This is a genomic window from Trichlorobacter thiogenes (genome assembly GCF_900167465.1).
GTDB lineage: Bacteria > Desulfobacterota > Desulfuromonadia > Geobacterales > Pseudopelobacteraceae > Trichlorobacter > Trichlorobacter thiogenes.
In genome coordinates this window covers 7,501-119,667 of sequence record NZ_FUWR01000013.1, presented here as the reverse complement: position 1 = coordinate 119,667, position 112,167 = coordinate 7,501, and the positions used below count along the sequence as shown (strand labels likewise).

Annotated in this window: 88 protein-coding genes (1 of these 88 only partly in view); 78 read left to right on the top strand and 10 right to left on the bottom strand. The window is 52.2% G+C overall.

Annotation, left to right across the window (positions count from 1 at the left end; genetic code table 11):
- The 21 genes from B5D39_RS11810 to B5D39_RS11710 form a co-directional block, all read left to right on the top strand.
- Window positions 1–1,230: methyltransferase domain-containing protein (locus B5D39_RS11810; protein ID WP_139366760.1), on the top strand; the 1,230-nt coding region annotated here is incomplete at its 5' end.
- Window positions 1,227–2,237: an NAD-dependent epimerase gene (locus B5D39_RS11805; protein WP_078790670.1), complete on the top strand. Its 1,011-nt coding sequence runs from the start codon at window positions 1,227–1,229 to the stop codon at window positions 2,235–2,237. The genes B5D39_RS11810 and B5D39_RS11805, both read left to right, overlap by 4 nt.
- 19 nt (window positions 2,238–2,256) lie before the next feature.
- Window positions 2,257–4,542: a glycosyltransferase family 2 protein gene (locus tag B5D39_RS11800; RefSeq protein ID WP_208610585.1), complete on the top strand. Its 2,286-nt coding sequence runs from the start codon at window positions 2,257–2,259 to the stop codon at window positions 4,540–4,542.
- Between the two features lies 1 nt (window position 4,543).
- Complete coding sequence (locus tag B5D39_RS11795) at window positions 4,544–6,112, top strand: glycosyltransferase family 4 protein (protein ID WP_078790669.1); 1,569 nt, start codon at window positions 4,544–4,546, stop codon at window positions 6,110–6,112.
- Entirely contained in the window at window positions 6,112–7,230 is a 1,119-nt protein-coding gene (gmd, locus tag B5D39_RS11790) for a GDP-mannose 4,6-dehydratase (RefSeq protein WP_078790668.1), read from the top strand. The genes B5D39_RS11795 and gmd overlap by 1 nt, the downstream gene beginning before the upstream one ends.
- A 60-nt stretch (window positions 7,231–7,290) precedes the next feature.
- A complete protein-coding gene (locus B5D39_RS11785; RefSeq protein WP_078790667.1) occupies window positions 7,291–9,066 on the top strand; it encodes an SLC13 family permease in 1,776 nt (591 codons plus the stop codon).
- Between the two features lie 28 nt (window positions 9,067–9,094).
- Window positions 9,095–10,000 carry a sulfate adenylyltransferase subunit CysD gene (gene cysD, locus B5D39_RS11780; protein WP_078790666.1) on the top strand — a complete coding sequence of 302 codons (906 nt, stop codon included), beginning with the start codon at window positions 9,095–9,097 and terminating at the stop codon, window positions 9,998–10,000.
- Window positions 10,001–10,193: 193 nt separating this feature from the next.
- Window positions 10,194–10,544: a four helix bundle protein gene (locus tag B5D39_RS11775; RefSeq protein WP_078790665.1), complete on the top strand. Its 351-nt coding sequence runs from the start codon at window positions 10,194–10,196 to the stop codon at window positions 10,542–10,544.
- On the top strand, window positions 10,541–12,559 hold the full coding sequence (gene cysC / locus B5D39_RS17410; protein WP_078790664.1) for an adenylyl-sulfate kinase: 2,019 nt from the start codon (window positions 10,541–10,543) through the stop codon (window positions 12,557–12,559). The genes B5D39_RS11775 and cysC overlap by 4 nt, the downstream gene beginning before the upstream one ends.
- A gap of 128 nt (window positions 12,560–12,687) precedes the next feature.
- Window positions 12,688–13,821 (top strand): polysaccharide biosynthesis/export family protein, encoded by a 1,134-nt coding sequence (locus B5D39_RS11765; RefSeq protein ID WP_244161398.1) that lies wholly within the window; start codon window positions 12,688–12,690, stop codon window positions 13,819–13,821.
- A gap of 1 nt (window position 13,822) precedes the next feature.
- Window positions 13,823–14,989 carry a glycosyltransferase family 4 protein gene (locus B5D39_RS11760; protein ID WP_078790662.1) on the top strand — a complete coding sequence of 389 codons (1,167 nt, stop codon included), beginning with the start codon at window positions 13,823–13,825 and terminating at the stop codon, window positions 14,987–14,989.
- 119 nt (window positions 14,990–15,108) lie between these two features.
- Window positions 15,109–15,729 (top strand): phage tail protein, encoded by a 621-nt coding sequence (locus tag B5D39_RS11755; protein WP_208610583.1) that lies wholly within the window; start codon window positions 15,109–15,111, stop codon window positions 15,727–15,729.
- A gap of 11 nt (window positions 15,730–15,740) precedes the next feature.
- On the top strand, window positions 15,741–16,325 hold the full coding sequence (locus tag B5D39_RS11750; RefSeq protein ID WP_244161397.1) for a phage tail protein: 585 nt from the start codon (window positions 15,741–15,743) through the stop codon (window positions 16,323–16,325).
- 20 nt (window positions 16,326–16,345) lie between these two features.
- Complete coding sequence (locus tag B5D39_RS11745) at window positions 16,346–16,939, top strand: phage tail protein (protein ID WP_208610582.1); 594 nt, start codon at window positions 16,346–16,348, stop codon at window positions 16,937–16,939.
- A gap of 16 nt (window positions 16,940–16,955) precedes the next feature.
- Window positions 16,956–18,218, top strand: a complete 1,263-nt coding sequence (locus B5D39_RS11740) for an Ig-like domain-containing protein (RefSeq protein WP_078790661.1) — start codon at window positions 16,956–16,958, stop codon at window positions 18,216–18,218.
- Between the two features lie 72 nt (window positions 18,219–18,290).
- Window positions 18,291–19,331, top strand: a complete 1,041-nt coding sequence (locus tag B5D39_RS11735; RefSeq protein WP_078790660.1) for a capsular polysaccharide export protein, LipB/KpsS family — start codon at window positions 18,291–18,293, stop codon at window positions 19,329–19,331.
- Entirely contained in the window at window positions 19,332–20,567 is a 1,236-nt protein-coding gene (locus B5D39_RS11730; protein ID WP_078790659.1) for a capsule biosynthesis protein, read from the top strand. It begins immediately after the preceding gene.
- Between the two features lie 188 nt (window positions 20,568–20,755).
- Complete coding sequence (locus B5D39_RS11725) at window positions 20,756–22,570, top strand: InlB B-repeat-containing protein (RefSeq protein ID WP_139366759.1); 1,815 nt, start codon at window positions 20,756–20,758, stop codon at window positions 22,568–22,570.
- Window positions 22,571–22,618: 48 nt separating this feature from the next.
- A complete protein-coding gene (locus tag B5D39_RS11720; RefSeq protein WP_208610581.1) occupies window positions 22,619–23,383 on the top strand; it encodes an SDR family NAD(P)-dependent oxidoreductase in 765 nt (254 codons plus the stop codon).
- Window positions 23,376–25,046, top strand: coding sequence for an LTA synthase family protein (locus B5D39_RS11715; protein ID WP_078790657.1), 1,671 nt, complete (start codon window positions 23,376–23,378; stop codon window positions 25,044–25,046). The genes B5D39_RS11720 and B5D39_RS11715 overlap by 8 nt, the downstream gene beginning before the upstream one ends.
- Window positions 25,043–25,864: a methionyl-tRNA formyltransferase gene (locus tag B5D39_RS11710; protein WP_078790656.1), complete on the top strand. Its 822-nt coding sequence runs from the start codon at window positions 25,043–25,045 to the stop codon at window positions 25,862–25,864. The genes B5D39_RS11715 and B5D39_RS11710 overlap by 4 nt, the downstream gene beginning before the upstream one ends.
- An 8-nt stretch (window positions 25,865–25,872) precedes the next feature.
- On the opposite strand, the gene B5D39_RS11705 is transcribed toward B5D39_RS11710, so the two are convergent.
- From B5D39_RS11705 to B5D39_RS11680, 6 genes are all read right to left on the bottom strand, one after another.
- A complete protein-coding gene (locus B5D39_RS11705) occupies window positions 25,873–27,207 on the bottom strand; it encodes an aminotransferase class I/II-fold pyridoxal phosphate-dependent enzyme (protein ID WP_078790655.1) in 1,335 nt (444 codons plus the stop codon).
- Window position 27,208: 1 nt separating this feature from the next.
- A complete protein-coding gene (locus B5D39_RS11700) occupies window positions 27,209–34,852 on the bottom strand; it encodes a type I polyketide synthase (protein WP_078790654.1) in 7,644 nt (2,547 codons plus the stop codon).
- Between the two features lie 136 nt (window positions 34,853–34,988).
- Window positions 34,989–36,230, bottom strand: a complete 1,242-nt coding sequence (gene glgC, locus B5D39_RS11695; protein ID WP_078790653.1) for a glucose-1-phosphate adenylyltransferase — start codon at window positions 36,228–36,230, stop codon at window positions 34,989–34,991.
- A gap of 154 nt (window positions 36,231–36,384) precedes the next feature.
- Entirely contained in the window at window positions 36,385–36,816 is a 432-nt protein-coding gene (locus tag B5D39_RS11690) for a periplasmic heavy metal sensor (RefSeq protein ID WP_078790652.1), read from the bottom strand.
- Window positions 36,817–36,924: 108 nt separating this feature from the next.
- Window positions 36,925–38,118, bottom strand: coding sequence for a tetratricopeptide repeat protein (locus tag B5D39_RS11685; RefSeq protein WP_078790651.1), 1,194 nt, complete (start codon window positions 38,116–38,118; stop codon window positions 36,925–36,927).
- An 82-nt stretch (window positions 38,119–38,200) separates the two neighbouring features.
- Window positions 38,201–39,091 carry an EF-hand domain-containing protein gene (locus B5D39_RS11680; RefSeq protein ID WP_078790650.1) on the bottom strand — a complete coding sequence of 297 codons (891 nt, stop codon included), beginning with the start codon at window positions 39,089–39,091 and terminating at the stop codon, window positions 38,201–38,203.
- A gap of 197 nt (window positions 39,092–39,288) precedes the next feature.
- Here B5D39_RS11680 and B5D39_RS11675 point away from each other — a divergent pair, with 197 nt between their 5' ends.
- From B5D39_RS11675 to B5D39_RS11585, 19 genes are all read left to right on the top strand, one after another.
- Window positions 39,289–40,005, top strand: a complete 717-nt coding sequence (locus B5D39_RS11675) for a response regulator transcription factor (protein WP_078790649.1) — start codon at window positions 39,289–39,291, stop codon at window positions 40,003–40,005.
- Window positions 40,005–41,150 carry an ATP-binding protein gene (locus B5D39_RS11670; protein WP_078790648.1) on the top strand — a complete coding sequence of 382 codons (1,146 nt, stop codon included), beginning with the start codon at window positions 40,005–40,007 and terminating at the stop codon, window positions 41,148–41,150. The genes B5D39_RS11675 and B5D39_RS11670 overlap by 1 nt, the downstream gene beginning before the upstream one ends.
- Before the next feature lie 230 nt (window positions 41,151–41,380).
- Window positions 41,381–42,487, top strand: a complete 1,107-nt coding sequence (locus B5D39_RS11665) for an HD domain-containing phosphohydrolase (RefSeq protein ID WP_078790647.1) — start codon at window positions 41,381–41,383, stop codon at window positions 42,485–42,487.
- Window positions 42,488–42,502: 15 nt separating this feature from the next.
- Window positions 42,503–43,294, top strand: a complete 792-nt coding sequence (modA, locus tag B5D39_RS11660) for a molybdate ABC transporter substrate-binding protein (RefSeq protein WP_078790646.1) — start codon at window positions 42,503–42,505, stop codon at window positions 43,292–43,294.
- Window positions 43,295–43,300: 6 nt separating this feature from the next.
- Window positions 43,301–46,102 carry a response regulator gene (locus B5D39_RS11655; RefSeq protein WP_078790645.1) on the top strand — a complete coding sequence of 934 codons (2,802 nt, stop codon included), beginning with the start codon at window positions 43,301–43,303 and terminating at the stop codon, window positions 46,100–46,102.
- Window positions 46,099–49,704 (top strand): ATP-binding protein, encoded by a 3,606-nt coding sequence (locus B5D39_RS11650; protein WP_078790644.1) that lies wholly within the window; start codon window positions 46,099–46,101, stop codon window positions 49,702–49,704. Before B5D39_RS11655 ends, B5D39_RS11650 begins: the two co-directional genes overlap by 4 nt.
- Window positions 49,705–49,721: 17 nt before the next feature.
- A complete protein-coding gene (locus B5D39_RS11645) occupies window positions 49,722–52,676 on the top strand; it encodes a PAS domain S-box protein (protein WP_161947491.1) in 2,955 nt (984 codons plus the stop codon).
- A 194-nt stretch (window positions 52,677–52,870) separates the two neighbouring features.
- Window positions 52,871–53,395, top strand: coding sequence for a hypothetical protein (locus B5D39_RS11640; protein WP_078790642.1), 525 nt, complete (start codon window positions 52,871–52,873; stop codon window positions 53,393–53,395).
- Window positions 53,392–54,342, top strand: a complete 951-nt coding sequence (locus tag B5D39_RS11635) for an NADH-quinone oxidoreductase subunit B family protein (RefSeq protein WP_078790641.1) — start codon at window positions 53,392–53,394, stop codon at window positions 54,340–54,342. Before B5D39_RS11640 ends, B5D39_RS11635 begins: the two co-directional genes overlap by 4 nt.
- 12 nt (window positions 54,343–54,354) lie before the next feature.
- On the top strand, window positions 54,355–55,794 hold the full coding sequence (locus B5D39_RS11630; RefSeq protein ID WP_078790640.1) for a Ni/Fe hydrogenase subunit alpha: 1,440 nt from the start codon (window positions 54,355–54,357) through the stop codon (window positions 55,792–55,794).
- A 2-nt stretch (window positions 55,795–55,796) separates the two neighbouring features.
- On the top strand, window positions 55,797–56,063 hold the full coding sequence (locus B5D39_RS11625; protein WP_078790639.1) for a 4Fe-4S dicluster domain-containing protein: 267 nt from the start codon (window positions 55,797–55,799) through the stop codon (window positions 56,061–56,063).
- The gene (locus B5D39_RS11620; protein ID WP_078790638.1) at window positions 56,060–56,521 is read left to right on the top strand and encodes a hypothetical protein; all 462 of its coding nucleotides are present in this window, start codon (window positions 56,060–56,062) and stop codon (window positions 56,519–56,521) included. The genes B5D39_RS11625 and B5D39_RS11620 overlap by 4 nt, the downstream gene beginning before the upstream one ends.
- Window positions 56,494–57,024 carry a hydrogenase maturation protease gene (locus B5D39_RS11615; protein WP_139366758.1) on the top strand — a complete coding sequence of 177 codons (531 nt, stop codon included), beginning with the start codon at window positions 56,494–56,496 and terminating at the stop codon, window positions 57,022–57,024. Before B5D39_RS11620 ends, B5D39_RS11615 begins: the two co-directional genes overlap by 28 nt.
- A complete protein-coding gene (locus B5D39_RS11610; RefSeq protein ID WP_078790637.1) occupies window positions 57,017–58,597 on the top strand; it encodes a methyl-accepting chemotaxis protein in 1,581 nt (526 codons plus the stop codon). The genes B5D39_RS11615 and B5D39_RS11610 overlap by 8 nt, the downstream gene beginning before the upstream one ends.
- A gap of 234 nt (window positions 58,598–58,831) precedes the next feature.
- Window positions 58,832–61,432: an ATP-binding protein gene (locus tag B5D39_RS11605; protein WP_078790636.1), complete on the top strand. Its 2,601-nt coding sequence runs from the start codon at window positions 58,832–58,834 to the stop codon at window positions 61,430–61,432.
- A gap of 84 nt (window positions 61,433–61,516) precedes the next feature.
- Entirely contained in the window at window positions 61,517–63,226 is a 1,710-nt protein-coding gene (locus tag B5D39_RS11600) for a histidine kinase (protein ID WP_078790635.1), read from the top strand.
- Window positions 63,217–63,825 carry a response regulator transcription factor gene (locus B5D39_RS11595; protein WP_078790634.1) on the top strand — a complete coding sequence of 203 codons (609 nt, stop codon included), beginning with the start codon at window positions 63,217–63,219 and terminating at the stop codon, window positions 63,823–63,825. Before B5D39_RS11600 ends, B5D39_RS11595 begins: the two co-directional genes overlap by 10 nt.
- A gap of 39 nt (window positions 63,826–63,864) precedes the next feature.
- The gene (locus B5D39_RS11590) at window positions 63,865–64,308 is read left to right on the top strand and encodes a PPC domain-containing DNA-binding protein (protein WP_078790633.1); all 444 of its coding nucleotides are present in this window, start codon (window positions 63,865–63,867) and stop codon (window positions 64,306–64,308) included.
- Between the two features lie 326 nt (window positions 64,309–64,634).
- Complete coding sequence (locus tag B5D39_RS11585) at window positions 64,635–65,051, top strand: DUF1499 domain-containing protein (protein ID WP_244161396.1); 417 nt, start codon at window positions 64,635–64,637, stop codon at window positions 65,049–65,051.
- Between the two features lie 6 nt (window positions 65,052–65,057).
- Here the strand turns inward: B5D39_RS11585 and B5D39_RS11580 are convergent, their stop codons facing one another.
- Window positions 65,058–66,899: a thioredoxin domain-containing protein gene (locus tag B5D39_RS11580; RefSeq protein WP_078790631.1), complete on the bottom strand. Its 1,842-nt coding sequence runs from the start codon at window positions 66,897–66,899 to the stop codon at window positions 65,058–65,060.
- Window positions 66,900–66,969: 70 nt separating this feature from the next.
- Here B5D39_RS11580 and B5D39_RS11575 point away from each other — a divergent pair, with 70 nt between their 5' ends.
- From B5D39_RS11575 to B5D39_RS11480, 19 genes are all read left to right on the top strand, one after another.
- Window positions 66,970–68,112 carry a deoxyguanosinetriphosphate triphosphohydrolase gene (locus B5D39_RS11575; protein ID WP_078790630.1) on the top strand — a complete coding sequence of 381 codons (1,143 nt, stop codon included), beginning with the start codon at window positions 66,970–66,972 and terminating at the stop codon, window positions 68,110–68,112.
- A gap of 13 nt (window positions 68,113–68,125) precedes the next feature.
- Complete coding sequence (locus tag B5D39_RS11570; protein WP_139366757.1) at window positions 68,126–68,527, top strand: hypothetical protein; 402 nt, start codon at window positions 68,126–68,128, stop codon at window positions 68,525–68,527.
- Window positions 68,524–69,777 (top strand): Nramp family divalent metal transporter, encoded by a 1,254-nt coding sequence (locus tag B5D39_RS11565; protein WP_078790628.1) that lies wholly within the window; start codon window positions 68,524–68,526, stop codon window positions 69,775–69,777. Before B5D39_RS11570 ends, B5D39_RS11565 begins: the two co-directional genes overlap by 4 nt.
- A 352-nt stretch (window positions 69,778–70,129) precedes the next feature.
- Entirely contained in the window at window positions 70,130–72,631 is a 2,502-nt protein-coding gene (locus B5D39_RS11560) for an SPFH domain-containing protein (RefSeq protein WP_078790627.1), read from the top strand.
- A gap of 81 nt (window positions 72,632–72,712) precedes the next feature.
- Complete coding sequence (locus tag B5D39_RS11555) at window positions 72,713–73,144, top strand: GNAT family N-acetyltransferase (RefSeq protein WP_078790626.1); 432 nt, start codon at window positions 72,713–72,715, stop codon at window positions 73,142–73,144.
- Between the two features lie 230 nt (window positions 73,145–73,374).
- Complete coding sequence (locus tag B5D39_RS11550; protein WP_078790625.1) at window positions 73,375–74,019, top strand: hypothetical protein; 645 nt, start codon at window positions 73,375–73,377, stop codon at window positions 74,017–74,019.
- A 131-nt stretch (window positions 74,020–74,150) separates the two neighbouring features.
- Window positions 74,151–75,206, top strand: a complete 1,056-nt coding sequence (locus B5D39_RS11545; RefSeq protein ID WP_208610580.1) for a putative phage abortive infection protein — start codon at window positions 74,151–74,153, stop codon at window positions 75,204–75,206.
- Window positions 75,207–75,380: 174 nt separating this feature from the next.
- Entirely contained in the window at window positions 75,381–77,714 is a 2,334-nt protein-coding gene (locus B5D39_RS11540) for a YecA family protein (protein ID WP_078790673.1), read from the top strand.
- A 412-nt stretch (window positions 77,715–78,126) separates the two neighbouring features.
- A complete protein-coding gene (locus B5D39_RS11530; protein ID WP_078790622.1) occupies window positions 78,127–78,474 on the top strand; it encodes a helix-turn-helix domain-containing protein in 348 nt (115 codons plus the stop codon).
- Between the two features lie 8 nt (window positions 78,475–78,482).
- Complete coding sequence (locus B5D39_RS11525) at window positions 78,483–79,766, top strand: type II toxin-antitoxin system HipA family toxin (protein ID WP_078790621.1); 1,284 nt, start codon at window positions 78,483–78,485, stop codon at window positions 79,764–79,766.
- Between the two features lie 181 nt (window positions 79,767–79,947).
- On the top strand, window positions 79,948–80,556 hold the full coding sequence (gene yfbR, locus B5D39_RS11520; protein WP_078790620.1) for a 5'-deoxynucleotidase: 609 nt from the start codon (window positions 79,948–79,950) through the stop codon (window positions 80,554–80,556).
- Between the two features lie 15 nt (window positions 80,557–80,571).
- Window positions 80,572–81,024, top strand: coding sequence for a tetratricopeptide repeat protein (locus B5D39_RS11515; protein WP_078790619.1), 453 nt, complete (start codon window positions 80,572–80,574; stop codon window positions 81,022–81,024).
- Between the two features lie 4 nt (window positions 81,025–81,028).
- A complete protein-coding gene (locus B5D39_RS11510) occupies window positions 81,029–82,165 on the top strand; it encodes a DUF2157 domain-containing protein (protein WP_244161395.1) in 1,137 nt (378 codons plus the stop codon).
- Window positions 82,162–83,046, top strand: coding sequence for a DUF4824 family protein (locus B5D39_RS11505; protein ID WP_078790617.1), 885 nt, complete (start codon window positions 82,162–82,164; stop codon window positions 83,044–83,046). Before B5D39_RS11510 ends, B5D39_RS11505 begins: the two co-directional genes overlap by 4 nt.
- 70 nt (window positions 83,047–83,116) lie before the next feature.
- A complete protein-coding gene (locus B5D39_RS11500) occupies window positions 83,117–83,794 on the top strand; it encodes a YkgJ family cysteine cluster protein (RefSeq protein WP_078790616.1) in 678 nt (225 codons plus the stop codon).
- A gap of 43 nt (window positions 83,795–83,837) precedes the next feature.
- On the top strand, window positions 83,838–86,315 hold the full coding sequence (locus B5D39_RS11495; RefSeq protein WP_161947489.1) for a CHASE2 domain-containing serine/threonine-protein kinase: 2,478 nt from the start codon (window positions 83,838–83,840) through the stop codon (window positions 86,313–86,315).
- 58 nt (window positions 86,316–86,373) lie between these two features.
- Complete coding sequence (locus B5D39_RS11490) at window positions 86,374–86,634, top strand: type II toxin-antitoxin system Phd/YefM family antitoxin (RefSeq protein WP_078790614.1); 261 nt, start codon at window positions 86,374–86,376, stop codon at window positions 86,632–86,634.
- Window positions 86,634–87,056, top strand: coding sequence for a type II toxin-antitoxin system VapC family toxin (locus B5D39_RS11485; RefSeq protein ID WP_078790613.1), 423 nt, complete (start codon window positions 86,634–86,636; stop codon window positions 87,054–87,056). Before B5D39_RS11490 ends, B5D39_RS11485 begins: the two co-directional genes overlap by 1 nt.
- A 72-nt stretch (window positions 87,057–87,128) precedes the next feature.
- On the top strand, window positions 87,129–87,929 hold the full coding sequence (locus tag B5D39_RS11480; protein ID WP_078790612.1) for a Stp1/IreP family PP2C-type Ser/Thr phosphatase: 801 nt from the start codon (window positions 87,129–87,131) through the stop codon (window positions 87,927–87,929).
- On the opposite strand, the gene B5D39_RS11475 is transcribed toward B5D39_RS11480, so the two are convergent.
- Entirely contained in the window at window positions 87,919–88,923 is a 1,005-nt protein-coding gene (locus B5D39_RS11475) for an FHA domain-containing protein (protein ID WP_078790611.1), read from the bottom strand. The two genes, B5D39_RS11480 and B5D39_RS11475, sit on opposite strands and share 11 nt — an antisense overlap.
- Window positions 88,924–89,040: 117 nt before the next feature.
- Here B5D39_RS11475 and aroC point away from each other — a divergent pair, with 117 nt between their 5' ends.
- The 13 genes from aroC (at window position 89,041) to B5D39_RS11410 (ending at window position 101,812) form a co-directional block, all read left to right on the top strand.
- Window positions 89,041–90,219 carry a chorismate synthase gene (gene aroC / locus B5D39_RS11470; RefSeq protein WP_078790610.1) on the top strand — a complete coding sequence of 393 codons (1,179 nt, stop codon included), beginning with the start codon at window positions 89,041–89,043 and terminating at the stop codon, window positions 90,217–90,219.
- The gene (locus B5D39_RS11465; protein WP_078790609.1) at window positions 90,219–90,746 is read left to right on the top strand and encodes a shikimate kinase; all 528 of its coding nucleotides are present in this window, start codon (window positions 90,219–90,221) and stop codon (window positions 90,744–90,746) included. The genes aroC and B5D39_RS11465 overlap by 1 nt, the downstream gene beginning before the upstream one ends.
- Window positions 90,743–91,822 (top strand): 3-dehydroquinate synthase, encoded by a 1,080-nt coding sequence (gene aroB, locus B5D39_RS11460; RefSeq protein ID WP_078790608.1) that lies wholly within the window; start codon window positions 90,743–90,745, stop codon window positions 91,820–91,822. Before B5D39_RS11465 ends, aroB begins: the two co-directional genes overlap by 4 nt.
- Before the next feature lie 8 nt (window positions 91,823–91,830).
- The gene (locus B5D39_RS11455; protein WP_078790607.1) at window positions 91,831–92,811 is read left to right on the top strand and encodes a tetratricopeptide repeat protein; all 981 of its coding nucleotides are present in this window, start codon (window positions 91,831–91,833) and stop codon (window positions 92,809–92,811) included.
- The gene (locus B5D39_RS11450) at window positions 92,802–93,164 is read left to right on the top strand and encodes a roadblock/LC7 domain-containing protein (RefSeq protein ID WP_078790606.1); all 363 of its coding nucleotides are present in this window, start codon (window positions 92,802–92,804) and stop codon (window positions 93,162–93,164) included. Before B5D39_RS11455 ends, B5D39_RS11450 begins: the two co-directional genes overlap by 10 nt.
- Window positions 93,165–93,166: 2 nt before the next feature.
- Window positions 93,167–93,601 (top strand): type II 3-dehydroquinate dehydratase, encoded by a 435-nt coding sequence (aroQ, locus tag B5D39_RS11445; protein ID WP_078790605.1) that lies wholly within the window; start codon window positions 93,167–93,169, stop codon window positions 93,599–93,601.
- A gap of 62 nt (window positions 93,602–93,663) precedes the next feature.
- On the top strand, window positions 93,664–94,731 hold the full coding sequence (locus B5D39_RS11440; protein WP_078790604.1) for a M24 family metallopeptidase: 1,068 nt from the start codon (window positions 93,664–93,666) through the stop codon (window positions 94,729–94,731).
- Between the two features lie 36 nt (window positions 94,732–94,767).
- Complete coding sequence (gene accB / locus B5D39_RS11435) at window positions 94,768–95,238, top strand: acetyl-CoA carboxylase biotin carboxyl carrier protein (RefSeq protein WP_078790603.1); 471 nt, start codon at window positions 94,768–94,770, stop codon at window positions 95,236–95,238.
- A gap of 9 nt (window positions 95,239–95,247) precedes the next feature.
- Complete coding sequence (gene accC, locus B5D39_RS11430) at window positions 95,248–96,588, top strand: acetyl-CoA carboxylase biotin carboxylase subunit (protein ID WP_078790602.1); 1,341 nt, start codon at window positions 95,248–95,250, stop codon at window positions 96,586–96,588.
- A gap of 3 nt (window positions 96,589–96,591) precedes the next feature.
- Window positions 96,592–96,981 (top strand): glycine cleavage system protein GcvH, encoded by a 390-nt coding sequence (gene gcvH, locus B5D39_RS11425; protein ID WP_078790601.1) that lies wholly within the window; start codon window positions 96,592–96,594, stop codon window positions 96,979–96,981.
- Between the two features lie 102 nt (window positions 96,982–97,083).
- On the top strand, window positions 97,084–98,571 hold the full coding sequence (locus B5D39_RS11420) for a TolC family protein (protein ID WP_078790672.1): 1,488 nt from the start codon (window positions 97,084–97,086) through the stop codon (window positions 98,569–98,571).
- Entirely contained in the window at window positions 98,571–99,398 is an 828-nt protein-coding gene (locus B5D39_RS11415; RefSeq protein ID WP_078790600.1) for a menaquinone biosynthesis protein, read from the top strand. The genes B5D39_RS11420 and B5D39_RS11415 overlap by 1 nt, the downstream gene beginning before the upstream one ends.
- Window positions 99,395–101,812, top strand: coding sequence for a putative bifunctional diguanylate cyclase/phosphodiesterase (locus tag B5D39_RS11410; protein WP_078790599.1), 2,418 nt, complete (start codon window positions 99,395–99,397; stop codon window positions 101,810–101,812). The genes B5D39_RS11415 and B5D39_RS11410 overlap by 4 nt, the downstream gene beginning before the upstream one ends.
- On the opposite strand, the gene B5D39_RS11405 is transcribed toward B5D39_RS11410, so the two are convergent.
- Together B5D39_RS11405 and B5D39_RS11400 are read right to left on the bottom strand one after the other, a co-directional pair.
- The gene (locus B5D39_RS11405; protein WP_078790598.1) at window positions 101,782–102,231 is read right to left on the bottom strand and encodes an NUDIX domain-containing protein; all 450 of its coding nucleotides are present in this window, start codon (window positions 102,229–102,231) and stop codon (window positions 101,782–101,784) included. The two genes, B5D39_RS11410 and B5D39_RS11405, sit on opposite strands and share 31 nt — an antisense overlap.
- A 72-nt stretch (window positions 102,232–102,303) precedes the next feature.
- Entirely contained in the window at window positions 102,304–102,594 is a 291-nt protein-coding gene (locus tag B5D39_RS11400; protein WP_078790597.1) for a PxxKW family cysteine-rich protein, read from the bottom strand.
- 209 nt (window positions 102,595–102,803) lie between these two features.
- On the opposite strand from B5D39_RS11400, the gene B5D39_RS11395 reads away from it, so the two are divergent.
- The 6 genes from B5D39_RS11395 to lpdA all read left to right on the top strand — a co-directional run.
- Window positions 102,804–104,222: a phosphoglucomutase/phosphomannomutase family protein gene (locus tag B5D39_RS11395; protein WP_078790596.1), complete on the top strand. Its 1,419-nt coding sequence runs from the start codon at window positions 102,804–102,806 to the stop codon at window positions 104,220–104,222.
- A gap of 116 nt (window positions 104,223–104,338) precedes the next feature.
- Window positions 104,339–105,199: a Fe-S cluster assembly protein NifU gene (gene nifU / locus B5D39_RS11390; RefSeq protein ID WP_078790595.1), complete on the top strand. Its 861-nt coding sequence runs from the start codon at window positions 104,339–104,341 to the stop codon at window positions 105,197–105,199.
- A 2-nt stretch (window positions 105,200–105,201) separates the two neighbouring features.
- On the top strand, window positions 105,202–106,368 hold the full coding sequence (gene nifS, locus B5D39_RS11385) for a cysteine desulfurase NifS (protein WP_078790594.1): 1,167 nt from the start codon (window positions 105,202–105,204) through the stop codon (window positions 106,366–106,368).
- A 140-nt stretch (window positions 106,369–106,508) separates the two neighbouring features.
- Window positions 106,509–109,775, top strand: a complete 3,267-nt coding sequence (locus B5D39_RS11380; RefSeq protein ID WP_078790593.1) for a caspase family protein — start codon at window positions 106,509–106,511, stop codon at window positions 109,773–109,775.
- Window positions 109,776–109,782: 7 nt separating this feature from the next.
- Entirely contained in the window at window positions 109,783–111,198 is a 1,416-nt protein-coding gene (locus B5D39_RS11375) for a DUF4384 domain-containing protein (RefSeq protein ID WP_078790592.1), read from the top strand.
- A gap of 8 nt (window positions 111,199–111,206) precedes the next feature.
- On the top strand, window positions 111,207–112,167 hold the 5' portion of the coding sequence (gene lpdA / locus B5D39_RS11370; protein ID WP_078790591.1) for a dihydrolipoyl dehydrogenase. It continues 491 nt past the right edge of the window; only the first 961 of its 1,452 coding nucleotides appear in the window; it begins with the start codon at window positions 111,207–111,209; the stop codon falls past the right edge of the window.

Below are 112,167 nucleotides of genomic sequence, written 5' to 3'. Positions count from 1 at the left end.
TCAAAATTAGAGGCAGCCAAATCAGTTGCTAAGTCTCTCAACAGTGATGTTAATGACCTGCACTGGCATACGTTCAATATTGACACTGTGAAGTTTGTCGTTCAAATGTCAGCCAATTTTTCAGGGCGTTCAGTAGAGATTCTGTTTGAACAAGATGGATTTTTAGTTCAGGGTGAACATAGATTGGTTTGTAAACTTGATCGAAGCGACGAAGCAGTGTCCACAAATATGTCAAAACTGCTTGATATTCAGCGCAACCTTCGTTCTGTTGTCTACAATGTGGCACTTGAGAGTTTGACTGCTAGTGTGACATATTCGCTCTCTAAGCAACATAAAGGGAAATTGTTTTTAGTTGATCAGGGTAAAGTTCATTGGGTGAGATCCCCCAAAACGCTAGAAGAGAAAGGGTTGATTGGAATTGACTACACTTATCTTGAAGTCGGTGATACAGAGACGGATATTGTTGGAGTTGACATCGGTGATGCAAATCCAGACAGGAGGCAACTCATACATGCAAGATTATTGGGGCTAAATGCACAGCCCGGCATCGAGCTATCTCCTGGTTCTGTTCCTATTCTAGAAAAATGTATGTACAATGTGACTTACGTAGACAAATTTAATCACCAAAAAAAGACAGATACATATCTTCAAGGACATCCAGTTTCTATAGATGTAGTTTTGGGCAATTCATTGATTGATGAGGTGCTTGAGCACGACAAGTTTTGTTATTTAGTTTCAAGTCACGTCATTGAGCATATTCCTGACTTTATACAGTTTTTTAAGTCTGCAGCTGCAGTTTTAAAAGATGGAGCAAAGCTAGTAATGTATGTGCCAGATAAGCGATACACTTTTGATGTATTGCGTCAAATCTCTAGCATATCTGATATAGAAAATGCGCATAATTTATGTTTGCGTTATCCAACTAGAGAGATGGCTAATGAGTGCTATTTAAGTACAGATTTTAATGCTAATGCGCAGGGCTTATGGGATAATTCCTATGCGGCCGCTCCAACTTATAGTGAGTGTGAGGCATTACTAGTCGCAGGCCAAAAAAAACTAGAGAACGCTGATTTACATTGCTTTACCTTTACACCTGAAAGTTTTAAAGGTCTTCTTGACTACGTAATTAGCAAGTATGTTCCATCTCTTAAAGTAATAGAGATTACTGAGACTCTTTATGGGCACAATGAGTTTATTGTGGATTTAATTATTCGAAAAGAAAAGTCATGAAAATATTGGTAACAGGCGCTGCTGGCTTCATAGGCTACCATCTCTCAAAAAAACTAATAGAAGCCGGTCATCAAGTCATTGGACTTGATAATATTAATAATTATTACGATATAGAGCTAAAATATGCCCGATTGTCTCAATTGAATCCACTGTTAAACTTTCGCTTTATCAATTTAGGTCTAGAAGATCGTGATAAAATACTCCAGCTTTTTGCGATAGAAAAGTTTGATTTTGTTGTCAATCTTGCTGCACAAGCTGGGGTACGTTATTCTTTGATTAATCCACACGCATATATTGACAGTAACATTAGCGGTTTCATTAATATACTGGAAGGTTGTCGTCATAACAGTATCAAGCATCTAATCTATGCGTCTTCAAGTTCGGTATACGGAGCCAATACGACTATCCCCTTTTCAGTACACCACAACACAGACCATCCGGTCTCGCTGTATGCGACTACTAAAAAATCTAATGAATTAATGGCACACACATATTCAAGTCTTTTTGACATTCCAGCAACTGGTCTGCGGTTCTTCACCGTGTATGGGCCTTGGGGGCGGCCTGACATGGCATATTTCTCCTTCACCAAAGCAATTCTTGAAGGGGAACCTATCAATGTATATAATTATGGAAAAATGTATCGTGATTTTACATATATAGATGATATTGTTGAAGGCTTGATACGAGTTATTGCTAACGTTCCACAACGAAATACCACATGGAATAGCGCTATCCCTGACCCAGCCACTAGTTATGCACCCTACAGAATATATAATATTGGTAACAATAACCCAATAGAATTAATGCGCTTTATTAAGTTGCTTGAAGAGAGATTAGGTAAAAGAGCAAAGATCAACCTGTTGCCGCTTCAATCAGGCGATGTTCTAACTACCTATGCTGATGTTGATAACTTAATACAAGATATTGGATTTCATCCGAATACATCAATAGAAGACGGAATTGCTAAATTTGTTGATTGGTATAAAGCATACTACTGTAGTACATAATATGAGTGATTAAGATTATATGTTTACATTTTTAAGCAAGTTTATTCAACAGTGGGACGCTAAATTCCTTTATTTGAACGATGTTTGTTGTGCTGAGAATCAGTGCTATACATATCCTTGTGAGGATCCTCTGTTTACATTAAATGTTAACTTGCGTTCTGGTTGGTACATGATAGAGATGGGGATCAGATCGCCAGTTGTTCGAGTAGAAAGTTTAGTTTTTTTTAATAGTGACGGTCAAGGTGAAACATTCACGCCTTTAAAATTTTCGCTTTATTCTGAGCGGGTATCTAAACGGCTCATATATTTAACCACATCTGGCAGATTAAGCATTGGCTTGCGTTTGTCTGCAAGCAACTTTGAACTTAAACATTTTCGATTTGTACGAGTTACGCAAAATTTTGCTCGTTCTAGGTTGCTGAAGAAACTAAAAGCAAAACATCCACATTACAGGGCTTTGCAAAGACAGCAAGGTCACGGCCTGTTTATAACTGACAATGCATTCCACCACTCAACATCAACTCAGACTCTCTGGGCTGACTATTGTTCTCTTTTTGAAGATAAAGACGATATTGTCGCCTATCCCCGATGGATCCAAAAATTTGACTATTTGACTGATGAAACACGAAAGCTTATGCGCTTTAAATTAAATGCGTCTGAGATCAAGCCACTAATATCTATCTTAATGCCAGTTTACAATCCGAACCCGGTCTGGCTTGAGCAGGCAATAGAGTCAGTCCGCCAGCAGATTTATCCCAACTGGGAATTATGCATTGCCGATGATGCCTCTTCCGACCCTTATGTTCATAGTATGTTGCGACACTATGCTGAAATTGACGGTCGTATAAATTTATTGTTTCGTCAAAATAATGGCCATATCTCGGAAGCATCAAACAGTGCTTTGTCTCTTGTTAAAGGTGAATGGGTCGCTCTACTTGACCATGACGATCTACTTGCTGAGCATGCACTATTTTGGGTGGTTGAGGCACTTAACAAAAATCAGAGTATTCGTTTGCTCTATTCAGATGAGGATAAAATTGATGAAACAGGAAATCGTTCTGATCCCTACTTTAAATGCGATTGGAATCAGGATCTATTTTACTCCCATAATTTGATTTCGCATCTTGGTGTGTATCACACGAATCTTGTGCATGAGGTTGGAGGTTTTAGGGGCGGTTTTGAAGGGTCTCAGGACTATGATCTTGCATTACGTTGCATCGAAAAAATCAGCCCAAATCAAATATGTCATATACCACGCGTCCTCTATCATTGGCGTATACATATTGATAGTACGTCTTATAGCCTATACACCAAACCGTATGCCTTGGTAGCTGGTGAACGGGCAATTAATGAACATCTTGCTCGGCAAGGGGTTGATGCAAAAGCCACTTCAACTAATGTTGGAGGTTACCGAGTAAAATATGCATTGCCCTTGTGTTTGCCATTGGTCAGCCTTATTCTTCTCACACGCAATAAATTTTGTCTTTTGCGCCAATGCATTGAATCGATCCTTCAAAAAACAACATACCCTAATTATGAAATTATTGTTGTTGATAATGGTTCAGATGATCCTGAAACATTAAACTATCTTAAAAAAATATCTAAAAATCCAAAGATTCGGGTACTGAGGGATGATCGCCCATTCAACTATTCGGCACTGAATAACGCTGCCGTGCAGCTATCAAAAGGTGAGATCATTGGGCTGATTAATAATGATGTTGAAGTGATTACCCCTGAATGGCTGGCTGAGTTGGTGAGTCACGCACTTAGGCCTGAGGTTGGAGCGGTTGGGGCTCGTTTGTGGTATCCTGATGATACTCTGCAGCACGGTGGTATCGTTTTGGGATTGCATGGCGTTGTGGGGCACGCGCAAAGATACTTACCCAAGGGCGATTGCGGATATCATGGACGAGCGGCCTTGATACAATCTTTTTCAGCCATAACAGGAGCATGTATGCTTGTGCGTAAAGCACTTTATGAAGTTGTAGGAGGACTAAATGAGACATCATTACAGGTTACCTGTAATGATGTGGATTTCTGTTTGCGTTTGCGCGAAGCTGGCTATCGCACTATCTGGACGCCCTATGCTGAGTTGTACCATCATGAATCTGCCACGAGAGGGGTTGATGAAACACCTGAAAATATGGAACGTACAGCCAAAGAAATCAGCTATATGAAAGAGCATTGGGGTGATTTATTGCAAAACGATCCTGCATACAGTCCGAATCTGACCCTTGATTTTGAAGATTTTAGCCTGGCTTGGCCGCCACGGGTGGAACTCATCACCACTGATTCAGCTAACTGATATGAGTGTAAAACCGATAAAGCGTATTTTGTTGGAAATGCGTCCTGCTTTGGATGGTTATGCTGGTATTCCTCAAGAAACCAGATTGTTGTTCAGGGGGATCTGTACAATGAAGATGTTTGACGTAGAGGGATTACTTCAGACATCACACCGTTTTCTGGTAAGTGGCAAGAAATTTTATCAAAATTCAGATGAGCATTGCGCCGATTCAGTAGATTTAAATCGGTATTCATGTGTGATCATTTCGATGGAGACCAAACCATCATCAAAACCCTTTGACGTGATTATCCGGTATCTGAAAAAACAGCGGACAGCATATATTTTAACCTTTTTGTCTCTAGTTCTGCCAAGTCTTAGCACTGTCACAACTTTCCTATTTAATGCTCGTTTTTTCAAAGATTATATCTGGCGTGCATTATTTGAAAAAACTCTTTCCGCCGTAGATTTTGAGCTTGTAACGAATAGAAACTATCGTGTTTGTACTGTGCCATGGAACATTCTGCAAAGTGCGGGACTTAATTCTCTCGCATTCACTTCCAATCCTGCTTATCCAAAACTCGATACGAACGATTTTGATATTTTTATTGCACAGACCCCTTTTCCAGGGAGAGTTGATAAAAAAACAACGCTTATTGTGCGCTATCATGATGCGTTGCCTGTTTTAATGCCACACACGATAGCAAACAAATCCCGACACCAGGCAACGCACTATTATGCATTACTAAGTAATATCAATTCAGGTGCATATTTTGCGTGTGTGTCTGAGTCCACCCGCAAGGATCTGTTGCGCTTGTTTCCTGAAGTAAAAGATCGTGCAGTTACTATCCATAATATGGTTTCACATCACTATTATGTTGAGGGCGCGGAACCAGTAAAGGCTGTCAGGATCATTCAAACACGATTAAACTTAGAAAGACCAGATGTACATCCGGTCTTCACTGATAGTCAGGATCGTGAGAGTTTTTACCAGAGGCACTTGAACTTAAACCCTTTTCGCTATCTATTGGTGGTATCCACATTGGAACCTAGGAAAAACCATATCCGCCTGATTGAAGCGTGGGAAACAATCATTACAGAACTAGACCCAACATTGAAGTTGGTTTTTGTAGGTACTGTGGGATGGGATATTGAGGCCTTGGTTGAAAAAATGCAGCCGGGAATTGAACATGGCAGGTTATTTGTGTTGAATAATGTTCCAGCAGATGAGCTGCGAGTGCTGTACCGTAATGCAGCAGTTACAGTCTGTCCAAGTGTTGCTGAAGGGTTTGATTTTGCTGGAGTGGAATCAATTTCTAGCGGAGGTGTCGTGCTAGCTTCGGATATTTCGGTACATCGGGAAGTTTATGATGGTGCTGCTGAATACTTCGACCCTTACTCAACAGTGCATCTGGTCGACGCTCTAAAGAAGGTTTTGTATGACCCTGAAGCATCTACAATACGAGAAACCCTTCTGTCCTGTGCGGAAGATGTCTCTTTGCGTTATAGGCCGGAACACCTTTTGCCGCTTTGGGAACAGCTGTTAAGCAGAATTAATTATGAATCTAAGGATATTACTAAGGAGACTAGATAATGAAAAAAGCTTTGATTACCGGCATTACCGGTCAGGATGGGTCGTATCTGGCAGAGTTGCTGTTGGAGAAGGGGTATGAAGTCCATGGCATCAAGCGTAGATCATCTCTGTTCAATACCCAGCGTGTTGACCATATCTATCAGGATCCGCATACCAATAATCAGCATTTTGTTCTGCACTATGGTGATCTGACGGATTCCACCAACCTGACAAGGATTGTCCAGCAGGTGCAACCGGATGAGATCTATAATCTGGGGGCTCAGTCCCACGTTGCGGTCAGTTTTGAGTCGCCTGAATATACCGCTGATGTAGACGGTATGGGTACCTTGCGCCTGTTGGAGGCTATTCGTCTTTTGGGGCTTGAAAAAAAGACCCGCTTTTATCAGGCATCAACATCTGAGTTGTATGGTCTGGTGCAGGAGATACCCCAGAAAGAAACGACGCCGTTTTATCCCCGTTCGCCCTATGCGGTTGCCAAGCTGTATGCCTACTGGATTACAGTGAACTACCGTGAAGCCTATGGGATGTATGCCTGCAACGGGATACTCTTTAACCATGAGTCACCGCGTCGTGGCGAGACCTTTGTTACCCGGAAAATTACCCGCGGGCTCGCCAACATAGCCCAGGGGCTTGAAAGTTGTCTGTATATGGGCAACATGGATTCGTTGCGGGATTGGGGCCATGCAAAAGATTATGTACGGATGCAGTGGATGATGCTGCAACAGGATACGCCGGAGGATTTTGTTATTGCAACCGGCCTGCAGTTCACTGTGCGCCAGTTTGTTCTTTGGGCGGCAGCGGAGCTAGGGGTATCACTGCGTTTTGAAGGTAGCGGAGTTGATGAGTACGCTGTTATAGAAGGGATTCAGGGAGATGGGGCGCCGGCACTCAAGGTGGGTGATGTGATTGTACGGGTTGACCCCCGTTATTTCAGACCTTCTGAGGTTGAAACCCTGCTTGGTGACCCTTCCAAGGCAAAGGAGCGTTTGGGATGGACTCCCGAGATAACTGTGCAGGAAATGTGTGCCGAAATGGTGGCTGAAGATTTAAAGATAGCCCAGCGGCATGCTCTTTTGAAAAAGCATGGGTATGAACTGTCGGTTGCGGTGGAAGGGTAGAGACAGGGCTGAAAGCTGGAGGCTGAGCAGATCTGATGACTGGTTGAGGGGAGAAGCATTGTGTCTTTATCTGCGCTGTTTACCATAGCTGTTGTTCTGCTTATGTTGGCCGCTCTGATGCTGGAGCTGATTGAAGCCGACGTGATTGTTTTTGGAGCCCTCGGTGTTTTGCTAATCAGCGGAATTATTACCCCCAAAGAGGCCTTGTCCGGTTTTTCCAATCTGGGGATGCTGACTGTCGCCATTCTGTTTATCGTGGCATACGCTGCCCAGACAGCCGGGTTTATGCAGATTTTTGCTGATCGGGTGATGGGTAACGGCAAAGGCGGCGAAGGGCGCTCGTTACTGCGGATGATGATACCTGTTGCCGGTCTTTCTGCGTTTCTTAACAATACCCCGATTGTTGCCATGTTTACTCCCTATCTGCGGGAGTGGAGCCAGCGCAATGGTTTTGCACCTTCCAGGTTTTTAATTCCCTTGTCATACGCCACTATTTTTGGTGGTGTTTTTACCCTGATCGGCACTTCGACAAACCTGGTTGTTAGCGGTCTGTACAGCCAGAAGTACGGGGCGCATCTGGGGATGTTTGAGCTTGGTCTGGTTGGGTTGCCGTGTGGAATTGCCGGTATTCTGTATCTATATTTTGTCGGGCGGCATCTGTTGCCTGACAATCGTGCTGTCAGCGTTGGTACGGATGAAGGGCGGGAATATCTTCTGGAAGTCAAGGTGGCGGATGATGCCAGCCTGATTGGCAAGACCATTGAGGCAGCCGGGCTACGTAATCTGGAACAGTTGTATATGGTTGAGATTGTCCGTGATAACGAACGGATTGCGCCGGTTAAGCCACAGGAGCTGCTGCATGCAGGTGACCGTCTTATTTTTACCGGTAGGGCGGAAGGGGTAGTCCAGCTGCAGAAGATCAATGGATTGTTGCCGGTGCATGGGCACAATCTGCGTCAGGAGCTGTTGCAGAATGGCGAGGCCCGTCTGGTTGAGGTGGTGGTGTCTCCCTCCTGTCCCATGCTGGGTAAAACCATCAAGGAGGGGAACTTCCGTGCTCGCTACGATGCTGCAGTGCTGGCGGTGCACCGTCATGGAGAACGTTTGTTGGACAAATTAGGGGAGCTGGTGCTGAAACCGGGCGATACCCTGTTGCTGCTTGCTGGCGATGACTTCATCAAACGTTGGAATTTTTCCCGTGAGTTCTATCTGGTATCCAAGATTAGTGACCTGCCCCGGATTAACCGCAAGAAATCTATCATTACGTTTTGTGCTCTGGTTGGTATGGTGGCGCTTTCTGCAGCTGGCTTAATGGATATCTTTGAGGCAGCCATACTTGCGACCCTTGTACTGCTGTTTACCCGCTGTATTACCACGGTTGAGGCCCGGCGTTCCATTGAGCTGAACGTGTTGATTGTGATTGCTTCTTCCTTTGGTATCAGCAAGGCGTTGGAAAAAACCGGGGCTGCTGCCTGGCTGGCGGATCAGATTATCGGCTCTGTGCAGCAATGGGGGGCAATCGGGGTTCTGGCGGCTATTTGCCTGATAACAACCGTTTTAACTGAGGTGATTACCAATAATGCGGCTGCGGCGGTTATCTTTCCAATTGCCATGGCGTCGGCTCAGCAACTGCATGTTGACCCGAAGCCGTTTGTGATTGCCATTGCCATTTCAGCTTCGGCCAGTTTTGCCACGCCTATCGGTTACCAGACCAATATGATGGTCTATGGTCCTGGCGGGTACCGTGCAAAAGATTTTTTCAAGGTCGGCGTTCCACTTAATATCCTGTATATGGTTGTGTCGATCCTTATTATCCCTCTTTTTTGGAAGTTTTAGTTGGCGTTGGCCTGGAGTCGTAATTGTCATGCAACTTAATGTAACCCATCTGCGCCAGCTTGAGGCTGAAAGCATTCACATTATCCGTGAAGTTGCCGCCGAGTTTGAAAACCCGGTCATGCTGTATTCAATTGGCAAAGATTCTTCGGTTATGCTGCGTCTGGCTCTGAAGGCCTTTTATCCGGCAAAGCCTCCCTTTCCTTTAATGCATATTGATACCACCTGGAAGTTTAAGGAGATGATCACCTTTCGTGACCAGATGGCTGCGGAGTATGGTTTTGATCTGTTGGTACATGTCAATCAGGATGGCATTAGACAGGGGATCAGCCCGTTTAAACATGGTTCGGCGCTCTACACGGATGTCATGAAGACGGAAGGACTTAAGCAGGCTTTGGACAAGTACAGGTTTGATGCTGCCTTTGGTGGCGCACGCCGTGATGAAGAAAAATCCCGTGCCAAGGAACGGATCTTTTCCTTCCGTAGTGCCAACCACCGCTGGGATCCCAAGAATCAGCGGCCTGAGCTTTGGAATCTGTACAATACCCGTGTGAAACCAGGGGAAAGTATTCGTGTTTTTCCCATTTCAAATTGGACTGAACTTGATGTCTGGCAGTATATCCACCTGGAGCAGATTCCGATTGTACCGCTCTATTACGCCAAACAGCGCCCGGTAGTGGAGCGGAATGGTATGTTGATCCTGCTTGATGATGACCGGTTGGAACTGCAGCCCGGTGAGCAGGTGCAGATGAAGTCAGTTCGGTTCCGTACCCTGGGGTGTTATCCTCTGACCGGCGCCATTGAGTCTACCGCTGCCACCTTGCCGGAGATCATTCAGGAAATGCTCTTGACCAAGACTTCAGAGAGGCAAGGCCGGTTGATTGACCATGATCAGGCTGGATCTATGGAAAAGAAGAAGCATGAAGGTTATTTCTGATCAACGATCAGAAATAACCTTCATGGCTTGAGGCAGAAGGCGCTGAACGCTAGACGAAGAAAAACGCTGTAAGCTTGAGGTAAAAGGCGCTGGATGAAAAAACGCTGTAAGCTAGAGGCAAAAGACGCTGGACGAAAAACCTCCAGCCTCCAGCGTTCTTTTCCTCCAGCCTTTGCCTATAACGGGGTGAAACGTGGATTTTGAAAAACTTGATGTTTGGAAACTGTCTAGACAACTGTCAGTTGATGTTTATAAAGCCATGAAGGATCTTAAAGATTATAGCTTTAAGGATCAGATCACCAGAGCGTCTCTGTCTATAGCAAGCAATATTGCGGAGGGGATGACGAGAAATAGTGATCGGGAGAAAGTTCAATTTTTAAGTATTGCAAAAGGTTCTTGCTCAGAGTTGCGGACCCAAACTTATATTGGCGTAGAGATTGACTATATTTCGAGGGATACAGGGGCTGCATGGATCGAGCAGTCCAAGCGTATCGCGTCAATGCTTTCTGGTTTGATGAAGGCACTCAGGCAGGTAAAACAATGAGTGCCTCCAGTCTTCAGCGTCCAGCCTCCAGCCTCCAGCCTCAAGCCTTAAGCCTTCTTCGTTTCATCACCTGCGGCAGTGTTGATGATGGCAAAAGCACCCTGATTGGCCGCCTGCTGTGGGATTCAAAGCTGATCTTTGAAGACCAGCTTGCTGCTCTGGAAGCAGACAGTAAAAGGATCGGGACGCAAGGGGGCGAGATTGATTATGCCCTGCTGCTGGATGGTCTGCAGGCAGAGCGTGAACAGGGCATCACCATTGATGTTGCCTATCGCTTCTTCTCTACTGATAAACGCAAGTTCATAGTGGCGGATACGCCGGGGCATGAGCAGTACACCCGCAACATGGTGACTGGGGCCTCCACCGCAGATGTTGCCGTGATTCTGGTTGATGCCCGTAAGGGAGTGCTGACACAAACCAGACGTCACAGCTTTCTGGTGTCGTTAATGGGAATCCGTCATGTTGTACTGGCCATTAACAAGATGGATCTGGTGGAGTATTCGGCTGCCCGTTTTCATGCCATCCGTGAAGAGTATGAAGCTTTTGCAGCAGGATTACAGTATGACGAAATTGTAACCATACCAATTTCAGCCCTTAACGGTGATAACGTCATAGCTCGTTCAGCCTCCAGCCTTCAGCCTTCAGCCTCCAGCCTTCAGCCTTCAGCCTCCAGCCTTCAGCCTTCAGCCTCTAGCCTCCAGCCTTCAGCCTCTAGACTCCAGCCTTCAGCCTCCAGCCTTCAGCCTTCAGCCCCCAGCCTTAATAAGATGCCCTGGTACTCTGGTTTAACGCTTCTCGATTATCTTGAATCAGTGAATATCAGTGACGGGTCGTTTGAAAAACCGTTTCGGATGCCGGTACAGTGGGTTAATCGTCCTGATCTGGATTTTCGCGGTTTTTGCGGGACGCTCGCCTCAGGCCGGGTGCAGCCTGGCGATGAGATTGTTGTCGCGGCTTCAGGTAAAACCAGTCGGGTGGCACGAATTGTAACCATGGATGGTGATCTTGATGAGGCTTCAGCAGGTCAGGCGGTTACGCTTGTGCTTGAAGATGAGATTGATATCAGCCGTGGTGACCTGTTGGCGGACCCATTGGCGCGTCCGTCATTTGCAGATCAATTTGAGGCTCGAGTTGTCTGGATGTATGAAGATGCCTTGATGGCGGGACGCAAGTATCTTCTGAAAAGTGGCTGCTGTACGGTGCCTGCAGCAGTAAGTGCACTTAAATACAAGATTAACGTAAACTCGTTACAGCATGAGCCGGCAAAAAGATTGGAGTTGAATGAAGTAGGGGTCTGCAATCTGGTGCTGGACAGGCCGATCGCCTTTGATCCCTATGGTCAGAATCATATAACCGGCAGTTTTATCCTGATCGACCGTATCAGTAACGCAACTGTTGGCGCCGGTATGATCGATTTTGCCCTGCGCCGGGCAACCAACGTGCATTGGCACACAGAGCAGGTTACCCGCGACATCCGGGCCGGTTTAAAAGGACAGTCTTCCTGTGTTATCTGGCTTACCGGGCTTTCCGGTTCCGGCAAGTCCACCATTGCCAATGCCCTTGAGCAACGGCTCGTACAACTTGGAAGACACACCATGTTGTTGGATGGGGATAACATCCGTCATGGCTTAAACAAAGATCTGGGTTTTACCGAAGAAGACAGGATTGAGAATATCAGGCGCATCGGTGAGGTGGCTAAGTTGCTGGCCGAGGCTGGTCTTATTGTAATCACAGCTTTTATTTCTCCATATCGGGCAGAGCGTGAGATGGTGCGAAATCTGCTGCCTGCAGGTGAGTTTGTTGAGGTGCATGTCAGTACCTCTCTGGAAGAGTGTGAACGACGCGATGTAAAGGGGTTGTACAAGAAGGCACGCAAGGGGAGTATCCCTAATTTTACCGGTATCAGCGCCCCCTATGAGGAGCCGCTGTCGCCTGGCGTGACTGTTGATACCTCCCTGGTTTCGGTTGATAAGGCGGTTGCAATGATACTTGAATCTATTGGTTTGAACTGCTAACTGTGGTAGATAAGGCTTGAGGCTGAAGGCTGCAAACTGAGGGCTGGAGGCTGGAGGCTGGAAAAGCAAGGATGAAGGGGAGAGTAAAGAACGTTATGATGAATCTGGTATCTGCAAAATCATTAGCTATGATTACATTAAGCCTGTTGCTTTCCGGTTGTGCGGGCTGGTTGCCTTCGTCCGGTCCAAGTGTCAGTGAGGTCAGGGATGCAGCAGAAAGCCCACGTTTGTCCGGTATACAACTGGTAGATCTGAATGATTCGGTGGCCCGTCGCCTGCTGGCACAGCGCAAACAGGAGCTTTTTTCTGAAAAACTGGGGGTTGGCAAACCTGCTGCCTGGATTATCGGTACCGGTGATGTTGTTGAGGTGTCCATTTGGGAAGCCCCTCCAGGTACTCTTTTTTCTTCATCTGCACTTGAAACCAAGTCTGGTCCGGCTTCATCACGGGTAACTCCCTTTCCTGAGCAGATGGTGGATAGTGACGGCTTGATTACCATCCCCTTTGCCGGCAAGATCCGGGCAGGTGGCCGTACGCCGCAGCAGGTTGAGGCTGAGGTGGCTGAACGATTGAGGGGGTTGGCAAACCAGCCTCAGGTGCTGGTGCGTGTGCTGCGCAACACCCATGCGACCGTGACAGTGGTAGGGGAAGTGGCCACCAGTGCCCGCATGCCGCTAACGCCGGGCGGAGAGCGTCTGTTGGATGCTCTGGCAGCATCCGGCGGGGTTCGGCAGCCGGTTAACAAAATGACCATTCAGGTGACCCGGGGTGATTCGGTGCAGTCCATGCCGCTTGAAATGGTAATCCGTGACCCGCGTCAGAATATTACCCTGCAACCGGGAGATGTTGTGACCGCCCTGCATCAGCCATCAAGTTTTACCTTGCTGGGTGCAACCGGCAAAAATGAAGAAATTAATTTTGAGGCACAGGGCATATCCCTTGCTCAGGCCCTGGCTCGTGGTGGTGGGCTGCAGGATACCCGTGCCAATGCGCAGGGGGTATTTGTCTTCCGGCTTGAGTCTGCAGATGCGCTGGATTGGCCTTCCAAGCCTGCTCAAACGACACCTGACGGGAAAGTTCCGGTGATTTACCGGGCTGATCTGAAGGATCCTGCTACCTTTTTTGTGGCTCAGTCATTTCCGGTTAACAACAAAGATGTATTGTATGTGGCCAATGCGCCATCAGTTGAGCTGCAGAAATTTCTTAATATAATTATGACACTGGCATATCCGGTGATAAATGTAATTCCTTTGACTCGGTAATATGAAGGGCAACTATCCTTTCCTGATTGACGTATCCCGTCTGGTGGGCAGGCTGATGAAAGGGCGGCTGCCCACCGGCGTTGATCGGGTAGCCCTCGCCTATGTCAGCCAGTACGGCGAGCGGTCACGGGCCTTTGTCCGTGATGGTCGCTTTCATGTCGTGCTGACGGAAAAGCTTTCTCAAACGCTCTTTCATCTGCTGCTTACACCGCCTGTTGATTTTAAGGCCCATGCCTGGCGATTGATTGCCCAGGGGGCTGCCGCAGGTATTCGTCAACGCGATTTGAGCGGTTCTGTTTTTCTAAACATTGGTCATAGCGGACTTGAATATCATCGTTACCCGGATCTGTTGAGGAAAATGAAGGTTCGCCCCGTTTTTCTGGTGCATGATCTGATACCGATTACCCATCCTGAGTACTGTCGCCCCGGTGAAGGGGAACGTCACCGGATCAGAATGAAGACGGTATTGGAACTGGCCCAGGGGGTGATCACCAACTCTCAGGCCACCCTGGATGAACTGGCCCGTTTTGCCGATGCACAGGGGATCTGTCTGCCACCTGCACAACCAGCCTTTCTGGCGCCACCTGTATTTCCCCCTCCTTCCGCGGTACGCCTTGTTGATCGTCCCTACTTTGTGGTGCTTGGCACCATTGAACCACGCAAAAATCACCTGTTGCTACTGCAGGTCTGGAAACGCCTGGTGGAGCAACTGGGAAACCGGGCGCCGCTGCTGGTGCTGATTGGTCAACGTGGCTGGGAGTGCGAGAATGTGGTTGATCTGCTGGAACGCTGCGAAGCGGTTAAGGGCCATATTATTGAACATGCTTCCTGTTCGGATAGCGAGCTTGCCAACTGGCTTCAATATGCACAGGCTTTGCTGTTTCCCTCCTTTGTCGAGGGCTTTGGCCTGCCGCTGGTGGAGGCCCTGGCATGCGGTACGCCGGTGATTGCAAGTGACCTGCCGGTGTTTCATGAGATAGCCGGTGATCTGCCTGACTACTGTGATCCGCTGGACGCCCTGGGCTGGCTGGGGCTGATTACTGACTACAGCAGTTCAGACAGTCGGAAACGGACGGAACAACTGCAACGAATCAGCGGCTATCATCCCCCCACCTGGCAGGACCATTTCTGCAAAGTAGAGCTGCTGTTACAGCAGCTTACACACTAATAACCCGGAAGCTTGTCGAAAGATTTTTATTGGTCGGCCGGTTGTGTAACGGGCAAAGCCGTGTATACTTACTTATTCGGTTTTTTGCGCTTTGAATGCAGGTAAAAACAGGAGGAACCATGATGATAAAACGCTGGCAAAATGCAGTGGCACGGCCGGTTGCTATAGCGGCTTTGGTGCTCTTAACCGGCTTATTACCTGTACCAAATCTCCACGCTGAAGATCCTTTTATTGGTGAAGTAATGTGTGGTGGTTGGAGCTTTTGTCCTAACGGCTGGTTAGAGTGTAACGGGCAACAGCTACCTATTGCTGAATATGACGCCTTATTCAGCCTGATCGGCACTACCTATGGTGGTGATGGTCAATACACCTTTGCCCTGCCCAATATCCAGGGGCGAACCATGGTGCATCAGGGAACAGGTTCCGGGCTTACCACCCGTACACTTGGACAAACCGGCGGGGCGGAGACGGTTACGCTTACCACAAACCAGCTGCCATCCCATACCCACGGGCTGTCAGTCCACAGCGGTGCAGAGAAGTCTGCATCTCCCACGGGTAAAATCCCTGGCACTACCACTGCAGCAACGCCGGTTTACAACAGTACAGCAACCAGCGCTAAAACCCTGCCGAGCAATGCCTTGTCCCAGGCAGGCGGTTCGCAACCCCACAACAATCTGCAACCCTATCTGGTGATGAAGTGCTGTATTTCTTGGGCCGGCATTTATCCGTCTCAAAACTAGGAGGTTCTCGTATGCTGCCCTGTGTCAAACTTCAAATCAGTAAGCTATTGTCTCTGGCGATGTTACTGGTTGCCTGTTGTGCTGTCCCGGTACAGGCAGATCCTTGGCTTGGTGAGATCAGATGGGTGGCTTTTAATTATGCCCCCAGATACTGGGCAAAGTGTGATGGTCAGTTGTTGCCAATACTACAGAATCAGGCACTCTTTTCTCTGTTGGGTACGACCTTTGGTGGCGATGGGCGCACGAATTTTGCCCTGCCGGATATGCAGGGCCGCACGCCGATCCATGTGAGTAGTACGTACACACTTGGCAGTAAGGGCGGGGAGGAATCCCATAGTCTGACGTCACAGGAAATGCCGATCCATACCCATAGCCTGAAAGCTGACCCGCGAGAAGGCAGTGCCATTGATCCCACCAACAACTATCCGGCCAAGAGCAGCGGGGGCGGTTCCGCCTACGGAAGCTCAGCTACCGCAAGCATGGCTTCCGGTGCTGTGGCAGCAACCGGCAACAGCCAGCCCCATGAGAACATGAAACCGTATAGTACCCTGAACTGCATTATTGCATTGCAGGGGTATTTCCCAACCCGGGATTAGAAGGGTACAAGGAGATCGTGATGCGAAGAGATTTGGTGAAATATATGCTGTTTTGCCTGTTTTGTTTAGGGGGGGTAGCAACCGGGGTGTCCCATGCAGATGATGAGCCATTTATAGGAAAGATCCTCTGGGTGCCATACAATTTTGCTCCCAAGGGATGGGCTTTTTGTAATGGCCAGATTCTGCCGATAAGCCAGTATACAGCGCTCTTCTCCCTGCTGGGTACCCAGTATGGCGGGGATGGTAAATCAAACTTTGCCCTGCCGGATATGCAGGGCAGGGTGCTGCTGCATGCGGGCCAGTCTCCGGGGACATCAGTATATAGTCAGGGAGAGTCCGCTGGCGAGACGAGCCATACTTTGACCGCTACTGAGCTGCCGAACCACAATCATGCGGTAAACGTCTCAACGGCCACAGGAACAGCTACCAGTCCATCAGGCGCATACTACGCCCAGCCTGCCAGTGGTAAACAGTATGGCCCGGATGGTAGCTCCAGCTTTGCTTCATCGGCTATTGTAACAGCCGGTGGTGGACAACCCCACAACAACATGATGCCCTATATGACCCTTAACTGCATTATTGCACTTCAGGGTGTTTTTCCGCCAAGACCGTAATTACAGGAGGATATGTATGCGTCTTTTTAGAATCCTGGTTGCGGTTGCTGCTATCTGGGGGCTTTCGGTTACAGCACAGGCTGCTGTTATAGTAACCGGCGGTCTGGATGCATCATATCCCACCATGAACCGGGTTAGTGACCGTAGCGGATTTCCCGTTTCTGCCAATACCTCTTTGCCCTATGAGGTTCTTGAAATAAGGACCACCAGCGCGGGCGATACGCTAACCGCCACAATGGGGAATACTACGCAGTTTGACTCGTTTCTTGCATTGTATTCATCCTTTAACCCTGCTGCACCCCAGTCAAACATCCTTGCTGCGGATGATGACAGTGCAGGCTACCCCCATGCGCAGTTGACGAAAACCGGTCTGGCTGCAAACACAACCTATTATCTGGTTATTACCAGCTACGCTTCCGGGGCAGATGCTGTCTATCCGCAGTATGGCAGCTACAGTCTGACCCTTGGTGGTAATTTTACAGTTGTGCAAAAGGCAACCACCACAACGCTGGGCGCTTCAGTAAACCCGGTAACACAAGGGCAGGAGATCACCTTGGCCGCTGTGGTTACCAAGAGCGGAACAGCCCTGCCTACCGGTACGGTGACCTTCAAGGAAGGCAGTACCACGCTGGGAACAGGAACTGTCAGTAACGGTCTGGCCACTTTCAGTACATCTGCATTGGCTGTGGGCAGTCATGCAATTACGGCGTTTTATGGTGGCGATCTAAAAAACAGCAGCTCTACCTCAGCAGCCTTAACCGTGGTTGTTGCTGAAGCGCAGAAACAGCTTACGGTTGCTATTGTTGGTAGTGGCTCTGTTATCAGTGATCCGGTCGGAATCAGTTGCGCTGCAGGCAACAGTAGCGGTTGTGCTGCTGTTTTTGATGCTGGCAGTACGGTAGTTCTTACGGCAACAGGAAATACCGGCTTTGATTTCAGCATCTGGTCCGGCGCATGTACCGGTGGTAATGGCTGCAGTGTCCTTATGGATACGGACAGGTCGGTTACTTCAACCTTTACGGTTCAGAACAATGTCAAGGTCAACGGCACCAGCTATGGAACCCTGAACGACGCTTATCTTGCTGCTGGTGACGGCGCTACCCTTATGGCCCGTGATCTGACTTTTGTTGAGGATCTGCTGGTAAACCGCGGAATTGGTATTATTCTGCAGGGTGGGTATGCCGACGGTTTTGGCAGTCATACCGGTTATACCACGTTGCACGGTGTTCTTACGGTCAGCAGCGGTAGCGTTGTGCTGGATAATCTGAAAATCAAATAGAACAGCAGGCAAAGCTGGCATAGTGAAGCTGTATCTGGTCAGCGGCTGACGTTTTCTGTACAGGATGTTTGGATGTCTCTTGATACCCCGGTCATACCCCCAAGGGTGTATGCGCTTGATTTTTCCCATTGGAAGAAGGCAAGTCTGCGTTCCTGCTTTGCTGGCAGTCAAGTGCGGTTCGTTACACAGATTAAGCAGGTTCCGTCCGGCTCAATCCTGGCAGTTTGGGGGCGCAGAGATCTGTCCGGTCTGGCTGATCAGGTAACGGTTATTCGACTGGAAGATGGCTTTATCCGCTCAGTTGGTCTGGGGGCAGACCTGACCCGTCCGGTTTCCTGGGTGATTGATCGGCAGGGGATCTACTTTGATGCCACACAGCCCTCTGACCTTGAAACGTTGTTGCAGACCACTGTTTTTTCCGATGAGCAATGTCAGCGTGCTGCCCGGCTGCGCGGACGTCTGGTTGCTGCCGGACTCACCAAGTATAATGTCGGCGCCGGAGGATGGCAGCGACCTGACAATCAGAGGCGGATCATTCTGGTGCCGGGGCAGGTGGAGTCGGATGCCTCACTGGCCTTTGGCGCACCCGGTATCAAGACCAATATGGGACTGCTACAGGCGGTGCGGGCAGCCCATCCAGATGCCTACCTGATCTATAAACCCCATCCCGATGTGCTGGCCGGCCTGCGGGCCAAAGGACAGGCTGAAGATCTGGCCCGAAACTGGTGTGATGAGCAGATAACAGATGCTCCCATGGGAACATTGCTGCCCCAGATGGATGAAGTTCATACCATGACATCGTTAACTGGCTTTGAAGCGCTTCTGCGCGGTAAAAAGGTTACGTGTTACGGTCAACCGTTTTATAGTGGCTGGGGGTTGACAGCGGACGTTATACCGCTTGAACGGCGTATCCGCCGGTTGACGCTGGATGAACTGGTTGCCGGGAGTCTGCTGCTGTACCCTTGCTATATCAGCAGAAGCAGCGGTCGGTTGATTACTGCGGAGCAGGCGCTGGATGAACTTGTGGCCTGGCGCGAACAGTCATCTGTAACCGAGACGTTATGGATCAGGCTTAAAAGAATTGTGCTTCGTTTTGTTGTGGGAGTCAGATAAATGCAACTGCGTCGTTTCCTGTTTTTACAGGGGGTCTGCTCCCCCTTTTTTGCCTGTCTGGCAGAGCGGTTGATCCGGGCAGGACACCGCGTTCATAAAGTTAACTTTAATGGTGGTGATGCTGCCTACTGGCGTGGGGCGTCTGCCTGCTCATTTCGTGGACGTCTGGATGGCTTGCCGGCCTTTTTCAAAAGTACGTTTGAGGAGCATCAGATCAGCGACATTGTCCTGTTTGGTGATCGACGACCCATTCATAGACCAGCTGTGGAGCTGGCACAATCAAGCGGTATTCGTGTCCATGTCTTTGAGGAAGGGTATTTCCGTCCACACTGGGTGACGCTGGAGCGGGACGGGGTCAATGCTCATTCCCTACTGCCCCGTGATTCTGCCTGGTATCGTGAAGTTGGTAAACAGTTTGGCGATGGCTTTGTTGCCGAGTCTTTTCAGACAACCCTCAAAATCAGGGCTGCCCATGATGTTTTGTATCATCTTGCGAGCGTCGTTAATCCCCTGTTGTATCCAGGTTACCGCAGCCATGCACCTTACATTGCGCCGCTCATGTATGCCGGCTATGTCCGGCGTTTTGCCCTGAAACCGCTGCATGAACGTCGAGATAGCGTGCTTGTCAATTCATTGATCAGTTCACAAACCCCCTATTATCTTCTGCCGTTACAGCTGAACAGTGATGCCCAGATCCGGGATCACTCCAATTTCAGAGATATGGCTGATGTGATGGCCTTTGTGCTGGCTTCGTTTGCCCTGCATGCGCCTGCAGACAGCCGGTTGGTGATCAAGAATCATCCGCTTGATATGGGGCTGGTCAACTATCCACGTATCATTGCAGAACTTGAGGCGCGTTACGCTGTTGTCGGCAGGGTAGATTATCTGGAAACCGGCAATCTTGAGGCGCTGGTGCAGCATGCCCGGGGAACCGTAACGGTTAACAGCACGGTGGGCGGGGTTGCATTACAGTACGGATGCCCTGTCATAACGCTTAGTGATCCGATCTACAACCTGGCTGGCCTGACCTTTCAGGGGGAGCTGGACCAGTTCTGGCAGGACGCAGAGCCACCTGATCAAGAGCTGTTCCGCTGTTTTAAGGCAGTGGTCATCCGGGCCACACAGATTAACGGAGGATTTTACTGCAAGCGGGGGATTGAACTGGCGGTGCAACACGCAGTTCCCGCTCTGACTTCAGAACGTTCTCCGTTAGAAAGACTGATTCGGCCTGATTGAGCTATAAGCTGTTCTGTGTTTTGATCTTCCGTAGGTATGTTTTACGTGAGATATACTGCTGCGATCATAGTTTTGCTGTATCAAACCTGTTGTTTGAGGAGGAGCGTATGCATTCCGTACCTGTCCTGAGCAAAAAGAACACTGGATGTTGCCTTGGGTTGTTTTTTGCGTTTTTGCTGGCCTGTCTGATGCCCCTTACAGCGCATGCCGCTATTGTTGCTGACCACACAAGAGCTGTAGATCTGACACCAACAGAGGTGGCGCTGGCCAAAAGCAGCCTGCATATCGCGTATGGCCATACCTCCCATGGCAGCCAACTGGTAACCGGCATGAGCGCCCTCAGCGCTTATAACTCCCTCTACTCATTTTCATCCGGTGGTGCCAACGGCAGCCTGGATCTTCGCGACTACGCAATGGCGGGGGATGTGGGGTATTATCCAGACTGGTACGATAATACTCGTGAGTACCTTGGTCCTCCGGACCCGTCCACCGGCAGGGGTACAGCAAATCCGGCTATTAACGTAGTGATCTGGTCCTGGTGCGGTCAGGCCTCCAGCTACTCTGAACAGGATATGATCGATAAGTATCTGACCCCCATGTCTCAGCTTGAACAGGAGTATCCGGGGATTCAGTTTGTCTATATGACCGGACATCTTGATGGCGGGGGGGCGGCAGGCACACTGCACTACCGCAATAACCAGATTCGCACCTTTGTACAGCAAAACAACAAGATCCTGTTTGATTTTGCCGATATTGAGAGCTATGACCCGTCCGGCAATGAGTTCTACACCAGACTGGCGAACGATAATTGCGATTATGACAGTGATGGTAACAATAGCCTTGACCAAAACTGGGCTGTCCAGTGGCTTGCAGATCCTGCCAATCAGTACAGCAATCTGAAAACTCTGGCTGAAACATACTGCGGTGACTGTGCCCATAGCCAGAAACTGAACTGCGTACAAAAGGGACGGGCTGTCTGGTGGCTCTGGTCCAGGCTGGCTGAAAGACAAGCTCTGGTTGTGACCAAAACAGGCACCGGCAGTGTTGCCAGCAGCCCGGCAGGTATCAGTTGCGGTAGTGATTGTGGCGAGTTCTATGCCAAAGACAGTCCGGTGACCCTTACCGCAACACCGGAAAACGGCGCTGTTGTGACCGGCTGGGGTGCTGATTGCCCAAGTTGCGGCACCAATACGGTTTGCACTGTCACCATGGATCGTCCGCGGAGTTGCTCGGTTTCGTTTGTGCCCGGCCATACCCTGACGATTAGCCGTAATGGTGCCGGCTCAGGCTCCCTGACCAGTCTTCCGGCCGGGATCAACTGCGGCAGCAGCTGCAGCTCTTCTTTTGTTGCCGGTTCCAATGTGACACTGCTTGCTACCCCTGCATCGCAGGAAAATGCCTTCACCGGTTGGGGGGGCGGCGGTTGTGGAGGGTGTCCCTGGACATCCGACACCTGTGTCGTGCAGATGGACAGCGACAAGCTCTGTTCTGCAACCTTTGAACCGGCTAACCTGATAATTGTACAAAAGACAGGGAATGGCAGTGGCAAAGTGACCAGCAACTATCCTGGCATTGACTGTGGTTCAAGTTGTTTTGCTGCCTATGCAAAAACAATGACGGTCTCACTATTCGCCACCCCTGAGGCGGGCTCTGTTTTTGTCGGTTGGCAACAAGACTGTGAAGGGAGTAGTTGTTCGCTTTTTATGAATGTACGTCACTATGTGACGGCGGTCTTTGAGCAGGAGGATGTAGCCAGGCTGGGAGAGAATAGCTTTAACAGTATTGCAGGGGCCTATGCCGAGGCCGGCAGTACTGCCACCATCAGGGTCAGAGACAAGGAGTTAAATGAAGACCTGAATCTGAACCGTGCGGTCAACGTGACGCTGCTGGGGGGCTATGCCAGTGGCTTTGCTACCGTGAGTGGGGTAACAACGATTAACGGCAGTGTGACCATTGGTGGTACCAATGGAAAAGTAACACTGAGCAATTTTGTGATACGCTGATGAGCCTGTCATCGTAAGTAACGAAGTGCAGGAGTCCGGGGAGCGCCATTGACACCAGTTTCATCTACCATCCTGATTACCGGAGCAACCGGCGCCATCGGTTCTGCACTGGCCTTGCAGTACGCTGCTGTCGGCTGTTGCCTGTTGCTGACCGGTCGAAACGTGGAAAAACTGGAGCAGTTGGCCGAACGTTGTCGGGATCTGGGAGCCCAGGTTGTAACGCTTGCCTGCGATCTGAAAGATCATCGAGATTATCTGGAGCAGGTAGAGCGACTCTGTGAACAGCATTGCCCTGATCTGGTAATTGCCAATGCCGGTGTCAGCAGCACCGCAGGTAGGAATGGTGAGTCCTGGCAGGCGATTGAAGAGGTTATCGGCGTGAACCTGCTGGCCACCATGGCCACGATTCAGGCGGTGGTTCCTGCCATGCGCCGCAACGTGGGAGGGCAGATCGCCCTGATCAGCTCATTGGCCGCCTGGTATGGCCTGCCGGTTACCCCTGCCTACTCTGCCAGTAAGGCAGCCATCAAGAATTATGGCGAGGCGTTGCGTGCGCCCCTTGCTGCGGATGGTATTGAGGTGTCTGTGGTTCTGCCCGGTTTTGTCAGTTCTGCCATGTCACGCACTGTACCCGGTCCCAAGCCGTTTTTGATGACCGCAGAGCGGGCGGCGCAGCTTATCATTAAAGGGCTGGCAAAGAAGCAGGCCCGTATCAGCTTTCCGTTTCCGCTTAATCTGGGCTGCTGGTTGCTTGCTCTTTTACCCGCGTCAGTTTCTGGCTGGTTGGTCAGGAAGTTCGGCTACCATGCCTGAGTCCAATTCCAACTCAAGGCGCTCTCTGCGTTGGCTCGTCTTCAGCTCCTCAACGTACTACCTGTACGCTTTCGTCGCCTCAATCCTCGCCGTCTTGATATCACTCTTGATTTGGAACCGGAATGAAGCACTGTTAATCAATGTCGGCCTGCCGCTAGCCTGTTGTCTTACCCTGTCCTTTGCTCTGGAACAGTTGCTGACCCCCCGTCCTGTCTGGCCGTGGCAACGTCCTGGTGCCGCATTGATACTGCACAGTGGGCTCTGTTTGCTGTTGTTTTCGCCGCTGCTGCTCTTGCTGCAGCGCCCTTGGTTCTGCTGTATCAGTCTCCTGGCACTGCAGGTTTTGGTCGTAATGATCAGCAATGCCAAATATCATTCCCTGCAGGAACCGTTCATTTATCAGGATTTCAGCTATTTTGTTGATGCCGTGCGTTTTCCACGGCTCTATCTGCCGTTTCTCGGGGCAGGGCGGGCCTTGCTAGCCGGTGCTGCCATCTGCATTGCCATATATGGCGGTCTGGTGGTGGAGCAGCCTCTTTCTGCTGTGTACTCGTTCCGGCAGATCAGTGCCCTGGCTCTGGTCTTGTTGGCCATAGGCCTGCTCCTGATGCTGTCTGCTCGTTTTAATCGGTTGCAGCTTGCCCTTGATCCGGTTCGTGACCTGCAACAGTTGGGGCTATTTGCCAGCCTCTGGGGCTACTACCGGGCAGAGCAACAACCCTGGCAGGGTGCGGGTCTCTCCAGTCCGGGCACGGCAGCAGAAACGTTTGTTGGACCGCTGCCCAATCTGGTGGTGATCCAGAGTGAATCATTTTTTGACCCCCGGCGTTGGTACCGTGGCATAACGCCTGATCTGCTGCGGCATTATGACGATCTGAAACAGTCTGCTGCCAGTTTTGGCCCACTGGAGGTGCCGGCCTGGGGTGCCAATACCGTACGGACGGAATTTGCCTTTCTGTCCGGCATCGCCAATCATCAGCTTGGTGTCCACCGTTTCAAGCCGTACCGCCGGGTGGCCCGTCAAGGGCTGCCCACAGTAGTCAGCTGTCTGAAACAGCAGGGCTATCGGACGGTCTGCCTGCATCCCTACTCAGCCACTTTTTATGACCGTGCAACCGTCTTTCCTTTGTTGGGTTTTGATGAATTTATCGATATCTCCCGCTTTTCTGCAGATGACTACCAGGGGCAGTATGTGGGGGATCTGGCGGTTGCGCGGGAACTCTGTGCAGAGCTTGCAAAGCATGATGGGCCGGGTACCCAACCGCTTTTTGTTTTTGTCATTACCATGGAAAACCATGGTCCGTTGCATCTTGAGCAGGCCAGACCTGAAGATGGGCAACGTTTAGTCAGCCAGACGCTTCCTGATGGATCTGATGACCTGATTGTGTACCTGCGTCACCTTGAACAGGCAGATCAAATGCTTGGAAAGGTCCAGGATACACTGGCGGCCATGCAGCGTGAGGCCTGGCTCTGTCTGTATGGCGATCATCTGCCGATCATGCCCCAGGTTTACCGGCAGATGGGTGAACCGGACGGCAGGGTGGATTATCTGGTCTGGAGTAACCACAAACAGCTGGATGGTGCTGGTATGCAGCCGCTTGCGGTGGAGCAGTTGGCTCAAGAGCTGCTGCAGAAGGCTGAACTGATGCAGAGGCTTGTATGAGCCACCCTGAAAAGTTACGGATTATCTTTTGCACCACCCCCAGCATTTATTCTGATGTTGTTTTGCAGAATCTTGTCACGTCACCCCGCCTGCACCTGGTGGGGGTGGTGGCCTCCAACCGTGTCCTGCGTAAAAAGGGGTGGGCCTGGTGGGATGCTGTGCAATTGGTGCGTAAGACCGGGCTACGTTATGCAAGCTATCTCTGGGTAGTGACGACCGTGTATTGTCTGGTGCGCCGTCTGCTGCTCCGTGATGATCCGGTCAGGCGGTTTCTGTCTGAAAACAGGGTGCCGGTGTACAGCTCAAGGGATATCAACAGTGGTGAAGGAATCGCTTTTATCAAAGGTCTGCAGCCGGACCTGCTGTTATCGGCCCATTTTAACCAGTTGATCGGGCCGGAGCTGCTGGATTTGCCGGTTCAGGGATGCCTGAATATCCATCCCGGCAGGTTGCCGGAGTATAAAGGGGTTGATCCTGTTATCCGCGCTTTGGATAAAGGGGAGAAACAGGCGGGGGTGACGCTGCACCGGCAGGATGTCGGTTTTGATACCGGCACGGTTCTGGCGACAGCGGAGTTTGCGGTAGCCAGTGACGAGACGTTGTTCAGTCTGAATATGCGTCTGTTTTCACTGGGTACAGGGCTTTTGCGGGAACTGTTATCCAAGGGAGGAGAGATCCCGGCTGGAGTAGTACAACAGCCGGATCAACGTTATGATTCCTGGCCTGATGCTGCCCTGGTGGCTCGTTTACGGCGATCAGGCAGGCGCCTGATCGGTGTCAGATCTTTTTGGACCTCTCTGCGTGGTGCTTTGAAGTGAAACTGGAATCAGATCTCTTTTGCAAGAATAGCCACCGTCTGCCTGATCTGTTCTTCGGTGTGCAGACATGAGATGAAAAAACGCAGCCGGGCTGATTTTTCCGGCACTGCCGGATAGATGATCGGTTGTACGTTGATACCCTGTTCAAAGAGTGTTTCGGCAAGCCGGGCGGCTGTCAAGGAACTGCCGGTGATGGCCGGTACAATGGCAAGGCCGGAACTGCTGCCGGTATTGATTCCTGCCTCCTGCGCAAGTTTCAGAAAAAGTCTGCCACGGGTTTTCAATGTTGCGGTCAGCTCCGGTGCTTGCTGCATAAGCTTTAGGGCTGCCAGTGACGAGGCTGCAACCGAAGGTGGCATGCCGACGCTGTAGAGAAAACCGGGTGCAAGAAATTTAAGATGTTCAACCAGTGCGGTCTCTCCCGCAATGTAACCGCCACAGCCTGCCAGCGCTTTACTTAGTGTTCCCATCCAGATATCTACATCACTCCCCTGCAGGCCAAAGTGCTCACGAATGCCAAGCCCTGTTTCCCCCATAACGCCGAATGAGTGAGCTTCATCCACCATCAGAAAGGCGCGATAGCGGTTTTTTATCTCAACAAAGGCAGGCAGATCGGGGTAGTCGCCATCCATACTGTAGATGCCCTCCAGCACAACCAGCACCCGCTCAAAGGCGTGTCGCTGATTTTTGAGGATCTGCTCAAGTGCGGCATGGTCATTGTGGGGAAAGGAAAGCCGTTTGGCGCCAGAAAGCTGTATCCCCTGCAGGATGCTGTTGTGAATCAGTTCATCATGGAGCACCAGGTCTTTCGGGCCGAAGAGGTAGCCGATGGTGGAAACATTGGTGGCATGTCCGCTGACAAATGCCACTGCATCATCCACCTGGTAGGTCTCGGCCAGGGCTTTTTCAAGCTGTCGGTGGATCGGCCGTTCTCCCGATACCGGACGGCTGGCTGAAACAGAGGTGCCGTACTGATCAATGGCCTGTTTCGCTGCCGCAGCTACCGCTGGATGGCCTGATAGCCCAAGATAGTTGTAGCTGGCGTAGTTCAGATACTCTTTGCCATTGATAAGCGTGGTTGCACCGGCAATGCCTTCATGGAGCTTGAAAAAGGGGTTGCTGACGCCGAGGCGGGCACCGCCATCGTTCATGATGCGGAGTTGCTGGTAGCCTGGATGTAGCTGAAACCGGTAAAACTTTTCAGGAATAACCAGCGCATCTGATTGAGTGGTGTCGTGGGTGGCTCCCTTCTGCTCGACATGCTGGAGTCGTCTTTCCAGCGCCTGCAGAATCAGGGCGTCCTTAAGTTGGGCGGTAAGGCCGTGTAGTCCTTTGCGTGACATATTACTGGATCATCCGTTTGTCATCTGATGCAGCATCATGAACCTGGGTCACGAGCTCTTCCACCATGTCATCAGCCAGATCAGCACCGTGTTGATACAGCACCTGCTGAACCTGATCGAGCAGATCATGACCGTTGTTGCTGTCTGGCGCGTCCTGTGCAGAAAAAAGCTGGGCAAGCAGGTAGCTGGCAAGCTTGGTGATAGTGGGGCTGTCGGTAAGTACCATGACCGGTACCTTGACGCCGCACAGGGATTCAAGGGCAACCGCCAGCTCTACCCCCATAAGTGAGTCCAGGCCCATGTCAGAAAGGACTCGATCCTGGTCAATTTTGGCCGGATCAATTCTGAGTACGGTACCTACTTCCTGCTTTAGCAGATCAATAAAGGTTGACAGAAGTTCAGCTTCCGGGAGTTGCTGCAAAAGCTGCCGTATATCCAGCTTGTGCTCCTGATGTTCATTGCTGATTCCGACTTGTCTCGTCAGCTCCATAAATTTGGGACTGTCGGCGCTTGGCAGTGATCGGCTGAGTGTCTTCCAATCCAGATCCAGTACGCCAAGACCAGAGCGCTTGCCAAGCAAGAGCTTTTCAAGCAGATCAAGGGCGGCAGCTGAACTGAGTGCTTCACCACCCAAACGGTTTTGCAGCGCATCTTTTACCTGCTGGTTGCGGGCAAGATAGCCGGTGTCACTGATGGGGCTCCAACTGACGCAGGTAACCGGTAATCCTGCTGATTCACGACTGGCCGCAAATGCCTCCAGCCAGTAGTTGGCAGCTACGTAGTTCCCCTGGCCAGGGTTGCCAAACAGGGTGGTTGCCGATGAAAAAAGAATGAAATAGTCAAGTGATAGCGGCAGAGTCAGTTCATGCAGATAGGCCGCTCCAAGTATTTTGGGAGCAAAGACCTGTCTGATCTGATCTCGCTCCATGGTTTGAATCAGACCGTCATGAATGACCATGGCCGCATGTACTATTCCTCTGAGAGGGGGCAGGGTTTTGGCAATCTCTGCCAGAAGCACTGACAACGCTTCTCTGCTGGTAACATCGCATGCGGCAGCATGAACGGTAACACCTGCTTGTTGCAGACTGGTGATCGCGTTACATGCTTCATCTGAAACAGGGCCGCTCCGGCTGACCAGTACCAGGTTGCGTACACCTTTCTGAACCAGCCATTGGGCGGTCTTAAGTCCAAAACCGCTCAAGCCGCCGGTTATCAGGAAGGTGGCGTCAGCTGGAAGTGTAAGGCTGCCCTGGGCTGTTGTGTCATCGGTCTGCGTTGCAGTGATGCCGTTATTGTAGGTGACTACAATCTTGCCGATCTGGCGGGACTGCTGCATGTATCTGAAGGCGTTGACAATATCGTCTGCCTCAAAGGTATGGAACGGAAGCGGATGGAAAACCCCTTCTGCAAAGAGAGCCATAATCTGTTTGAAGAGGGTACGGGTAAGGTCAGGACGTTCCTGCATCAGTTGGTCAGCATCAATACCAAAGTAACTGATGTTGTTCCTGAAGGGGCGTAGGCCGATGCGGGTGTTTTCGTAATAGTCGCGCTTGCCCAGTTCCAGAAACCGTCCAAAGGGTCTCAAGACCTGCAGGTTGCGATTGATCGCCTCGCCGGAAAGAGAATTCAGTACGACATCAACACCTGTGCCGCCTGTCTGGGCAAGAATCTCGGCGGCAAAGGTCAGTGAGCGTGAATCAAAAATATGCTCAATACCAAGCATACGCAGAAAATCACGTTTTTCATCGGTACCGGCGGTTGCATAGATTTCAGCGCCACACCACCTCGCCACCTGTATCGCCGCAATGCCAACACCGCCAGCAGCACCATGGATCAGTACCTTTTCACCTGGCGAAAGTCTGGCCAGATAATGCAGTGCATAAAAGCTGGTAAAGAATGTTGCTGGAATAGTTACTGCCGCCTCAAAGGAGAGACCTGCCGGGATCAGAGAAACGGCGTTGGGACTGGTGATTACCCGGTTAGCAAAACAGGCAGGACCGAATCCCACCAAGTGATCACCGGGAGAAAACTCCTGTACCTGTTCTCCAACACGGATAACAGTGCCGGAAAACTCCATGCCGAGTGTAGGGCCAGCAAAGCCGTTTTCCACCGCTTCATCTGATAAAAGCCCCAGGGTGTACATGAAGTCACGAAAATTAAGGCCGGTTGCATGCACCTCAACCTCAATTTCACCGCCTTTGGGCGCAGGAGATGAGCAAGGCTCCCAACGCAGGTTCCGCAGTTGCCCTGGAAACTGGAATCCCAAACGGTAACAGGGAGTGGCGGAGAATGTCTGCTGGGCGTCAGCGCTGTCTGCTAATGCCGGTACCAGTTGCAGGCGGGGTGCAAAGCGTTTTCCCGCTGACGAAATGCAGATTTCCTGTTCATTGTCAGGCTGGATAATCTCTTTTGCAATCGCCTCAACCAGCGTGTCAAGGTTGCCGGCTGTCTCAAGATCAACCAGACGAACAGTGCCGCTGGCCGTCTCGTTGATGAGCGTGCGGCCAAAACCCCAAAGAGCGGCATCAGGAAGGGAGGTTACAGAACCGCCCGTCTGTTTTTGGCTGTGCCGAGGGATCAGGTGACAGGCAGCGTTACCGGTCACCAGCCAGCAGATGGTGGAAATCTCTGTTGCTTCAGTTGCCTTGATAATGGCTGCTGCAAGAGCGCAGCGGTCGGTCTGGACTTCAAGGAATGCTGACGGGCTGTTATCCGTTAAAGGCGGTTGAAGTCCGCTTATATGGATGATACCGCGCAGTCCTCCGTGCAGAGTTTTGATCTGTTGTAACTCGTTGGTGAGATCAGTTACAGACGTATAGGTGGTATGGAGTACCTGTCCTCCAACACTCGACAGTCTGCTGTCCAACCGCTGTCTCAGCTCCGTAGAATAGCCCTCTTTATCTGCTATGATAAGCCAGGGTGATTCTGCAGACAGCAGTAGTGGGGGGGCAGACGTACAAACAGTTTCAGCGCGCCGTGCCAGCAGAAGGTACGGGCCTGACGAGGTGCGGGGAGAGAGTTCATGGCATTCACTGTCACCCAGTCCACGCTGTTCCAGTTTCATCTGCCAGAATGTAGGTGATTGCTGACGCGACAGTGGCGAGCCGGAAGCGCTTGCGTGCCACCATGCTGAATGACTGCCGAAAACAAAGTCTGCCCATCGCGAAGGGTGTTGATCAATGAAAAGGATCAATCCGTCAGGCGTAAGTTGGGAAAGCGCAGCATCAATGGCATGTAAGGCCGCGTCAATAGTCAAAAAATCTGACATGATGATCGCCAGATGATATGCGGAGGCTGGTGCTGGTTGTTCAAACTCGCCGGTTGAAGCAAGCAACCGGACTTCGGCAGCCGGAAAGTGTTCAAGTTGCTGAGCTGCTTCATCGATGATGTCATGATTTCCGGTTGCAAAAAGGTAATGGCAACGGTCGAATTCAATATTTCTGCAGATTGTGGAGGCAAATAGCGGAAGACCGTCACTGACTTCCATAACGCCAAACCGGCTACCTTCCGGTAGCGTCGTCAAGGTTGTGGAGAGCAGTTTCTGCAGTGAATCTTCAATTTTTATTTTTGCTGCAGTACCGAGCAGGTTGCGGGTGAGGAGCGCCAGGGAGGCTGGTGATGGCAGCAACCTGCTCGCATCCTGCTCAGTTATAATGCTTTTCAGGTGTAGTCCTACCTGTGAGACACTATGGATAATCGGGAAATATTCCGGGTGATCATGGAACAGGCTGTTCCAGATATCCTGGGCTGAAATTGTATCGTTGTCTTTTCCCTGAATGGTAAAGCCTGATTCATTTTCTGTAAGTGAACCATCAGACACAGCAAGGCTGAGCAGGTGGGTAAGGTAGAGGGCTGTTTCTGGCTTGTTTTTCTGGATTTTCTGGATAATGGCATGGGAAAGAACCTGATTCCCGTCTGCGAGAGACCGGACGGTTTCCAGGGTAAAACGACTGCACAGTACATCCAGCAGCGGATCCACCTCTTCAGAATAGCAGCGATGGGTACCTTTAAGAACCGCCCGGCTTACCGCTCCACCCATCTCTTTTTTCAGCTTGTCAAACGGGAGTGGCGATATGCCGCAAGGTGTTAATGGGTGAGGCCAGGGGATGCTATGGTAAGCCAGAAAAGCAGCCTTTGTGGCAGCCTGATTGATGTTGAGACGGACGGCTTTGAAGCGGACTTCCTGTACAGCGGCTATCGGCGTACCTTCGGCATCGGCGATAATAAATTCTGCTGTCAGGGAATGGGGGGAGCGGCGTAGTAATGTTGCCCTGGCACGTTTGGGGGCACGCTGAGAGGTGTACAGGCTTACCCGCCCTATATAGACCGGGATGTAGGCGATACCGGCGTTCTCTGCCAGTTGACCTTTCAGGAGCTGAAAGATTAACTGGAAAGCACAGTCAAGGTGTGCAGGGTGGAGGTGAAAACCCTGCACATCTGCTTCGTCTGGCGTTGTTGTATCTGAAAACAAAGCAACAACGGAGTTGTTTTCAATCCAGCCAACTTCAATTACCTGAAATGCCGGGCCGTATCCAAGGCCGGCAGCCTCCGTAAGTTGGTGATGTTCCGTAGCGGTAAAGTCAGGCGTCCGGGCAGGAAGTGAGATCTGGTGTTGCAGTTGTACCGTTGCCGGTGGTCCCTGCAGGACTCGGGCGGTGACATGGACCTCCCAGGGATCGTCGCTGGCGAGCTCTTTGGCTTTTATGCGCAAGCCACCATGGCCAGGATCAATTGACACACGGATCAGTTTAGAACGGTCGGCTTTCAACAACAAGGGTGACTTTATTTCGATCTCTTCGATCTCGCTGAATTCTCCAGCCAGCCAGACATGGGCAGCAGCAAGCGTCAGTTCAACGAAACCGGCTCCGGGAAAGACAATGGCATCACCAACCTGGTGGTCTGCAAGCATTGGAATAAGCTGGGTATCAAGCTGGTTTTCCCAGGTAAGCTCCTGTTGAGCAAGTTTATACCCTAAAAGTGGGTGCAGTTTGCGGCGATTGAGCAGGCCGTATGATTCCGGCGTCACGGTGTGCCAGTGTGATTCCCGCTGCCAAGGATAATGGGGTAGTTCAACAAAAACTGCCTGTTCAGGGAAAAAATAGTTCCAGTCAATGGGGATACCGCTGATGATCGCCTGCCCAACAGCAGTTAAAATCTTTGCCGGGCTGTCATCTCCACGCATGCCGGTGCTGATGACACGTCCTGCTGTTGCGTTTTCTTCCATGCAGTCCTGCAGATAGCTGCGCAGAATTGCATGGGGCCCGATTTCAATAAAAACAGTATTTTCGTCATGGAGAAGCTGCCTGATGGTCTGGTCAAACAGAACCGGTTTGCGCAGGTTGTGCCACCAGTAGCCTGCGTCAAGTCCGGTACCATCAATCAACCCACCGGTAACGGTTGAGTAAAACGGAACGGACGACGGTTGCGGAATTATTGTTACCAGTGCTGATCTGATGCCCGTTTCAAGCGGATCCATTGCCGGGCTGTGAAATGCATAATCAAGGGCAAGACGTTTGTTAAAGATATTCTTGCGTGAGAGGGTTGATTCCAGCTTCTTGAGATCAGCATCTGCTCCGGCAACCGTTGCCCCTTTGTTGCTGTTGCTACCTGCAACGGTCAGGTTTTCATGAAGCCCAAGCTCAGTGAGTAATTGTGTGGTTTCAGACTGGCCCAGGCCGACCGCAGTCATCTGCCCTTTTCCCTTGGTGGTGCCCTGAAGTTGGCTGCGGTGATAAATTACCTGTACAGCATCTTCCAGAGACAGGGCTCCGCAAGCCCAGGCAGCAGCAACTTCTCCTACACTATGGCCAACCACAGCTATCGGCGACACGCCTCGCGCTTGAAGCATGCGGGTAATACCAACCTGGATCGCAAACAGGGCCGGCTGGGCAATCTCGGTGTCTGCGTATTGGTCAATGCCATAGAATCCGGACAGTTCCTTTTCAAGGGACCAGTCAGCATGCTGCCTGAAGAGCGAGTCAACCTCCTGTACCGCTTGTAGAAACAGGGTGTCAGTCAACAGCTGCCTTCCCATGCCAAACCATTGTGCACCATTGCCGGAGTAGACAAATACAGGTCCGGTTGCCATGGCCAGCGGAGTAGAGGTCTGCGTTGTCTCAGTATCAGCGAACGTGTACAGCTGTTCTGCAATTTCCGTGTGTGAATTGCCGAAGACAACGGTCTTGTATTTAAATAACTCGCGGCGGAAGAGGGCGTTGTAAGCAATATCGTACAGGGGGATATGGTGATTACTGTTCAGGTATGCTGCAGTATCACTGGCAGACTTCTTCAAGGCCTCCGCATTTTTTGCAGAAAGCACCAGGGGAAGTTGGCAGGGACGAAGCTTTGCTGGATTGTCGACAGGATGCTCATGGCTTTTGAGAACAACATGGGCATTGGCACCACCGAAGCCGAAGGAGTTGACGCCGACGATGATCTCTCCAGTCTTGGTAATCGGTCTGCTCTCTGTGGCGACTTCAATGTTGAGATCGGTAAACGGTATTGCCGGATTAAGCTTTGTAATGCCTATGGTTGCAGGTATGGTCCGGTTCTGAATGCAAAGTAGTGCCTTGGTCAGACCGGCGACTCCTGCAGCAGACTCCAAATGTCCCAGATTGCTTTTAACGGAGCCGATGATTAATGGGTTTTCAGCCCGGCGTTGTTTCCCCAAGGCTTCACCGATTGCTTGTACCTCGATCGGGTCACCAACGGCAGTGCCGGTGCCATGTGCTTCTACGTAGTCAATCTCTGAGGGGGCTATTCCTGCCTTTTGGTAGGTCTGTCTTAGCAGGGCGGCCTGAGCCGCTGCACTGGGTACAGTTAATCCGGATTTCCGGCCATCCGTATTGACGGCTGAGGCTGCCACAACAGCCAGAATATTGTCTCCATCGGTCACTGCCTGGTTGTACTCTTTCAGAAGAAATAGTCCGGCGCCTTCGGAACGGACATAGCCGTCACATGCTGCGTCAAATACATTGCAGTGTCCTTTTCGGGATAACATGGATGCCTTGGAAAAGGCTATGAAGGTATAAGGGTGGAGGTGAAGACTGACACCACCTGCCAGTGCAGTGGTACTTTCTCCCGATGCAATGGATACACAGGCTTGGTGAAAGGCTACCAGTGATGATGAACAGGCCGTGTCAATGGCCATGCTGGGGCCGCGCAGGTCAAAAAAGTAAGAGAGGCGGTTGGCAGCAATGCTTGAAGTGTTTCCGGTGCCGCCGGAAGAATCAACCGCTTCAAGGTTGTCTATCAGGCGGTAGGCGTAGTCAATGCTGGAGATACCGACAAATACCCCGCAGTTGCTCCCTTTCAGAGAGGATGGTTTAACGCCGGCGCTCTCAAAGGCCTCCCAGCCCAGCTCAAGCAACAGACGTTGCTGAGGGTCCATGACGGCAGCTTCGCGTGGAGAAATGCCGAAAAAACCGGCATCAAACAGTGAAACATCACCAACTGAACCGGCTGTAAAGGTGTAACTGGTGCCGGGATGATCTTTGCGCGGGTGGGTAAATGTTTCCTGGCTCCAACGCTCTTTGGGTACTGAGGTGACCAGATCACGGCCTTCCTGAAGATCATTCCAGAAGGTTTCCTGGGTTGTATTTGGCAGTCTGAATGAAAAACCTATGATAGCAACATTTGAAGGCATGTCGATCCTGGGAATAATGGGAAGTAGATGTTTGTTTAATCTTTACCATAGTTGCCCATTCTGTTCAATCCCGCTGGCGTGCTGTATTTAAGCTCGAAGGGCCGGATTCTTGTCCGGCCCTTTTGGTGTGGATGGTTTAACGGTCTTTCCTGGGCACCACCACAATCCCTGATTCAGTGATGGTGTAGCCATTCTTGAGGTCGTCTTCATGATTGTAGCCGATCACGGCGTTATCAGGAATAACCACCCCTTTGTCGATGATAGCCTTTTTAATCTTTACGTGCCGGCCAACCGTAACCCCTTCAAACAGGATGGAGTCTTCCACCAGGCTGTAGCTATTGATCTTGCACATCGGCCCAAGGATGGAGCGACGCACGGTGCTGCCGCTGGTGATGCAACCGCCGGTAACGTATGAGTCGATATTGACACCACGACGTCCTTCATCATCAAAAACAGTCTTGGCCGGTGGCAGGTTGCCCTGGTTGGTAAGGATCGGCCATTTGTAGTTGTAGAGGTTTAACTGAGGACTGACATTGATCAGGTCCATGTTGGCTTCATAGTAGGAATCGAGCGTTCCCACATCCTTCCAGTAGCCCCGTTCTTCTGATTTCATCCCCGGTACCAGATTGTCATTGAAGTTGTAGGCGTAGATCCGGTCGCCCTTTTCCAGCATCATCGGGATGACATGCTTGCCAAAGTCAAGGTCCTCATACAGTTTCTTGCCTTCCAGAAGGACTTCGATCAGCTTGCGGGTGGGGAAGATGTAGTTGCCCATGGAGGCGAAGCAGGTCTCACGGCCTGGAATGGTTTCAGGGTTTTCAGGCTTTTCAGTGAAGGCGGTGACCCGGTTGTCGTCATCCACAGAGAAGACCCCAAAGCGGCTGGCCTCTTCCCTGGGTACTTCAAGTGAGGCGATGGTGAGGTCGGCACGGTTCATCCGGTGGGACTGGATCATCTGGCTGATATCCATCTTGTAGATATGGTCGCCACCAAAGACCGCCACATAGTCGGCATCGGCTGTTTCCACGAAGCGCAGGTACTGCAGGATGGCGTCTGCGGTGCCTTTGAACCACTGTTCGCTGTCGCTACTGGTCTCCGGTGAGATGGCTACGCAGAATTCGCCCAGGCCGGTCCATTTGCCCCATGATTCGCGGATATGTTTGTTAAGCGAATAGGCCCGGTACTGGGTCAGGATGTAAATCCGCCTGATACCGGAGTTGAACAGGTTACTTAAGACAAAGTCGATGATCTTGTACTTGCCGCCAAAGGTGACGCTGGGCTTGGCGCGACGCAGGGTCAAGGGGCTGAGTCGCTCACCTTTTCCGCCTGCCAGCACCATCGCAATTGTATTCCTGCCAAGATTTAATCCGTCGAACATGGGAAGCTCCTTCTTGCAGTCTCTGATTGACCTTAGCTTATCCTTTAGCCGTAAGCTGTCAAGCATGCAAGTCGGATTTTTTCTGTAGGAATGAAGAAATAATCAAATACCCAGGGGGTAGACTGACCCTGCCCCTGGGTATACACACTACGGTTTATTTAGGAACAGGAGAGAAAAGGGCTTTAATGCGCGCTTTAGTGCGTAGGTGTGACAGCATCAACTCTGTCTGGAGTTCTGCGTCGGTCTTTGCCAAGGCTGTGACGGCAGCTTCATCAAAAGGCTCCCGATCTGCTGCCTGACGCAGGGCAATACGACTTTCCTCCATCTTTTTCATCAACCCATCAACATAGTCATGCTCTTTTTGCAGGAGCTGATCCAGTTGCGCCTGCTGCGCTGCGTTTAACGGCATCTTTGGTTCTATCCAATGGTGTCCTGGTGGCGGCATTGGTGGTGGGTGCTGCCGATAATCCGGTGGTGGCGGAGGCGGTGAGAAACAGTCCATCGGGGGTATAGGTAGTTCGCGGGCAGTCGCATTTACCGAAAATCCCCCTATTGCCACGAGTAATAAAATTAATCTCTTGCCCATAGTGCTACTCCTTTCATGCTTGCATGCAGAAGTGTCTTGTTGAAAACAAGAGTAGCGTCTCGGGGCGTAAATATGGGTAAAGAGATGCGAAGATAGGCTAAATTATTCTTAAAAGGCAACTCCGGCATACTGGTCATATTCGTCAGCAGTTGTATCCATGCTTCTGCCGTTTACATCAACGCCACTAAACCTGAAGACAAGCCGTGAGGGATCTATAGTTGCATTACCATTAGCATTCTGGCTGATGCTGAAGGTTACGGTTGCCCGCAGTGTCGTGGGGTCGTAGGTTACCAGTTTGGGAATAGGGGAGAAAGTTGCGTCATTCCTGTTAGACGAGTAAACGCCATTATTATAAAAACCTTCCTCGATACCTGATGCCTTTCGTATACTCCATTTCGTTGTATCCATGACTGAGCTGACATCCATTTCAGAATCAAACTGGAACTGGATGGTGAAATTTTTGGAGCTGGCAGGTTCGGCAAGTGAAATGTCCAGAAAGTAAACCGGCGTTGATGCACCAAGTGCGGTAAGCAGAGAGGTGCCGGAGTCTACGGTACCAAGTATTTTGGGCTGTTGAATGGCATCTTCAAGGGTTTCGGCATAGCTTATTGCCGTTGAGTCTTCTGTGTCATTAAGATAGTCGATAGTGCTGCTGACGCTGTCTTTGTCCCCCAGACCGATGTAGGCAAATCCCAGTTCAGAATAACCGGCATAGAAATCATCACCTTTTCTGGCAATGGCCTTGTTAAGCTGTGTTACCGCCTCGGAATAGCGTCCCTGTTTGTTATAGGCGGAGCCCAGCGCGTAATTGATGTTGCCGTCGTTTGGTTCCAGTTTACTTGCCTTGGTAAACTGAGTGATCGCTTCAGAAGCGCGATCGTTGTTTAGCAGAAAAAGTCCATAGGTGTAGGGGGCCGCCGCATCGGTCGTGTCAGCCTGCACAGCTGCCTTATATTCCTTTTCTGCTTCAGTGGTATTGTTTTCTGCGACATACACATTGGCAAGGTTAACGTGTATGTCGGCCTGGGTACTGTCAAGCTGCAGTGAAGATTTGTAAGCAGATATGGCTTCTTTGTTCTTGCCAAGCTGAAGATAGGCCGAAGCCAAGTAGTTGTAGGCGTCAGTTGATTCCGGATTATAGGATAGTGATGCGCGTAGTGCTTGAGCTGCGCGGGTGTAATTTTCATCTTCCATATAGCTGATAGCCGTGGAAAGCATGGTGCTTGCAATACTGCTACGGGTGCTTTGGCTGTCTGTGATGGCCGAAAACATTTTGTCTGTAGCTGCTATGACCGACGCCATGATTTTCCTCCTGCTGCATCTGATGATTTCAGAGGTTGTTGACTGGGCGTCAACAACCTCTGAAGGTTAACAGCTGTTTTGCTTACGAAATCACATTGATTGATTGTGTACTGCTGCTTGAACTGCTTTTTAGCAGCTTGAGCAGGGTCGACACACTGCTTTGATCACTGTTTTGCAATAGTGAGGCAAGTGCGTCTTTCAGAGCACTACTGGTGTCATCATAGCCGCTGCTGCTTGACTGGGCCTGTTGTGGCGGCGGCGGAGGTGGCCCCATGCTCTTCATCATGGTAGCCATCTCATCGCTGTTGAGCGAACCATCGCTGTCGCTGTCATACTGGGTGATCAGGGTGGAGGCGTCCTGAGATTGGCCGGTCATCTCTGCCATCTTGTCCAGCATGGTCTGCAACTCATCAGAAGAAAGGGCGCCGCTGCTGTCACTATCGAGCTCGTTGAACATCTCTTCCGGTTTAGGTGGTGGTGGCGGTGGTGGACCTTGTTTACCATTTACTGCAGAGCTGCTGCTGATTGAGCTGTCTTCTTCATCGTCTGATGATGAACTTTGCATCTGTTGCAGCATGGAGATCAGGCTGGAGACCAGGTCCTGGCCGGAGTTGGAGAGGTACGAGGCCAGGGATGTGGTGTCAAGTCCGCTGGATTGGGTGCCGGATTGGTCTTCGTTACTCAGCATTGCATCCCGCTCATGTTTGGGTTTGATGCTTTCCATCAGGCTGTCCATCTCATCGCTGTTCAGTGATCCATCGCTGTCACTGTCATACTGGGACAGGAGAGAGGATGCATCCAGCGTTTTGCCGCTGTCCTCAGAGATCTTGTCGGTCAGGGCGGTTAGTTCTGTTTGCGAGATACTGCTGTTGCCGTCACTGTCAACTTTACTGAACAGATCCTGTTTCCGCTTCTGCTGGTCGATGCCAAACAGACTGGTCATACTGCTGCTGATGCTGCTGATGCTACTCATGGCGGGCCTCCTTAGTGTGTGATGTGCAAAGGGTTGGTACTCTATCTATCGGATATACACGGCTGGATATTCGTTAAGTGTGGCGCTGTTTGAGTAAAGTTTTGTAATCAGGATGTAGCCTACAAATCTTTACAGACTAAGTTGTTCGAGAGCCTTATACTGACGCAGGTATTCACATCGTCTGGAGGGTGGAGCAGATGCAGACTAGCAGGATTCTGGTCATTGATGACGATCATGACCTCTGTGCCTTGTTGGATGACTATCTAAGCGCAGAAGGTTTTACCATTGAGGCGGTTCATGATGGTGCTCTGGGGGCAACCCGTGCCTGTACCGAGAACTATGATCTGGTGGTGCTTGATGTGATGCTGCCCGGCCTGAACGGGTTTGAGGTACTGCGTAAAATAAGGGCCGGATCAGCGGTGCCGGTGGTGATGCTGACCGCACGGGGTGAAGAGGTTGACCGGATTGTGGGGCTAGAGCTGGGGGCGGATGACTATCTGCCCAAGCCGTTTAACCCGCGTGAGCTTGTGGCCCGTATCCGTGCCATTCAGAGACGGTCAGCCACGCAACAGAAGAATGAAACTGCGCCGGAAGCTGTGCTGGCTGTGGGGGATCTGACCCTTGATCCAGGTCGTCGGGCAGTATTGCAGGGGGGGCAGGAACTGCCGCTAACCTCAGTAGAGTTTTCGGTGCTGGAGGTCTTGATGACCCAGGCCGGGCGGGTGGTCAGCCGCGAAGAGCTTTGCAGTCAGGCCCTGGGGCGGCAGCTTAATTCCTATGATCGTAGCATAGATGTCCATATCAGTAGTCTGCGCCGTAAACTTGGGCCGGCCAAAGACGGCAGTGAGCGGCTTAAAAGTGTGCGGGGAGTTGGCTATATCTATCTGCGTCCTACAGTGGCAGAGTCACTCTGATGCGGTCACTTTTTGTAAAGCTGTTCTTCTGGTTTTGGCTGACCGTGGTGTTGTCCGGCGGCATCTTCTTTCTGGTTGCCATCAAGACCAGACCGGGATTCCATCCGCGTCCCCCTGTTTCGTTTCATCAGGGACCGCAGGCCGGTGATCCAACTCAGCCCGGTATGCAGCAACCAGCGCCTCTGCCACCACCTGCCGGTCATCATCCTGAACCACCTCCACACGGCTTTCCCAGCTTTCCGCTCATAGCCCAACTGGTCATCTATTTTGTGGTGGGTGGGCTGGCCTGTTATCTGCTCGCCTGGCGGTTGACCGCACCGATTCGGCGTCTGCGCAGGGCCACGCAGCAACTTGCACAAGGTGATCTGACGGCACGGGTTGGCTTTCGGGCAGCTGCCAAAGGTGATGAGATAGCTGATCTGGGGCGGGATTTTGACCGGATGGCTGAGCAGCTTGAGGTTTTGATGTCGGCCCAAAAACAGCTGGTGCGGGATATCTCCCATGAACTGAGATCGCCCCTGGCCCGCCTCAACGTGGCGCTTGGGCTGGCTCGTCGCGAGGCTCCTGCTTCTGCTGCTGTTGCCTTTGACCGGATCGAACAGGAGTCGGATCGTTTGAATCAAATGATCAGCGAACTGCTGACACTGACGTTGCTGGAAAGTGGCAGTAAGGCTCTGGAAAAGAGACAGGTGGATCTTGCAGCGCTGACAGCAGAGGTGGTGGATGATGCTGACTTTGAGGCAGCAGGCAGTGGACGTACGGTGCAGCTGGTGGCTACGCCGGTACGGCCATTGACAGGCAATTATGAACTTCTGCGGCGAGCACTGGAAAATGTGGTGCGTAATGCCGTACGGTATACCGCTCCCGGCACCGTGGTGGAAGTTCATCTGGAGCAAGAAACGGCTGATGAGGTCTGCCTGCGGGTGCGGGATCATGGCCCAGGCGTGCCGGAAGAAGCCCTTTCGGCGATCTTTAAACCCTTTTTCCGTGTGGCTGAGGCACGGGATCGTCAAAGTGGCGGAACCGGTATCGGGCTGGCCATCACCGCCGGAACCATCAAACACCATGGTGGCACCGTGACAGCCCGCAATCTGCCGGAAGGTGGACTTGAGGTGTTGATCAGGTTGCCTTTGTCCGTTTGTTAATGGTCGCGCGGCCTGGGTTTGGAATGCCGCTAACCGTTTGTCCTCCTCGTGAGCTTCAAACCTGTTGTTTTTCCCGCAACTATCATCTCTAGGGTAATCACCTCATTTCCATCTATCGCGCAAGGTGCTAGTATAGACGCCTCTAACTACTCATCCCGTCTGTCGTTATTCTGCCGGTACTTCCGATCCGGTCGTCACTTCAGCCGCTTGATCAGGTACAGGAGGTTTTGATGCTTGCCGATGTGAAAATCCTGGCTGTTGATGATGACAATTTTAACCTGCAGATAATCCAGGCAATGCTGGAAGATATGGCAGCCACCATTTATACCGCCAATAACGGTCAGGAAGCCCTTGCACTACTGGAATCCACTCCTGGTATAGATATTGTGCTGCTTGATCTGCAGATGCCGGTTATGGATGGTTTTGAAGCCCTGCAGCGGATCAAGCTTAACTTTACCCTGATGCATATCCCGGTAATTGTGGTGACCGCCGATCAGCAGGAGGTAACCAGGGTTCTGGGATTGGGGGCTAACGATTTTCTGGCCAAACCGTTTAATCCCGATGAGCTGCGTTTGCGGGTCATGAACCATGTCCGTAGTAAAAAATACCACGATATTATCAGTAACATGAATGCCACCCTTGAGACAGAAGTGGCCAAAAAGACTGCAGACCTGCGGGATGCCCTGGCCCTGTCTCAAGAGGCTGAATATGAGATCTGTCTGCGCCTTGGCCGTGCCTCTGAATTCAGGGATATGGAAACCGGTATGCATACCCGCAGGATCAGCGAGATGTCAAAGGTCCTGGCATTGCTGGCCGGTCTGCCGGAAGAGCAGGCTGAACTGCTGCGCTTTGCCTCCCCTTTGCACGATGTGGGCAAGATCGGCATCCCGGACCGGATCTTGCTTAAACCGGGGAAACTGGATGAGACCGAGATGCAGATCATGAAGCTGCATACCACCATCGGCGGGCGGATACTGTCTGAAGGCGAGCGTTTTCACTCCCTTGAGGCTGGCTGCACGGTGGCGTTGCAGCACCATGAAAAATGGGATGGCAGCGGCTATCCTGCCGGTTTGAAGGGTGAGGAGATCCATATCTTTGCCCGGATCGTGATGATAACTGATGTCTTTGATGCACTGGCCTCGGATCGTCCCTACAAGAAGGCCTTCCCGATTGAAAAAATCCTTACCATTATGGAAGAGGGCAGGGGGATCTTCTTTGATCCTCACCTGCTGCGGCTTTTTCTGGATAACCTGCAGCAATTTGTTGCTATTCGTGACCAGTTGAAGGACCGGCAGGAGGAATCTGATCCACTTCTTGAGCTGTTGTCGATCACCTAAATCAGGAGGAAAATAATGGCCAGAAAATCTTACGCAACTTCGTTTGTACTTTTTTTGCTGCTTCTTGGTCTGGCATGTCCAGCGTTTGCAGCGCCAGCTGGTAACAACCTGCTGATTTACTGCGGTATCACCATGGTACGTCCCATAACCGATATTGCCCGTCAGTTTGAAAAACAGGAAAAGATCAGCATTGCCATTGCCCAGGGAGGCTCGGAAGATCTCTACCAAAGCGCTAAAAAGAGCCAGAAAGGTGATCTCTACCTGCCGGGTGAGCCTGTCTTCAGGATCAAGCATCAACCAGAAGGGTTGCTGGGTGAGTACAAGGTGCTTGGGATGAACCAGATGGCGTTGATGGTTAAAAAAGGTAATCCTAAAAAAGTGAAACCTGATCTGAAGGAGCTGCTGCGTAAGGATCTGGCAGTGGTGTTGGGCAGCAGCGAAAGCGGTAGTGTTGGCGTAGAGGCCCATCGCATTTTGACGCAGACAGGTCTGTACCCCAAGGTGGCTGCAAAAGTGGTGCAGATGCTACCTGACTCCCGTTCCATAATGGCTGCCATGCGTCGCGGTGATGCTGATCTGACCATGAGCTGGCGTGCCACCGGCTATTTTCCTGATAACGCACCCAGCATTGATGTGCTGGATCTGCCACCTTCGATTGCGCCGCCACAGGAATTGCAGTTGACGCTTTTGACTTTTTCAAAAAATCAGGCCATGGCCCGTAAATTTATGGAGTATGCCGCAGGTCCTCAGGGCCAGTCCATCTTCCGTCGCTATGGCTTTATTACCGTTTCAAAGGCTGGACGCTAACCAGGCATGGCACTTGATTTTAAACAACCTGCGGCCATGATCAGCTCTGCTTCACGGGCTACTCGTCTGCTGTTCCTGCTGATGGGGCTATTTCTGGTCGGCTTCACGGCATTGATCGCCGTTAACGTGGTTATCGGGCACCTGATGGAAGAGCTTGAACACCGGGGCAATAATGAACAGGTCCGTCTGTTTGTTGGCGAAGTACTGGTTGACGACATTAAAGGGATGGAGCTTGATTTTAACCGGATGGTCGCATCAGTCAGCACATCAGAGCAGGGGCGCCTGCGGGCTGGAATTAAAGAAAAAACCCTTAAGTTGGAGCATGATCTGTTGGTGTTAAAAGATGGTGGTCGGGTTGAACGGACTATTGATCTGAATATTGAAGGGGTTGATAACCTGAATGAGCAGGTCACCTATACACCCCGTGCTGATGATCCCCACAACATGCTTGAATTGATCGAGATTGGCCCTCATCTGGACAAGGTACGGGAAAAAGCTGATGAGCTGGCCCAGTTGCTGGCTAAACGAGAACAGGCCAGAGAGTCGAGTAATGCCCTCAAATTGATGAAAATCGAAGAAGATCTGAATGTTTTTTACAAGCATGTGCCTTCGCTGTTTATACGTCTGAACGAAAATGCCAACCGCCTCTATTATGAAAGCAACAACCGGATTACCCTGCTGAAAGAAGAATTGGCAGCCCGGCGGGTACTCTACAAGAACGTGCAAATGGGGTTAGGGGGCAGCATTGTCCTATTGGTCATGGTCAGCGGTATCCTGTTGGCCCGTCAGCTGGCCTCGGTTAACATTCAGCTGATGCAGTCCAGCGAAGAGATGCGGGTTGCCAAAGAACAGGCAGAGGCCAGCAGTCGTGCCAAAAGTGAATTCCTGGCCAATATGAGCCATGAAATCCGTACCCCGATGAACGGTGTGCTGGGGATGACCGAACTGCTGATGGATACAGAGCTGAATTCTCAACAGTATGATTATCTTAAATCGGTCAAGATATCTGCAGAAAATCTGATGGATATCATTAATGATATCCTTGATTTTTCAAAGATAGAGATGGGCAAGCTGGAGACAGAGACGGTGCCGTTTATGTTGCGTAGTATGCTGGGGCAGACTCTGCGTACCCTGGCAGTGCGGGCAGGGCAGAAAGGGCTTGAGCTGGTCTTTCAGGTTGACCCCGATGTGCCGGACAGCCTGCTGGGCGATCCCGGACGGTTGCGTCAGGTGCTGTTAAATCTATCCGGTAATGCCGTTAAGTTTGCCGAGCAGGGTGAGATAGAGTTGCTGGTGTCAAAACAGCAGGGGCTGCCGGATGGTGAGGTCTTGTTACGTTTTGAGGTGCGGGACAAAGGGATCGGGATTAACCCGGAGCACCTGCAGCGGATCTTTGCCCCCTTTGAACAGGCTGATCTTTCCACCACTAAAAAGTTTGGAGGAACCGGTCTGGGCTTAGCCATCTGTCGCCGTCTGGTGCAGTTGATGGGGGGGGAGATCGGCGTGGAAAGTGTGCTTGGCCAGGGTAGTACCTTCTGGTTCACCCTGCGTTGTCGGGTGCGGGATAAGCTGCAGCATGAAGCCCAGCAATCCACCGCCCTGCAGGGGATTGTTGCGCTGGTGGTGGATGATGTGGCCATTAACCGGCAGTTGTTGGAAGGTTATCTTGAGCGCTGGGGGGTGGAGGTGCTTACGGCATCAACTGCAGAAGAGGCCAGATCCAAGCTGGAGTCTGCGCTTTCTACCCGGCCGGTGCAGATAGTCCTGTCTGACCTGCAGATGCCGGATGTAGATGGTTGGATGCTGGTGGAGCAGATCAGAAAAGATGTTCGCTATGATGATCTGAAACTGGTGCTGCTGCCAAGTGCCGGCAAGCGTGGAGACGCCCAGCGTTGTCGTCAGCTGAAGGTGAACGGCTACCTGACCAAGCCGGTGATTCATAGTGAGCTGTACGATGCCTTGAAGGCGATCATGCATGGCGAAGCACAACCAGGCACCGGGCCGGTTACCCGCCATCAGGTGCGTGAGGCCAGGCGTAGTTGTACGATCCTCTTGGTTGATGATGTCGAGATTAATCGTGAACTGGCAAAGATTATTCTGGAGAAACAAGGACATCAGGTTGTTCTTGCCGTTGATGGTCAGGATGCGCTGGAAAAGGCACGTAATGGCGGGTTCGACCTGATCCTGATGGATATCCAGATGCCGGTGTTGGATGGTTTTGAGGCCACAAATGAAATCCGTGCCTTTGAACTTGCCCATAAGCGGCAACCGGTACCGATTGTGGCCATGACCGCCTATGCATTGCAGGGTGACAAAGAACGTTGTCTTGCGGCAGGTATGGATGCCTATCTATCCAAGCCGATCAAAGAGGATGATCTGTTGGCCGTGATTGAACGGATGGTTTCAGGACAGCCACCACAGCAGCCGGCTGCTCTTGTCATGCAGGCTGAAGTTCAGGTCCAGGAGCAAGCGCATCAGCCGGTTTTTGATCGTCAGGCGCTGCTGGTGCGTCTGGGGGGAAATGAATCGCTCATTCAGAAATTTGTAACCATGTTTTTTGATAGTGCCGATGAACATATGAACCTGCTACGACAGGCCTTTGAAGCAGGTGATGCTGAACAGATGCGGGCCAAGGCCCACGCCATTAAGGGGTCAGCCGGTAACGTGGGGGCCTGTGCTTTGTCTGTAGCTGCGGCTGAGCTTGAAATGGCGGTCCGTGAAGGGCGGATAGAAGAGTACCAGGCGTTGTGGGTGATACTTGTGGAACAGTATGAACTGTTTAAGCTGGCGTCGGGGGGGACGGTATGACCGTTCAATCTGAACGTTCCGGTCGCAGCCTGCTGTTGGGACTTCTGTTTGGCCTGGTCGGGTTTTGCCTGAACTGGTTCAATCTGGAACTTTTTTTTGGCGTTGATTTTTTGTTCGGTTCGATTGTCACCATGGTGGCCCTGCAACGATTTGGCCTCGTCAGCGGTCTGACCGCTGCCTTGATCGCCTCACTTGCCACCCTGTTTCACTGGCACCACCCTTGGGCGGTCGTTCTTTTTAGCGCTGAAGCAGCGCTGGTCTACCTGTTGGTAAACCGCAGGCGATTCAGCCTGCTGAATGCAGATATTCTTTACTGGTTCACCGGCGGTTTGTTGCTTGTCTGGCTGTTCTACCACCACCTGATGGGTTTTGCTCCTCTGGCTACGCTGGTGATTGCCCTTAAACAGGGGGTTAACGGTATTTTTAATACCCTGCTGGCAAAAGGGATCTGCCTGCTGCCCTGGGTGACTAACCGGGATGTGCAGCAACAAAAACCGGCCCTGCGGGAACTGCTGTTTGTGGGGTTGGCCGCTCTGGTTCTGGTGCCTGCCCTTGGCTTTGGCTGGTTTACGATCCATGATGGCTTCAAGCGTGATCTGGATATCGCCAAAGAAAACCATTTTCGCTTCAGCCGGATTATCTCCAAAACAACGGTAGACTTGTGGTTTGTCCAGCGCAAGTTACAGGTTGAAGGGGTGGCTGCAGTTATGCCGTCTCCTGAGACTCTACCGCCCAAACAGCTACAACATAGTCTTGAAAAACTGAATGCAAACTACAGCTGCCTCTGCCGCCAAATTGTCCTGGATAGGCAATCTGTTACCCGTGCCTTTGTGCCCAAGGTTGATGAACAGGGTAACTCCACCATTGGGCTGGATATGAGTGGTCGCCCGTATCTGAAGCGGGTTACGACTCCTCCCTATCTTGCCACCGTAGAATTTTTTATGGGCAGAATCGGCACTCCCGGCCCCCGTCTGGCAGTGGTTGCACCGATCCATGATGCCGGTCGCTATCAGGGGGCGGTACTTTCAGTCTTCAAGCTTGAAGAGCTACAGAGACTGTTTGATAGTTTGATAGGGAGACGCCCCATAACGGTAACTCTTTTAGATGCCGAAGGGCGGGTTGTTGTCAGCAGCAGCAAGGATCTGAAGCCAATGACACCGTTCAGCCTGCCAGCAGGTGGCGTCCTGCGGCCTCTGGATGATACCACCCTGCAATGGATACCTGATTCCAGGCCTGGCGTTGGCGCAATGAAACGTTGGCTTGATTCATTTCTCTATCAGGAAGAGGCACTGCCCAGTCTGCCGGGTTGGAAACTGGTAACGCAGTGGTCGCTTAAGCCACTATTGCTACAGACCAGCCAAAAAGTATCTCAGGTGCTGGGTGTGATTGCCCTGGTCCTGTTGCTGGCCATTGCACTGGCCCATTACTTTGCCAACTATCTTGCCCGGGTCTTTGTTCGTCTTGAGGAGATGACCCGTAGTCTGTCCCAGCGGGTTGTCGATGGCGAAGCCATTGTCTGGCCTGCTGCATCGGTGCGTGAAGTGGAAGGACTAACGGCCAACTTTCAGCAGATGGCGGTCAGTCTGCAGCACCAGTCACTGGAGCTGCAGGCACTGAATGAAGAACTTGAAAAGCGGGTGCAGGAGCGGACAGCATTGCTGGAAGGGGTACTGATTTCCACGGCGGATCTAATCTTCTTCAAAAATAGCAACGGAGTCTATCTGGGCTGCAATCCTGAATTTGCCCGTTTAGTAGGCCGTCCCCGTGACCAGATTATCAATGCTTGTGACCATGACCTGTTTGACATGCCAACGGCTGATTTTTTCCGCCAACAGGATCTTCTGATGATGGAGTCCGGGCAGCCACGTCATAATGAGGAATGGGTAACCTACCCTGACGGGACCAGGCGCATGATGGATACCCTCAAATCTCCCCTGCGGGATATCTCTGGCAGGGTGCTGGGGGTGGTGGGAATAAGCCGTGACATCACAGAAAAGAAACAGGCAGAACAGGCGGTGCAGGAGGCGGTTGAGGCCAAGATGCGTTTTATCGCCAATATGTCCCATGAGATTCGTACCCCGATGAATGGGGTGATCGGTATGGCCGGTCTGCTGCAGGAAAGCGGGCTTGACGATGAACAGCGCCATTTTCTGCAGGTGATCCGTGCCAGCGGAGAGCTGCTGCTGGCTATTGTGAATGATATCCTGGACTTTTCCAAGATAGAGGCTGGGCATCTGCAGCTTGAGGAGTTTCCCTTTGATCCTGAAACGCTCTGTAGCGAACTGGCAGATCTGTTTGCTGCACAGTGCCATGCCAAAGGATTGCTGTTGGTACGTCGCTTTGATCTGCAGGAGTGTCACTGCCTGAAAGGTGATGGAACCCGTCTGCGTCAGATACTGATGAACCTGCTGGGTAATGCACTTAAGTTTACCGAGACCGGTACGATTACCCTGCAGGTCTCAACAGAACTGCAACAAAATGGAAAAATCCAGCTGCGCTGCCAGATACGGGATACCGGGATCGGTATTCCCAAAGAGCGATTCAGTTCTCTGTTTACTCCATTTAACCAGGCTGACAGCTCAACTACGCGCAAGTTCGGCGGGACTGGACTGGGGTTGGCTATCAGCCGCCAACTGGCACGTCTGATGGGAGGGGATATCAACCTGATCAGCCTGCCGGGACAGGGTAGCTCTTTTACGGTCACGGTGCTGTGTGATCCTTGCAATGAGCTTGAGCAGATGCAGGTGCAACAGCAGAAGCAACCTGCTGATAAACAGAAAACGGTACTGTCAGCCAGAATCCTGCTGGTGGAAGACAATATGGTAAACCAGCTGGTGGCCCGTACGATTCTGGAAAAGCAGGGACATAAGGTCTCACAGGCGGCCAATGGTCAGGAGGCGTTGGCTATGCTGCGGCTGCTACCGATTGATCTGATTTTGATGGATTGCCAGATGCCGGTTATGGATGGTTTTGAGGCCACCAGCCGGATCAGGCAGGGTGAGGCAGGAGAACAAAACCGAAACGTGCCGATCATCGCCATGACTGCCCATGCCTTTGTGCAGGACAGAGAACGCTGCTTTAGCGTTGGCATGGATGATTACCTGACCAAGCCGGTGCAACCTGCCCGCCTGGCTGATGCTATTGCAGCGTGGCTGGAACGTGGCCATCAAGCTGTATCGAATACTGGCACGGCCTCAGATCCGGTTGCTGCAACTGATCAGCCGGTGGAGACAGAGGAACTGGTTTTTGCTGCTGACGACCTGCTTCAGAGACTGGAGGGGGATCGAGATCTGGCTCAAACCGCTATCAGCATCTTCCTGGATGAGGTGGACAACGCAGTGGCAGAACTGCATGCCGCAGTGATGCGTGCCGATAGTACCGCTGTCTCAATGCAGGCCCATGGTCTGAAAGGGGCAGCGTTGAACTGTGGGGCAGGCAGGACGGCAGCAGTTGCCCGGCGTCTTGAGGCTCTGGCAAAGGCCGGTTCACTTGAAGGTGCAGAGCAGCTGATTGGTGAACTGAGGCAGGAAGTTGTGAGCTACCAGCAGGAACTACAGAAACAGAATTGGAAAGGGGGCGTGGGTACCGCCACCACTAGATAGAGATGCGATTTCCAACTATGCAAAGCCGTCTGATTATCAGTATTTCACTGTTTTTGCTGCTGGTTTTAGGAAGTACTGCCCTTTGTACCTATCAGTATTTTAAGAAGCAAACCAGCAGTCAGGTCCAGCTACAGCAGTTTGCCATGGTTTCCACCCTTGCTTCAGGGCTGGATGATAAGCTTATGTCTGCCCATAACGCACTGATCAGTATTGCCGCCAGTACCCCCCCTGATCTGTTTAATGCTCCTGATAAAGCACAGGTCTGGCTGAATAGCCGTAGCGGCACTAAAAGTATCTTTGGTGGTGGGCTGTTTATGTTTACGCGGCAGGGGATGCTGCTGGTGGAATCTCCCCAGTTACCTGCCCGGCGTGGCAAAGATTTCTCGTTCCGAGAGTACTACCTGAAAACCGTTGCCAGTGGTAAACCGCTGATCTCTAATCCCTATCCATCTTCAAAAACGGGTCGTCCCAGTATTATGATGACCGCTCCGGTTTTTGATGCCCATGGTCGCTTGTTAGGGATTGTGGGAGGTTCGCTAGATCTGTTGGACAAAGATAGTTTTCTTAACACCCTGACCCGGATCAGGGTGGGGAAAACCGGCTATCTCTATCTGTATGCCCAGGATCGCACCCTTATCGCCCATCCCGACCCAAGCCGGATCATGAAACAGGATGTACTACCCGGTATGAACCGTCTGTTTGACAAGGCGCTGGAAGGGTTTGAGGGAAGCGGAGAAACGGTCAATAGTAAAGGGTTGCGGACGCTCTCTTCCTTTAAGAGACTGAAGAGTACGGATTGGATTCTGGCCGCTAACCTGCCCGCTGCAGAAGCCTACCAGCCAGTACAACGCTTCAGGCTGTTTTTTCTGGGGGGGATGGTTCTGGTGATGCTGACAGCGGTCTGGGGAGTCAGGTTGCTGGTGGGAACCGTTACTGCCGGTCTTGCTCAGCTTACCAACTGCATGGGACAGATTGATCCGCAGCATCTGGCCGCTGCATCACCGATACAGCTTTCGGGTGATGATGAAGTGGGGCGGCTGGCAGCAACCTTCAACAACCTGCTGACTGAGGTGGCCCAGACAGACAAGCGCCTGCGGGAAAGCGAGACAAACTTCCGAACGTTCTTTGATACCCTCGACTATTTCTTGTTTGTGCTTGATCATAACGGTCTGATACTCAAGGTAAATAAGACGGTTACCCAACGTTTGGGCTATGAGGAATCAGAACTGCTGGGGCAGCATGTACTGGTTATCCATCCGGCAGAGCGGCGTGATGAAGCTGGCAGGATCATCACAGAAATGCTGGCTGGTACCGCCTCCCTCTGTCCGGTGCCGCTGGTTTGTAAGGATGGTCGCTTGATAGCGGTGGAAACACAAGTGGTGGCAGGAACCTGGAACGGCAGCCCGGCGCTGTTTGGCATTACGAAGGATATTTCTGTTCTGCAGGAGTCGGAGGAAAAGTTCTCACGGGCCTTTAACGCCAGCCCGGCACTGATGGCCCTCAGTACACTTGAAGACGGGGTCTACCTTGATGTGAACGAGGCCTTTCAGCAGATGCTGGGCTTTACCAGGGAGGAGGCGATCGGTAAGAGTTCCCTGGAACTTGGGATCTTTGTTGATTACGGGCAGCGACTTGAGCTGAAGCGCCAACTTGAGGAACAGCATTTTGTAAGAAACAGCAAGATTGCCGTGCGATCAAAATCAGGCAAACAGCTGTATGGCCTGTTCTCTGCTGAATTGATTCGACTGCAGCAGCAGGATCTGCTCCTGACGGTAATGGTTGATATAACAGATCGCGTTAATGCAGAGCATGACCTGCTGGAGGCAAAGGCGGCCGCCGAAGCTGCCAATCAGGCCAAGAGTGAGTTTCTGGCCAATATGAGTCATGAAATTCGCACCCCCATGAACGGCGTGCTGGGTATGGCGGAATTGCTTGGCTTGACGGAACTGACCCCTGAGCAGGAGCAGTATCTGGACTGTATTAAAAGCTCGGGTGATAACCTGCTGTCACTGCTGAATGATATTCTTGATCTTTCCAAGATTGAGGCCGGTAAAATTGAACTTGAGCATGCAGATTTTTCATTTAGAAAGGCCGTTAACGACGTCGTTACGCTCCAGCGTTCCTCTTTGTATGCCAAGCAGTTATCGTTTAGTTGTGATCTCGCCCCTGATCTGCCTGAAATAGTTCAGGGTGATCAGCTACGTTTTAAGCAGATTCTGCTTAACCTGCTTTCCAATGCCATCAAATTTACTGAACAGGGTAGTGTCAGTATCACGGCACAGCAGCTGGAATCTGAACCTCATCAGGTCTTTGTCCGCTTAACCATTACTGATACCGGTATCGGCATCAGCCCGGAAGCCCGGCAGAAGATCTTTGCTCCCTTTACCCAGGCCGATAGTTCCACAACCCGCCGTTTTGGCGGTACCGGGTTGGGGCTTGCCATCTGTCGTCAACTGGCAGAGTTGATGGGTGGCGATATCGGGCTGGAGAGTGAGCCGGGCAAAGGCAGCAGTTTCTATCTTGATCTTCCCTTTGGTGTCAGCAGCGGTATGTTGCAGGCGAGAGAAACAGGGGCGTCTGCCATGCTCTGGACGGCCCCGCTTACGGTGTTGGTGGTAGAAGATAATGTCATGAATCAGCAGTTTGTTGCTGGTCTCCTGAAAAAGCTAAGGATCGATTTCCGGTTGGCCAGCAATGGGCAGGAAGCACTGGACCAATTGAATCTGGGCGGTATTGATCTGGTTTTGATGGATATTCAGATGCCGGTGATGGGAGGTGAGGAGGCGCTGCAGCATCTGCGTCAGACCGAGGCCATGATTGGGCAGCATACACCGGTAATAGCCCTGACTGCCCATGCCTTGCGGGGGGATCAGGAACGGTTGCTGGCCGCCGGGTTTGATGGCTACCTGTCTAAGCCGCTGGATTTAAGAACACTGATGGCTGAACTGAAACGGGTCATCGTAACAATTTGACCGGCTTTTTTAGATCAGAGGCTGGAGGAGACGGTCTCGGTACAAACTCCTGGGTAAAATTGTAACAGAATAGGTAAATCGCCCTATTGCAATTGGTGAAATCTCTGTTACAAGCTCTGCAGTGCTTTAGTTTACATAGTTATTTGATCAGCTTTCAGACAAATCCGTTCGCCGAAGAAGGAGGCCGCCTGAATATGTCAGAAGCCACGCCCGCACCAGCTCTTTCTGATCCCCGTTTTGCCCTGCAAGAAACCATGGTGTTTCTTGGTGCGATTGCCAGCGGTATGGAAGAGGCGATTGGCGAATCCGCCAACAGTATCTCCTACCTGGCAGGTAAAAACCTGGGTAAAAACCTCTCCAGCAGCATTCCCAAAACCAATGACCTCGAACAGGCGCTGCAGGCCACCCGTGACGTGCTGGTCAAGAACGGCTTTCTCTGGCTGTTTGAGACCTTCAAGATGCATGATCAACCCAGTCTGGTGCAGCAGACCGCGGAAGGGCAGGAGATCAGTCTGGTGTTTCGTGACTGTATGATCCGCCAGTCCCTGTTCCGGTTCGGCCACTGCCAGAAAGGCTCGCTCTGTACCATGATGAACGGCTTTTTCGCCGGTGCCCTGCAGACCATCATGGGGGCTGATTCGGCACTGGAGATCATTCATGCCGGTGAAAACGCCTGCATGAAGAAGCTGACCATCCGTACAGCTGGGGGTGCAGCATGAGTGCTGAACTGGTAACCATCAATACCGAATGGCTGTCTGACTGTTCCGGCTGCCATATTGCCATTGTTGACCTGCATGAAAAAATTCTGTCGGTGCTGGAGTCGGTCAAGATTCAGCGCTGCCCGGTGCTGACGGATGTCAAGGACTACCCGCCTGCCAAGATCGGCCTGGTGTCCGGCGCCATCCGCAACGAGCATGACCGCCATGCGGCGATTGAGATGCGCAAGAGTTGCGACCTGATCATCGCCTGGGGCTCATGTGCCGTATTTGGCGGTCCGGCCGGGGCAGGCAACGTGCATACCCGCGAAGAGATCGCTGATGCGGTCTATCTGAACAACAAGACCACCAGCACCAGCAGTCTGCCCAGCCGTGAGATTTCTCCCCTTGAGGTGTCAGTAACCCCGATTGACAAGGTGATTGATGTTGATCTGTACCTGGCCGGTTGTCCTCCCCATCCCACCTATATCTTTGACGCCCTGGTCTCCCTGCTGGAAGGGAAGCAACCCAAGGCCACCAAGGAATCGGTCTGCGCCAAGTGCAAGCGCCAGATGAAAAAGAGTGATGTTGCCGTCATCAAGCAGCATACCGATGACATCCCCGATCCTGATCTCTGCTTCCTCTCCCAGGGCTACATCTGTATGGGATCCGCCACCATTGACCGCTGTCTTTCCCCCTGTCCAACCAACGGCATCCCCTGCACCGGCTGCGCCGGGGCCACCATGCAGATCCTGAGTGAGCCCAACCGGGATATCCGCACCGAGATTGCGGAGCGGATGGCGCGGCTGACCAAGATCCCTAAAGAGGATATCGTCAAGGAGATTGAGAAGAGTTCAAAGTCCCACTATTCCTATACCATGGCCAGTTCCATGATCAGCGAGAAGCCAACCTTCCTGATCAATAAGTGGATTCATGAAGCCAATGAAGATTATGAAGCCGCACACGGCTAGGAGGCGTATGTAATGTCTGCCCAAACTGAAACGCCCAATTCCAGAACCATCCGGATTGACCCGGTGACCCGCATCGAAGGTCATGCCAAGGTCTTTGTCAATCTGGCTGAAGACGGTTCTCTTGATAATGCCGGACTGGTAGTGAACGAACTGCGTGGCTTTGAGAAGATCCTGGTGGGGATGGAGGCCAACCGGATGCCCCACATCACGGCCCGGATCTGCGGGGTCTGCCCCACAGCCCACCATATTGCCGCCTCCAACGCCCTTGACCATGCCTGTGGTGTGGTTGCCCCACCGGCTGCCATGCTGCTGCGGGAGTTGATGTATATGGGGCATATTATCCACTCCCACGCCCTGTCCCTGTTTGTGCTGCAGGGGCCGGATCTGGTGCTGGGGCTGGATGCTGATCCGGCCATCCGTAACGTGGTGGGGATTGTCCAGGCCAACCCGGAGGTGGCGAAAAAGGCGCTGCGGATCAGGACCGTTGGTCAACGCCTGAACGAGATTGTCGGGGGCCGCGGCACCCATCCGGTTACCTCAGTGGCTGGCGGCATCACCTTTGTGCTGGATAGTGAAAAACGTGCCATGCTGCAGAGCCTGGTGGATGAAGGCAAGCAGCTTGCCAAAGATCTGGCACCGGTGGTCAAGCAGCTGGTGGTGACCATGCTGGAAAAACATCCGGCCATGCTGACCGACTGGGTTGCCCCTTCCTGGAATGTGGGGACGGTGCTGGATAACCGGGTCTCGCTGATTCAAGGCAACATCCGTGCGGTTGACGAAAATGGTATCACCCAGGTTGAGTTCCCGGTGCAGGACTATGACAAGTATATGGTTGAGTCGGTGGTTGACTTCTCCTATATGAAGCGGGTCAGTTTCAAAAAGGATGGCCTGCTGCATGACTACCGGGTCGGTCCCCTGGCCAGAATCAATGCCATGCAGCAGTTCAGCACCGAATGGGCTAACCGTGAGATGGAAGAGATGCTCAAGCTGGGCGGCTATCCCTGCCACATCACCCTGTTCCAGGCCTATGCCAAACTGGTTGAGATGATCTGGGCCATTGAACGGGCAGACGATATCCTGCGTGATCCGGCAGTGAACGGCGAGACACGGGTGCCGGTCAAGTTTCAGGGCGGACGTGCTGTCGGCCATTCCGAGGCGCCCCGTGGCACCCTGATCCATGACTATGAGATTGATGAAGACGGCATTGTGCGGGCAGCCAACCTGATTGTTGCCACCCAGCAGAATTACGCCATCATCAACCGTTCCATTGAGCATGCTGCAACGTCGCACGTTATCGGCAAGAGTGATGATCAGGCCCTGTTGAATGCCATTGAGTTCAGCATCCGCTGTTATGACCCCTGTCTCTCCTGCGCCACCCATGCGGTGGGGGCCATGCCGATGGAGATCAGCATCAACCGTGGCGGCCAGACCGTCAAGACCATCAGGAGGTAGCCATGTCAACAGGCTCTACGGTTGAAATAAAGGTACATGACCAGGCCTGCCGGGGGTGCGAGATGTGCGTTGATATCTGCCCCACCAAGGTATTTGATTTTGATGAGGAGAAACGTCTTTGTACGGTGGGGCATGCAGAAGACTGCATCGCCTGCCTCTCCTGCGCCTATATCTGCCCATCCGGCGCCATTACCCATGACAACTATCACCAGGTAAAGAACTTCTACCGCGATCTTGAGTTCAGTAAGCGGATGGGGAAATTTCTATGACCAACGATAACGCCCTGCAGATGACCCCTGAGGACCACCAGAAGGCCTTTACCGAGGTGGCCTTTCTGATTGAGAGCTTTGCCAACACCATTGATAACATCATGGGTGGCGCCACGGCGCCGGTGGGCAGGATTGCCGGTCGCTCCATTGCCCGCAAGTTGCCGCTTAACCTGCATCAGCCAACACTTGCATCGGTGCTGGAGGTGCTTTCCAAACGGATGCAGGCCGGCTTTCAGATGACCGCCAGCACCACCACTGAGACCTCCTCAGAGATCACCTTTGAACGTTGCGCCCTGCGTGATGTCTGCGCCTTGCGCTCCATTGAGACCGGCAGCGCAGTCTGCAGACTGTTTCATTCCTACTTTGACGGAATGGTCAATGAACTGCTGCACCGGCCAGTTAAGTCAGAAATCGTTGAAACCGGCCCGGTATGCAGAATAACCACCTGCAGCCAGTGACCGCTGCCCAGGCCCTGGTGGTCTGTATCGGCAATGAACTGGTGGCTGATGACGCCGTGGGGTACGCTGTCTTTACGCAGCTTGCTGAACAGGGGCTGCCGGAGGCTGTCAGGCTGGAATACTGCGGTGTCGGCGGTATCGCCCTGCTGGAGCTGCTGACCGGTCAGGAAGAGCTGATGATCGTGGTTGATGCGGTGCAGCTTGGCGATCCCATCGGCACGGTGCGGCTCTGGTCCTGGGATGAACTGCCGGTACTTGAAGGGGGCAGCGCCATCTCTGCCCACGGCATTGGACTGAAAGATACCCTGGCCATCGGCCAGACCCTGTACCCGGAGCGGATGCCGGAGCGGATCCTGCTGGTGGGGGTTGAAGGACGCTGTTTTGATCAATTGGGTGCTGCCATGACCCCTGACGTTGCTGCCGCTGTACCGCTTGCGGTCGCAGCCATCTGCAAAGAACTGAATCTGTCGTTTATACCTAACCGGGAGACCTGCCATGAGTAACCAACAACTGACCGTCTATAATGCCATCCAGGCTGTTGCTGAAGCGATGGTGGCGGGCAGACTTGACCAGCGCTGTGATACTGCCGGGCATTCTTCTCAGGATGCAGAACTGCTTAATCTGGTAAACGGCATGCTTGATGCGCTGATTGCACCGATGCGTCTGGCTGGCCATGCCCTGGATGAGATTGCCCACGGACGGATTCCGCCCTTTGTGATTGATGAGTATCAGGGCGAATACAACACCATTAAACAGAACATCAACACCCTGCTGGCCATTCTGTACGGCATGCATAAAGAGACCACCAACCTGACCGATTCGGTGCGGGAGGGGAACCTGAAGACCCGGGGTAATGACTGGGATTATGACGGTATCTGGAAAGAGCTGATCCGGGGCATGAACGGCACGCTGGATGCGGTGCTTGATCCGGTTAACGAAGCCAGCAGTGTGCTGGGGCGGCTGGCAGACTATGACCTGAGTGCCCGGATGCGGGGCCGCTACCACGGCGATCATGCCGTGATCCGCAAGGCGATGAACACCACCGCAGAGGCGCTGCACAGTGCCATCTCACAAGTGTCAGAAACTGTGGAACTGGTGTCAGAGGCAGGTCAGCAGATCAGTGAAGGTAACGCAGTTGTGTCTGATGGCGCTGCAGAGCAGAGCAACCAGCTGGCTGAGACCTCCAGTAACCTGGAGCGGATTGCAGTAGGGGCTGCTACCAGTACCAGTAAGACCAGCGAGGCCAGGGAAAAGGTGCATGAGGCGGCCCAGACCATGGAGCAGGCCCAGGAGTCAATGGAGCAGATGCTGGGGGCGATGGTCAAGGTGCGTGAGGCAGCGGAAAACACCACCGCCATTGTCAATGAGATCGACGGGATTGCCAAAGAGACCGGTACCCTTTCCACCAGCGCCATGGATAAGGCGGTCAGGATCAGGACCTCGGCAGGCGGATTCGGGGTGGTTGCCCATGAGATCAGAAAACTGGGGCAACGCTGTACAGAAACAGCCAAAGGGATGAAGCAGTTCAGCAAACAGGTCTCGTTGGGCGAGGGCGAAGAGGCGGAGAAGTTGCGGGATGACTTTCAGTTGTTGATTGATGATCTGGAAGATGTGGCCATGTTCTCAAACCTGCTGGGGGTTAATGCCGCCATTGAGGCTGCCCATGTGGAAGGGGCCGGTAATGACTTCAAGTTGTTGACCGATGAAATTCACAGCCTGGCCAGCCGTTCTGCCGATGCAGCCAAGCGGACTGAGCAGATGACCCGTACCTCGCTGCAGCTTTCCCGCAGTGGTGAAGAGCTGTCACGGGACATCAACCGGCAGCTGCGTGGTGCGGTTGAAGGGGCCAGGACCATCAGTCTGCTGACCGATGAGATCTCACGAGCAACAGCAGAACAGGCTGACGGTATTGATCAGATCAACCAGGCTGTTGCCCAGATCAATCAGGTCACCCAGAAAAATGCCGACAGTGCTGCCCACTCATCTGAAGCAGCCCATGGGCTTGAGCGCCAGGTGGATAAGCTGTCCAGCATGGTGCAGAAGTTCAGGTTGGAAACAGCGCCTGCCCAGGCCTAACATCGCAGGCATTACCACTGGTGATTAATTTTTATTCTGATCTTGTGTCGCTGCTAAAAAAACAAACAAAACTGGGGTGATCACCCCATATACAAGATGTTACCATCGTGTTAAGAGTTACCGTGAACTGCTTACTCATTTTCCATGCCTTCCGGGCCTGCCCGGTGACAGGAAGTGCAACACGATGATTCTCTTTTATACCGTGCATTGTTGCTGTGGGGCAGCAGACCTCAGATGCCCGGCCGGAAGGCAGGTGCTCTGATGCGTGCCGGTATCCGCTACCTCCGCTTTTTTATTGTTTTACTGCTGACATCACTGCTGTTTTCTTCTGCTGTTGGTCTTGCCGGAAACCGATCCGGCAGCAGTTCTCCCTTTACCCCTGAAGAGCAAGCCTGGCTTGCCTCACACGGTCCGATCGTTTTTGTCAGTCAATCCAGCTATCCCCCCTTTGAATTTCGTCAAAAAGACGGCTCCCTGGATGGTATCAGCGTTGAGCTTGCCCATTGGATGGCAACTGAAATGGGGCTGCAGACCCGCTTTGTCAGTATGAGCTTTCAAGAGGCCCAGCAGGCGGTACTGTCCGGTTCTGCCGATGTTATCACCAGTCTTTTTTATAGTGATAAACGGGCAGCTACATTCAGTTTTAGCGATCCGATTATTGACGTCCCCGCGTCTATTTTTGTCAAGGCTGATCGTCCTGATATCACCCGCCTTCGCGATCTGCAGGGCAAGCGGATCGCTATTCAACGTGGCGACTATGCCAAGGAGTTTCTTGAGTCACAGGGGATCAGGTTTGAGCTGGTGCCAACGGAAAATTTCGCCCAGGCCACTGATGCGGTTATTGCCGGGACTGCGGATGCGCTGATCGGGGATGAGCAGATTGTGTTGTACCACCTGTACAGCAATCGTTTGACCGCCAAAGCCAAGAAGGTTGGCGATCCGCTCTATGTGGGCAAGAACTGCATGGCCACCAGCAAGGGGAATCCGCTTCTGGCTTCCATCATGGCAAAGAGCTTGAATCACGCCCGTGAAGAGGGGGTCATTGACGGCATCAGTCGTAAATGGCTTGGTACCGGCATGGAACCGAAGCATGAAGGGATACAGCGGCTGATCCCGTATATACTGCATATCTCACTTGCAGGGATTATCGGCACGGTGCTGGTGTTGGCCTGGGGAGTTCAACTGCGCCGTAAGGTGGAGGAAAAGACCCAGGAGCTGACAGAGGGTAAACTTGAATTGCGCATGTTGGTGGAGCAGCTAAGCCAGACCAACAGCCTGCTGGAAGAAAACGTCCGGGCTGCGGAAGAAGAGGCAGTCCGTCGCCGGCAGATCTTTGAGCAGTCCCGTGATGGTATTGTGGTGCTTGATGCCGATGGTAAGGTCTTTGAAGCTAACCGGCGTTTTGCGGAGATGCTGGGCTATACCCCGGAAGAGCTGCTTGAACTGCATGTCTGGGACTGGGATGCCTGTTTCAAACAGGACGAACTGCGGCTGATGATAGAGCAGCTTGACCATAGCGGTGGCCTCTTTGAAACCCGCCATCGCCGTAAGGATGGGTCGGTCTATGACGTGGATATTTCATCCAGTGTCTGCTATTGGGCTGGCCAAAAACTGATTGACTGCTCGTGTCGTGATATTACCGATCGGAAAAGCCATGAGGAGGAGTTGCAGAAGGCCCGGCAGGCTGCAGATGCAGCCAATCAGGCCAAGAGTGAGTTTCTTGCCAATATGAGCCATGAAATCCGTACCCCGATGAACGGTGTGCTGGGGATGGCTGAGCTATTGGGCTATACCGAGCTGACCGATCAGCAGGAAGAATACCTGTCCTATATCAAAAGCTCTGGCGACAGCTTGCTGGCCCTGATCAATGACGTACTTGATCTCTCTAAAATTGAGGCTGGCAAGGTGGAGCTGGAAAATGTCGATTTTTCCCTGCGTCGCGCCATTAACGATATTCTGAATACCCAGATCTCGCTGATTCACAAGAAAAAGTTACAGATGAATCTTGAGCTGCCGGATAGCCTGCCTGAAATTATTCGCGGGGATCAGTTGCGTTTCAAACAGATTCTGTTGAACCTGCTGGGGAATGCTATCAAGTTCACTGAACAGGGCAGTATCGGGGTTGCGGTTCAGCTGCTGGATCAGCAGCAGTTGAAGCTGCTGATCAGAATCAGTGTCAGTGACACCGGCATCGGCATGACCGATGAGGAACAGCAAAAGGTTTTTGCCCCGTTTTCCCAGGCAGACTGCTCAACAACCAGAAAATTTGGCGGCACCGGTTTGGGGCTGACGATCTGTCGGCAACTGGCAGAACTGATGGGGGGCGCTATTTCGGTGGAGAGCAGGCTTGGCCAGGGCAGCAGTTTTCATCTGGATCTGCCGTTTGAGATCAGTGGCGCCGATAGAGACCAACCTGCCGACGGGTCCGGGCAGCCTGAACAGCAGGTCTGGTCAGGACGGCGTCTGACGGTGCTGGTGGCTGAAGATAACAGCATGAACCAGAAGTTTATTGTTGGCCTGTTGAATAAGCTGCATCTTGTTGTCGAGGTGGCGGATAACGGAAGAGAGGCATTGGAACGCTGGAAACAGGGGGGGATCGATCTGCTCCTGATGGATATCCAGATGCCTGAAATGGGCGGGGTAGAGGCGTTACAACTGCTGCGTCAGCAAGAACAGGTTACGGCGCAGCACACCCCGGTAATTGCCTTGACCGCCCATGCCCTGCGGGGGGACTCGGAACGGCTGCTTGAGCTTGGCTTTGATGGTTATTTGTCCAAGCCATTAAGTTTGAAATCATTACTGACAGAGCTTACACGTGTGCTGGCAGATAGCTGATGCGGTCTGGTGTCAGATCAAAGTACAGCAAATAATGTTCATTGCAGGTTAACCGGTTTGCTCGTTACACTAATCTGGTGACTGATGGTCAATAATCGCGGCATCTTTCCTATACTGTTGGTATTTATTGTTGTTGCAGCTGTCGGTGGAGGGCTGTTGAGCCTCGACCGGATTGAAAGACAGCAGCAGCATTATAAACAGCATACCGAGATGCTGGAAATATCGTACCGGGCTGCAATTCATACCTATAAAATTGCCACAGAGATCTATCTGCGCGATACGATACGTCAGCCAGAGGTGCTTTCGCTGTTCGCTCGGGCCTGGCAGTCTGATGAGGCTGGCAAGACAATCCTGAGACACCAGCTCTACAACAGGTTGCAGGGGTCCTACCAGGAGCTCTGGCAGTACCGTTTGCGCCAGCTGCATTTTCATCTGCCAGATGGTGAAAGCTTTCTCCGCTTTCATCAACCCAAACGTTTTGGTGATAAGCTGTTTAGTGTGCGGCCATCTGTGCGGATTGCCAATACTGAAAAGCGGGCGGTGATCGGTTTTGAAGCGGGCAGGATCATCGATGGTTTCCGGTATGTCGTGCCGCTTGAGTATCAAGGACAGCATATCGGTAGTGTAGAAACCAGCATTCCGTTTAAATCCGTCCAGAGTGCCATGACAGAATATGCCAGCGAACGGGAGTATCAGTTTCTGGTACATGCTGATCTGGTTCAGGAACGCCTGTTTCCTGACTTCCGTTCCGTCTATGCCCCATCCCCTTTTTCCGACGCCTGGTTGATTGAAAATCCTGCCAGAAATCATGCTGATACTGCCAAACCACTTTCAATCACAGCAGATGCCATAGCGAAAAAACTCAGTAAAGATGCCGATACCATACAGCGCATGGTACGGGGTGAACAGTTTTCAGTGGGGATTGTGCATCGGGGGATCGGTTATGTTGTCTCGTTTGTGCCGGTACCGGAAGTTACCGGTGGCAAGGGGGGGTATCTGGTTTGCTACGCTGTGGAACCGCTGGTAGTGGCTGTTAAGCGCAGCTTTGTGCTGGAATTGACCGGTTTTGCCGTTATGCTTGCCGTTGCTCTCTGGCTCTTGCTCCGTTGGCGCAGTAGCATGGCTGAGCTGGCGGAACAGACAGCCAGAGCACAGTATGAAGAAAGTCTGCTGACACAGCAGGAACGGGTTGAACATGAGGAGCGGACCCGTATTTCCCGTGAGCTGCATGATGGTATCGGACAGGCATTGCATGCAGTTCTGCTCCGGCTGAAACTGTTGCTGGGTGCCGTTGGAGCGGATAGAAGTGGTGAACGCAGTGCCATCAACGAGTTGATCCGGGATGTACAGAACGCTTCATCAGAGCTGCGGAACCTGGTTGTCTCGCTACGCCCCCTGCCGTTATCCGGCATGAATATCGAAGAAGCGGTACGCTGGCTCTGCCGTAATCTGGAAAAAGACGGTGGCGTATCATTACTGGTGCAGTCTGCCGGAGAGTTTGATACGGTTGGTGACCGCTGCAGTCTGGTACTGTTTCGGGTCTGTCAGGAAAGCCTGACCAATATCTTGAAACATGCTGCTGCCAAGCGTGTCCAGGTTTCTCTGCAACGTCAGGGGGAAACCATCGTCCTGACCGTGAGTGATGATGGCAAGGGTGGGGCGCAGGTGGGTATGTCAGGCGGGTCAGGGCTGATGATTATGCAGGAACGGGTTGCTCTTGTCGGTGGGCGTCTGGTGATCGATTCTCCTGAAGGCCAGGGCACAAGAATTTTTGTGGAGCTACCATGCCATTGATTCAATTGGTTATTGCAGATGACCATGCCATATTTCGCCAAGGGCTACGCTCGTTAATCGCCATGGCTGATGATTGTGAAATTGTGGGTGAGTGCAGCAGGGGGGATGAGGCGCTGGTCCTGATCCGCAAACTGCGTCCTACGCTTGCCATTCTTGATATTTCTATGCCGGGCCTTGACGGTCTTTCAACCGTTGCTGCCTTGCGGCGTGAGGGTGATGCGACGCCGGTGGTTATCCTGACAACCCACGACGACCCGCTGATGCTGGAACGGGCGAGAGTAAGCGGCGCAAATGGCTATGTTAATAAAGAATTTGCCTTTGAACAGCTGCTGCAGACCATCAGGAACGTTGCGGATGGCTCGGTTTTACTGGATGCTGCAGAACAGTCTGCTCCGTTGCATGAAGGACATTTTCTGACAGACAGGGAGCTGGAGGTTATCCGGCTGGTGGCCTGTGGCATGAGCAGTCGCTTGATCGGAGAGTCTCTGGGAATCAGTAACAAAACAGTGGATAACCATCGCACCAATATTATGAATAAGCTGCGCATACATACCACTGCAGAGCTGGTGCGCTACGCCATCAAGGTGGGGCTGGGATAGTGGTTTTGGTTATGGAGTTGAACTGAAGAGGAGCATACGGTGGAATATCAAACAGGGAGACCTGGCAGGATTATTGTGGCACGCTTTGGCGATAGTGAGGATCTGCTGGCAGGTATTTCAGAGATCTGTCGTACTGAAAATATCCGGGCTGCCAGCTTTAACATAGTGGGTGGTATGAAAGCAGGCCGTTTTGTAGTGGGGCCGGAAACAGAAGAGATGCCGCCAATCCCGGTCTGGCGCGAACTGCAGGAAAGCCATGAAGCGGTCGGGTTCGGTACGGTCTTCTGGGATAAGGATCAGCCCAAGGTGCATTTCCATGGTGCCTATGGTAAGCATGACAGCGTTAAGGCCGGATGTCTGCGGGAAGCCACGCGAACATTTCTGGTGCTTGAAGTGGTGCTTACCGAGATACTGGATGTCAGTATTGAGCGGGAACTGGACCCGGCATCAGGCATGGTGCTGATGAAGATGAACCGGGCCTGAAAAACATTTGCCGCGAAAGAACGCAAGGATCGCAAAAACAGTTCAAGGCGTTGCTTGATATAACTAATACCGCTGAAGCGGTTTGTAATAATCTGTTTTCTTTTATCCTTAAAACGGCAGTTAGCCACAGAGGTCACAGAAACACAGAGAACTACAAGAAAAATCTGTTTTTAGTGTCTCACCCAAAAAGAATCAGGTTATTTGGTGTATCTTCCTGTTTTTCCTCTGAGACCTCTGTGTTCTCTGTGGCAAATGTTTTTTAGGTTTATTTCTTTGTACTCTTTTGCGGCTATCTGTCTATATATACGCCGCTTTTTGGGGGCTTCGTGCCAACGAACCTACTGCTTGCTCTGGTACTTGCCATGACCATTACTCCTGCATACGGGGCAGCGCTGCCCCCCTGTCCGGCATCACCCAACTGCGTTTCCAGCCAGGCTGAAGATAAGCACCGGATTGCCCCTTTTGTAGTCAAAGGTGATCCAGCTCAGGCGTTCAGCTGTTTGCATACGCTGTTGCTGAAGCGTTCAGATACCACCGTGGTGGCTTTTGATAAAAGTATGATCAAGGTTGAAATCAGAACCTTGCTGGGATTTGTGGATGATGGCCTGTTTCTGTTGGCCCCGGATATGGCCGTGATCCATGTCCGTTCTGCTGCACGACTGGGCTACTGGGATCTGGGTAAAAACCGGCGGCGGACGGAAGAGATCAGGCAACAGTTTACCCAGGCCTGTCTGTCACAATAAGTCGTGCTATCCCTGCGTGCTGCTTTGCCACAGTCTTTGGGCCGCAAGTAGCCAGAGCCCGCTGACCGGCTGGCGTGTCAGGGATGGCAGTAGTCCCACCAACACCTCTTCTGCCGTATTTTTCCATTCAGTCTTGTCAGTAAGTCTTACCAGCGTAACCAGGTTCATGGCCAGGGCTGCTGGCCCGGATGGAATGACCCCATCATGGTTGTCTGATAGTGCCAGCGGAAGCTGTTCCTGATCGATACCTGCTGTAACAAGCCGCCCATCGTCAGACCTGAATAGCCGCAGCGCATCCTTGCAGAGTTTTTCTGCCGTCTGAAGATCCGCAGTGTCTTCCCCGGCTTTGTACAGTTCCAGATAGCCCCAGCCCAGAAACCCGTAATCCTCCAAAAATCCCGGGATGGTTGATGGTGTGCCGCACCAGCTGCGTAGCAGGCGGCCATCTGCACGGGTCAGGGAACTGCTGATAAAGGCTGCTGCCCTGCGGGCCGCTTCCAGCCAGCGCTGATTACCAGTCAGTGCTGCTCCCCGTGCCAGTGCCGCGACCATCAGGCCGTTCCAGCCGGACAGGATCTTGATGTCCCGCAGCGGCTGCTGACGCTGATTTCTGACTGCCAGCAGTTTTTCTTGCGCCTCCTTGAGCTCTGCTGCCTGGTTGGAGTTGGCCTGAAACAGCACATTCTTCCCTGGCTCTTCAAAATTGCCTTGCTCAGTTACCCCGTATTGGCTGCAGAACAGCGCCGCTTCATCCCCCAGAATCTGCTCAATCTCCTGTTTTTCCCAGACATAGCAGGCCCCTTCACGGCCTTCAGAATCTGCATCCAGCCCGCAGTAAAAGCCGCCTTCCGGGGCGGTCAGTTCAGCCAGCACAAACTCCAGCAGATTGTCTGCCATCTCCAGATAGCGGTTCTCTTTGGTCAGGGCATAGGCCTCCAGTGCTGTGTAGGCCACCAGTGCCTGATCGTAGAGCATTTTTTCAAAGTGTGGTACCAGCCAGCGCTGGTCAGTGCTGTAGCGATGGATGCCGCCACCCAGTTGGTCCCAGATCCCGCCCTGCCGCATCGCCTGCAGTGCGCCCAGCGCCAGCTCCTGTTCGGCCCGGTTGTCCCTGCCCAGCAGAAACAGCAGATAGGGGGGCATGGGGAACTTGGGGGCCTTGCCAAAACCTTGGTACTGCGGATCATGGATCTTACGCAGGGTGGCAAGCGCTGTATCCGCCAGCTTCTGCAGGTTTGGCGTGGCGGTTACTTGCGGGACTGTGGCCATCTGCCCCAGCGCTTCCATCAGAGATTGTGCATTACGTTCAACCGCATCCTGCTTGTGCTGCCAGACCCTGGCAATGTTCTCCAGCAGCTCCAGAAAACCGGGCATACCTCGCCTAGGCTCTTTGGGCAGGTAGGTCAGTGCATAGAACGGGGTGCCATCCGGCTTCAGGAAGCAGTTCAGGGGCCAACCGCCGCTGTTGGTCAGGGTCTGGCAGGCAGCCATGCAGAACTCATCCAGATCAGGCCGTTCTTCCCGATCCACCTTGACCGGCACAAAGGCGTGGTTGAGGATGTCGGCCACCTCTTCATCCTCAAAGGATTCATGGGCCATGACATGGCACCAGTGGCAGGTGGCATAGCCGATGGAGACAAACAGCGGCAGATTGCGCTGTCTGGCTTCTTCCTGTGCCGTTGGTCCCCATTCCCGCCAATCCACCGGATTGCGGCTGTGCTGCAGCAGGTAGGGCGAACGGGAAAAAATCAGGCGGTTGAACTCCGGCCTGCCATCTTCGGGAAGAGTAGAACGGTCAAGGGCCAGCAGGGTATGCAGTTCGTGGTTGGTCATGGTAGATCCAATCATATGAAAAAACTTGCTCAACACCTGTCTGGATAGTACTCTTTCCCATCCTGCAACTGCAAGGGAGTCTTAAATGTTTGATTATAGTGAACGTCCTGATCTAGCCCCTTTTGCCTGCACCAGCGCTGCCTCCAAAGGGCGTAAATACCCGGAAGAATCCTCTGATCCCCGCCCCATGTTTGAGCGCGACCGTGACCGGATCATCCACTGTGCCGCTTTTCGGCGGTTGGAATACAAGACCCAGGTCTTCCTGAACCACGAAGGTGATTACTACCGTACCCGTCTGACCCATTCGCTGGAGGTGGCCCAGATCGGCAAATCGGTTGCCCGTCGTCTGCGCCTGAACGATGACCTGACCGAGGCGTTGGCCCTGGCCCATGATCTGGGGCATACCCCTTTCGGCCATACCGGCGAAGAGGTGCTGAATCAGTTGATGCAGGGTTTTGGCGGGTTTGAGCATAACTATCAGTCGTTCCGGGTGGTGAATGAACTGGAAGAACGCTATGCCGCATTTGATGGCCTGAACCTTTCCTGGGAGGTGCGGGAGGGGATCCTGAAACATTCCTCACCCCATGATGTACCTACTAAAATTCTGGATGAATTTCTGCCCGGCGTGGTCCCCTCCATAGAAGGGCAGTTGATTAACTATGCCGATGAGATCGCCTACAACAACCATGATATTGATGACGGCATCAAATCAGGCTACCTGACCCTGGACCTGCTGAAAGAGGTGGAGCTGTGGCAGCGGATGGTCAGCCGGGTGCGGGAACGCTACCCGACCATAGATGACAAGCGGCTGGTGGCCCGTACGGTCAGTGCCCTGATCGGCATGCAGATTACTGACATCTGCGAGACCACCTGGGCCAATATCCAGCAGTATGGTGTCAATAGCCTGGATGACCTGCGTCGGGTTAACCGGGTGTTGGTCCATTTCAGCCCCCAGGTGGAGCAGGAGAATATGGCCCTGAAGAAGTTCCTGAAAGAGAAGCTTTATCGCCATCACAAGGTGGACAAGATGCGGGTCAAGGCCGAGCATGTCCTGAGCAAACTGTTTGAGACCTACCTGAAACGGCCCAACCTGCTGCCCCCCAAGTACCACCGCAGGATAGAACAGAACGGGGTGGAGCGCACCGTGGCGGATTATCTGGCAGGCATGACTGACCGCTATGCGCTGGATGATTACAAGACCTTGTTTGAGACCTTTGAACGGGTGTAGGGGAGGTTCAAAGATGCGTGATTCACTTTTCCCATCTGATGACAAGCTTCCAACATGGCTGCATACCACCCTGTTGCTACTTATTGTCTCTCCATTCTCGCTGTTTCCTTTATGGTGGGGCATGAGTGCGCTTGTATCAGGCCATTTAGAGCCGGTAAGCGGTCCAGAGCCAGGACAGTATTTCTTTGGCCCCACAGCGCTTAATGGAACAGCCGCACGGTTGGCAGGTGTTGCATTTATTGTTCTGGGGGCTGCTTTTGCCTCAATTGCTGTCAGCTTCTCACGATTTACCAAAGACAATAGTGTCCTGAAGCTTCTTCCGTGGGTGCTTTTAGCCGGATTTGTAGCACTTTCATTCTATATACATTCTCAAACCGGTGCTTTTATCGCAGCGCCGCCTGCGTCAATGCCATGAATTGGCTTTCCCACATCGGCAAGCATGCCTCACGCCTGGCTTCACTGGAGCTGTTCCGCTACATCGGCCCCGGTTTTTTTGTCACGGTCGGCTTTATTGATCCCGGCAACTGGGTCACCAACGTGGCTGCAGGTTCGCAATTTGGCTACAAGCTGCTCTGGGTGGTGACCCTTTCCACCGTTATCCTGATTGTTGTCCAGCATAATGCCGCCCACCTGGGGATTGTTACCGGACTTTGTCTTTCTGAGGCAGCCTCAAAATTCTTTAAACCCTGGCTACGGGTTTTAATGCTGGGAAGTGCCATGGTTGCCTGCGTTGCCACAGCGCTGGCAGAACTGCTGGGAGCCGCCATCGGCCTCAATATGCTGACCGGCCTGCCATTGATGGTCGGCGCGCTGTTCTCGGCGCTGTTCTCGGCCTGGATGCTCTTCTCAAAAAACTATCAACGGCTTGAGAAATGGATTATGGGATTTGTCTCCTTGATCGGTCTGGCCTTTGTCTTTGAAATCTGGCTGGCCGACGTATCCTGGGTCCAGACCTTTACCGGCTGGGTGACACCGAGCTTTCCTGTCGGGGCGCTACCGGTCATCATGGGGGTGTTGGGCGCGGTTGTGATGCCCCATAATATTTTCCTGCATTCAGAGGTGATCCAGAGCCGTCAATGGAACGAGCATGGCGATGATGTGATCAGGAAACAGCTGAAATATGAGTTTCTGGACACACTGACCGGGATGGGGGCTGGCTGGGCCATCAACAGCGCCATGATTATTATGGCTGCCGCCGTATTCTATAAAAATGGCATTGTGGTCAACGAACTTCCCCAGGTCACCGTGACTCTGGCGCCGGTCTTTGGCAAGGCTTCAGCGGTGGTATTTGCGCTGGGTCTGCTCTTTGCCGGGCTTTCATCGTCTGTTACCGCCGCCATGGCAGGGGGGTCTGTTTTTGCCGGTATCTTCAGCGAGCCGTTCGATATTAATGATCCTCACTCCCGTGTCGGCCTAAGTATCACGCTGTTGGGGGCACTGGCCGCCATCATGCTGTTGTCAGACCCGTTCAAGGGTATCCTTTGGAGCCAGATCGCCCTTTCCCTGCAACTTCCGCTTACCATCATCCCGCTGATTCTGCTGACTTCGTCAAAAAAAGTAATGGGAACCTACGCCAACAAGCCCTATGGCGCCGCCGTACTCTGGATTACCGGCCTGATTGTTATTGGTCTTAATCTGGCACTGTTGATTGATATGGCACGTTAGGGACTCGGAACTTGCCAATATACCGTTTTACATCTCATCTTCAGGCCATCTTTGCCATCCCTTCAATCACAAAATCCTCTGCGTAGCTTTGGCTACGCCTGCGGTTTTGCTCAATCAGGGATGACAAATCTGACCCAAATCTGAGCGTAAAAACTGGTACATCAGCAAATTCCGAGTCCCTTAGCCCTTAATCCGCGTGCTGCTGTTACCATTTTTGATCAGCTTCTGTGCTATCGGCCTGCTATCCCTAAAAAATCACCCTCCCAAATAGCAAAAGATCCATTTGCTGGTATACTGCCAGATTGTGTGCAAAACACTCCATCCCCCCCTGTTGTGCCTGAAAGGAGTCTGTATGCCGTTGCTTGATGTTGCCCTTCAAAATGGTGGCTACCTGATCCTGTTGATCCCGGTGGTTATCCTTATTTATCAATCGGTTGTCATTGTTGGTGGAAATGAGATCGCTCTGATCGAGCGCCGTTGGTTTGGCAGCAAGATGCCCCAGGGGCGGGTTGTGGCCTTGGGGAATGAGGTCGGTATCCAGGCGCGGACCCTGGGACCAGGTCTGCATTTTCTGATTCCGTTTATCTATCTGGCCACCAAGAGCATGTTTACCGAGATTCTGGAAAACGAGATCGGCCTGATTGAATCGGTGGATGGCTCTTCCATTCCGGCAGGCCGGATCTTTGCGGCGGTGGTGGCTGGCCACAACTCATTTCAGGATGGCGAGGCCTTTATCAGAAACGGTGGTCAGAAGGGTCCGCAGATTGAGATTCTGCCGCCGGGTAAATACCGGATTAACCCCTATCTGTTCAAACTGACCAAGGGGCATGTCACTGAGATCAAGGATTCCGAGATCGGCATTGTGGAGTCAGTTGATGGTGCTGCCATTCAGGAAGGCAAGATCTTTGCCCAGGCTGTGGAAGGGCATGAATCATTCCAGAACGGTGATGCCTTTATCAAGAACGGCGGCCAGAAAGGGCCGCAGATTGAGATCATCCCCCCCGGAAACTACCGGATCAACCCCTACCTGTTCAAGGTGACCAAAAGTATGGCCACCAAGATCAGTGAAGGTGAGATCGGTCTGGTTGAGTCTGCCGACGGCGCGGCAATTCCGGCAGGGCACATTTTTGCCACCGTGGTGCCCGGTCACAACGCCTTCCAATCCGGCCAGGACTTCATCACAAGCGGCGGTCAGAAAGGGCCGCAGACCGAGATCCTGCCGCCGGGTGTCTACCGGATTCATCCCAACCTCTTCAAAGTTACCAAGGCCGCTGCCGTGGTGATTGCCAAGGGCGAGGTGGGGATGGTGACCGCTCAGGACGGCGCCCCGATCCCGATGGGACGTCTGCTGGCGCAGAGCGTGACCGGACATTCCAACTATGAAAACGGCGAGGCGTTCCTGAAAAACGGTGGCCAGAAAGGTCCGCAGATTGATGTGCTGCTGCCTGGTACCTACCGGATTAACCTGAACCTGTTTAATATCCAGATTGCGCCGGCTGCCGTTGTAGAGGCCAATAAGATTGGTCTGGTAACCGCCCTGGATGGTATTCCGCTGCCGGAGCGGGAATATGTTGCCTGCCCCGTTGTGGGGCATAACGATTATCAGGATGGTTCCGCCTTTTTGACCAAGCAGGGCCAGCGTGGTCCGCAGCTTGATGTGCTGCGTCCCGGTACCTACTATATCAACCCGTTTATGTTCAGTGTGGCCATTGATGATGTGGCGGTGATTGAGCGTGGTCAGGTGGGGGTGATTGTCTCCAACGTGGGGGAAGACCCCACGGAAGAGATGAAAAAACGCCTTGGTTCGACGCAGGCCGGTGCCTCTATTGAAGAAGGCAAAGAGAAGTATGTGGTGCCCAAGGGATTCCGCGGCATTCAGGAAGAGGTTGCCGGCCCCGGACGCTATTACCTGAACCGGCGGGCCTTTATGGCCTACATCATTGATACCACCAACATCACCATTGATTGGGATGATCAGGAAGATACCCGCTTTGACCAGTTAACAGTTATCTCAAAGGATGGCTTCCCGATTCAGGTTGCGGTCAAGGTGGTTATCCGGGTCCGCCCGGATCAGGCCCCTTACATGGTGGCCAAGGTTGGCTCCATCGACAACCTGATCCAGCATGTTATCCACCCGATGATCGATTCATCCTTCAGAAACCAGGCCTCCACCGCCTCGGCCATGAACTTCCTGCAGAGCCGTTCTGAAGAACAGACCAAGGCTGAAACCCGCGCCCGTGTTGATCTGGAAAAATACCATGTGGAATGCGTATCCGTGCTGATCTGCCAGATCAAACTGCCGGAAGATCTGATGCAGACCCAGACCAAGCGGATCATTGCCGAGCAGCAGCAGGAAATGTACAAGATGGAGCAGAAGTCCCAGGCAGAGCGGACCGAGATGGAGAAGATGCGCGCCACTGCCGACCAGCAGCCCACCCTGGTTGCTTCAGAGATCGCCGTAAAGGTGGCAACCCAGAAAAAGACCGAGATGATTACCCTGGCCGAAGGTACGGCAGAGGCCAAGGCACTGGAAGGAACCGGTGAAGGCAAGCGGCTGAAGGCGATTGGTGATGGTGAGGCCTCCAAGATTGCCGCCATCGGTGAAGCCACTGCCCAGGCCTATAGCAAGCAGCAGGAGGCGATTGGCGAAGAGGCGATCAAGCAGATCAAGATTGTGGAGCTGATTGCAACCGCCATTGAAAACGGCAAGATTAAGATTGTGCCGGATGTGCTTGTTTCAGGCGGCGGCACCGCTGGCGATGGCCTGATGGGGCAACTGGCCCGACTGCTGCCGGGGATTGATCTGAATGCCATGCTGAAGAAGCAGGGTGCTGCGCCGGAGATAAAGGGGTAGAAGAACTGTTCCATTTGGGGGGATGAGCGGTTCACGCGCACGTGCGCGTGAACCGCTCAATAAGGAGTTGGACCATTTAAAATGATCATTATCAAATCGAATGATATCCATCTTATTGAAATACTAGCATGGCTTGAACGAGAGGAGCGCGAGAGCGGTGAAGGCTTCAACTGCAATCACGAGATTATTAGAGATTCTCTGCAAAAAGGCGAAGTTTTTTGTGCTGTTGCCGGTACTGAGGTGGTCGGATTTGTCGTTCACAATAGAAAGTCCGTTGGCGCTTCAATAGACATACTTGAAGTCAAGCCGGAGCATCGCAGACGAGGCATCGGAAAGTTGTTAGCTCTCGACGCTATCAAACGCTTGTTTGCATCTGGGGCCGAGTTTATTACAGTCGAATGCGCACCTCGCAGATCTGAGCCATTCTGGCGAGATCTCGGCTTTCTGCCAACGGGTGAACCTCGGCGCTCTATATGGGAGAACCCGAGACTAATTCTAGTAGACGAAGGTTAATACGGGACAGAAGTAAAGAATAATGTTCCAACAAGCCCCATGGACGCCGACCGCCCTAAAATTCTGGGCGGTCGGGTCATGGGGGCACCCCGTTGAAAATCGTGACTTGGCGCGGCTGGAGTGGTGGCAGGGAAAAAATGAGGTGAAGTTTTTGTGGCCTCGCTAGCTGAACGGGAAGAATGAGTAACAAAGTGCCAAATATACATGAGCATTTTTGCTAAGGAGTTATAATGCTAAAACACGCTTCAGTAATAATCTCCATGATTACTGCAACACTGTACACTCTAGGGCTTACCTTTCACCAAGGCTATCTCCGCGAATTTGGCATTAATGATTCTTTGTTCCCGCTGTCTATTGACCAAACTATATTTCAAGGTTTTGTGTCATTATCAACAATGGGTGCATCAGCAGTTGTGTGGTTTTTCGTAGCAGCTGAATTAGTTCTAGTTACTGCATTAATTGGAGAGTTTATCATAAATAGAGTCAATAAAATTAGACAAGTTACTCCAAGTAACTTTACGTCAGACAAATCAGAATCAAATATCAATGAAGGCATATATGACATCAATAAATTTTCTGGTTTTTCGTATCGGATGCTAATACTAGCAACAGCACTTCTTGTTTTATTCATAGGTATTCTATTTGCTTTAATAGCATCAGATAAATCCGGAAAAGAAGCGGCTTTAAGATTTAAAGAAAATGCCGCATCAGACAAATTATTTAAGTCAACAATACTTTTGAAAGCGGGCAACAAGAGTACAGATGGCTATATAATCACCTCAAGCCAGAATCAAGTAGCATATTTTGCAGGAAATGAAACAACGATTTTAAACAACTCAGATATCAGCAGTATTAGATCAAGTACTCGTAAATAAAACAAAAAACTCGCTGATCCCGAATTTAATATATATGAAAGCGGAAAAAATGTGAGGTTCCAACAAGGCAGAAGCAGCGGCCAAAAAACGCCGTTGTTCTCCCAAGCCGTTGCAACAAAAAGGAGTTGATTGTGTTCTTCAAGAAGTTTGGCAAATGGATTGATAGTAAGTATCCTCAATTTGATGAACTATTTCACGAAGAAGCTGGTGAGTCCGCATTAACCAACCTCTTATACAAATTATTAGTTTTCTCAGCGGTTGCGGCTATATGTCTTCTGGCCCTCGACCTGTTTTTACTTTATATAGGAAAAAAAGATTATATCGGTGTATTTGGTGATTTCTTTGGTGGCGTACTAAACCCTGTCCTTACATTCCTGACCTTCTTTGGACTAATAGCTACGATTGTAATTCAAAGACAGGAGTTAAAGTTTGCAAGAGTAGAATATGAAAAAACATCAGAAGCGTTAAATCGACAAGCAGTAGAAACCACATTTTTCAATATCCTTGATCTCCACCACAAGATTGTAGATAACATCAAAGTTGACATAGAAGAATTAAATGAAAAAACTGGTGCAGCGACATCATTGGCTGAAATATTTAATGCTTCGATGATTAAAAAGAAAACGATTGTTGAAGGCCGTGGGGCTTTTGACGAAATATTTACTTTCATAACATCAGGTACATCCTCACCAGACGAAGTTCTAGCGAGATACAAGAAAATTCAAGATAAGAGTAATCATATTCTTGGTCACTATTTCAGAAATTTGTATCAAGCCTTAAAATTAATAGACAACTACGACAAAGACAAGGCAACAGAACTTGACAAGCGAAAGTTCGCCGGCATTTTGCGGGCACAACTATCTGCTAAGGAATTAGCATTGCTATTTATTAATTGTCTTGATGGAGTTTGTGACAGAGGCCAATTCAAAAACCTTCTCATCGAGTACGCAATGCTTGAGCACCTACCTATTGAGCCTACAGAAAATGGCTATTCGTTGGCTGGCAGTAGTGCTGCAATAGCTAGTGATGAAATGTTCTTACAGTATAAAGAACAAAAAAACATTAGGTTTAATTTTGAAAAGTGCTACGGCGGAGCTTTTGGTCAGAATGGGGGGGTCCCATATGACTTGCGTCCATCAAACTCCGACGAGAGCAGGAAATCAAATCCGTCCCAACCAGCCGGTTAGACACCGACCGGGGCTGAGAATCGCCCCGGCGCGGGTCAACCGGGCATCCCGTTGAATGCTAAGAGAATATATTTTTTGAAAAACTAGGGGTACTCCCCGTATTTATTGAATCGGCATGTGAAAAACCGAGGGGTGTCCCGAATTCCTCCCAGAAATATCGGGGATATGTTGGTTATGGACGATATAAAAAGAAAAGAAACTGCGGCTTCCATGTTGAAAGAAATGGAAGCGATTGCAGCTCGAATGCGCGAGCTAATTGTCACCATGCCTCCGCATGATCTGCTCGGCTACATCTATGCCCAGTACATGATGAACGCGATGGCAGACCAAAGCGCCACCGAGGAGAAACGCGAAGAGGACGGCCCGGATGATCTGATCAACGAGAACCAGTTCCTGTTGGAGTACGTACACGCGGTTCTTGCGTCAGATGCTGCTCCTCCGGAAATGGCATTCGACGAAGCTCAGTGCACCGAGCTGTTTGAACTTGGCAGAAAACTGCGAGAGTTGGCCATGTTTTTCGCCATGGCCACGTCCGCCGATACCAAGGACGGCGTATTCGGTCCCGACACGGCCGACATTGAATTCCGCGCCAAATCTACCTGGGTCATGCTGCGCGGAAATCGCTACCAAGTTTTGGAAGAAGAGTTCTACCGCTACGTTCTGGCTCCTCACAATGATGTCCTTATAGAGGTGTACGGCGTCGGAGCCGCCGATATCGCGGAAGGCTTCCAGGCAATGGCTAACTCCACACGTTCTGGGTATGCCGACGCGATCATGGAAATGAGTAAGCAGTTTGAGGAAGCACAGGCCTTTGCTGCAGCACAGGATAAGCCTCTGGAAGGCGTCATAGAGGCGTGGGCTGCGGCCAATGCAGAACAGTCGCAAGCTGCAGTGCAAGCGATTAATGACATGTTTCGTGGCGGTATCGCCAACGTGAGCTGTCACACGAAGCTACCGCCGAAGCTGCTGGCTGACTTAGCGTACTGTCGCGGAGAAGAAACCGAGTTTTTCGCTGCGGGTGATTTTGCGGGGACGCCCTACCGGACACTACCTGCCCGGAAGAAACCCTTAATTCAGGTTGGATCGGACTACTACGCTATCGACCCGTGCTTCACCCGCGACGCGGGGTATCGTGCGCTTCTCTACAACCTTCTTCAGAGAAAGCAGGAGTACAAGAAGACCTTTGAGAATCGGCAGAAGGCGATGAGTGAAGCCGCCTTCGCCGACATTCTAGCCGACCAACTTCCTGGCGCCACAGTTTTCCAGGAGGTCTACTACAAGGATCCTGCAAGCAAGCAGTGGTCCGAGAACGACACCCTTATCCTGATCGATGACATACTGTTCCTGGTTGAAGCCAAGGCAGGAGCCGCTGCTACCATTGCGTCGCCAGCGCTTGATTTCGGCCGCCACGCCCAGTCCGTGCAAGACTTGGTACTCAAGGCGTACAAGCAGTGCGAGCGCTTTTTTAGCTACCTGAATTCTGCGGACGAAGTGCCGCTCTACCGCCTCATCGACGGCAAGTATGAAGAATGCGGCCGTGTCCGCCGCTCTGACTACCGTGTGATGGTGCCGATTGGACTGACAGTCGAGTCATTCTCGCCCTTTTCGGCATACTGCAAGGTACTGCCGCAGGTTGAGCCGCTCCTTGGCAAGCATGCCTTCGTTTCGCTGTCCATTGATGACCTGTTCGTACTCAAGCGGTTCCTGCCCACACCCGGCTCGTTTGCTCACTACATGGAGGTTCGGCAAGCCGTGGCAGGAATGCGCCAGGCTCATCTCTTCGATGAGTTCGACCATCTGGGGGCGTACCTGAAAAAGAACCGCTTCGATCAGGAAATTGCCGATCAGTTGAAGGATGGCAAAGCGAATATGCTCATCTGGGATGGCATGTGCGACATCGTCGACAGGAGCTTCGAGGGGGAAGACTGGGAAAATAGGCCATTTCCGACGCAGGACTTCCCGGAAGAGGTGCTGAAGCTGCTTGAAGTACTTGACGCCACCCGAGCTCGAGGGTGGCTTTCAGTGGAGAGCCATATCCGTGATTTAGGAGAGGAAGGGCGGAAAAATCTGGCCAAGATCCTGTCCGATCTTCGCCAAACCCTGAACCAGAATCCCGCCCGTTACTTTACTCTATCCGGGGACGGTAAGCCGCTTTTCGTTTGGCTTCAACATCACGACTACCAAATTGACTGGACCAAGGTGAATGACAAGGCCAGCGCAGCTGCATTAGCCGTCAAAGCCTCTAACGTCATTGGCGTCGTGGCGGAGGTTAGTCCCAATGGAACCTACCATCGGGCGCAATCTTTCGTGGTCCGCATACCGGCGGTACGAACGGAAGAAAACGCCTACATTTACGAAGATGCCGCGCGAATGGCTCAACCAACTCGGGCGGTGAATCTAAACCAGCCGAAAAACGTCATGCCCCTAGGGAATACGAAAAAGCCGGGGCGGAATGATCCGTGTCCCTGCGGTAGTGGTGCAAAATACAAAAAGTGTCATGGCCGTTAAGAATAAATAGGGACATCCATGGGGGAACTGGAGACACTCCCCGTATTATCAGCGGGGAGGCTGAGGGGCCGCGTCTCCAAATTTGAAATAGTGAACAAACTGCAAAATATCCCAACAAGCCCCATGGACGCCGACCGCCTGAAAAACCTGGGCGGGCGGGTCATGGGGGTACGCCGTTGGCCGCTACTCAACCCGCATCAAGACCTTGATGATTTGGATGGAATTTGCATTTGGTTTTAATGGCTCTTATATGGTATAAAATACATAAAAAAGATTAAAATAGACTATATATGGTCTGTTATGTTGGTTTTGTTGCATTCTTTCTGGACTTTGTATGGTAAGTTAAGTAATGTAGATTATATATAGGCTATATTAAGTATGTTTTTCTATATTAGATCATATAGGGGCTATTATGGTTAATTACAGGACGCCCGAAGAATGGGAAGAGGTTTTGGGGCAGCAAATTCGCAATCTCAGAATCCTTCGTAATATGGATCAGCAAGCTCTTTCTGAACAAGCCGGAGTCGCCCTGAATGTTGTAAAGCGAATCGAATCCGGAAAAACGTCTACGACCAAATCCCTGATCAAAATTTTGCGGGTCTTGAATCGGGTAGAATGGCTGGAAACACTTGCGCCAAAAGTCACGGTAAACCCCCTGCAAATGATTCCGCAGAAATCCCCACGACAAAAAGTATTTAAGCCGAGAACCCGTAAGCTGAAACCGAAGAACGAACTGCTGTTGCCGGATCATTCTGAATAGAGGTGGCCATGGCCGCTTACATACCGATTGATAAAATAGAAGTTGAAATATGGGGTAAGCGGGTAGGGGCGGTCGTTCTTGACCCGAGCAGTGGTTATTATGTTTTTGCGTACTATCCGCATTTCGTGAAGCTTGGCATTGAACTGGCGCCGATTATGATGCCACTTAGTTTTGAGCCCTATGTGTTCCCGTTTCTGCCGGAACTTACCTATAAACGTCTGCCTGCGTTACTGTCGGATGCGTTGCCGGATGATTTCGGCAACAGTCTGGTCGATGCCTGGATGGCGCAAAAAGGTGTCAGTAAGGACTCAATCACGGCCCTTGACCGTCTGGGCTATATGGGCAAAAGGAGTATGGGCGCTCTGGAATTCAAACCGTCCAGAACGAGAGTGACTTCCAGTCGCACGGCCATTGATCTGTCTAAACTTGTTGAAGTGGCCCGGCAATCTGTATCCGGTGATTTTCAAACTGATGCCATGGCAGAAGCTGCTCTTAACCAAATCATCCAGGTAGGGACATCAGCCGGAGGTGCTCGCGCCAAGGCCGCAATAGCATGGAATCCGGATACCAACGAAATTCGCGCTGGCCAGTTTGACGTTGCACCGGGCTTTGAACACTGGCTGCTTAAATTCGATGGTGTGGGCACAGATCTCGCGCTGGGCAGTTCACAGGACTATGGCCGGATCGAGATGGCCTATTATCGTATGGCCACAAACGCAGGGATCACCATGTCACCGTGCAGGCTTATTGAGGAGAATGGTCGGGCGCACTTCATGACCAAACGCTTCGACCGCGACGGCAACAGGAAGATCCACATGACTACCCTCTGCGCTATGGCCCATCTCGACTACAAACAGAAGGCAACACATGATTATGCTCAGTATTTTATGGTGATCAGCAAGCTGGGACTTGGATACCTGGCTATGGAGGAAGCATTCCGTCGTATGACGTTCAATGTCATGGCTGCCAACTGTGATGATCACACCAAAAACCATTCCTTCATTATGGCAGAGTTCGGATCATGGCAACTTGCCCCGGCTTATGACGTTACACATGCCTACAGCCCTGCAAGCGAGTGGACAGATCAGCATCTGATGTCCGTGAACGGTAAATTCAAGGGGATCACCCGAGAGGACTTGCTTGCCGTTGCCAACAGATTTGGTATTGGGACTGCCAAAAAGGTAATCCATAAAGTAGGTGAGGCGGTTTCTAACTGGATGGAATTCGCCCGCGAAACAGGTGTTGATCATAACGAAGCGTCAAGAATCAAGAGCCACCACATTATTTTGTAACCCTTAGGTGCAGTTCGACAGCCTATTCATCCCCGAAAGGGAATTTTACAGTAGACATCCCACGGCTCTTCATCATATTGACGTTATCCTGCCCTGCAAGGAGTAGCAGCAAGCATCGTGTGGAGCAGGGAAGCCGGCCCACCGTCCTCAATATCGCATGTAATGTATGAAAGCAGACACCATGAAACCAACCGCACCAGCTGATCGCCACGACTTTTTCGCCTTTCTGGCCCGGATGCAGTATATCAACCGCTGGGGCCTGATGCGCAATACCCAGCCGGAGAATATCAAAGAGCATTCCCTTGATGTGGCCATGCTGGCCCATGCCCTGGTAGTGATCCGCAATACCTTTTACGGTGGTACCCTGGACCCGAACCAGGCCGCCATGTACGGTATCTTCCATGATGCCAGCGAGATCTTTACCGGCGATATGCCCACTCCGGTGAAGCATTTTAATCCCAACTTCAAAAAATCCTTCCATCAGCTTGAGGATCGCGCCCGCAGGAAACTGCTGGCCATGCTGCCGCCGGAGCTGTCACTGGTCTACGAGCCGCTGTTCTTCTTTGAGGAACAGGATGCTGACTATCAGCCGCTTATTAAGGCTGCTGACAGGATTGCAGCCCTGATCAAGTGCCTGGAAGAGGAAAAGTCCGGTAATCTGGAGTTTAAGCGGGCAGGGGCAGAGCATCTGGAAAGCCTGCGTAAGAGTCCCTTGCCTGAGGTGATCTATTTCCTGGATCACTTCTTGCCAGGGTATAGTCTGTCGCTGGATGAGCTGTATCTGGGGTAGGGGAGGGCTGAAGCGATGGAACAGGTACTGATGGAATCGGCTGAGAAGGAATACCAGAGGGCCCGCAAGGCTCTTGATTCCGGTAATGTCATGGCAGCGCTGTTGCTGCTTGAGTCTGCCTTGCGGCATCAGGATAATCCGCAGTGGCATGCCATGCTGGGGTATTGCATTGCCAAGGAACGGGGGCAGGTTGCCCGTGGCCTGGAGCTGTGCCGGGCTGCACTGGAACAGTATCCTGACAATGCGGAGTATTACTACTTTTACGGCAGGCTGTTGCTGATGGCGGGCCAGAAGGCTGAGGCGGTGCAGGCGCTGCGGCAGGGGTTTGCCTGTGGCGAAAGTTCTTCCATTTTGAAGCTGCTGCAGGAGTTGGGCACCCGCAAGCCATCTCCTATTCGTTGGTTGCGTCGTAATAATCCATTAAACAAATATCTGGGAATTCTGCTGGCCCGGATAGGTTTGCGCTGATCTGATGGATGCTAAAGGGGGTATGATGGAGGCGTTACCAGATCGTCAGCAACAGACTGGCGGATATGCTGCGGTGGATGCCGCAATCGGCAGGGATGATGCCCAGCGGCGTACTGATCGGATAGCCTCGTTCCGGCAGGAACTTTCAGCGCTTGAGGCGGCTGGTGCGCTGACGTTGTCAGATGAACAAAAGGGGAGTGTTGCCGCCTATCATACTGAGCTGCTGGCGGGCCTTCAGCTGCAGTTTGATGTGGATACCAGCGGTGCTGCCCGGCAGATGTCGCTGGGAATGCGGATTGTTTCCTTTCTTGGGGCACTGGCGCTTTCTGCGGCGGTGTTTTTCTTTTTCTATCGCTTCTGGGGCAACCTGGGTACCGGCCTGCAGGTAGGGATTCTTTCCGGTGCGCCGCTGCTGATCCTGGCTGGGGTTGAGTTTGCGGCCCGGCGTGAACGGACCCTGTACTTTGCCTCGCTGATCAGTCTGGTGGTCTTTGCCGCCTTTGTGTTGAACCTGTCTATGTTTGGGCAGATCTTTACCATTACCCCTTCACAGAACGCCTTTCTTGTCTGGGGGGCGCTGGCTCTGATCCTGGCCTACACCTATCACCTGAAACTGGTGCTGGTGGCCGGGCTTACCAGCCTGATGGGGTATCTGGCTGCCACGGTGGGTACTTGGAGTGGTATCTACTGGCTTTCCTTTGGCGAGCGGCCGGAGAACATCATGATTGCTGGTCTGATACTCTTTGCTGCAGCTTGGTTGCCGGGCAGTCTGCATCGCTATTTTGCCGGGGTCTACCGCCTGTATGGCCTGTTGGTGGTGTTGCTGTCGTTGTTGATTCTGTCCCACTGGGGGGCAGGCAGTTACCTTACCTTTCTGCCCAAACAGATTGAACATGGGTATCAGGTGGCCAGTTTTTTTGTGGCTGCAGGGGTGATCTGGTTTGGCATTCGTGGTGGCTTTTCTCACATGGTAAACCTGGGCAGCACCTTTTTTGTGCTGAACCTCTACACCAAGTTTTTTGACTGGTGGTGGCGTTGGATGCCCAAGTATCTCTTCTTCCTGGTGCTGGGGGGGATAGCCATTGGTCTGTTACTGCTGTTGAAGCGGATGCGCGGTCTGGTGCGGGAGGTGACACCATGAGGCGCTACGGCATCTGGCTGGCAACTGGTCTGGTGGTGGTGGTAAATCTTGTGATCCTGGGTGGCGTTGCCTGGAACCGCTCAGGTCAGCCCGAGGCCCGGATGCTGTTGTCTGAGCGGGAATTGCGGTTGTCTGGCGGTGGCACAGAGAACAGCGGGTTGTCGCTGCACCTAATTTGGCGTCATCAGGGTGATGCTGTTCAGGACTGGTTTGATCAGAAGCATCTTGAGGCAGTGGGCTTTGATTGCTCACGTGTTCCAGACAGCCCGGCTGCTGAGCGGTATTACCACAAGCAACTGCCGCGTCGTGCCTATCTGGTGCTTGAGTTTGATGGCAGTCTCCATCAGCGTTGGAAAGAAAAGCAGCTTGCCCGGTACCGGGAGCTGGAAACCGCAACCGGTGGCAGCGAGAGTGAAAAGAAAAACCGTGAATGGGAGTTAAAGCAGATAAAAAGGCAACTTGTGGAGGAGTCTCGCCTGTTTTTGGTGGATCTGGGCAAAGACCCGCGTCAGTTGCGACAACGCTATCCTGGTACCGATCGCTATCTGATTTTGCCTGCATTGGTGAAGTTGCAGGTTAAACATGCTACTTCTGATCAGCAACGGTTAAAGCAAAAACAGCGGCTTACCGGTTATGTTGAACGTATTCTGGTGTCCCGGATTCATCTTCCCCATGACCTTGGGATGGAGTTGCGGCGGCTAACCAGCGGCACTGGAAGGATTGCGCCGTATCGTGATGAGTATGGATGGCCGTATACGCCAGCGGATTCCATAAAGAAGCAGCCGCTTCGCTATCAGGTTGATCTTGCTGTGGGAAAGCGGTATGAACCGTGGATTCGATCAGTACAGATGATGCCACCGGCGGTGCCGGTAAAAGAGTAGGGCCAGCCTTGCAGATTGCTGATTTTAGGTTAGAGTAAAGCAGATGCTGAATGCCAAGGCGGGGTGAAGTATGGCTGACTCAACGATACAGCTGCACCAGGTTGAGAGTCGGCTGTATCGGCTGGCAGTTGATCTGTTGGCAACGGTACATGATACCTCTGGCTTTGCCGCCACCATGTCGGCTTTTACTGATCTGGCTGAAAATCTGGCCGGACACAGGCCGGTGGCCTGTAAGCTGGGTTGTTCCCACTGTTGTGTCCTGAATGTATCGGTGCTGTTGCCTGAAGCGGTTGCCATTGCAGGCTGGCTTTCCATGCATTGTGTCGCTGCAGCGTGTGATGCCCAGCTTAAACGCCTGCAGAGCCATGCCCTGCGTGTGCGTTGGATGGAAGACAGTGAGCGGATACACAAACAGATCCTTTGTCCCTTTATTGATGCGCGGGGGGGATGCAGCATCTATCCGGTGCGTCCTTTGGTCTGTCGGTCAGTGACGTCGCTGGATAAAGAGGCTTGTCTTGAGACATTGAATCCGGATCAGACTGAAGCTGTCCAAGCCGTTCAAATGGATACTACCCGTAAAACGATCATGGATACGGCCTTCTGTACCTTGGCCCGGGCGATGAAGCAGCAGCCGATGATGGGTCGCAGTATTGAGCTGAGTAATGGTGTGGTTGCCTTTCTTGCCGATCCGGGACTGGCAGCAGTCCTGGCTTCAGGCGCGGATCTACCCGCAAGCCTGTGGGATTAGTGTTTCAGGCTGATTTTATGAAATGTCTCTGTTTGGGGTGGCTATGAAGATTCCTAAGATAAAACATGCTCACCTGTTGGTGACCGGTACTATCACGCTGGTGTTGATGCTGTCGGTTCTGGTGCAGTGGTATCCGCTGCAATTGCTGGAATACAAGAGCTACGATCTGCGGGCCAGGTTGCGGGCCAAGAAACCGGTTGCACCGATTGTGGTGGTGGCCATTGATGATGCCAGCATTGAACGGCTGGGACGCTGGCCCTGGCCACGGGGCTACATGGCAGAGCTGACCGCCCAGATCGCCTCCTATGATCCGGCCCTGATCGGTACCAATATCCTCTACACCGAGGCAGATAAAAACTCTGGTCTGGAAGAGATCAAGGCGTTACGTGAATCCGTTGTCAAACTGGGTGGCAGCCCGGCAGTGCTGGAGGCGATCAGCCAGTCTGAGAAAAAACTGGATAATGATGCCCTGCTGGCCGCATCGCTGGCCAGTACCAATAAGGTGCTGCTGCCGCTGTTCTTTACCCTGGGGGAACAGGCTGGCAACCCTGATCCCAATCTGCCAGAGTATCTTAAAAAAGCCGCTAAGGAGCAGGCCAGCCCGGCTGGTCTGCAGCAGGCCCGTGAGGTGGCTGCGCCGATTCCTGCCTTTGCCGATAAGGCTCTGTCGCTGGGGCATATTAATATCCTGCCGGATAGCGATGGCACAGTGCGGCGCGAGTCGCTGGTGGTTTATTACCGCGGTCGTCTGTTTCCCTCCTTTGCCCTGCAGTCAGCACTGACCTACCTGCGGATAGCCCCCAAGGATCTGCAGATCTCCGGCGGCCGGTTGTCTGCCGGACGGCTTTCAGTTCCGGTTGACCCGCGGGGGCAGATGCTGATCAGTTACAACGGCGGTTTTGGCAGTTTTCCCACCTATTCATTCTTTGATGTGGCTTCGGGCAGTGTCAAGCCGGAGGTCTTTAAAGGCAAGATTGTCCTGATCGGGCCGGTGGCCACCGGCATTGCCGGGTTTGCGGTGACGCCATTTCAATCAACCTATCCCGGTATTGAGGTGATGGCCACCGTCATTGAAAACCTGCTGAACAACAATCTGATCTCCCGCCCAGACTGGGCTCGCTGGGCCGAGTTGGGAGTCATGCTGTTGTTTGGTCTGTTTTTGGCTCTGGCCATGCCACGCCTGAAGGCCGGTTTAAGTGCCGCTATTGCCGCAGGTCTGCTGCTGATCTGGAATGGTGTTGCAGTCTGGTTGTTCGCTGGGCAGGGGGTCTGGTTGGGTATGGTGGGGCCGACCCTGCTTATGGCCATCGGCTATACTGCCCTGGTCTCCATGCGCTACCGGATGACCGAGCAGCGTAATGAGCTGGTGGAGAGTGACAGCATCGAGACCAACAAGATGCTTGGTCTTTCTTTCCAAGGGCAGGGGTTGCTGGACCTGGCCTTTGAGAAGTTCCGCAAATGCCCGATTGAGGACGATACCATTAAGGATCTGCTGTACAATCTTGCCCTGGATTTTGAACGCAAGCGGATGTTCAACAAGTCCGGCGCGGTGTATGAGCATATCCTGACCGCCGGAGACTACAAAGATATCAAGGAGCGGATCGCCACCATGAAGGTGGCTGGCGAGACCATGATCTTTGGCAACAGCGGGCGTCGTGAAGGCACCATTATAGCTGGCCCTGGCGGGACAGTTACTGCCCCCACCATCGGTCGTTATGAGATTCAGAAGGAGCTTGGTCGGGGCGCTATGGGGGTGGTCTACCTGGGTAAAGACCCCAAGATCAACCGGCTGGTGGCGATCAAGACCGTGCGGTTTGAAGAGGTTGATCCTGATCTGCTGGATGATACCAAGAAGCGCTTCTTCCGTGAGGCCGAGGCTGCCGGTACCATCAATCATCCCAATATTGTGACAATTTATGATGTTGGTGAGGAAGAGGATCTGGCCTATGTTGCCATGGAACTGCTGGATGGTTCTGACCTGACTCCCTACATCAAAAAGGAAAAACTGCTGCCGGTCAAAGACCTGCTGAAGATCATCGGCAGCGTGGCAGAAGGTCTGGCATTTGCCCATGAAAAGGGGATCATCCACCGCGACATCAAGCCGGCCAACATCATGCTGCTGAAGGATGGTACGGTCAAAATAGCTGACTTTGGTATCGCCCGTATTACCACCTCATCCGCCACCCAGACCGGCACCGTGCTGGGTACCCCCAGCTACATGTCGCCGGAACAGGTGGCTGGCCAGAAGGTGGATGGCAGGTCTGACCTGTTTTCGCTGGGGGCATCCATGTATGAACTGCTCTGCGGTCAGAAACCGTTTTCCGGCGAGAGCATTGCGGCCTTGATGTACGCCATTGCCAACAAACCGCCGGTGCTGATCACCCAGATAGATCCGAATATTCCACAGTGCTGCGCCTATATCGCCCATCGGCTGATTACCAAAGATCTGACCAAGCGCTACCAGAATGCGCGGGAAGTGGTGGAGCATGTCAAGATGTGTCTGGCAAAGTTGAATAGTTGACATTTGTGTTCTGAAGCGGATATTCTGGCTATATAATCTGGCTAGAAATGGAGAGCTTATGCCAACGTTATCGTGGCGTCTTCAGGACGCAAAAAATCAATTTAGTAAGGTTGTTGACGCAGCACTACATGGAAGTCCGCAACATATTACCCGGCATGGTAGGGAAGTGGTTGTTATTATTGCGGCTGACGAGTATCGGCGGCTTGAGGAACAGCAAGCCACGGTACGTCCAAGTTTTGTGGAACACTTGCTTGCCCTTCCAAAAGATGATGGTGAATTTGAGCGGCTTCCCTTTCAATCCCGCGAGGTTGAGTTCTAATGTGGCTGCTGGATACAATGGTGATATCAGAGCTTCGTAAGCAGATTCCTGATCCAAATGTTATTTCGTGGCTGGGTGCTACGTCGGAAAAAAGTCTCTTTTTAAGTGTGGTCACCATTAGTGAAATACAGCGGGGAATAGCTGGACAACGTCGCAAAGATGCTGTTTTTGCCAGACGTCTGCAACAATGGCTGGAGATGTTGTTACGAAATTACGGCGACCGCATTTTGCCGGTAACCTCAGATGTTGCGCGGCGTTGGGGTGAGCTTTCAGCAGCGGTGGGCCATGATGGAGCTGACCTTGTAATTGCAGCAACGGCATTGCAGCATGGTTTGACGGTCGTAACCCGTAATGAAAAGCACTTCCAGCCGCTTGGGGTGCTAATTATTAACCCGTACCAGGCACAAGAGAAAACAGTGTGATGTGCCGTTTGTTGTGTTTATTACCACTTTTATCGTTACCTAAATTGCAAGCTCCTATGAACAAGGAATCCTATGGAACTAACCGCCTTTGGACAGACCGATGTGGGCCAGGTGCGCCCCCATAATGAGGATGCAATCCTGCTGGAACCTGCCCTGCATCTGTACGCTGTGGCAGATGGAATGGGTGGCCATAAGGGGGGCGAATTTGCCAGCCGGATCTGTCTGGATACCATGCGGGATTACCTGCAGATGGCAGCCAAAGGGCATGCACCGTTGGTGGGTGAGGCTGGTGCAGCCCATTCTGAGGCAGCTAATCTGCTGGGCTCTGCGGTCCGTTTTGCCAATCGAGCGGTGTTTGAGGCGGCATTTTCCAAGCCGGAATGGCGTGGCATGGGTACCACCATTGTGGCCCTAACCGTTGCAGGCAACAGGGTGGCCATCGCCCATGTGGGGGACAGTCGGGCCTATCTCTTACGTCAGGGTAGATTTAAGCAGATTACCGAGGACCATTCCTGGATTGAGGAACAGGTGCGGGCCGGCTTGATGAGCCGTGATGAGGCATTGTCTGCCAAGGGGCGTAACGTTCTGACCAGAGCCATAGGCCAGGAAGAAGATGTGCTGGTTGATCTGGATGAACTGGAACTACAATCAGGAGACTGCCTGCTGCTCTGTTCCGATGGTCTGTTCGGCATGGTGGCGGATGAAGAAATTGCTGCCCTGATCGGCGTGGCAAAAAATCCTGAAGCTGCCTGCCGAGAGCTGGTGGCCTGCGCTAATGGACGGGGAGGGCGTGATAATATCTCAGTGATTCTGCTGTCGGCGGTGGAGGGAAAAGGACTGCTGGCCGGGATGAAACGGCTGTTTAAGGGGTAACAGCCTTTATCAGTAACACGGTCTGACCGATACCGATCCGGTCCCCCTGCTTCAGTTCCCGTTGGGTGACCGGTTCATTGTTGAGGGTGGTGCCGTTGGTGCTGTGCAGGTCAACCAATAGCAGCTTGCCGTTGATGATCTGGATGGCAGCGTGGCGCTTGGAGACCATTGGATCGTTGATGACGATGTCGGCATCTTTTCTACCCAGAACACAGGGCAATGAACCGCCCAATTCTGATCCAGCCTGGGTCCCTTCAAGCACCTTCAGCCGCAGTTGATCATGGTGCTGTATGGTCAGTTTGCCGGGAGCGATGGTCTGCTCTGTATCTTCTACCGCAGCGAAGAGCCGTACAATCCCCTCCAGTGATATATTGGAAGAGTCTTTTGATTTCATCGTGTTAAGGGTCTGGTAAATGGTGGCGCTAACCGGAGTGGCAGTTTCCTGATAGGCGTACAGCAACATCTGTTCATCTACGGACAGACCATTCGGGTCTTCCGACAGACCATCTGACCAGTAGGCAGCGGTCTTGGTTCCGTCCAGGAAGAAGAAAAAGTTGCAACAGCCGTCTTTTTCCAGAATCACCAGGGCGTCAGCTTCATTCGCCTTAATCTGGCTTACCATGCCGTCAAGATTGATCAGGTTGACCGGACCTTTGGCAGCAGGTTCATCCTGAATAAAGACCAACATGCATTTAAGCAGTACCGGGTCAGTTTCATGGAGGGAGATGGTACCTGAACCGTCCCGGATAGTTGCCACCTGGGCACAGAAATTGGTGATGGTTAGCGGGGTAGGTTTTTCACCAACCGCAAGTCCGGCGGAATAGGGAGTGCCTTGAAAGATGAACAGCAGAAAGAGACGGTCACCATTGCTTATGCCAAGGTAACCGGTGAAAGATGAACCGGACAGCCCTTTTAACAACTCAACCATGATTTCACGGCTGTAGGTTGTTGCTGCTGCTTGAATGGTTCCTATGGGCAGGGTCAGGGCTGTCATGGGCAGAACTATACGGTGAGGTTGCTTTGCTGTCAAGTTACAGGGGGGTTTTTCTTGCCCTTGTGACGCTTGGATGCTAATCTCCCGCCTATTATCAATCTGCAGGAGATGGTTTCTATGCGCTATATTACCGCTGGTGAGTCCCACGGACCCCAGTTGACTGCCATTATTGAAGGTTTACCCGCTGGCCTGGAGATCTCTCCTGAGCTGCTTGATCTGCAACTTGCCCGTCGTCAGCAGGGCTATGGTCGTGGTGACCGGATGAAGATTGAACGGGATCGGGCTGATATCCTGTCCGGTGTCCGTTGGGGTAAGACCCTGGGGTCCCCGGTGACCCTGGTGGTCAAGAATCGTGACTGGGAAAACTGGCTGGAGAAGATGTCGCCCCTGGCTGAGCATGAGGGGATGGCTGAGGCCGTCACTCGTCCCCGGCCTGGTCATGCTGATCTGTGCGGTGCCATGAAGTATGGCCACCGTGATGTGCGTAATATTCTTGAGCGTTCCAGTGCCCGTGAGACCGCCGTCCGTGTGGCGGTTGGCGCGGTTGCCCGTGGCCTGCTGCATGCGCTGGATATCAGGATTGGCGGTGTGGTGGCTGAGGTGGGTGGTGTGGTGGCAAAGCCTTCCTCACAGCCGTATCAGCAGCAGTGGGAACAGGCTGCCGCATCTGAGATGTTCTGCTGTGATTCGGCTGCAGAGCTGGAGATGAAGCGGTTGATTGATCATACCAAGGCGATTGGCGATACCCTGGGCGGTGTGGTAGAGGTCCAGGTGCTGGGGCTGCCGCCAGGTCTGGGAAGCCATGTGCAGTGGGATCGTAAGCTGGATGCCCGGCTGGCCATGGCGCTGATGAGCATTCAGGCCATTAAAGGGGTGGAAATCGGGCTCGGTTTTGAGGCTGCCCGTCGTCCCGGTTCCAAAGTGCATGACGAGATCACCTGGAATCCGGCCCGGCTGCAACAGGGAGAGCTGATCCCGTATCAGCGCCCCAGCAACCATGCTGGCGGTCTGGAGGGCGGTATGACCAATGGCGAACCGCTGGTGCTGCGGGCTGCCATGAAACCGATTCCAACCCTGTACACCCCGCTGCAGTCGGTGGATATCGCTACCCATCAACCCTATGAGGCATCAGTGGAACGTTCTGATACCTGTGCCGTGCCGGCTGCCCTGGTGGTGGCTGAGGCGGTGGTGGCGATTGAGTTGGCCCAGGCTCTGCTGGAGAAGTTCGGTGGCGATTCTCTGGATGAGATCCGTCGCAACCGTGACAGTTATCTGGCTGGTCTGCGGGATTTTTGATGCCTGATTCGATCATCCTGACCGGTCCAATGGGGAGCGGCAAGACCAGCGTGGGGAGGCTCCTGGCCCGGCGGTTGGGGTATCAGTTTCAGGATCTTGACGCCTTGATTGTTGAGCAGGCAGGAAAAAGCATCAACCAGATCTTTGCTGATGATGGAGAAGCTGCTTTCAGGGATCGTGAGACCGCATTGCTTTCAACGCTGGTTGGGAAGCAGGGGATGGTGCTGTCAACCGGTGGTGGGGTGGTAATTCGTGAGGCAAACCGCAGGCTACTGCATGCTGCCGGTCTGGTGGTAAACCTTGTTGCAACGGTTGATGTCCTGGTCAGTCGCCTGGCTCAGGCGAACGACCGTCCTTTGCTGAAAGGTGACGAAGCACTTGATGTCAGAATCGAGCGGATTATGACTGAACGTGAACCGTTTTATGCCGATGCCGACATAAGAATTGACACCACCGGGAAAACATTGGAAGATGTTGCCGTTTTAATCCTTGCATTTTACGCTGAAAAACATCCAGGGGTGCTGTGAAAACCATCACGATCCAGCTTGATTCTCACTCGTACGATATTGGCATCGGCGAAGGGCTGCTGTCCGGTATTGGAGCTGCCTGCAAGGCCGTAGGGCTTGCAGGTGTTGCTGCGGTGGTGAGTAATCCGACGGTTGCCCCATTGTATGCTGATCAGGTTGTCAGTTCGCTTCAGGAAGCCGGCTTTACCCCGGTGACGATTGAAATTCCTGATGGTGAAGAGTATAAAACCAGCGCAACCCTGAATGGTGTGTACGATCGTTTGATTGAGGCTGGCCTGGATCGTCGTTCATTCATTGTCGCCCTTGGTGGCGGGGTGGTTGGTGATCTGGCCGGATTTGCAGCAGCCACCTTTCTGCGCGGGATTCCGTTTGTGCAGGTGCCGACTACGTTGCTGGCGCAGGTAGACAGCAGTGTCGGCGGCAAGACCGGTATTGACCATCCCCTGGGCAAGAACCTGATCGGTGCCTTTTATCAGCCCCATCTGGTGCTGGCCGATGTCAGTACCTTGAAGACCCTGTCAGATCGCCACTATCGGGCTGGACTGGCTGAAGTGATCAAGTACGGGGTCGTGCTTGATGCCGAACTGTTTACACTGCTGGAAACCAAGATTGATGGCTTGCTTAAGCGTGATCCGCAACTGCTGGGGCGGGTAATTGCACGTTGCTGCGAGATCAAGGCCTGGGTGGTGGAACAGGATGAGCGCGAAGGCGGCCTGCGGGCAGTGCTCAACTATGGCCATACCCTGGGGCATGCCTTTGAAACCCTGTCCGGTTACCGTGATCTGGTACATGGTGAGGCAGTTGCTATCGGCATGATTCAGGCAGCAGTGCTGTCGCAGCGTGAAGGCTACTGTACCACCAGTGATGTAGAGCGAATTACTACGTTGATTCAGTTGTTGGGGTTGCCGACTGAAGCCCCTGTCGTGTCTGTAGAAGATCTGGTCAGATCCCTTGCTAAAGATAAGAAAAACCGCTCCGGTACCCTGCAGTTTATTTGTAACCAAGGTATCGGCTCCTACGCATTTCATCAGTTTACCCCGGCCCAGTTGGCCGAAGCCTGTTGCTCAGGGAGGTAAAGGCGCCTATGCAGTCGTCAACGGAGTCCTTCTGGAGTGAAATCAAGATGTATGAGGAACGCTTGAAGAGCGATCCCTCCTCATACTGTTTTGCCCCCCTTGCGGAGGTCTATCTGCAGGCTGGTCTGCTGGATGATGCCTTGGCCGTTTCACGGACCGGGGTTAGCAAACATCCTGGCTATGCAGACGGGCAGATGGCACTGGCCAGGGTCTGTCACCAGAAAGGGCTGGTCGATGAGTGTCGACGTGCCCTTGAGACAGTGGCAACGGCTGTTCCTGGCCATGCCGAGGCGCAGCGTCTGTTGGCACGTCTCTATAAAGAGTCGGGCAATGATCAGGCTGCGCTTCAGGCACTTCAGACTCTGCTTGATTTTAACCCGGATGATATGTCGGCCCGGATTGAGCTGGAATCACTGCAGCAAAGGCTCTCTGCCGTTTCGGATGATGATGACCTTGAATTGATTGAGCTGACCGAGGCCGATATTTATGAGGAGCCGGAGGATGTTGGCGAGCTGGTTGAGCGGATCAAGCCGGTGCCCCGTACCGTTGAAGACCCCTGGTCCGGTATCAATGCTGTTGCACCTGAGGTGGCACCATCTCCAACAGCACTTGAAGCTGTCTGGTCAGTTCCTGAACAGCAGCTTGCGGCAACGGTTGAGACTGCTGCTGAGGCGGTGGTTGAGCACGATCCACTAACCACCTCAACCCTGGCAGAGTTATATGTTTCTCAGGGCTTTCCTGAGAAGGCGATTGAAATTTATCGCAGGATTGTTTCCGCAGATCCCCAAAATCAGGAGGCGGTCAGCCGCCTTGCAACGTTGGAACAGGCTGAAGTGGTTGCCGAGTCAGGCCATGCAGCTGCAGTCGCAGCGGAACTGTCTTCTGCACCGTTAAATCTGCCAGTGGAAGGTGTTGCTGACCAGCAGGCTGCAGTAACAGTGTTGGAAGGGTGGCTTGAGAATATCAGGAGGTTACGGGTATGTCGCTAAGAGATCAGTTAACCTCGATGCTGGAACAGGTTGAAGGTGCGTTTGCCGTTATGCTGATGGGGTACGATTGTATCGCCATTGATGAGGTGCAACGGGGGGATGCCGGTTTTGATGTCCAGACCATGGCGGTTGAATACGGCACGGTTATCAAGGAAATCCGGCGTACGATCGAAGTGGTAGGGGCAGGTGAGATGGAAGAAATTACCATTACTACTGCCAACTCACGTATGATTATTCGGGTCCTGAACGATGAGTTTTTTGCTGCCTTTGTGCTTGCCAAGGAGGGTAATCTTGGCAAGGCGCGCTATCTGCTGCGTGCCAAGGCCCTGGAACTGGTTGAGGCAGTGGGCTAGCCATGCGGATTCTGGTGCTGCATGGTCCGAACCTGAACCTGTTGGGTAAGCGGGAGCCTGAAATATATGGCACCCTTTCCCTTGAGGATATCAATGGGGCTTTAGAGGCATTGGGTGCAGAGTTTGAAGCTGTGCTTGGTTTTTTTCAGTCAAACAGTGAAGGTGCCTTGGTGGATGCAATTCAACAGGCACCGGAGAAGTACGACGGCATTCTGATTAACCCTGCAGCCTACACCCATACCAGTGTCGCCCTGCGTGATGCCATGGCTGCAATCGGACTTCCCTTTGTGGAAGTTCACCTTTCCAATATCCACCGCAGGGAAGAGTTCCGGCATCACAGTTATCTGGCCCCCCTTGCCTTGGGTCAGATATGCGGTTTTGGCCTGGATAGTTACCTGCTCGGTCTACGCGCACTTTTCAATCATATTAAAAATTAGTCTAGGGACTTCTTGGAAACTTTCAGCTTTGTGAGAATTCGGTTGAGGGGTCGCTTTCAGTTATGCTAAAAAGCAGACGCCGAAGGCTGTTGCCGTTCTTTGAAGAACATGCGTTGGATCTACTGCTGATTGAGCACCCGGTCAACCTGCGCTATCTATCCGGTTTTAGCGGTTCCGAAGGGACATTGTTGCTAACACCGGAGGGTGGCTGGTTTCTGTGTGACTCCCGTTATACGGTGCAGGCTGGCAAAGAGGTCACAGACCTTATACTGGTTGAACAGGCCCAGCGCCAGGAGGCTGTTGCGGATCTGGTGCGCCAGTCTGGTGGGTACAGGGTCGGTTTTGAGGCATCCCATACCACGGTAACCAGCCATCAGGGGTTAGCGGCTCGTTTACCGGGAGTGACACTGGTTGGGCTTGGCCCCGAGCTTGACGCAGTACGAAATTGCAAGGACGCCAGTGAACTGAAACAGTTGGAGCAGGTTGCTACCCTGGCTTCAGCTTCACTTGAGGCGGTTCTGCCGCAGTTGCAGCCTGGCATACGGGAAGATGCGTTCGCGTTGCAGCTTGAGTTTGAGATGCGTCGTCGTGGTGCTGATGGTCGCGGCTTTGATTTTATTGTGGCTTCCGGTGCCCGTGGATCAATGCCCCATGGGCGGGCTTCAGACAAGACCATACAATCAGGTGAGCTGGTAACCATTGATTTTGGGGCTGTTCTGGATGGCTATCACTCGGATGAAACGGTCACCGTGGCAGTCAGCTCGATTGATGAACGGCAACAACGGATCTACCAGACGGTGCTTGATGCCCATGATCGTGCTATTGCGGCCGTGAAGCCGGGAATATCCTGCCGAGCACTTGATGCGCTGGCCCGTGACTATATTAACGATCAAGGCTTTGGCCAGTATTTTGGGCATGGGCTGGGACATGGCGTCGGGCTTGATATCCATGAAAGGCCGACCATCTCGCCGCGTAGTGAAGCCATAGTAGAAGAAGGGATGGTCATTACCATTGAACCGGGTATCTATATCCCCGGTTTTGGCGGTGTACGGATTGAAGACACCGTAGCAGTTACGGCAGATGGCTGCTGCTTGCTGACCAAGGTTCCAAAGCAGCTTATCATTGTGTAGACCTATTGTGCAGATACTAAAAGAAGGAGAATAGACATGGAAGTGAAAGACCTGAAGCAGTTGATAAAGATGATCACCGAGACCGATATTACTGAATTTGAGATGGACAACGCAGAAGAAAAGATTGTGATCAAGCGTGGTCAACGGACCGAGATTGTGCAGATGACCGCCGCTCCCGCCTATATGCAAGCCCCTGCAGCCATGGCTGCTCCGATTGCTGCTCCTGCAGCAGCTGTTGCAGCCTCTGCTCCGGCAGCTGAACTGGCTGGCGAGACCATTAATTCACCGATCGTAGGTACCTTCTACCGTGCAGCTTCCCCTGAGTCTGCACCGTTTGCCGAAGTTGGCCAGGTGATTGAGAAGGGCCAGGTTATCTGTCTGGTTGAGGCGATGAAACTTTTCAATGAGATTGAGGCAGAGTTCAAGTGCAAGATCGTTAAGATCTGTGTTGAGAACGCCCAGCCGGTTGAGTTTGGTCAGCCCCTCTTTGTTATCGAAAAGATCTAGGAGTAGGTAATGTTCCATAAAATTCTCATCGCCAATCGTGGCGAGATAGCCATTCGGGTTATCCGGGCCTGTAAAGAGCTGGGAATCAAGACAGTGGCGGTCTATTCCACTGCTGATGCTGATTCACTGCATGTTAAGCTGGCCGATGAATCGGTCTGTATCGGTCCGGCCCCCAGCAGCCAGAGCTATCTGAACATCAACGCCATTATCAGTGCAGCTGAGCTGACCGATGCCGAGGCGATCCATCCCGGCTATGGTTTTTTATCTGAAAACGCTAAATTTGCTGAAGTCTGTGAGCAGTGCGGCATCACCTTTATCGGCCCCTCTGCCGAAAGCATGCGGGTTATGGGCGATAAGATCTCGGCCCGTCAGGCGGTGATTGAACATGGTGTGCCGATTTTGCCCGGCACCAAGGAAAATGTGAAGTCGGTGGACGAGGCAGTTAAAATTGCCAAGCAGATCGGCTTTCCGGTGATCATCAAGGCCACTGCAGGCGGTGGCGGTCGTGGTATGAAGATTGTCCATTCCCAGGCTACCCTGGCCAATGCCTATGCAACTGCCAAGGCTGAGGCCCAGGCAGGGTTCGGCAATCCTGATGTCTATATTGAGAAGTATTGTGAACAGCCCCGTCACGTTGAGATCCAGGTGCTGGCTGATAAACACGGCAACTGCATCCACCTGGGAGAGCGTGATTGCTCTATTCAACGGCGGCATCAGAAGATGCTGGAAGAGGCTCCCTGTCCTGCGTTGAAGCCTGAAACCCGTGCTGCCATGGGGGCTGCTGCGGTAAAGGCTGCCAAGGCGGTCAACTATTGCAGCGTCGGTACCGTTGAGTTTTTGCTGGACAAGAACGGTGATTTCTTCTTCATGGAGATGAATACCCGGATTCAGGTTGAGCATCCGGTGACTGAGATGATTACCGGGGTAGACCTGATTCGTGAGCAGATCCGTTCTGCTGCCGGCCTGCCGCTGCGTTACACGCAAGATGATATCAAGATCACCGGTCATGCGATTGAGTGCCGGATTAATGCCGAAGACCCCTTCAAGTTTACTCCCTGCCCCGGCAAGATCACTGCCTACCATCAGCCTGGCGGTCTTGGGGTGCGGGTGGATTCATTTGTCTACGATCAGTACACCGTGGTTCCCCACTATGATTCCATGATCGGCAAGCTGATTGTTCATGCCGAGACCCGCGAAGATGCAATTCGCCGCATGGCCCGGGCTTTGGATGAGTATATTATTGAGGGGATCAAGACCACGATTTTCTTCCATAAACGGATCATGACCAACAAGGATTTTATTGAAGGCAATGTTGATACGTCATTCCTTGAACGGATTGTTTTGGAGTAGGCTATGGAATTCCCTGAAGAACTCAAATATTCCAAGGAGCATGTCTGGCTGAGGATTGAAGGAAACCGGGCAGTGGTGGGGATTACTGACTTTGCTCAGGAGGAACTGGGCACCATTGCTGCGGTGGAACTGCCGGATGAAGGTGATCAGGTTGAGCAGGAAGATTCTATGGGCTCCATCGAGGCCCGCAAGACCGTGGCCGAACTGTATGCACCGGTAACCGGTACGGTGCTGGCGGTGAATGAGGAGGCGCTTGATACCCCTTCATTACTGAATGATGATCCCTATGATGGTGGCTGGCTGCTTGAGCTGGAACTGGAAGACCGGGATGAATTGAAGGCATTGATGTCGGCTGATGATTACGCTGACTATATAGAAGACAAGGAAGTGTAAAACGGCTTCTAAGTGTGGTATAAGATGGGCGGGATGGAAATCCCGCCCATCTTGCATTTAAGAAGGGTGATTCGCAGATCGTAGTGAGGTGCTGTAGTGAAGATGATTCTTGCTTTGTGTATGGTGTTCAGCTTTGGGGCTGTTGCGTGTCTGCAGGCTGAACCGGTGCGGCTGACCATGGCCGATGCCGTTAAAATGGCTGTAGAGAAGAATCTTGATCTGAAAGTAGAACTGTATAACCCTGCCCAGCAGGAAGCTGAATACCAGAAAAGCCGTGGCATCTACAATCCAACCCTTAATCTGCAGGCAAACTACAACGAAACAACCTCCTACTCCACCACCCAGGCGGCAGGAAAATACTGGAATCAAAATACCCAGTTTAATGCCGGTGTCAGCCAGTTGTTGCCCACGGGTGCCACTGCAACTCTGGGGTTTAATAACAGCTATCTCTCCTCTGATGTAACCTCGACCTCAAGCGGATTGTCATCATACTGGCAGTCAAACCTGGGAGTGACCTTTAGTCAGCCTCTGTTGAAGAACTTTGGCCGCGAACCCACCGAACTGACCATTGATACTGCCCGTCTGACCAAAGATGCTTCTCTTGAAAAGCTGAGCGCCAAACTGATCAGTGTGGTGGCCCAGGTGCGGACTGAGTACTATAAACTCTACAGTCTACGGGAAGAGCTGGAGGTCAGGAAAGTGTCACTTGATCTTGCCCGTCGAGTTCTGAGTGAGACGCAGGCCAGGGTCAAGGCAGGTGTTATGCCTGCCATGGAGACACTGAATGCTGAATTCGGGGTGTCCAGCCGTGAAAAAGAGCTGATTGATGCGGAACGGGCGCTGCAGGACCAGGTTGATCTGCTGGTTCAACTGCTACAACTGCCTCAAGGCGAGAGGATTGCTGTCGTTGAGGTGCCCTCAAAGGTACGTTACGAGGTCTCGGAACAGAGCGAGATCAAGCGCGCATTGGCCAACCGTCCAGAGTTAAAGGAGCTGAAGCGTAACCTGGAACTGCTTGAACTGCAAACCAGGGTCTCCGGTAACAGAACCCGTCCTGATCTTGTTTTTTCTGCGTCTGCTGCAACTGTTGGTCTTGGTGATACCTATCCACGGGATATGGATCGTCTCTCATCAGGCAATTATCCTGCCTGGGGGATGGGATTAACCTTTAGCTATCCGCTGGGAAACCGGGCTGCTGAAAATGAATATCGTAAAAATCGTTTGAAGCTTGATCAGTCGGCCCTGCAGATCAGGAACCAGGAGGAGTTGATAGCCAATGATGTTCGTTCGGCTGTTCGGGCTATTGAGGCGAACTATAAGCAGCTTGAGGTGGCAGACAGGGGCAGAGCCTTTGCCGAAGAACGGCTACGGGCTTTTGCGCGTAAGGCAGAAGTGGGACTTGCCACCACCAAGGATGTTCTTGATGTGGAAAATGATCTTGCCACTGCCAAGAATAACCAGATTAAGGCACAAGTTGCCTATGCCAACGCCATTACCCAGCTCTGGAAGGCAACCGGCGAAATTCTTGCCAAAGAGCAGGTGCGGCTGGTTACCCTTGATCCTGATGCCCTTTACAAGAGCGTGAACTGATGCTGAGAATCGGACGGATTGACTACGCAAATTGCACCCCGCTCTTTATGCAGTTAGAAAAAACACTGCCCGGCGAGACAACCACCATTGTGCATGGAGTGCCGGCAACGCTGAATGCCAAGCTGGCTAACGGTGAGATTGATATTTGTATTTCTTCTTCAATTGAATTCTCGCGCCATGCAGATGAATATGCCATTCTGCCGGGGCATTGTATCGGCTCTGTAGGTCCGGTTAAAAGTGTGCTTTTTTTTACCACCCGTCCGGCGGAGGAGCTGGCTGGCCAACGGTTGCTGGTGACCAGTGAATCGGCAACATCGGTTGTGTTGCTTCATATTTTACTGGCTAAGCGCTGGGGGCTGTCCGATTGTTCTTTGCAGACAACGTCCCTGCCATGGCAGGAAGCATTACAGCAGTCTTCAGGACTGCTGTTGATCGGTGATCGTGCTTTGCAGGCGGCATCAGGCAGTGCCGGTGTCTACTGTTACGACCTTGGACAGGAGTGGATGGAGCTGACTGGTCTGCCTTTTGTCTATGCACTCTGGCTGATTAACCGGACTTCAGCTGCAGGAAAAGAAGGCGCATTAACTCAGTTCAGTAGGCTGCTGGAACAGGCCCGCGAGAGGATTATACCTGATGCCGGGCTGCTGGCTGCCCAGGCGCCGGAGGCTGCCTGGGTTGGTGTCCAGCCATTGGCGGATTACTGGCGTAATGCAATCACCTATCAACTGGATGAGGCCCACTTGGCTGGACTTGAATGCTTTTATCAACTGGCAGCTGAGTTGGGCTTGATAACCTCAAGACCGCAGCTGAAGTTCTTTCCGTCATGACCCCCGAATCTCTTCAAACAAACAGTTCACCGCCTGATGCCGCCTGGTTTGATTCGCTGTCTCAGTTGATCCAGCCGGATGCCCGGAATCGCTCTATCGGAGAACGGCTGGTTGAACAGTGTGTCCGTGTTTCATTGATGGTTAAGCTGCGTTGGGCCATGTTGGCTGCGTTATTCTGCTATGTGCTGCTGGCTGAACTTTTGTTTGCCCCGGATATTGATCTGCCGATCTTCCATCTTGAACAATGGAGCTTCTCGTTAAAGGCTGCCGCAATCTTTTTTGTAATTGCCTTTCCACTAACCTCGCTCCCCTGCAGTGTCTGGAAAAATTGTCGTTTAGTGATCTATCTGCAGGTGCTGGTCGATCTGCTGTTTGTCACGGCTGCAATTCACTGGAGCGGTGGTGTGGTCAGCTGGCTCTGGCCAGCCTATCTGCTGATCTCATTGGAGTCGGCCTTTCTGTTTGAAAAAAAACGGGAGGTCTGGGGAATCGGCATGATCGGGGCCGCCCTTTACGGGGTGCTTCTCGTGGCTGAACAACTTGATTTTATTGCAACGGTCAGGATGCCGTTTATGGAGGAAGAAAGCCCCAGTATCCTGTTTGAACTGCTGATGTGGCTCTGGGTTGCCGGAGTTAATGCTGCGGTTTCTTTCTTTGGGGCCTTCCTGATGGATAAGATCCGGTCTGATCACCAGAAGGTTAAACAGAGTGAGGAGGCGCTGACCGGCTTTATCACTACTGCCCATGACCTGATTTTCTGCTGCCGTCAGGATGGAACCCTGTTGTACCTGAATCAGATCGGTCAGGATATGATCGGCCCACTGGAGGCGCTATCTGGTGGTGCCAGTCTTTTTAATCTGACCGATGAGGAAGGCAGGGGGGTGTTGATTCGCCAGTTTGGAAAGGTAATCAGGCAGGTGGATGTTGGCCACTTTGAGATGCGCCTGAACTCTCCGGTTGCTGGCAGGACATTGGATCTGGAGGTGAGCCTTTCAACCAGCTGTAATGAGACGCCTGACCAGATGATCTGGGGGGTCTGCCACGATATCACAGAGCGGAATCTGGCCCAGCGTGAGCTGATCAAGCTGGCGCACCATGATGTGCTGACCGGGCTTCCCAATCGTATCCTGCTGCATGATCGGCTGCAACAGGCCCGGGCCCTCGCTCACCGGATGCACTCCCGTTTTGCATTGCTGTTCCTTGATATGGACCGTTTCAAGATCATCAATGACACCTTGGGACATGCTGTGGGGGATGATCTGCTCAGGATGATTGCCCAACGTCTGAAAGGCTGTTTCCGTGAGACCGACACCGTTGCCCGGATCGGTGGCGATGAGTTTGTTGTGCTGATGTTGAATGTCGCAGATCGGGCTGATATTAGCTCATTATGTGATAATCTGCTGATTGAACTTGGTCAGCCGTTTGTAATTCGTAACCATGAACTGTTTGTGACCACTAGCGGCGGTGTCTGTACCTATCCTGATGATGAGGATGATGTTGAAACCATGATGCAGAAGGCGGATGTCGCCATGTATCATGCCAAGGCGTTGGGACGGAACAATATCCAGTTTTATAATGATAGTATGGATCAGAACGCCTCCCGTCGTTTCACCATTGCCAACTCCATGCGACGTGGCCTGGATCGCGGTGAGTTCCGGCTCTACTACCAGCCTAAGCTGGATGTCACCAGCGACTGTATCGTGGCTACGGAGGCTTTGGTGCGCTGGCAGCATCCCGAGCTGGGCCTGCTGGCGCCAACCGAATTTATTCAGCTGGCTGAAGAGAGCGGTCTGATTGTTGATCTGGGCGAATGGGTGTTGCGGGAGGCCTGCCGTCAAAATATGGCCTGGCATCAGGATGGTATGCAGGGCTTGCGGGTTGCGGTGAATCTCTCAGGTTACCAGTTGCAGCACAGCCGTCTGGTTGAAACGGTTCGTGCAATCCTTGAAGAAACAGGTCTGCCCGGTGAACTGCTTGAGTTTGAGATTACCGAGAGCGTGATTATGCAGAATCCCGATTATGCGGTGGAGGTACTGAACGAGATCTCCAGTCTGGGGATTCATATCTCAATTGATGATTTTGGTACCGGCTATTCATCGCTGTCCCACCTGAAACGTTTCAGCGTGAATACCTTGAAAATTGATAAATCATTTGTGCGGGATGTGGAGAGCAACTCCACTGATGCAGCGATCGCCTCGGCAATTATTGCCATGGGTAGTAGTCTCAATCTGAAGGTGATTGCTGAAGGGGTTGAAACAAAACAGCAGATGGATTTCTTGCGGGAAAACAACTGTGATCAGGTACAGGGGTTCCTGATCAGCCGGCCATTACCGGCAGATCAGGCTTTGAAGGTATTACGGCAGAAGTGCATTGGTGAACTGGTTCAAGGGCATGCTGCCTTGAAGGAGATATAATCGGCCAGTATCCGGGCATGATCAAAGCAAAGCGGGGCAGGGAGCTGCTCTGGGAGAAACAGGGCCAGTTCTGCCGCGTCATCAGCAGCCTGGGGAGTGCCGCTAGCCTGGGCAACATAGACCGTTGTAATGGTGTGCATCCGTTCATCTCTGGCCGGATCAGAATAGCAGCCTAACAGTTTCAGGTTGTGGATCGTCAGGTTGGTTTCTTCTTGCGCTTCTCTGATAGCAGCAGCCTCAAGAGATTCACCATAATCCACGAATCCGCCCGGCAGAGCCCAGCCATGGGGCGGGTTTTTGCGTTTGATCAGGACGATTTTGTTGTCCAGTTCAATGATGATATCCACCGTGGGAAGCGGGTTGCGGTACTGTTTGACCGCTGCACCGCAGGCAGGACAGGTAAGGCTGGTAAAGGACATGGTTGTCTCCTGAACAGGTACAAAAAAGGGAAGCACGGAGCTTCCCTTTTTTTGTACAATGTATGGATGAAGTTACTTCTTCTTGCCGCCAGATGCCTTCTTGGAAGCCTTGAGCGGGTTGACCTTGAGGTCTTCGATCTTGATCTCTACCTTGACGTGGGTAGCAAAGTTACAGATGCCATTAGCCCACTTCTTGGCAGGTGCCGGATAGGCGCCGCAGACCTGACCGATGCTGCCTTCAACAATTCGTTCACAACCTTCACAGTTCTCTACCACGGTCTGGCAGGAACCTTCAGGGAATACACATCCGCTTTTTGCCATGAAGGTACACTCGGTACCGGGAAGCACGGTTTGACACTGCATACTTCATCCTCCTCAAAGTGATTCAGTTCAACTGAATTTAAACTGTAGCAATTCTGAAAAGAAAAAGTCAATACCAAAAACTGATCTAACTGTCTATAAAAAATATATCAGACAGTAGTTTTTGCATGCCGTTTGACTTGACGCTGGCTCTGCTTCTATAGTAGCGTAACAAGATCAAAGCTGTCTTATTTTCTTTTGGGGGAGGGATCATGGCTCATATTGCATTCGGCACTTCCGGGTGGCGTGGAATTCTATGTGAAGATTTCACCTTTGAGAATGTCAAGATTGTAACCCAGGCCATTGCAGACTACCTGAAATCTACCGGTGAGGCGGATAAAGGGGTGATTATTGGCCGTGATACCCGTTTTATGGGCAAACGATTTACGGAAGAAGCCGCTTCAGTGCTGGCAGGGGCCGGGATCAAGGCGCTGCTCTGTAGCCGTGATGTCCCCACACCGGTGATTGCATTTGAAATTCTGCGGCGTGGCGCTGCCGGTGGGATTAACTTTACCGCCAGCCATAATCCGCCTGAATATAATGGCATCAAATTTTCTCCTTCCTGGGGTGGACCAGCCCTGCCAGAGACCACCAAGCAGATTGAAAAACGTGCCAATGAGATGATGGGGGATTTCTGCTACAGTGAGCTGTCCCTTGAAGAGGCTAAACGGCGTAACCTGCTTGAGATGATTGACCCCCATGGGGCCTATCTGGCTGCCCTGGAACAGAAGGTTGATTTTGATGCCTTGAAAACAATCGGTAAACTGGGGTTGAATCCCCTTTACGGCACAGCCAGAGGTTATCTGGATGCACCGCTTAAAAGTCTCGGCATCCCTTATACCATTATCAATGACCACCTTGACCCATATTTTGGCGGACAACCGCCAGAGCCGTCTGAGGCACACATTCCTGATTTTATCTCATTGGTGAAAAATGACCCCACTATCCGGCTCGGGTTGGCCACTGACGGTGATGCAGACCGTTTCGGTATCCTTGATGCCGATGGTACCTATATTGAGCCTAACTATATTATTGCCCTGCTGCTGGATTATCTGATTCGGGTCCGCAAGCTGACCGGTGGCGTGGCCCGTAGTGTCGCAACTTCCCATTTTGTTGATGCCGTAGCAAAAAAACATGGTGTGCCTGTTTATGAGACACCGGTTGGCTTTAAATATATCGGAGAGCTGATCACTCAAGACAAGATTGTGATCGGTGGTGAAGAAAGTGCCGGACTTACTATCAAGGGCCATGTGCCTGAGAAAGACGGCATCCTGGCCTGCTTCCTGGTGGCTGAGATGGTGGCCCGTGAGGGTAAGACGGTACGGGAATTGCTTGAGAGGATGTATGGCGAAGTCGGGCGCTTTATTACCCGTCGTGACAACCTGAAGCTTTCACCGGAACTGGAAGCTGCCTATCCCGGCAAGGTTGCTGCGGTGCCCAAGGAGATTGCGGGCTCAACCGTAACTGATGTTATTACCGTTGATGGGGTGAAACTGATCCTGTCAGACGGCTCCTGGATGCTGTTTCGTAAATCCGGTACTGAACCGGTGGTGCGGCTTTACGGCGAGGCATCTTCTGAGGCACGTCTGACTGAAGTAATGGCAGCTGGTAGAAGTTTTATCCTAGGCTGATTTTGAACAAAATTGATGCAGGACAAATCCTGCCTCACCTTGGTCTGCTATGATCAGGTCTGGTAATTGTTGTACGAACAAAATGAATATCAATTTAGCACTCTAATGGAGGATCTATGTGGGATTACACACCAATAGTTAAAGACCATTTCCTGAACCCCCGCAACGTGGGGGATATACCTGATGCCGATGCTGTGGGCGAAGTGGGCAGCCTGGCCTGCGGCGATGCCCTGAAGCTGTATCTGAAGCTGGATGACAATAAGGAAAAAATTGTTGATGCCAAGTTCCAGACCTTTGGCTGCGCCAGTGCCATTGCTTCTTCCTCTGCCCTGACTGAGATGGTCAAAGGCAAGACCCTGGACGAGGCCCTTGCAGTTAGCAATCAGGATATTGCTGAATTTCTGGGCGGCCTGCCGGAAGAAAAGATGCACTGTTCAGTGATGGGGCAGGAAGCGCTTGAAGTTGCCATCTTCAAATATCGCGGACTGGAAGTACCTGACCATGATGCAGAACATGACCATGGACATGCCTATCCTGACTATGAGGGAACCTTGGTCTGCAAATGCTTTGGTATCACCGACACCTTCCTGAAAAAAGTGATTGCTGATAACGGTCTGACCACCTCTGAGCAGGTCACCAACTTTACCAAGGCCGGTGGGGCCTGCGGTAGCTGTATTCCCAAGATCAAGGAGCTGATTGCCGAGGTCCTGGGGCAGGCCAAAGAGGCCGCTGCCAAGCCCAAGCTTTCAAACTTGAAGAAGATGCAACTGGTGCAGGAAGTGCTGGAGCGGGATATCCGCCCCATGCTGCGTGCTGACGGTGGCGATCTTGAGCTGATTGATATTGATGGCGACCATGTCCAGATCGCCTTCCGTAAGGCCTGTGCCGGTTGCGCCTCCTCCGGTAACACCGCAAAATTTGTGGAAATGAAATTACGTGAGCTGGTCTATGACGGCCTGCGTGTTCAGGAGGTATAGCCATGCAGGTAATCTATCTGGATAATAATGCCACCACCAAGGTGGATGAAGCGGTCTTTGAAGAGATGAAGCCGTACTTCTGCGAGCTGTATGGCAACCCCAGCTCCATGCATTACTTTGGTGGGCAGGTGCAGAGCAAGACCACCGAGGCCCGCAAGCGGGTGGCTGATCTGCTGGGAGCCTCGCCGGATGAGATCATCTTTACTGCCTGTGGCACTGAAAGCGACAACACCGCAATCCGCTCTGCCCTTGAGGTGCTGCCAGACCGTCGCCATATCATCACCAGCCGGGTTGAACATCCGGCAGTGCTGACCCAGTGCCGCAACCTGACTGCCAAAGGCTACCGGGTAACTGAGATCGGGGTAGATGGCGCAGGTCGGCTGGATATGGATGAGTACAAAAAGGCGATTGATGATGACACCGCCATTGTCTCTTTCATGTGGGCCAACAATGAGACCGGCGTGATCTTTCCCGTAGAAGAGGCCGCAGCCATTGCAAAGGCTAACGGTGCCCTGTTTCATACCGATGCAGTCCAGGCGGTGGGTAAGATTCCAATCAACATGGCTGCCTCAAAGATCGACATGCTTTCTCTGTCCGGTCATAAACTACACGCCCCTAAGGGGATCGGTGCCCTGTATGTTCGCAAAGGCACCCCGTTCCGTCCGCTGATGGTTGGTGGACATCAGGAAAAGAGCCGCCGGGCCGGTACTGAAAACGCAGCTGCTATTATTGCGCTGGGCAAGGCCTGCCAACTGGCTGGTCAGTTTATGGAGGCAGAGAACACCACAGTTAAGGCCAAGTGTAATCATCTTGAAAAAGAGCTGCTGGCAGCCATTCCACATGCCCGTATTAATGGTGGCGGTGCAGATCGTCTGCCCAATACCACCTCAATCGCCTTTGAGTTTGTAGAAGGAGAGGCGATCCTGTTGCTGCTGTCAGAACTGGGGATCTGCGCTTCGTCCGGCAGTGCCTGTACCTCCGGTTCTTTGGAACCGTCCCATGTATTACGGGCTATGGGGGTGCCGTTTACCTGCGCCCATGGCTCAATCCGGTTTTCTCTTTCTCGCTATACCACTGATGCAGAGATTGATGCAGTGATCAAGGAACTGCCAGCGATTATTGCCCGTCTGCGGCAGATGTCTCCCTTTGGGCGGGAGTTTCTGAAGTAGGCTGCCTGTTGCCAGCCTGCAGTTGGATTACGAAAAAGCGGAGCCTTGTGCCCCGCTTTTTCATTTCTGGCTGCTGCAATAACTGCCGAAGCTGGTATACTGTCTGCCAGTTAGTACGAGACCTGTACCGGAGAATTTAAATGAACCGCCTGCTTATTCTGCTGATATGCCTCTGTGTTGCACTACTCCGGATGCCGGTCCATGCAGGACAGCCTCCGATTACGCCAACCATCCGGATTCAGGCCGATCTGCATAGCGCCAAGATTATGGATGTCTCTGCCAGTGGTGATGGCGCTCTGCTGGCCACCGCCTCGGCTGATAAGACTGTTAAACTTTGGGAAACTGCCAGCGGCAGGCTGCTCAGGACTATCAGACCGCCAATTGCGGCAGGGGCCGAGGGAATGCTGCATGCCGTCGCCCTTAGCCCCGATGGCAGGCTGGTTGCTGCTGCCGGCTGGACCGGGGTAAGTTGGGACGGCAGTTACTCTGTTTATCTGTTTGATGCATCTAATGGCGAGATGCGTCAGCGGCTAACCGGCTTTCCCAAGCCGCTCAAGCGACTTGCGTTCTCGCCAGACGGAAAAAACCTGGCAGTCGGCCTGCACAGCTCTGGGGGAGTCTATCTGGTCAGGGTGTCAGACGGTAAGCGGCTGATGTTTGACGCATCTCTGAACGGCACCTGTTTCGGTCTGGTTTTTGACCAGAAGGGGGGATTGCTGGCCGGTAGTGACCAAGGACAGCTTCGGTACTACGCTCCTGACGGGGGGCGGGTGTATGCCGTACAGACTGAAGAACGAACTAAAATACTCTCCATGGCCCTTTCACCTGACAACAGGTATCTGGCCTTGGTTTATGGCGATGGTCATCAGGTTGAACTGCGCACTGCGGCAGACGGCAGGTTTGAGAGCGTACTGCAACGTCCCGGTGGACGTTTTTTCAGTGTGGCTTGGTCCCGTGACGGCAAGCAGCTTCTGGCTGCCGGAAACCTCAAGTCTGAAGATGGCCGCAAACTGCTGGTAACCTGGTCCAGTGAACAGCTCCTTCCTCAGGAACTGGTGCTGTTACCGAGCAAGAGCGGCATTACCCAGCTCCTTCCGTTGCAGAGTGGAGCGCTGGCTGTTGTCTCCCGCTTAACTGGTTTCGGGCTACTGGCACCTGAGGGCCGCACCACGGTTGTGTCTGCAGCAGAGGTAGGGCGGGGGAAGAAGCCGGGGTTACGTAATCTTGCCGTGCTGGAACGCCAGCCGGCGTATTTTCATCTTCTGGCAACGTCGGACTTTCAGAAGAACCATGATCTGTTCCGGATTTCGGCTGATGCGGCTTCAGTACTGTTTAGCTACGAACGTAATGGTCAGGCGCCAGCCAGGTTTGACCTGAAAAAGCGGCGCCTGGTGGCAGTAAATCCTTCGATGGAGAACTTGCTGCCCCACCGCTTTACCGCAGAAGGGCTTGACGTCCAGCATTGGCAGGGAGGGGCTCAGCCGTTGCTGAATCGCGCCCCTCTGTCCGGTTTTATCCCTTTGGAACGAAGCCAGAGTCTGGCAATCCGTCATGACGAAAAAGGGTTCGTCCTGGGTACCAGTCACTTCATCCGCGTCTATTCTGCCAAGGGGGCACTCCTCTGGAAGAACAGGACGCCGTTTACGGTCTGGGATGTTGCCTTGTCGGCCGATGACAGTACGTTAGTCGCGGCGCTGGATGATGGCAGTATCCGTTGGTTTCGCATGCTGGACGGTAAAGAACGTTTTGCCTTTTTTCCGCACCCCGACAGGAAACGCTGGATTCTCTGGACCCCGGACGGCTTTTTTGATCATGGCAGCGGTTCGGAGAACTTGATTGGTTTCCAGATGAACCGTGGTGCTGAACAGGCTGCGATCATGGTTGGTGCAGAGCGCATGTTTGATCTGCTATATCGGCCTGATCTGCTGGACAGGGCAATTGTCGGTGAAAACCTTAACACGTATCTGCAACGCTTGCAGATACGGGCCGACGGCCGGATGGCCCAGGCTGTGCCTGACAGTCACGTGGTGCCAGTCGTGGCCCTGAAAAAGCAGACAGATCAGGAGGCGCTGGCCAGGGAACAGCGGGACGCTAAGGAACGTAAACGCAGGCAGGAACAGGAACAGGCGGTTGCAGAGCAGAAGGGTCTGTTAGCTGCTGAAGCCGCACGTGCAGGCATACAACAGGGGGATGTCGGGCGTCTGCCACAACAACAGCTAGAGCCGGTTGATGAAATGGAGCAGGAAACTGCACTGCCTCTGACTGTGGTGGCCGAATCTGAGCAGGCCGAACCGAAGACGGCGTTGGCCAGTCTGGTCACGGCGGCAACAATGCCGCCCAAGGTAAGGTTTTTAACGCCCTCAGGCGCAACCGGTCTGCGTGACATGCGGTTGCAGGCAGAGCTGTGTGATGCCGGTGGCGGTCTTGGTGATGTAACCCTTTATCTCAACAAGATGCCGATCATCTTTGAACAGTCAAACCGGGGGCTGGTTGTGCTTGCGAAAGACAGGAAAGGTGACTGCATCAGTTTTGAGCGGGTCGTTACCCTGGCTGCCGGTGAGAATCAGATTGAGCTGATGGCGTTCAACCGGGCCAACAGCATTGAGTCTGAACGCAGCCGGATTGTCGTGCGCTATAATGCGCCGAAACCGGTTAAGCCGCGACTGCATCTGCTGACCATTGCGGTTAACAGCTATCAGGAAAGGGCGCTGGGACTTAAGTACTCAGTCAACGATGCGGATAACGTGGCAAAACTAGTTGCTGAAAAAGCTCAGAAACTCTTTGCGGGAGTTGACGTCTATCGCCTCTATGACGAACAGGTGACCAGGCCCGGCTTGGAACAGATCTTTGCAGGCATCAGCGCCAAGGTCGAACGGGGAGATGTATTTGTACTCTTTCTGGCTGGTCATGGCCTGACTGATGAGCTTGACGGCATGTACTATTTTCTTCCGGCAGATTTCCGTCTCAATAATGGAGCGTCTGTTGCTCGCCAAGGGATATCAATGCATGATTTCAAACAATATATCAGTTCGATCAAGGCCACGAGGAGTCTGTTCCTGATTGATACCTGCAGCAGCGGAGCGTTCAGCGAAGCAATGGCGGGACAGACCGCAGCTGAACACACCGCCCTGAGCAAGCTGGCTCGCAGTGTTGGCAGAGCGACTTTGGCTGCCAGCTCTCGTGATCAGGTTGCCCTGGAAGGACATCAGGGGCACGGAGTCTTCAGTTATATCCTGCTGCAGGGGCTACAGGGGGCTGCCGCCAATACGTCTGGGCGTATTACCATCACCAATCTGGCCCTGTTCGTGGAAGAAACCCTGCCGGAGTTAACCATGAAAAAGTGGGGTTATGAACAGATGCCGCAAAAGGCTCTGATCGGTTTAGATTTTCCAATTGGGATAAAGTGAGGCGTACATGATACATCATTTCTTGCTGGCAGGTGTACTCTTTGTCTGGTGTTTGCTGAATCCGGTTTCATCGTATGCCTTCTGGTCTTCTGAGCCTGCTTCGTTGAAAGAGCTGGCTGTTGGTGTGGCAACTGAGTTGAAAGAAAAGTCTGACGGAGCTAAAAAGCTGTATCTGGATAAGGCCAATGTCAAGGATAGTGTCAGTGGCGAGACGTCAAATCTCTCAGCCTTTCTTGTAAATGAGCTTGAAAGTGCCCTTTCGTCCGCTGGCTTCAGCTTTACTGATTTCATGGAACAGGCTGACCAAGTTGTGGGAGCTAGTTATCAGCGCGACGGTGACCGCTTGCGAATCTTCATAAAATACTGCCCGGCAAAAGATAGCAGTAACTGTAAGAGTCTTGCTGCGGCACTGGCAATGAACAAGCTTCCAAAAGAGAGTTTCAGCGAGTCAATGGACAGTAGACTGAAGCGGTTAGTGCAGAAGACTGGTGGTGGTAAGAGCGGACTGAAGGTGTTTATCAGCCCGGTGGTGGAGCGTAAGAACCGTTATTCAAGCGAGTTTTCTGAGTACGTAACCGCCAAGGCCAGAAGTTTTCTGGTCAATAGTCAACAGTTTGAGGTGCTTGAAGAACAGCCGGTGACCCGTTCGCTCTCCAATACCCGTGGCTTGGCAGCCAAGGCCAAAGAGGTGAAGAACCTTGATACCAGCGCCGCACTGTTCAGCGGTGCCGATGCCGTCCTGGAGGGCTACTATTTGGAAGGGGCTGGCAGGGTAACGGTTGCCATGACCCTGAAGAACTTGAAGGGTGGGGTGCTGGGAAGTGCTGATGAGACGATTGAACGGAGTATGATACCCTATAGCACCGTTAACCAGACAGCGGGCACCCTTGCAGCTGTGGCAGATGTGGCAGGTCAGGCAAACCAGCAGGTGGTCAAGTTGAACACCACCAAAGGAGATCGCTATCAGGTCTATCGGGCCGGTGAAAAGGTCCAGTTTTTGATGCAGGTCACCAGGCCGGTGTATGTCTATCTGTTTGGTATCAACGCCAAAAATGAAGTCAGCCAGCTCTATCCCGGCCCAGGACAGCAGCAGGTTCCGCTGCAGGCTGGTCTGATTCATACTGTTCCAGGTGATAGGGATAGCTGGGAGATTGTGGTTGAACCTCCCTTTGGCACAGACGTGGTGAAGCTGTTTGCTGCCGAGAAGCCTCTGCCGGTACCGGCTATTTCCGATAAAGTGTCAGCCAGGAGCTTTAGTGGTGGTACTCGCTCTCTGGTGCGTCGTGATGTTATCCAGCAGCAGTTGGCAGGGCAAAAGATCATCAATGGTTTTGATCTGGTGGATTATTTTAAAGGAGTGGCTGAGCAGCAGGGGCTGACACTGTATGAAGATAGTCTGTTTGTGCAGACCAGACCGAAGTAGGAGGGGATATGTCTGAGCAGTTTGATCTGATTGTGATCGGTGCGGGTCCTGGTGGGTATGTTGCTGCCATCCGGGCCAGTCAGTTGGGTATGAAGGTGGCGGTGGTTGAAAAGCGGGCCACCCTGGGTGGTGTCTGTCTGAACGAAGGGTGTATTCCCAGTAAGGCGTTGCTTGACTCCAGTGAACATTTTGCCCTGGCGCGGGATAAATTTGCCCTGCATGGGATTGAGATTGATCCGCCCCGTCTGAATCTTGCAGCCATGCAGGCCCGTAAGGATGATGTTGTTAAGAAGCTGACTGATGGCGTTGCCTATCTGTTTAAAAAAAACAAGATCATCTTGTTTACCGGGTCAGCCAGACTGAAAGGTCTGGATGCTGAAGGGATGCAGCAGGTGGCAGTGGAACAGATCTTTCAGTTGAGTTTCCCCAATGGTGATCAGCAGCCGGTTGAGGCACCGCAGTTACTGCGGGCGGCTAAAGTGCTGCTGGCAACCGGTAGTGAGCCGATTCCGCTGCCCAACATCCCCTTTGATGGCGAACTGGTTGTCTCTGCACGTGAAGCGCTTGCCTTTGATCAGGTGCCGGACCATCTGGTGGTGGCTGGTGGTGGCTATATCGGCCTGGAACTGGGATCTGTTTGGCGCCGTCTGGGGGCGAGGGTAACGGTCATGGAGGCCCTGCCGGGTATTGTGCCTTCCAGTGATCGTCAGGTGGCGGACTATCTGCAACGAACCCTGAAAAAACAGGGCATTGAGTTCCGCCTGAATACCAGAGTAACCGGACTGCGTCGTCTGGGTGCCAAGGCTATGATCCAGTTTAGCTCTGGCGATGAAAACAGTGAGATTGATTGTGATCGGCTGTTGGTGGCCATTGGTCGTAGGCCATTGGTTACAGGGCTGGGTGCAGAAGATGTCGGTATCTGTTTCGATCAAAATGGAAGAATGCAGGTGGATGAAAATTATCAGACCA

Excerpts from the sequence above, each read along its gene's own strand:
- B5D39_RS11805 (WP_078790670.1), top strand. The coding sequence starts at position 1,227 with ATGAAAATATTGGTAACAGGCGCTGCTGGCTTCATAGGCTACCATCTC.
- B5D39_RS11800 (WP_208610585.1), top strand. The coding sequence starts at position 2,257 with ATGTTTACATTTTTAAGCAAGTTTATTCAACAGTGGGACGCTAAATTC.
- B5D39_RS11795 (WP_078790669.1), top strand. The coding sequence starts at position 4,544 with ATGAGTGTAAAACCGATAAAGCGTATTTTGTTGGAAATGCGTCCTGCT.
- gmd (WP_078790668.1), top strand. The coding sequence starts at position 6,112 with ATGAAAAAAGCTTTGATTACCGGCATTACCGGTCAGGATGGGTCGTAT.
- cysD (WP_078790666.1), top strand. The coding sequence starts at position 9,095 with ATGCAACTTAATGTAACCCATCTGCGCCAGCTTGAGGCTGAAAGCATT.
- cysC (WP_078790664.1), top strand. The coding sequence starts at position 10,541 with ATGAGTGCCTCCAGTCTTCAGCGTCCAGCCTCCAGCCTCCAGCCTCAA.
- B5D39_RS11765 (WP_244161398.1), top strand. The coding sequence starts at position 12,688 with ATGATTACATTAAGCCTGTTGCTTTCCGGTTGTGCGGGCTGGTTGCCT.
- B5D39_RS11760 (WP_078790662.1), top strand. The coding sequence starts at position 13,823 with ATGAAGGGCAACTATCCTTTCCTGATTGACGTATCCCGTCTGGTGGGC.
- B5D39_RS11755 (WP_208610583.1), top strand. The coding sequence starts at position 15,109 with ATGATGATAAAACGCTGGCAAAATGCAGTGGCACGGCCGGTTGCTATA.
- B5D39_RS11750 (WP_244161397.1), top strand. The coding sequence starts at position 15,741 with ATGCTGCCCTGTGTCAAACTTCAAATCAGTAAGCTATTGTCTCTGGCG.
- B5D39_RS11745 (WP_208610582.1), top strand. The coding sequence starts at position 16,346 with ATGCGAAGAGATTTGGTGAAATATATGCTGTTTTGCCTGTTTTGTTTA.
- B5D39_RS11740 (WP_078790661.1), top strand. The coding sequence starts at position 16,956 with ATGCGTCTTTTTAGAATCCTGGTTGCGGTTGCTGCTATCTGGGGGCTT.
- B5D39_RS11735 (WP_078790660.1), top strand. The coding sequence starts at position 18,291 with ATGTCTCTTGATACCCCGGTCATACCCCCAAGGGTGTATGCGCTTGAT.
- B5D39_RS11730 (WP_078790659.1), top strand. The coding sequence starts at position 19,332 with ATGCAACTGCGTCGTTTCCTGTTTTTACAGGGGGTCTGCTCCCCCTTT.
- B5D39_RS11725 (WP_139366759.1), top strand. The coding sequence starts at position 20,756 with ATGCCCCTTACAGCGCATGCCGCTATTGTTGCTGACCACACAAGAGCT.
- B5D39_RS11715 (WP_078790657.1), top strand. The coding sequence starts at position 23,376 with ATGCCTGAGTCCAATTCCAACTCAAGGCGCTCTCTGCGTTGGCTCGTC.
- B5D39_RS11710 (WP_078790656.1), top strand. The coding sequence starts at position 25,043 with ATGAGCCACCCTGAAAAGTTACGGATTATCTTTTGCACCACCCCCAGC.
- B5D39_RS11705 (WP_078790655.1), bottom strand. The coding sequence starts at position 27,207 with ATGTCACGCAAAGGACTACACGGCCTTACCGCCCAACTTAAGGACGCC.
- B5D39_RS11700 (WP_078790654.1), bottom strand. The coding sequence starts at position 34,852 with ATGCCTTCAAATGTTGCTATCATAGGTTTTTCATTCAGACTGCCAAAT.
- glgC (WP_078790653.1), bottom strand. The coding sequence starts at position 36,230 with ATGTTCGACGGATTAAATCTTGGCAGGAATACAATTGCGATGGTGCTG.
- B5D39_RS11690 (WP_078790652.1), bottom strand. The coding sequence starts at position 36,816 with ATGGGCAAGAGATTAATTTTATTACTCGTGGCAATAGGGGGATTTTCG.
- B5D39_RS11685 (WP_078790651.1), bottom strand. The coding sequence starts at position 38,118 with ATGGCGTCGGTCATAGCAGCTACAGACAAAATGTTTTCGGCCATCACA.
- B5D39_RS11680 (WP_078790650.1), bottom strand. The coding sequence starts at position 39,091 with ATGAGTAGCATCAGCAGCATCAGCAGCAGTATGACCAGTCTGTTTGGC.
- B5D39_RS11675 (WP_078790649.1), top strand. The coding sequence starts at position 39,289 with ATGCAGACTAGCAGGATTCTGGTCATTGATGACGATCATGACCTCTGT.
- B5D39_RS11670 (WP_078790648.1), top strand. The coding sequence starts at position 40,005 with ATGCGGTCACTTTTTGTAAAGCTGTTCTTCTGGTTTTGGCTGACCGTG.
- B5D39_RS11665 (WP_078790647.1), top strand. The coding sequence starts at position 41,381 with ATGCTTGCCGATGTGAAAATCCTGGCTGTTGATGATGACAATTTTAAC.
- modA (WP_078790646.1), top strand. The coding sequence starts at position 42,503 with ATGGCCAGAAAATCTTACGCAACTTCGTTTGTACTTTTTTTGCTGCTT.
- B5D39_RS11655 (WP_078790645.1), top strand. The coding sequence starts at position 43,301 with ATGGCACTTGATTTTAAACAACCTGCGGCCATGATCAGCTCTGCTTCA.
- B5D39_RS11650 (WP_078790644.1), top strand. The coding sequence starts at position 46,099 with ATGACCGTTCAATCTGAACGTTCCGGTCGCAGCCTGCTGTTGGGACTT.
- B5D39_RS11645 (WP_161947491.1), top strand. The coding sequence starts at position 49,722 with ATGCAAAGCCGTCTGATTATCAGTATTTCACTGTTTTTGCTGCTGGTT.
- B5D39_RS11640 (WP_078790642.1), top strand. The coding sequence starts at position 52,871 with ATGTCAGAAGCCACGCCCGCACCAGCTCTTTCTGATCCCCGTTTTGCC.
- B5D39_RS11635 (WP_078790641.1), top strand. The coding sequence starts at position 53,392 with ATGAGTGCTGAACTGGTAACCATCAATACCGAATGGCTGTCTGACTGT.
- B5D39_RS11630 (WP_078790640.1), top strand. The coding sequence starts at position 54,355 with ATGTCTGCCCAAACTGAAACGCCCAATTCCAGAACCATCCGGATTGAC.
- B5D39_RS11625 (WP_078790639.1), top strand. The coding sequence starts at position 55,797 with ATGTCAACAGGCTCTACGGTTGAAATAAAGGTACATGACCAGGCCTGC.
- B5D39_RS11620 (WP_078790638.1), top strand. The coding sequence starts at position 56,060 with ATGACCAACGATAACGCCCTGCAGATGACCCCTGAGGACCACCAGAAG.
- B5D39_RS11615 (WP_139366758.1), top strand. The coding sequence starts at position 56,494 with ATGCAGAATAACCACCTGCAGCCAGTGACCGCTGCCCAGGCCCTGGTG.
- B5D39_RS11610 (WP_078790637.1), top strand. The coding sequence starts at position 57,017 with ATGAGTAACCAACAACTGACCGTCTATAATGCCATCCAGGCTGTTGCT.
- B5D39_RS11605 (WP_078790636.1), top strand. The coding sequence starts at position 58,832 with ATGCCCGGCCGGAAGGCAGGTGCTCTGATGCGTGCCGGTATCCGCTAC.
- B5D39_RS11600 (WP_078790635.1), top strand. The coding sequence starts at position 61,517 with ATGGTCAATAATCGCGGCATCTTTCCTATACTGTTGGTATTTATTGTT.
- B5D39_RS11595 (WP_078790634.1), top strand. The coding sequence starts at position 63,217 with ATGCCATTGATTCAATTGGTTATTGCAGATGACCATGCCATATTTCGC.
- B5D39_RS11580 (WP_078790631.1), bottom strand. The coding sequence starts at position 66,899 with ATGATTGGATCTACCATGACCAACCACGAACTGCATACCCTGCTGGCC.
- B5D39_RS11575 (WP_078790630.1), top strand. The coding sequence starts at position 66,970 with ATGTTTGATTATAGTGAACGTCCTGATCTAGCCCCTTTTGCCTGCACC.
- B5D39_RS11570 (WP_139366757.1), top strand. The coding sequence starts at position 68,126 with ATGCGTGATTCACTTTTCCCATCTGATGACAAGCTTCCAACATGGCTG.
- B5D39_RS11565 (WP_078790628.1), top strand. The coding sequence starts at position 68,524 with ATGAATTGGCTTTCCCACATCGGCAAGCATGCCTCACGCCTGGCTTCA.
- B5D39_RS11560 (WP_078790627.1), top strand. The coding sequence starts at position 70,130 with ATGCCGTTGCTTGATGTTGCCCTTCAAAATGGTGGCTACCTGATCCTG.
- B5D39_RS11555 (WP_078790626.1), top strand. The coding sequence starts at position 72,713 with ATGATCATTATCAAATCGAATGATATCCATCTTATTGAAATACTAGCA.
- B5D39_RS11550 (WP_078790625.1), top strand. The coding sequence starts at position 73,375 with ATGCTAAAACACGCTTCAGTAATAATCTCCATGATTACTGCAACACTG.
- B5D39_RS11540 (WP_078790673.1), top strand. The coding sequence starts at position 75,381 with ATGGACGATATAAAAAGAAAAGAAACTGCGGCTTCCATGTTGAAAGAA.
- B5D39_RS11530 (WP_078790622.1), top strand. The coding sequence starts at position 78,127 with ATGGTTAATTACAGGACGCCCGAAGAATGGGAAGAGGTTTTGGGGCAG.
- B5D39_RS11525 (WP_078790621.1), top strand. The coding sequence starts at position 78,483 with ATGGCCGCTTACATACCGATTGATAAAATAGAAGTTGAAATATGGGGT.
- yfbR (WP_078790620.1), top strand. The coding sequence starts at position 79,948 with ATGAAACCAACCGCACCAGCTGATCGCCACGACTTTTTCGCCTTTCTG.
- B5D39_RS11515 (WP_078790619.1), top strand. The coding sequence starts at position 80,572 with ATGGAACAGGTACTGATGGAATCGGCTGAGAAGGAATACCAGAGGGCC.
- B5D39_RS11510 (WP_244161395.1), top strand. The coding sequence starts at position 81,029 with ATGGATGCTAAAGGGGGTATGATGGAGGCGTTACCAGATCGTCAGCAA.
- B5D39_RS11505 (WP_078790617.1), top strand. The coding sequence starts at position 82,162 with ATGAGGCGCTACGGCATCTGGCTGGCAACTGGTCTGGTGGTGGTGGTA.
- B5D39_RS11500 (WP_078790616.1), top strand. The coding sequence starts at position 83,117 with ATGGCTGACTCAACGATACAGCTGCACCAGGTTGAGAGTCGGCTGTAT.
- B5D39_RS11495 (WP_161947489.1), top strand. The coding sequence starts at position 83,838 with ATGAAGATTCCTAAGATAAAACATGCTCACCTGTTGGTGACCGGTACT.
- B5D39_RS11490 (WP_078790614.1), top strand. The coding sequence starts at position 86,374 with ATGCCAACGTTATCGTGGCGTCTTCAGGACGCAAAAAATCAATTTAGT.
- B5D39_RS11485 (WP_078790613.1), top strand. The coding sequence starts at position 86,634 with ATGTGGCTGCTGGATACAATGGTGATATCAGAGCTTCGTAAGCAGATT.
- B5D39_RS11480 (WP_078790612.1), top strand. The coding sequence starts at position 87,129 with ATGGAACTAACCGCCTTTGGACAGACCGATGTGGGCCAGGTGCGCCCC.
- B5D39_RS11475 (WP_078790611.1), bottom strand. The coding sequence starts at position 88,923 with ATGACAGCCCTGACCCTGCCCATAGGAACCATTCAAGCAGCAGCAACA.
- aroC (WP_078790610.1), top strand. The coding sequence starts at position 89,041 with ATGCGCTATATTACCGCTGGTGAGTCCCACGGACCCCAGTTGACTGCC.
- B5D39_RS11465 (WP_078790609.1), top strand. The coding sequence starts at position 90,219 with ATGCCTGATTCGATCATCCTGACCGGTCCAATGGGGAGCGGCAAGACC.
- B5D39_RS11455 (WP_078790607.1), top strand. The coding sequence starts at position 91,831 with ATGCAGTCGTCAACGGAGTCCTTCTGGAGTGAAATCAAGATGTATGAG.
- B5D39_RS11450 (WP_078790606.1), top strand. The coding sequence starts at position 92,802 with ATGTCGCTAAGAGATCAGTTAACCTCGATGCTGGAACAGGTTGAAGGT.
- aroQ (WP_078790605.1), top strand. The coding sequence starts at position 93,167 with ATGCGGATTCTGGTGCTGCATGGTCCGAACCTGAACCTGTTGGGTAAG.
- B5D39_RS11440 (WP_078790604.1), top strand. The coding sequence starts at position 93,664 with ATGCTAAAAAGCAGACGCCGAAGGCTGTTGCCGTTCTTTGAAGAACAT.
- accB (WP_078790603.1), top strand. The coding sequence starts at position 94,768 with ATGGAAGTGAAAGACCTGAAGCAGTTGATAAAGATGATCACCGAGACC.
- accC (WP_078790602.1), top strand. The coding sequence starts at position 95,248 with ATGTTCCATAAAATTCTCATCGCCAATCGTGGCGAGATAGCCATTCGG.
- gcvH (WP_078790601.1), top strand. The coding sequence starts at position 96,592 with ATGGAATTCCCTGAAGAACTCAAATATTCCAAGGAGCATGTCTGGCTG.
- B5D39_RS11420 (WP_078790672.1), top strand. The coding sequence starts at position 97,084 with ATGATTCTTGCTTTGTGTATGGTGTTCAGCTTTGGGGCTGTTGCGTGT.
- B5D39_RS11415 (WP_078790600.1), top strand. The coding sequence starts at position 98,571 with ATGCTGAGAATCGGACGGATTGACTACGCAAATTGCACCCCGCTCTTT.
- B5D39_RS11410 (WP_078790599.1), top strand. The coding sequence starts at position 99,395 with ATGACCCCCGAATCTCTTCAAACAAACAGTTCACCGCCTGATGCCGCC.
- B5D39_RS11405 (WP_078790598.1), bottom strand. The coding sequence starts at position 102,231 with ATGTCCTTTACCAGCCTTACCTGTCCTGCCTGCGGTGCAGCGGTCAAA.
- B5D39_RS11400 (WP_078790597.1), bottom strand. The coding sequence starts at position 102,594 with ATGCAGTGTCAAACCGTGCTTCCCGGTACCGAGTGTACCTTCATGGCA.
- B5D39_RS11395 (WP_078790596.1), top strand. The coding sequence starts at position 102,804 with ATGGCTCATATTGCATTCGGCACTTCCGGGTGGCGTGGAATTCTATGT.
- nifU (WP_078790595.1), top strand. The coding sequence starts at position 104,339 with ATGTGGGATTACACACCAATAGTTAAAGACCATTTCCTGAACCCCCGC.
- nifS (WP_078790594.1), top strand. The coding sequence starts at position 105,202 with ATGCAGGTAATCTATCTGGATAATAATGCCACCACCAAGGTGGATGAA.
- B5D39_RS11380 (WP_078790593.1), top strand. The coding sequence starts at position 106,509 with ATGAACCGCCTGCTTATTCTGCTGATATGCCTCTGTGTTGCACTACTC.
- B5D39_RS11375 (WP_078790592.1), top strand. The coding sequence starts at position 109,783 with ATGATACATCATTTCTTGCTGGCAGGTGTACTCTTTGTCTGGTGTTTG.